The organism is Microvirga tunisiensis, from assembly GCF_009296175.1.
GTDB lineage: Bacteria > Pseudomonadota > Alphaproteobacteria > Rhizobiales > Beijerinckiaceae > Microvirga > Microvirga tunisiensis.
In genome coordinates this window covers 1-87,880 of record NZ_VOSK01000008.1, presented here as the reverse complement: position 1 = coordinate 87,880, position 87,880 = coordinate 1, and the positions used below count along the sequence as shown (strand labels likewise).

At 63.8% G+C, this 87,880-nt stretch carries 80 protein-coding genes, 2 other RNA genes and 3 pseudogenes; 56 read left to right on the top strand and 29 right to left on the bottom strand.

Features of this window, described 5'->3' with window-relative positions:
- The 7 genes from istA to FS320_RS05065 all read right to left on the bottom strand — a co-directional run.
- A partial coding sequence (gene istA, locus FS320_RS05095) for an IS21 family transposase (RefSeq protein WP_192926249.1) occupies nucleotides 1–870 on the bottom strand: 870 nt, incomplete at its 3' end.
- Nucleotides 827–1,975: an ABC transporter permease gene (locus FS320_RS05090; RefSeq protein WP_244626977.1), complete on the bottom strand. Its 1,149-nt coding sequence runs from the start codon at nucleotides 1,973–1,975 to the stop codon at nucleotides 827–829. The genes FS320_RS05090 and istA, both read right to left, overlap by 44 nt.
- Nucleotides 1,972–2,694 (bottom strand): ATP-binding cassette domain-containing protein, encoded by a 723-nt coding sequence (locus tag FS320_RS05085; RefSeq protein WP_162002833.1) that lies wholly within the window; start codon nucleotides 2,692–2,694, stop codon nucleotides 1,972–1,974. Before FS320_RS05085 ends, FS320_RS05090 begins: the two co-directional genes overlap by 4 nt.
- A gap of 10 nt (nucleotides 2,695–2,704) precedes the next feature.
- Nucleotides 2,705–4,222 (bottom strand): efflux RND transporter periplasmic adaptor subunit, encoded by a 1,518-nt coding sequence (locus FS320_RS05080; protein ID WP_152709938.1) that lies wholly within the window; start codon nucleotides 4,220–4,222, stop codon nucleotides 2,705–2,707.
- 81 nt (nucleotides 4,223–4,303) lie between these two features.
- The gene (locus tag FS320_RS05075; protein ID WP_152709936.1) at nucleotides 4,304–5,071 is read right to left on the bottom strand and encodes an N-acetylmuramoyl-L-alanine amidase; all 768 of its coding nucleotides are present in this window, start codon (nucleotides 5,069–5,071) and stop codon (nucleotides 4,304–4,306) included.
- A gap of 4 nt (nucleotides 5,072–5,075) precedes the next feature.
- Entirely contained in the window at nucleotides 5,076–5,801 is a 726-nt protein-coding gene (locus tag FS320_RS05070) for a TerB family tellurite resistance protein (RefSeq protein WP_152709934.1), read from the bottom strand.
- 87 nt (nucleotides 5,802–5,888) lie between these two features.
- The gene (locus FS320_RS05065) at nucleotides 5,889–6,167 is read right to left on the bottom strand and encodes a glycine zipper domain-containing protein (RefSeq protein WP_152709932.1); all 279 of its coding nucleotides are present in this window, start codon (nucleotides 6,165–6,167) and stop codon (nucleotides 5,889–5,891) included.
- Nucleotides 6,168–6,462: 295 nt separating this feature from the next.
- On the opposite strand from FS320_RS05065, the gene FS320_RS05060 reads away from it, so the two are divergent.
- The 21 genes and pseudogenes from FS320_RS05060 to recN all read left to right on the top strand — a co-directional run bounded on the left by FS320_RS05060 (nucleotide 6,463) and on the right by recN (nucleotide 31,088).
- Complete coding sequence (locus tag FS320_RS05060; RefSeq protein WP_162002832.1) at nucleotides 6,463–7,260, top strand: lytic transglycosylase domain-containing protein; 798 nt, start codon at nucleotides 6,463–6,465, stop codon at nucleotides 7,258–7,260.
- Nucleotides 7,261–7,412: 152 nt separating this feature from the next.
- An RNA gene (gene rnpB, locus FS320_RS05055) (RNase P RNA component class A) lies at nucleotides 7,413–7,793 on the top strand.
- Nucleotides 7,794–8,103: 310 nt separating this feature from the next.
- Nucleotides 8,104–8,601, top strand: coding sequence for a division/cell wall cluster transcriptional repressor MraZ (mraZ, locus tag FS320_RS05050; protein ID WP_152709928.1), 498 nt, complete (start codon nucleotides 8,104–8,106; stop codon nucleotides 8,599–8,601).
- Complete coding sequence (rsmH, locus tag FS320_RS05045) at nucleotides 8,598–9,647, top strand: 16S rRNA (cytosine(1402)-N(4))-methyltransferase RsmH (RefSeq protein WP_152709925.1); 1,050 nt, start codon at nucleotides 8,598–8,600, stop codon at nucleotides 9,645–9,647. The genes mraZ and rsmH overlap by 4 nt, the downstream gene beginning before the upstream one ends.
- Entirely contained in the window at nucleotides 9,644–10,039 is a 396-nt protein-coding gene (ftsL, locus tag FS320_RS05040; RefSeq protein WP_152709923.1) for a cell division protein FtsL, read from the top strand. Before rsmH ends, ftsL begins: the two co-directional genes overlap by 4 nt.
- A gap of 68 nt (nucleotides 10,040–10,107) precedes the next feature.
- The gene (locus FS320_RS05035) at nucleotides 10,108–11,925 is read left to right on the top strand and encodes a peptidoglycan D,D-transpeptidase FtsI family protein (protein WP_244626976.1); all 1,818 of its coding nucleotides are present in this window, start codon (nucleotides 10,108–10,110) and stop codon (nucleotides 11,923–11,925) included.
- Between the two features lie 11 nt (nucleotides 11,926–11,936).
- The gene (locus tag FS320_RS05030; protein ID WP_420846702.1) at nucleotides 11,937–13,391 is read left to right on the top strand and encodes a UDP-N-acetylmuramoyl-L-alanyl-D-glutamate--2,6-diaminopimelate ligase; all 1,455 of its coding nucleotides are present in this window, start codon (nucleotides 11,937–11,939) and stop codon (nucleotides 13,389–13,391) included.
- Nucleotides 13,388–14,821, top strand: coding sequence for a UDP-N-acetylmuramoylalanyl-D-glutamyl-2,6-diaminopimelate--D-alanyl-D-alanine ligase (locus FS320_RS05025; protein WP_152709917.1), 1,434 nt, complete (start codon nucleotides 13,388–13,390; stop codon nucleotides 14,819–14,821). Before FS320_RS05030 ends, FS320_RS05025 begins: the two co-directional genes overlap by 4 nt.
- Before the next feature lie 3 nt (nucleotides 14,822–14,824).
- On the top strand, nucleotides 14,825–15,910 hold the full coding sequence (gene mraY / locus FS320_RS05020) for a phospho-N-acetylmuramoyl-pentapeptide-transferase (protein ID WP_152709915.1): 1,086 nt from the start codon (nucleotides 14,825–14,827) through the stop codon (nucleotides 15,908–15,910).
- 5 nt (nucleotides 15,911–15,915) lie between these two features.
- The gene (gene murD / locus FS320_RS05015) at nucleotides 15,916–17,307 is read left to right on the top strand and encodes a UDP-N-acetylmuramoyl-L-alanine--D-glutamate ligase (protein WP_152709913.1); all 1,392 of its coding nucleotides are present in this window, start codon (nucleotides 15,916–15,918) and stop codon (nucleotides 17,305–17,307) included.
- A 2-nt stretch (nucleotides 17,308–17,309) separates the two neighbouring features.
- Nucleotides 17,310–18,452 (top strand): putative lipid II flippase FtsW, encoded by a 1,143-nt coding sequence (ftsW, locus tag FS320_RS05010; protein WP_152709911.1) that lies wholly within the window; start codon nucleotides 17,310–17,312, stop codon nucleotides 18,450–18,452.
- Nucleotides 18,452–19,513 (top strand): annotated as a pseudogene (murG, locus tag FS320_RS47630) (undecaprenyldiphospho-muramoylpentapeptide beta-N-acetylglucosaminyltransferase); the annotation flags it as partial. The gene ftsW and the pseudogene murG, both read left to right, overlap by 1 nt.
- A 54-nt stretch (nucleotides 19,514–19,567) precedes the next feature.
- The gene (murC, locus tag FS320_RS47625; protein ID WP_244626979.1) at nucleotides 19,568–20,983 is read left to right on the top strand and encodes a UDP-N-acetylmuramate--L-alanine ligase; all 1,416 of its coding nucleotides are present in this window, start codon (nucleotides 19,568–19,570) and stop codon (nucleotides 20,981–20,983) included.
- Nucleotides 20,983–21,903 (top strand): UDP-N-acetylmuramate dehydrogenase, encoded by a 921-nt coding sequence (murB, locus tag FS320_RS05000; protein ID WP_152709907.1) that lies wholly within the window; start codon nucleotides 20,983–20,985, stop codon nucleotides 21,901–21,903. Before murC ends, murB begins: the two co-directional genes overlap by 1 nt.
- 53 nt (nucleotides 21,904–21,956) lie before the next feature.
- A complete protein-coding gene (locus FS320_RS04995) occupies nucleotides 21,957–22,880 on the top strand; it encodes a D-alanine--D-alanine ligase (protein ID WP_152709905.1) in 924 nt (307 codons plus the stop codon).
- A complete protein-coding gene (locus tag FS320_RS04990; RefSeq protein ID WP_152709903.1) occupies nucleotides 22,847–23,836 on the top strand; it encodes a cell division protein FtsQ/DivIB in 990 nt (329 codons plus the stop codon). Before FS320_RS04995 ends, FS320_RS04990 begins: the two co-directional genes overlap by 34 nt.
- Nucleotides 23,833–25,155 carry a cell division protein FtsA gene (gene ftsA / locus FS320_RS04985; protein WP_152709901.1) on the top strand — a complete coding sequence of 441 codons (1,323 nt, stop codon included), beginning with the start codon at nucleotides 23,833–23,835 and terminating at the stop codon, nucleotides 25,153–25,155. Before FS320_RS04990 ends, ftsA begins: the two co-directional genes overlap by 4 nt.
- 106 nt (nucleotides 25,156–25,261) lie before the next feature.
- A complete protein-coding gene (gene ftsZ, locus FS320_RS04980; protein WP_152709898.1) occupies nucleotides 25,262–26,965 on the top strand; it encodes a cell division protein FtsZ in 1,704 nt (567 codons plus the stop codon).
- A 291-nt stretch (nucleotides 26,966–27,256) separates the two neighbouring features.
- Nucleotides 27,257–28,201 (top strand): UDP-3-O-acyl-N-acetylglucosamine deacetylase, encoded by a 945-nt coding sequence (gene lpxC, locus FS320_RS04975; protein ID WP_152709896.1) that lies wholly within the window; start codon nucleotides 27,257–27,259, stop codon nucleotides 28,199–28,201.
- Between the two features lie 301 nt (nucleotides 28,202–28,502).
- Nucleotides 28,503–29,399 carry an outer membrane protein assembly factor BamD gene (locus FS320_RS04970; RefSeq protein WP_152709894.1) on the top strand — a complete coding sequence of 299 codons (897 nt, stop codon included), beginning with the start codon at nucleotides 28,503–28,505 and terminating at the stop codon, nucleotides 29,397–29,399.
- Between the two features lie 12 nt (nucleotides 29,400–29,411).
- Entirely contained in the window at nucleotides 29,412–31,088 is a 1,677-nt protein-coding gene (recN, locus tag FS320_RS04965; RefSeq protein ID WP_152709891.1) for a DNA repair protein RecN, read from the top strand.
- 249 nt (nucleotides 31,089–31,337) lie between these two features.
- Here the strand turns inward: recN and FS320_RS04960 are convergent, their stop codons facing one another.
- The 4 genes from FS320_RS04960 to FS320_RS04945 all read right to left on the bottom strand — a co-directional run bounded on the left by FS320_RS04960 (nucleotide 31,338) and on the right by FS320_RS04945 (nucleotide 34,018).
- Nucleotides 31,338–32,042 (bottom strand): DUF899 family protein, encoded by a 705-nt coding sequence (locus FS320_RS04960; protein ID WP_152709889.1) that lies wholly within the window; start codon nucleotides 32,040–32,042, stop codon nucleotides 31,338–31,340.
- Nucleotides 32,043–32,094: 52 nt separating this feature from the next.
- Entirely contained in the window at nucleotides 32,095–32,748 is a 654-nt protein-coding gene (locus tag FS320_RS04955) for a glutathione S-transferase family protein (protein WP_152709887.1), read from the bottom strand.
- Nucleotides 32,749–32,766: 18 nt separating this feature from the next.
- Nucleotides 32,767–33,543, bottom strand: coding sequence for a VOC family protein (locus tag FS320_RS04950; protein WP_152709885.1), 777 nt, complete (start codon nucleotides 33,541–33,543; stop codon nucleotides 32,767–32,769).
- Nucleotides 33,544–33,664: 121 nt separating this feature from the next.
- Complete coding sequence (locus FS320_RS04945; protein ID WP_152709883.1) at nucleotides 33,665–34,018, bottom strand: DUF1428 domain-containing protein; 354 nt, start codon at nucleotides 34,016–34,018, stop codon at nucleotides 33,665–33,667.
- Between the two features lie 99 nt (nucleotides 34,019–34,117).
- Here FS320_RS04945 and FS320_RS04940 point away from each other — a divergent pair.
- The 5 genes and pseudogenes from FS320_RS04940 to FS320_RS04920 all read left to right on the top strand — a co-directional run bounded on the left by FS320_RS04940 (nucleotide 34,118) and on the right by FS320_RS04920 (nucleotide 39,645).
- Nucleotides 34,118–34,593 (top strand): annotated as a pseudogene (locus FS320_RS04940) (MarR family winged helix-turn-helix transcriptional regulator).
- Nucleotides 34,594–35,498: 905 nt separating this feature from the next.
- Nucleotides 35,499–37,658, top strand: a complete 2,160-nt coding sequence (ligA, locus tag FS320_RS04935; RefSeq protein WP_152709881.1) for an NAD-dependent DNA ligase LigA — start codon at nucleotides 35,499–35,501, stop codon at nucleotides 37,656–37,658.
- 47 nt (nucleotides 37,659–37,705) lie between these two features.
- Complete coding sequence (locus FS320_RS04930; protein WP_162002830.1) at nucleotides 37,706–38,572, top strand: AraC family transcriptional regulator; 867 nt, start codon at nucleotides 37,706–37,708, stop codon at nucleotides 38,570–38,572.
- Nucleotides 38,573–38,638: 66 nt separating this feature from the next.
- Nucleotides 38,639–39,349: an AzlC family ABC transporter permease gene (locus FS320_RS04925; RefSeq protein WP_152709877.1), complete on the top strand. Its 711-nt coding sequence runs from the start codon at nucleotides 38,639–38,641 to the stop codon at nucleotides 39,347–39,349.
- Nucleotides 39,346–39,645 (top strand): AzlD family protein, encoded by a 300-nt coding sequence (locus FS320_RS04920; protein ID WP_152709874.1) that lies wholly within the window; start codon nucleotides 39,346–39,348, stop codon nucleotides 39,643–39,645. Before FS320_RS04925 ends, FS320_RS04920 begins: the two co-directional genes overlap by 4 nt.
- Here FS320_RS04920 and FS320_RS04915 read toward each other — a convergent pair.
- Nucleotides 39,642–41,462: an aminopeptidase P family protein gene (locus tag FS320_RS04915; RefSeq protein ID WP_152709872.1), complete on the bottom strand. Its 1,821-nt coding sequence runs from the start codon at nucleotides 41,460–41,462 to the stop codon at nucleotides 39,642–39,644. The genes FS320_RS04920 and FS320_RS04915 overlap by 4 nt on opposite strands.
- 325 nt (nucleotides 41,463–41,787) lie before the next feature.
- Here FS320_RS04915 and FS320_RS04910 point away from each other — a divergent pair, with 325 nt between their 5' ends.
- Nucleotides 41,788–42,012 carry a hypothetical protein gene (locus tag FS320_RS04910; protein ID WP_152709870.1) on the top strand — a complete coding sequence of 75 codons (225 nt, stop codon included), beginning with the start codon at nucleotides 41,788–41,790 and terminating at the stop codon, nucleotides 42,010–42,012.
- 139 nt (nucleotides 42,013–42,151) lie between these two features.
- Here the strand turns inward: FS320_RS04910 and FS320_RS04905 are convergent, their stop codons facing one another.
- The gene (locus tag FS320_RS04905) at nucleotides 42,152–43,072 is read right to left on the bottom strand and encodes a 50S ribosomal protein L11 methyltransferase (protein WP_152709868.1); all 921 of its coding nucleotides are present in this window, start codon (nucleotides 43,070–43,072) and stop codon (nucleotides 42,152–42,154) included.
- Between the two features lie 156 nt (nucleotides 43,073–43,228).
- On the opposite strand from FS320_RS04905, the gene FS320_RS04900 reads away from it, so the two are divergent.
- Entirely contained in the window at nucleotides 43,229–44,104 is an 876-nt protein-coding gene (locus FS320_RS04900) for an SDR family NAD(P)-dependent oxidoreductase (RefSeq protein WP_152709867.1), read from the top strand.
- A gap of 29 nt (nucleotides 44,105–44,133) precedes the next feature.
- Here FS320_RS04900 and FS320_RS04895 read toward each other — a convergent pair whose 3' ends face one another.
- On the bottom strand, nucleotides 44,134–45,405 hold the full coding sequence (locus FS320_RS04895; protein WP_152709865.1) for an SAM-dependent methyltransferase: 1,272 nt from the start codon (nucleotides 45,403–45,405) through the stop codon (nucleotides 44,134–44,136).
- A gap of 203 nt (nucleotides 45,406–45,608) precedes the next feature.
- Between FS320_RS04895 and FS320_RS04890 the strand changes: the two genes are divergently transcribed.
- Nucleotides 45,609–46,490, top strand: a complete 882-nt coding sequence (locus FS320_RS04890; protein WP_152709862.1) for a manganese catalase — start codon at nucleotides 45,609–45,611, stop codon at nucleotides 46,488–46,490.
- A gap of 58 nt (nucleotides 46,491–46,548) precedes the next feature.
- Here the strand turns inward: FS320_RS04890 and FS320_RS04885 are convergent, their stop codons facing one another.
- Entirely contained in the window at nucleotides 46,549–48,927 is a 2,379-nt protein-coding gene (locus FS320_RS04885; RefSeq protein ID WP_244626975.1) for an ATP-dependent helicase, read from the bottom strand.
- A gap of 148 nt (nucleotides 48,928–49,075) precedes the next feature.
- On the opposite strand from FS320_RS04885, the gene FS320_RS04880 reads away from it, so the two are divergent.
- Entirely contained in the window at nucleotides 49,076–49,357 is a 282-nt protein-coding gene (locus FS320_RS04880) for a hypothetical protein (RefSeq protein WP_152709860.1), read from the top strand.
- On the opposite strand, the gene FS320_RS04875 is transcribed toward FS320_RS04880, so the two are convergent.
- On the bottom strand, nucleotides 49,354–49,896 hold the full coding sequence (locus FS320_RS04875) for a thioesterase family protein (RefSeq protein WP_152709858.1): 543 nt from the start codon (nucleotides 49,894–49,896) through the stop codon (nucleotides 49,354–49,356). The two genes, FS320_RS04880 and FS320_RS04875, sit on opposite strands and share 4 nt — an antisense overlap.
- A 183-nt stretch (nucleotides 49,897–50,079) precedes the next feature.
- Here FS320_RS04875 and FS320_RS04870 point away from each other — a divergent pair, with 183 nt between their 5' ends.
- The 4 genes from FS320_RS04870 (at nucleotide 50,080) to FS320_RS04855 (ending at nucleotide 56,589) form a co-directional block, all read left to right on the top strand.
- A complete protein-coding gene (locus tag FS320_RS04870) occupies nucleotides 50,080–51,495 on the top strand; it encodes an FAD-binding oxidoreductase (RefSeq protein WP_152709856.1) in 1,416 nt (471 codons plus the stop codon).
- An 83-nt stretch (nucleotides 51,496–51,578) separates the two neighbouring features.
- Nucleotides 51,579–55,145 carry an AsmA family protein gene (locus tag FS320_RS04865; RefSeq protein WP_152709854.1) on the top strand — a complete coding sequence of 1,189 codons (3,567 nt, stop codon included), beginning with the start codon at nucleotides 51,579–51,581 and terminating at the stop codon, nucleotides 55,143–55,145.
- A gap of 381 nt (nucleotides 55,146–55,526) precedes the next feature.
- A complete protein-coding gene (locus tag FS320_RS04860; protein ID WP_152709852.1) occupies nucleotides 55,527–56,177 on the top strand; it encodes a hypothetical protein in 651 nt (216 codons plus the stop codon).
- 58 nt (nucleotides 56,178–56,235) lie between these two features.
- Nucleotides 56,236–56,589, top strand: a complete 354-nt coding sequence (locus tag FS320_RS04855; RefSeq protein ID WP_152709850.1) for a M10 family metallopeptidase C-terminal domain-containing protein — start codon at nucleotides 56,236–56,238, stop codon at nucleotides 56,587–56,589.
- Between the two features lie 246 nt (nucleotides 56,590–56,835).
- On the opposite strand, the gene FS320_RS04850 is transcribed toward FS320_RS04855, so the two are convergent.
- From FS320_RS04850 to fumC, 3 genes are read right to left on the bottom strand one after another with little or no spacing between them, the layout of a single operon-like run.
- Complete coding sequence (locus tag FS320_RS04850; RefSeq protein ID WP_152709848.1) at nucleotides 56,836–57,087, bottom strand: ribbon-helix-helix domain-containing protein; 252 nt, start codon at nucleotides 57,085–57,087, stop codon at nucleotides 56,836–56,838.
- On the bottom strand, nucleotides 57,088–57,276 hold the full coding sequence (locus FS320_RS04845) for a DUF4169 family protein (RefSeq protein WP_152709846.1): 189 nt from the start codon (nucleotides 57,274–57,276) through the stop codon (nucleotides 57,088–57,090).
- A gap of 15 nt (nucleotides 57,277–57,291) precedes the next feature.
- Nucleotides 57,292–58,686 carry a class II fumarate hydratase gene (fumC, locus tag FS320_RS04840; RefSeq protein WP_152709843.1) on the bottom strand — a complete coding sequence of 465 codons (1,395 nt, stop codon included), beginning with the start codon at nucleotides 58,684–58,686 and terminating at the stop codon, nucleotides 57,292–57,294.
- Between the two features lie 88 nt (nucleotides 58,687–58,774).
- Here fumC and FS320_RS04835 point away from each other — a divergent pair, with 88 nt between their 5' ends.
- Nucleotides 58,775–60,190: a cytochrome P450 gene (locus FS320_RS04835; RefSeq protein ID WP_152709841.1), complete on the top strand. Its 1,416-nt coding sequence runs from the start codon at nucleotides 58,775–58,777 to the stop codon at nucleotides 60,188–60,190.
- A gap of 33 nt (nucleotides 60,191–60,223) precedes the next feature.
- On the opposite strand, the gene FS320_RS04830 is transcribed toward FS320_RS04835, so the two are convergent.
- Together FS320_RS04830 and ssrA are read right to left on the bottom strand one after the other, a co-directional pair.
- A complete protein-coding gene (locus FS320_RS04830; RefSeq protein WP_152709839.1) occupies nucleotides 60,224–60,841 on the bottom strand; it encodes an SspB family protein in 618 nt (205 codons plus the stop codon).
- Between the two features lie 23 nt (nucleotides 60,842–60,864).
- Nucleotides 60,865–61,221, bottom strand: a transfer-messenger RNA (tmRNA) gene (gene ssrA, locus FS320_RS04825).
- Nucleotides 61,222–61,359: 138 nt separating this feature from the next.
- On the opposite strand from ssrA, the gene FS320_RS04820 reads away from it, so the two are divergent.
- The 9 genes from FS320_RS04820 to acs all read left to right on the top strand — a co-directional run bounded on the left by FS320_RS04820 (nucleotide 61,360) and on the right by acs (nucleotide 70,674).
- The gene (locus tag FS320_RS04820) at nucleotides 61,360–62,154 is read left to right on the top strand and encodes a thymidylate synthase (RefSeq protein WP_152709837.1); all 795 of its coding nucleotides are present in this window, start codon (nucleotides 61,360–61,362) and stop codon (nucleotides 62,152–62,154) included.
- Nucleotides 62,155–62,159: 5 nt separating this feature from the next.
- On the top strand, nucleotides 62,160–62,465 hold the full coding sequence (locus tag FS320_RS04815; protein ID WP_152709834.1) for a DUF2293 domain-containing protein: 306 nt from the start codon (nucleotides 62,160–62,162) through the stop codon (nucleotides 62,463–62,465).
- 37 nt (nucleotides 62,466–62,502) lie between these two features.
- Nucleotides 62,503–62,985: a GNAT family N-acetyltransferase gene (locus FS320_RS04810; RefSeq protein ID WP_152709832.1), complete on the top strand. Its 483-nt coding sequence runs from the start codon at nucleotides 62,503–62,505 to the stop codon at nucleotides 62,983–62,985.
- The gene (locus FS320_RS04805) at nucleotides 62,982–63,494 is read left to right on the top strand and encodes a dihydrofolate reductase (RefSeq protein WP_152709830.1); all 513 of its coding nucleotides are present in this window, start codon (nucleotides 62,982–62,984) and stop codon (nucleotides 63,492–63,494) included. The genes FS320_RS04810 and FS320_RS04805 overlap by 4 nt, the downstream gene beginning before the upstream one ends.
- A 136-nt stretch (nucleotides 63,495–63,630) precedes the next feature.
- On the top strand, nucleotides 63,631–64,776 hold the full coding sequence (gene hflK / locus FS320_RS04800) for an FtsH protease activity modulator HflK (RefSeq protein WP_152709827.1): 1,146 nt from the start codon (nucleotides 63,631–63,633) through the stop codon (nucleotides 64,774–64,776).
- A complete protein-coding gene (hflC, locus tag FS320_RS04795) occupies nucleotides 64,773–65,708 on the top strand; it encodes a protease modulator HflC (RefSeq protein ID WP_152709825.1) in 936 nt (311 codons plus the stop codon). Before hflK ends, hflC begins: the two co-directional genes overlap by 4 nt.
- 6 nt (nucleotides 65,709–65,714) lie before the next feature.
- Complete coding sequence (locus tag FS320_RS04790) at nucleotides 65,715–65,906, top strand: DUF2065 domain-containing protein (protein WP_152709823.1); 192 nt, start codon at nucleotides 65,715–65,717, stop codon at nucleotides 65,904–65,906.
- A gap of 88 nt (nucleotides 65,907–65,994) precedes the next feature.
- Nucleotides 65,995–67,509 carry a DegQ family serine endoprotease gene (locus FS320_RS04785; protein WP_152709821.1) on the top strand — a complete coding sequence of 505 codons (1,515 nt, stop codon included), beginning with the start codon at nucleotides 65,995–65,997 and terminating at the stop codon, nucleotides 67,507–67,509.
- A 180-nt stretch (nucleotides 67,510–67,689) separates the two neighbouring features.
- Nucleotides 67,690–70,674, top strand: coding sequence for an acetate--CoA ligase (gene acs / locus FS320_RS50660; RefSeq protein ID WP_152709819.1), 2,985 nt, complete (start codon nucleotides 67,690–67,692; stop codon nucleotides 70,672–70,674).
- Between the two features lie 26 nt (nucleotides 70,675–70,700).
- On the opposite strand, the gene serB is transcribed toward acs, so the two are convergent.
- A complete protein-coding gene (serB, locus tag FS320_RS04775; protein WP_152709817.1) occupies nucleotides 70,701–71,615 on the bottom strand; it encodes a phosphoserine phosphatase SerB in 915 nt (304 codons plus the stop codon).
- An 8-nt stretch (nucleotides 71,616–71,623) separates the two neighbouring features.
- On the opposite strand from serB, the gene miaA reads away from it, so the two are divergent.
- Entirely contained in the window at nucleotides 71,624–72,562 is a 939-nt protein-coding gene (gene miaA / locus FS320_RS04770; RefSeq protein ID WP_152709944.1) for a tRNA (adenosine(37)-N6)-dimethylallyltransferase MiaA, read from the top strand.
- Here the strand turns inward: miaA and FS320_RS04765 are convergent.
- Nucleotides 72,540–73,367, bottom strand: a complete 828-nt coding sequence (locus FS320_RS04765; RefSeq protein WP_152709815.1) for an RMD1 family protein — start codon at nucleotides 73,365–73,367, stop codon at nucleotides 72,540–72,542. The genes miaA and FS320_RS04765 overlap by 23 nt on opposite strands.
- A 388-nt stretch (nucleotides 73,368–73,755) precedes the next feature.
- On the opposite strand from FS320_RS04765, the gene FS320_RS04760 reads away from it, so the two are divergent.
- Genes FS320_RS04760 through ilvN form a run of 3 tightly spaced genes read left to right on the top strand, consistent with a single transcriptional unit; the run spans nucleotide 73,756 to nucleotide 76,810 of the window.
- Nucleotides 73,756–75,528 carry an acetolactate synthase 3 large subunit gene (locus FS320_RS04760; protein WP_152709813.1) on the top strand — a complete coding sequence of 591 codons (1,773 nt, stop codon included), beginning with the start codon at nucleotides 73,756–73,758 and terminating at the stop codon, nucleotides 75,526–75,528.
- A gap of 14 nt (nucleotides 75,529–75,542) precedes the next feature.
- Nucleotides 75,543–76,223 carry a glutathione S-transferase family protein gene (locus FS320_RS04755; RefSeq protein ID WP_152709811.1) on the top strand — a complete coding sequence of 227 codons (681 nt, stop codon included), beginning with the start codon at nucleotides 75,543–75,545 and terminating at the stop codon, nucleotides 76,221–76,223.
- 29 nt (nucleotides 76,224–76,252) lie between these two features.
- Entirely contained in the window at nucleotides 76,253–76,810 is a 558-nt protein-coding gene (gene ilvN / locus FS320_RS04750; RefSeq protein ID WP_152709809.1) for an acetolactate synthase small subunit, read from the top strand.
- Here ilvN and FS320_RS04745 read toward each other — a convergent pair.
- A complete protein-coding gene (locus FS320_RS04745) occupies nucleotides 76,800–77,345 on the bottom strand; it encodes a DUF924 family protein (protein WP_152709807.1) in 546 nt (181 codons plus the stop codon). The two genes, ilvN and FS320_RS04745, sit on opposite strands and share 11 nt — an antisense overlap.
- 279 nt (nucleotides 77,346–77,624) lie before the next feature.
- On the opposite strand from FS320_RS04745, the gene ilvC reads away from it, so the two are divergent.
- On the top strand, nucleotides 77,625–78,644 hold the full coding sequence (gene ilvC / locus FS320_RS04740; RefSeq protein WP_152709942.1) for a ketol-acid reductoisomerase: 1,020 nt from the start codon (nucleotides 77,625–77,627) through the stop codon (nucleotides 78,642–78,644).
- 129 nt (nucleotides 78,645–78,773) lie between these two features.
- The gene (locus FS320_RS04735; RefSeq protein ID WP_152709805.1) at nucleotides 78,774–80,525 is read left to right on the top strand and encodes a patatin-like phospholipase family protein; all 1,752 of its coding nucleotides are present in this window, start codon (nucleotides 78,774–78,776) and stop codon (nucleotides 80,523–80,525) included.
- Between the two features lie 24 nt (nucleotides 80,526–80,549).
- Here the strand turns inward: FS320_RS04735 and FS320_RS04730 are convergent, their stop codons facing one another.
- The 3 genes from FS320_RS04730 to FS320_RS04725 all read right to left on the bottom strand — a co-directional run bounded on the left by FS320_RS04730 (nucleotide 80,550) and on the right by FS320_RS04725 (nucleotide 81,742).
- Nucleotides 80,550–80,768, bottom strand: coding sequence for a hypothetical protein (locus FS320_RS04730; RefSeq protein WP_152709802.1), 219 nt, complete (start codon nucleotides 80,766–80,768; stop codon nucleotides 80,550–80,552).
- 232 nt (nucleotides 80,769–81,000) lie between these two features.
- Nucleotides 81,001–81,156: a hypothetical protein gene (locus tag FS320_RS45065; RefSeq protein ID WP_153885286.1), complete on the bottom strand. Its 156-nt coding sequence runs from the start codon at nucleotides 81,154–81,156 to the stop codon at nucleotides 81,001–81,003.
- 64 nt (nucleotides 81,157–81,220) lie between these two features.
- Complete coding sequence (locus FS320_RS04725) at nucleotides 81,221–81,742, bottom strand: DedA family protein (protein ID WP_152709800.1); 522 nt, start codon at nucleotides 81,740–81,742, stop codon at nucleotides 81,221–81,223.
- A 154-nt stretch (nucleotides 81,743–81,896) separates the two neighbouring features.
- Between FS320_RS04725 and pdxY the strand changes: the two genes are divergently transcribed.
- The 6 genes from pdxY to FS320_RS04695 all read left to right on the top strand — a co-directional run bounded on the left by pdxY (nucleotide 81,897) and on the right by FS320_RS04695 (nucleotide 87,373).
- Complete coding sequence (gene pdxY, locus FS320_RS04720; protein WP_152709798.1) at nucleotides 81,897–82,745, top strand: pyridoxal kinase PdxY; 849 nt, start codon at nucleotides 81,897–81,899, stop codon at nucleotides 82,743–82,745.
- 130 nt (nucleotides 82,746–82,875) lie between these two features.
- On the top strand, nucleotides 82,876–83,688 hold the full coding sequence (locus FS320_RS04715) for an ABC transporter ATP-binding protein (protein ID WP_152709796.1): 813 nt from the start codon (nucleotides 82,876–82,878) through the stop codon (nucleotides 83,686–83,688).
- Entirely contained in the window at nucleotides 83,688–84,479 is a 792-nt protein-coding gene (locus FS320_RS04710) for an ABC transporter permease (RefSeq protein ID WP_152709794.1), read from the top strand. Before FS320_RS04715 ends, FS320_RS04710 begins: the two co-directional genes overlap by 1 nt.
- A gap of 37 nt (nucleotides 84,480–84,516) precedes the next feature.
- Complete coding sequence (locus FS320_RS04705; RefSeq protein WP_152709792.1) at nucleotides 84,517–85,539, top strand: ABC transporter substrate-binding protein; 1,023 nt, start codon at nucleotides 84,517–84,519, stop codon at nucleotides 85,537–85,539.
- A gap of 218 nt (nucleotides 85,540–85,757) precedes the next feature.
- On the top strand, nucleotides 85,758–86,663 hold the full coding sequence (locus tag FS320_RS04700) for a PhzF family phenazine biosynthesis protein (RefSeq protein WP_152709790.1): 906 nt from the start codon (nucleotides 85,758–85,760) through the stop codon (nucleotides 86,661–86,663).
- A complete protein-coding gene (locus FS320_RS04695) occupies nucleotides 86,660–87,373 on the top strand; it encodes an NUDIX hydrolase (RefSeq protein ID WP_152709788.1) in 714 nt (237 codons plus the stop codon). The genes FS320_RS04700 and FS320_RS04695 overlap by 4 nt, the downstream gene beginning before the upstream one ends.
- Here FS320_RS04695 and FS320_RS04690 read toward each other — a convergent pair.
- Together FS320_RS04690 and FS320_RS50655 are read right to left on the bottom strand one after the other, a co-directional pair.
- A complete protein-coding gene (locus FS320_RS04690; RefSeq protein WP_152709786.1) occupies nucleotides 87,364–87,693 on the bottom strand; it encodes a hypothetical protein in 330 nt (109 codons plus the stop codon). The genes FS320_RS04695 and FS320_RS04690 overlap by 10 nt on opposite strands.
- A 58-nt stretch (nucleotides 87,694–87,751) precedes the next feature.
- A pseudogene (locus tag FS320_RS50655) lies at nucleotides 87,752–87,880 on the bottom strand (IS481 family transposase); the annotation flags it as partial.

The following is an 87,880-nucleotide window of genomic DNA, read 5'->3' as shown; positions in this document are numbered from 1 at the left end:
CACCCGGGTCAGCCGCACCCGCTCCTCGGCCCAGGCCTCGGCGACGGTTGAGCCGGTGGCGGGGCAGCGCCGCTCGTGGGACAGGATCTCGATGCGCGCATCGGTCCACTGCTGCAGCTCGGCCAGGCTCGCATAGGGGCGGCCATAGGGATTGATCGCCAGACGCTGATCGCGCACCCGCCGTTCCACCTTCCCCTTGCATTGGGGCTGGCGCGGCGGACAGGCGTCGATGTGGAACGTCATGGTCGCCGCATAGCGGCGATAGGTGGGATTGATCACCCCCCAGGCGCCGGCCCCGCGGGCGATGGCGGTCTTCTCGTTGTCGATGCGCACGGTCGCCGGCACGCCGCCCAGGCGGGTAAAGCAGGCCGAATGGCAGCCCAGCCAGGCCAGCATGTCCTTGGTCGGCGACCAGACGATTGCCGGCTTGCGGCTGAACGACAGCACCATGTGCAGGGCGACAAGATCAGTCGGGATGCCGGCCAGGATCACGCCCGGGAAGTAGGCCCAGTCGACCTGCGCCTGGGCCCCAGGAGGGGTCTCGACCCGCCGGCGGGCCCGGATGGCCGGAGCCGGATAGGCTGACCGCCAGAACCGCTGGACCGATCTCAGGCTGCCGGTGTAGCCGTGCTCGCAGCGCAGCCAGCCATGCAGGGCGGCCAGGTTGATCGGACCGTCCGCCTGGCTGACCCGCCACTGCGCGATGGCGGCGGCAACGGCCTCGGCCTTGAAAGGCTGGCGGGCGCGGCCATCGGTCAGGCCCCTCTCGAACCGCTTCACCTGATAGCGAACCGCGCCTTCCGTCACGCCCAGCAAGCGGGCGATCTCACTGTTGGTCGCTCCCCGCGCCGCCAATGCCTTGATAGTCATGCGAGCCTCCTGATCGAGCCGGCTCATGCGCTCCTCCGTGTCGTCCCGTGACACGGTAGGTCGACTTCAACCGGAGGCGACATCTCGTAAATCTGGCCGTCGCCTTACTCACACATTCGCGCGTCGCGCTACAGACGTCGAGGCGAAGGCCGATCTCGCGGGTGCGCTCGGTCACCGAGACCAGCATTATGTTCATGATGCCGATGCCGCCGACCAGCAGCGAGACCGCCGCGACGGCGGCCAGCAGCATGGACAATGTATTTGCGGAGGCAGACGCGGTGTTGGCGATCTCCGTCAGGTTGCGGATCGAGAAATCGTCCTCCTGCTCGCCGTTGATGCGATGACGCTGGCGCAGCAGTTCCGTCATGGTCTCGATGCCAGGCTCGATGTCGCTCTCGTTGGCGAATTTGACAAAGATCGAGCCTACGGATCTGTCTTTGGCATAGTTGCGTCCGATCACCCGGCGGCGGCCAGCGTCGAGCGGCACGAAGATCATGTCGTCCTGATCCTGCCCGAAGGCCGATTGGCCTTTCGGTGCCATGACGCCGATCACGCGGAAGGGCACGTTGCGCACGCGCACGACCTGGTCGACGGGGTCGTCCTCTCCGAAGAGGTTGCGGGCGACCGTCTGGCCAAGAAGAATGACGATGTCGCCGCGGCGGATCTCCTCGGGATCAAAGGTCCGTCCGCTCGCGACGTCCCATTCGCGCGCGGAGAACCAGTCGAGATCGATGCCGTAGATGCGCGTGCCCCAGTTGCTGCCGCCCGCGACAACTTGCGTGCCGCCCTGCACGAAGGGTGCTGCTGCGACCACGCCGTCGACCTCGCGGCGGATGGCCTCCGCGTCTTCATCCGTGAGCGATGAAGCCGCACCCGCACCGAGCCTTGCGCCGCCCTGGGTTACGTTTCCGGGCGTGACGATGGCGAGGTTCGCACCGAGCGATCGGATCTGGCTGTCCACGAGATTGCGTGCGCCCGAGCCGATCGCCACCATGGCGATGACGGCGGCCACGCCGATGACGATGCCGAGCATCGTGAGCAGGCTGCGAAGGGCATTCGCCACGATGGCGGATAGGGCGGAGCGCATGGCCTCGATCAGTCTCATTCCGCAGCCTCCCGCGCGAGAGCGCGTGCATCGACGGGTGTTTGGCGCTGATCCTCGATCACGCTGCCGTCCCGGAAGCGCACGAGGCGACGCGCGTGGCGCCCAACTTCGGCATCATGCGTGACGAGCACGATGGTGACGCCTTCGCGGTTGAGTTCCTGAAACAGGGCCATGATTTCGTTGGCCGTGCGGCTGTCGAGGGCGCCGGTGGGCTCGTCGGCGAGCAGCAGGCTCGGGCTGTTGACGAGCGCGCGCGCAATGGCGACGCGCTGCTGCTGCCCACCCGACAATTGCATCGGGCGGTGATGCGCCCGCTCGGCGAGGCCGACACGGCCGAGCGCATGCAGGGCCCGTTCACGGCGTGTCCTGCGGTCGAAGCCCGCATAGATCATCGGGAGCTCGACGTTGCTCAACGCATCGATGCGGGGCAACAGGTTGAACTGCTGGAAGACGAAACCGATCTCGCGGTTGCGCAGTCGCGCCAGCCCGTCGGCGTCGAGGCTTTCAACGGAGGTGGCGGCGAGCCGATAGTGGCCTCCGGTCGGTTTGTCGAGACATCCAATGAGATTCATGAAGGTGGATTTGCCGGAACCGGACGGGCCCATCACGGCGACGAAATCGCCCTTCTCGATGTCGAGCGACACAGCGTCGAGCGATACGACGTGGCCCGCATCGAGTTCATAGGCACGTCTCAAATCGCGCGCTTCGATGAGAGCCACTGGATGCTCCTCAGAACATGCGCGGCGGGCGCGGGCGGCGGTTGGCGGCCGAGCCGTTCGTCTCCTCCGCCGCGTCGGAGCGCTGCGCTCCGATGATGATGGCCGCGCCTTCCTGCAGATCGCCACGGATGATCTCCGTATAGGCGCCGTCAGTCACGCCCAAGCGCACGGGCACCGCCTGCGGATTGCCGTCCTGTCCGACGCGGTAGATGCGCGCGCGCGTTCCTTCGTCCTGCATGAACTGAGCCTGCTCGCTGCGTGTCCGCCGCTGCAGACCCTGGCCCTCGGGCGCAGCGCTCCGTCCCTCGCCGCCTGCGGCTTGATCCTCCTGCTGACGCGGTCGCCGTCTCGGCGTCTGGCCATCCTGCGCGACGCTTCTCGGCCCACTTGACTCGACAGCAGCGGATGGCCGGAAGCGTAAAGCCGCATTCGGGATGCGCAGAACGTCCTCGCGCTCATCCGTGACGATCTGGAGGTTCGCCGTCATGCCGGGCAGGAGTGCCTGGTCCAGATTTCTCACGCCGATGACCGCCGTATAGGTGACCACGTTCTGCACCGTCTGCGCAGCCAGGCGGACCATGCGAACGCTGCCCTCGAAGGTGCGGTTCGGATAAGCGTTGACCGTGAAGGTCACCTTCTGCCCGTCTCTGAGACGACCCACATCCGCCTCGTCGATATTGGCGTAGATATCGATCGCTCGCAGATCCTGCGCGATCGTGAACAGAGTCGGTGCGGAGAGCGAGGCGGCGACGGTCTGGCCCAGTTCGATGTCGCGCTTCACCACGACACCATCGACCGGGGACTTGATCTCGGTCCGGGCGAGATCGATCTCGATGTCCTTCAGCTTCGCCTGCCGCTGAAGGATGACCGCCTCTGCCGATTTCACGCCTGCTTCGGCCAGGGCGAGATCCGCCTTGAGACCTTCCAGCTCCGCCTTGTTGGACGCGATCTGCGCTTCGGCCGCAACGAGGTTGGCCTTCTGAATGTCGACCTGCGTTCCGGCCTGTTCCAGCGCCGTCTGGGTTCCTACCGCACGGGTGGTCAGCTCCCTCTGCCGGTCGAGATTGCGTTGCGCTTCGGCGAGTTGCGCCTGGGTCCGGTCGCGCTGCGCCTGAAGATCGTCCGCCTGTGCCTCCGACCGCTGCTGGGAGGAACGTGCCTTGTCGATCTGCGCGCGTTTGGTGTCGAGATCGGCCTTCGCCTGGGCGAGATCCGCCAGGGCCGCGTCACGGCGCGCCTTGATCTGCTCGGCGTAAAGGCGGGCCACCACCTGGCCTTCCTTCACGGGCGTATTGTAGTCGGCAAGGATCTCGACCACCTGGCCGGAGAGCTGTGATCCGACCAGAACCGTCGTGACGGGGTTGAGCGTGCCGGTCGCGCGGACGCTCGCCGTGATGGGGCCGCGATCCACCGCGCCAAGGCGATAGGCCTGATCGGAGGCGTTGCCACCCGTGGGCTTCCAAAGCACGAAGCCGGCGGTCGCTGCCACAAGGAAAATGCCGATCAACCACAACCAGACGCGACGCACCGAAGAACCCTCTGCAAGACAGGGAATGTCATGAGGGCCGATTGTGGCCGATTTCCTATAGTGTTGCGAGTTAACTCTTTGTCATGCGGCAGTCTGGGGCCGCGTGGCGATCAGGTTGCGCAGGGTCATGATGGTGGAGGCATCGGCGACACCGTCGACGCGCTCCGGCCGGAAATGCCGCTGGAACGCGGAAACCACCTTTTCCGTGTCCTCGTCGAAGACACCGCTGATCTTCACCTCATAGCCGTACATGGCGAGCATAGCCTGCAGGGCTTCGATGGGCATGCCCTGGTCGCCGCGCGAGAAGAAGCGGCCGTCGCTCATGGCGGACGGGGCAACCCAGTGGCCGACGCCCGCCTCGTGCAGGCGAGGCCAGGGAAACAGCTCGCCCGGATCGACCTTGCGGCCGGGTGCGACGTCGGAATGGCCGAGAACGCGGGTTGCCGGAATGCGCCAGCGGGTGACGATATCCTTGGCCAAGGCCGCAACGCTTTCGATCTGCGCGTCGGGGTAGGGCGGCAGGCCGCCCGGATGGCCGGTATTGGCGATCTCGATGCCGATGGAGCAGGAGTTGATATCAGCCTCCCCGTCCCAGGAGGAGAGGCCCGCATGCCAGGCCCGACGCATTTCTGGCACGAGCTGGAGAACGCGCCCATCGCCGAACACGAAGTAATGGGCGGAAACCTGCGACACGGGATTGCACAGCCACTGCAGAGCCTCGCCTTCGTCCGGCATGCCCGTGTAGTGGAGAATGAGCATGCTGGGGCGCTGGCCGTCCTTGCGCTCTCCGTGGTTGGGCGACGGAAACACCTTGCTGGCGACCGGGCTCTCCGGGGACAGAGCGCTCATGCCGTCACCTGAGGTTCCGCTCGGCGGCGATTCGTTCCCAGGCGGCGTTGATGGTGGCCACGCGCTCGGTTGCGATCTTCACCGCTTCGGGCGGCAGCCCGCGGGCGATCTCCCGATCGGGATGGTTCTCAGCCACGAGCCTGCGGTAGTGCCGCTTCAACTCCTCGTCGCTCATGCCTCGGTCGGCCTTGAGGATGAGGTAGGGATCATCCGCGCGCTTGACGTGCCGGGCGGCGATGCGCTCAAAATCCTTATCCGAGAAGGCGAAGATCGTCGCCACATCCTTAAGGTAGGCGTACTCCGCCTCATGGATGGCCTCGTCCGCCTTGGCGATATGGAACAGACCGTCGAGCACATCCTCGAGCAGGGCAGGCTCTTCCTTGAAGGCGTCGCCGATCTGGCGGGCATAAGCCTCGAAACCGTCTGAGGTCTGCGTGGCGAGGTTGAACAGACGTTCCACCTTGTCGTGCTCGCTTTCCGGTACCTCGACGATCTGCTCGAAGGCCCTGACCTCGACATCGACCACGACGCCGTCGGCCTTCGCCATTTTGGCAGCGAGCGCGACGAGACCCATGGTGAACAGCACGTCGCGCGGCGGCTTTCCGAAAGGAGCGCCCTCGCGGTCAATGAGAACGTGGCCGGCCACACCACCCAGGAGAGCACCGATCGGTCCGCCCAATGCGAGCCCAATGCCGGCGCCACCCAACTTACCCCAAATCGACTGAATCATCTTGAGAGTCGTCGTACGCTTAAGTGCGGGCAAAAGGAAAGGGGCCGGGAATGTCCCGACCCCTTAAATTCGATCTCGGATGCGCGATCAGCGGCAGTAAACGTTGCCGTAGACGTCCTGATAAGTGCCGTAGGGGCAAGCCGGACGAGCCGGAGTCGTTGCTGCGCCGACCATTGCGCCACCGGCAGCACCGATGGCCGCACCCGCCAGAGCGCCGCTGCCACGACCCGTGGCTGCACCGCCAATGGCCGCACCAGCAAGGCCGCCGATTGCAGCGCCGCCGACTGCGCGCTCGCCGGGGGTATTGCAGGCTGCCATCGAGAGGGTGAGGGCACCGGCGGCAATGGCTGTCATGATCTTCTTCATGGAGGCTTCCCTGTTGTTGAGCGGGCGGTAGGCTGCCCATTCCTGTTTAGCTTGACCTTACGCTGTCGCCAACTCCCGGACAGGGAAAGAGTTCCTCCCCATTCCGGATAAGCTGTCGAAAAAATTCCAAATTTGCCCAAGGCTAGAATCGAGCCCGCAAAGCCATGCAATGCCGAGGGAACACGCTCAGGCTTGAACGTGTTCTGAACAAATATGCGGCCTGAAGCGCCTCATCTTAGCCTTATTTGGCCGTCACCGACCGCGCCTTCCGATTTGTGCCGGCTGGAGTATCGGTTTGACTTGGCAACATCTGCTCAGAACCCTCGTGATTGCGTTTCTCGGTGCGGCGGCGCTGATTCTGGCCGCGGAAGCGCGGGCCGAAGGAGGAAATGCCGATAACGTCATTTCCCCCGACAAGGCCGAGGAGTTCGTTCGTGCTGCGGCCGCCGAGGCTGCAGCCGTGGCGGAGGAAGAGACTGCCGAAGCGGCCGATGGCCAAAAGTCCGCGAAGGCTGCCAAGGGCTCGGACAAGAAGAAGCCGAAGGACGCTGCCGTCGCGGCCAAGGCTGACCGAACTCAGGGCGGCAAATCCCAGTCCAAGCCGGCAGTCCAGGCCGCTGCTCCATCCGAGGAAGAGGAGGCCGGCGACGAGACCGCGTCCCTTCCTTCAACCCCGGTGGACGCCAAGCTGAAGCTCCGGCAACCCGATGCCGTTCGTGGCAATGCTCTCAAGCCGCTCATCACCCGCTACGCGTCCGAGAACGGCTTGCCGTACGAACTAGCCGATGCCGTCGTTCGCCTCGAGAGCCGCTACAATGCCGGCGCTCGCAACGGCCCGAACATGGGCCTGACCCAAATCAATTTCCGCACCGCGCAATCCCTCGGTTATCAGGGCCTAGCTGCGGGTCTTCTCGATGCGGAAACGAATCTCCGCTATGGCTTGAAGTATCTCGCCAAGGCGTACAGGCTCGCCGGCGGCGATACCTGCGGCACCATCCTGCGCTATCAGTTCGGTCATCGGACGCAGACCATGACGGGTGCCTCGCGCGCCTATTGCGCCAAGGTACAGGTGATTACGGCAGCGGCCGACTAGGGCATCGGGTCCAAAGGTGGGTTTTCAAACTTTTGGGAACCTCCGATGCTTCTTCCTGAGTGGCGCATCGATCGGCCGAAAACCGGAGCCACTTTTCCGCACGATGCGCTGGACCCTTGACGTGAGGGGGCGTTTGGCACCACATCCCATCGTCAGCCGGCCGGGCGGCCGCTTCGAGCCTAGCTCGGGGAGGAAAGTCCGGGCTCCATGGAAGCAAGGTGCCGGATAACGTCCGGCGGGGGAAACCCTAGGGAAAGTGCCACAGAGAGCAGACCGCCCCGTATACGGGGTAAGGGTGAAAGGGTGCGGTAAGAGCGCACCGCGGACGCAGCAATGTGGACGGCAAGGTAAACCCCACCAGGAGCAAAACCGAATAGGGACGACAGGCGTTCGCGCCAGGCCTGCTTCCAGGCTCGTCGTCCGGGTTGGTTGCTTGAGGCGGTCAGCAATGATCGTCCCAGAGGAATGGTCGCCACGTCCAAGGTCTTAGACTTTGGGCCCTACAGAACCCGGCTTACAGGCCGGCTGACCCCATCTTTCCACAGGCCCGATTTTGTAAGAAAGCGGAGCAAACCGTTGCTCTGCTTACGATTCATTAACTGTAAATGCGTCTCATGGGGAGTGCATGCCATGAGGCGTGTCCTCGACCTCCGTTCCGTTGACGCCCATATTATCCCATGTTATCCCAAACCATCCCGTCGACGGTGTCTTCCGAAGGGAGCGTCAAGCACTCAAGAAATGCTGGCGTTCTGCTTCGGGAAGTAGCGTCACCACCGACTGCGGGTGGTGGATCCTCAAGATCCGCCTGGGGGCTGACAATCAGGAGCGTGCGAGCTGCGGCCAATGAACCGCTTCGTGTCCAATTTCACCAACAAGTTGGATTCGAAGGGTCGCGTCTCGATCCCCGCGTCCTTCCGGGCCGTGTTGGCCAAGGATGGATTCGAGGGGCTCTACGTACATCCGGCGCTGGACGCGCAGGCATTGGACGCAGGCGGCAACGTGCTTCTGAACGAGATCGATGCGTTCTTGTCGACGCTGTCGCCCTATTCGGACGAGCGGGATCATCTGTCGACGGCGTTGTTCGGGACAAGCGAGATTCTGAAAGTCGATCCGGAGGGGCGTGTCATCCTGACGGATACGGTAAAAGTGCATGCCGGGATCGGCGATACGGTGACGTTCGTCGGACTTGGTCACAAGTTCCAGATTTGGGAGCCCGAGCGCTTCCGTGCGCACTTGGAGGAGGCGCGCACGAAGGTCCGAGACCTGAAGAAAGCATTGAGCAGCCGAGTTGTGGAGCCAAGGTTAGTGCAGAATACCTCACCAGGAGTGCGGGAACGATGATGGGACGCGGCGACGGCCCAGGAGCCGGAGCCGCTGGCGGACCGTCCCGTCACGTTCCTGTTCTCCTGGAGGAGGTTGGCACAGCGCTCGATGTGACGCGCGGCGGCGCTTTCATCGACGGCACGTTCGGCGCGGGTGGATATACGCGCGCCATTCTCGATGGACACCCCCAGAACAAGGTCATTGCCATCGACCGCGATCCCGATGCGATCGCGGGCGGAGCTTCCCTTGCGGCCAAATTCAAGAAGCGCCTGATGCTCGTTTCCGGTCGCTTCGGCGATCTCGACGAGGTCGCGCGCGCGCAGGGTTTTGAGAGCGTCGACGGTGTCGTGCTCGACATCGGCGTGTCGTCCATGCAGCTCGATCAGGCCGAGCGCGGCTTCTCATTCCGCAATGACGGTCCGCTCGACATGCGCATGGAGCAGAGCGGCCCAAGCGCGGCCGATCTTGTCAATGAATCCTCCGAGGCCGAGCTCGCCGATATCTTCTATCACTACGGCGAGGAGCGGCGCGCCCGCGCGGTCGCGCGCGCCATCATCGAGATGCGCCGCCGCCAGCCGTTCGAGACCACGCGTCAGCTGGCCGATCTCGTCGCCTCGCTGATCCGCCAGGAACCCAGCGGCATTCATCCGGCCACCCGTGTGTTCCAGGGGCTGCGCATCGCGGTCAATGACGAGCTCGGCGAGCTGGTGCGTGCGTTGCACGCAGCCGAGGGCATTCTGAAGCCTGGCGGCCGTCTTGTGGTTGTCACGTTCCATTCGCTCGAGGACCGCATCGTGAAGCAGTTCTTCGCGGCCCGCACCGGGCGCGCCGCTACCGGCTCGCGCCATCTGCCGACAGCCGCCGCACCTGAGCCTACTTTCGATGCGATCACCAGGGGGCCTGTGGGGCCGAGCGACCAGGAAATGGCGCGCAATCCGCGGGCGCGCTCGGCAAAGCTCCGGGCTGGCGCGCGCACGGACACGCCGCCGCAGGAGCCTTTGAGCGCCATCACCATGCTGGCCGAGTTGCCGCAGACGGCTGAAAAACGGGGAGGGCGCCGATGATCCGGCTGCTCCACATTATCGCGATCTCTGCTCTCATCGCATCGGCAGGATATGCCTATTCGATCAAATACGACACGCTCTATTATGCCGAGCAGGTGGCGAAGCTGAAGTCCAAGTTGCAGCGCGAGCGCGAGGCCATCGCGGTGCTGCAGGCCGAATGGCAATATCTCGACCGCCCTGACCGACTTCAGGAAGCGGCCGACAAGCATCTCGATCTGCAGCCCCTGAAGATCCAGCAACTCGCGCGCTTGTCCGACCTGCCGAACCGTCCTTCACGCGAGGACGAGATCGGCCGCAAGCTCGAGGCGCTCGGGCTTCTCGAGCCCACATCGACGCCGAAGGACAAGAATTCGGACGCCCGCACCCCGACGACCCAAACCCCGAAACGGTGAGCCTCGTGTTGCAAGAGCCCCAAACCGAATGGCAGGGTAAGAGCCTTCCCCATAGAGCATCGGATCCAATGGTGGACACCACTTTCGGAACCGATCCAATGCTCGCGCCTTTGAGTGACGCATCGCTGGATGCGGAAAGCCGGAGCCACTTTTCCGCGCGACGCATTAAGCGCGGCGTGCTCGGACACGCCCGAGAGCTGTTTCGCCTGCGCCATGACAAGAGCACGTCGCGCGTGGGTCTCGCTGCGGCCTGCTTCGTCGGCTTGTTCAGCCTCATCGGCGGTCGACTGGTTTATCTTGCGGTCACGAGCGAGAACACGAGCGAAGTGCGCCGCGCGGCTTCGTCTGAAATTTCCGCGGCCCGCCCCGACATCGTCGATCGCAACGGCGAAATTCTCGCCACCGACGTGAAGATGGTCTCCGTCTTCGCCGAGCCGCGCAACATCGTCGACAAGGACGAGGCGGTCGAGCTCCTGACCGCCGTGCTGCCCGACCTCGACGCGACGGACCTGCGCAACAAGCTCAGCACCAGGAAGGGTTTCGTCTGGGTCAAGCGCGAGATCACGCCACGCCAGCAGGCGGAAGTGCATCGCCTCGGAATCCCTGGCATCGGCTTCCTGCCGGAGAACAAGCGCGTCTATCCGAACGCGGAGGCCGCCGCACACGTGCTCGGCTTCGCCAACGTGGACAATGTGGGCATCGCCGGCATCGAGAAATACATCGACAGCATGGGTCTGCAGGACCTCAACGGCGCGGGCTTCAACATTTCTGCCGCCGACCTGAAGCCCATCCAGCTGTCTCTCGATCTGCGCGTGCAGCATGCGCTTCGCGACGAGCTTGCCAAAGGCATGGCGAAGTTCAAGGCCAAGGCTACCGCAGGTGCGGTCCTGGACGTAAATACGGGCGAGATCATCGCTCTCGTGTCGTTGCCGGACTACGATCCCAACAATCCGGTCGACGCGCTCGAAAAGGATCGGATCAACCGTATCAATGTCGGCGTGTTCGAGATGGGCTCGACCTTCAAGGCCCTCACCGTCGCGATGGCGCTCGATTCCGGTAAGTACAACATCAACTCGACCTTCGATGCGCGCTCCGGGCTGCGCTACGGCAAGTTCACCATCGGCGACTACCACGCCACGCACCGGGTGCTCTCCACGCCGGAAGTGTTCGTGCATTCCTCGAACATCGGCACGGCGCGCATGGCGCTCGGCATCGGCGTCGAGGGCCACAAGGCCTTCCTGCGCAAGATGGGCCAGCTCTCACGTCTTGAGACCGAACTGCCTGAGAACGCTCTGCCGATCGTCCCGCCGCGCTGGGGCGAGCTCAACACTATGACCATTGCCTTCGGCCACGGCCTCGCGGTCGCACCTTTGCAGGCTTTGATGGCCGTCGGCGCGCTGGTGAATGGCGGTGTGATGATCAAGCCGACCTTCCTGAAGCGCACCGAAGCCGAAGCGCGGCAGAATGCCCTTCAGGTGATCAAACCTGAGACGAGCGAGGCCATGCGCTATGTGATGCGTCTCAACGCGTCGACGCCGGAAGGCTCGGCGAGCGCGGCCGCCATCGCGGGCTTCTTCGTGGGCGGCAAGACCGGCACGGCCGAGAAGGTGATCAACGGTCGCTATTCCAAGAACAAGAACCTCACCACCTTCACGGCGGTGGTGCCGGCCGACAAGCCCAAATACGTGTTCCTCACCATCATGGACGAGCCGCAGGCGGTGGAGGGCACCTATGGCTTCTCGACCGCAGGCTGGAATGCCGGCCCGGTGACCGGCAATGTGGTCGAGCGCGTGGCGCCGCTGCTCGGCGTGCCGCCGCGCTTCGAGCCGCCGGCGCAGCCGTTCCCGCTCATGTCCCGCCTCGGTGCCTGGGGCAGCAACCGATGAGCGCACGCAGCATGCATCTCGGCGATCTGATGGCTGAAGCGCAGGGGCATGAGCATGCCCCTCTCGCTGTTTCGAAGGTCGCCTCCGACAGCCGCAAGGTGGAGCGGGGCACCCTGTTCTTTGCCGTGCCGGGCACGAAGGTGGACGGCATGAGCTTCGTGCCGCAGGCCGTGACTGCCGGAGCAGTCGCCATTGTCGGCGAAGCGGAACGTCCATCGGATCTGCCGGGTCAGGTCGCCTATGTGCGGGTCAGCGATGTCCGCCGGGCGCTCGCTCTAGCGGCTGCACGCTTCTATCCGAAGCAGCCGGAGAAGGTCGTCGCCGTTACGGGCACGAGCGGCAAGAGTTCGGTGGCCGATTTCACACGCCAGCTTTTCGCCCATCTGGGCTACAAATCCGCCAGCGTCGGCACGCTTGGCATCATCACGTCGGATGGCGCGGCCTATGGCTCGCTGACGACTCCGGACCCGATCTCCCTGCACGAGAGCTTCGACCGCCTGGCGAACGACGGCGTTACGCGCCTCGCCATGGAGGCTTCCTCGCACGGCATCGACCAGCGCCGTCTCGACGGCGTGCGCCTGCAGGCTGCAGGCTTCACCAATCTCGGCCGTGATCACCTCGATTATCACGCCACGACCGAGGCCTATGCCAAGGCGAAGATGCGCCTGTTCGATACCCTGCTGCCAGGCGATGCACCCGCCATCATCAATGTGGACGGTCCTTATGCGGACGTGTTTCTGGATGGTGTGCGCCATCGCGGCCTGAAACTCTTCACGACCGGCAGCATGGGCGAGACGATCCGTCTCGTCGAAGTCCGCGCGGAAGAATTCACGCAGGTGCTGACCGTCGAGGCTTTTGGGACAACCGTCCGGACGACGCTGCCGCTGCTGGGTGCCTTCCAGGTCGAGAATGCTCTCGTCGCCGCAGGCCTCGTTCTCGCCGTCGAAGGCGAGGGCAGGGCAGCCGAGGTGCTTGAGGGCTTCAAGACTCTGAAAGGCGTGTCCGGCCGCCTGGAGCAGGTGGGCGAGGTGGATGGCGCCATCTGCATCGTCGACTACGCCCACAAGCCCGATGCGCTGGCTCACGTGCTCGATGCCCTGCGCCCCTTCGTGAAGGGACGCCTCGTCTGCGTCGTCGGCTGCGGCGGCGACAGGGATCGGGGAAAACGTCCGCTCATGGGACGCATCGCCTCGGAGAAGGCGGATCTTGTCATCGTCACGGACGATAATCCTCGTTCCGAGGATCCGGCTGCGATCCGCGCCGAAGTCATGAAAGGTGCGCCCGGCGCCCGCGAGATCGGCGATCGCGCTGAGGCGATCCGCACGGCCGTGAACGAGCTTCGGGACGGCGATATTCTGGTCGTCGCCGGCAAAGGCCATGAAACGGGCCAAATCATCGGCGACCGGACCCTGCCGTTCTCGGACCACGACGAGGTCCGGGCGGCCATTGCGGAGAGGCAGGGATGAATTCGCCCCTTTGGACATCGGATGAGATCGCAGCCGCCACAGGCGCCCGCCTCGGCGGCGGCTTTGCGCAGGCGACGGGTGCATCCATCGATACGCGCACCCTGGAGCCGGGCGATCTCTACTTCGCCATCAGGGGCGATGTGCATGACGGGCACGATTTCGTGGCGGCGGCTCTGGAGAAGGGCGCGTCGGCTGCGGTCGTGTCCGAGGAAAAGGCTCCTGCCTTCAGGGACTCCGACAGGCTCATCGTCGTGCCGGACGTGCTCGAGGCCATGCGTCAGATGGCGCGCGCCGCGCGCAAGCGCACCGATGCGAAGATCGTCGCGATCACCGGCTCCGTCGGCAAGACCGGCACGAAGGAGGCCATGCGGCTCTCGCTGGCACGCCATGGCGCGACCCATGCGTCCGTGGCCTCCTACAACAATCATTGGGGCGTGCCGCTGACGCTTGTCCGCATGCCACGCGAGACCACTTTCGGCGTGTTCGAAATCGGCATGAATCATGCACACGAGATCCTGCCGCTGACGGGCATGGTCCGTCCGCATGTGGCGGTCATCACCACGGTCGAGCCGGTCCATATCGAGTTCTTTCCTTCGCTCTGGGGCATCGCCGATGCCAAGGGCGAGATCTTCTCCGGCCTCGAGCCCGGCGGCACGGCAGTGATCAGCCGCGACAATGCGTATTTCGAGCGCATGCGCGCCCACGCCTACGCGTCCGCGGCGGGCCGTGTGATCACCTTCGGCGAGCACGAGGCGGCGGACATTCGCGCTCACCGCATCATCGTGAAGCCCGATCATTCGGTCGTGGACGCCACGGTCTTCGGCCAGCCCCTGACCTACAAGATCGGCACGGCCGGCCGGCACATCGCGCTGAATTCCTTGAGCGTGCTTGCGGCCTCCCATGCGCTCGGCGCCGATCTCACGCTCGTGGCGCTTTCCTTCGCCGAACTGAAGCCCCCGGTCGGACGCGGCGAGCGGACCGTCCTCGCCATCGGCGACAGCGAGGCTCTGCTGATCGATGAGAGCTACAACGCCAATCCGGCCTCCATGCGCGCGGCGCTCGCCAATCTCGGCACCGTCGAACTCGGCCGCGGCGCGCGGCGGATCGTTGTCCTGGGCGACATGAAGGAATTGGGCGAGACGGGTCCGCGCCTGCACGCGGAGCTTGCCGAAGCGGTCGAGTCGAACAGGATCGACCTGCTGTTCGCGGCCGGTCCCTTGATGAAGAACCTCGTCGATGCTTTGCCGCAGGCCAAGGTCGCAACCCATGCGGAGACCTCCGCCGAGTTGGTCGATGCCGTCTGCGCGGCGGTTCGCCCCGGCGATGCCATCACCGTCAAGGGCTCGCTCAGCATGAAGATGGCCCTGGTTGTCAAAGCTTTGAAAGAACGTTACGGCGCGAGCTCGACGGCCCACGCGCTGAAAGGATGATCGATGTTAACCTGGTTGGCTGAGCTCAGCCCCTATTTCAGCCCCCTCAATATCTTCCGCTACATCACGTTCCGCACCGGCGGCGCGACGGCGACCGGCTTGCTGATCGTCTTCCTGTTCGGCCCGTGGATGATCTCGCTCCTGCGCCTGCGCCAGGGCAAGGGGCAGCCGATCCGCGAGGACGGGCCGCAATCGCACCTTTTGACCAAGCGCGGCACACCGACCATGGGCGGGTTGATGATCCTCGCGGGCGTGCTGATCTCGACCCTGCTCTGGGCGAACCTGGAAAACCACTATGTGTGGGTCGTGCTGTTCGTCACCGTGGGCTTCGGCGCCATTGGGTTCTATGACGATTACCTGAAAGTGACGAAGCAGTCGCACAAAGGCTTTTCCGGCCGCTCGCGCCTCGCCATCGAGGCGTTGATCGCCGCCGTCGCCTGCATCGCCATCTCCTACATGGCGACGCCGGGCCTCGCCAACAAACTGGCGCTGCCGTTCTCGAAGGACCTGATCTTCAATCTCGGCTGGTTCTACATCGTCTTCGCCGGCTTCGTGATCGTCGGCGCCGGCAATGCGGTGAACATCACCGATGGTCTCGACGGTCTCGCCATCGTGCCGGTGATGATCGCGGCGGGCACATTCGGCTTCATCGCCTATCTGTCCGGTAACGCGGTGTTCTCCAATTACCTGCAGATCCATTTCGTGCCCGGCACCGGTGAGCTCGCGGTGATCTGCGGTGCGCTCATCGGCGCAGGCCTCGGCTTCCTCTGGTTCAACGCACCTCCGGCCCAGATCTTCATGGGCGACACGGGCTCGCTCGCCCTCGGCGGCCTTCTCGGCACCATCGCAGTGGCGGCCAAGCACGAGTTCGTTCTCGCCATCGTCGGTGGGCTCTTCGTGCTGGAGATCATGTCCGTGATCATCCAGGTCACCTCCTTCAAGCTCACGGGCAAGCGCGTCTTCAAGATGGCGCCGATCCACCACCATTTCGAGCAGCTGGGCTGGACCGAGCCGCAGGTCGTGATCCGCTTCTGGATCATCGCCGTCGTGCTGGCGCTCACCGGCCTCGCCACCCTCAAGCTGCGGTAGCGCGCATGATCCCCGTCACCACCTTCTCAGGCAGAACGGTCGCTCTCTTCGGCCTCGGCGGCTCGGGGCTGGCGACGGCGCTTGCCCTGAACGAGGGCGGGGCGCATGTGATCGCCTGCGACGATAATCCGGCCAAGATGGCCGAGGCCAACGCGAGGGGCATCGAAACGGGCGACCTGCGGAATGCGGATTGGTCGAGGTTCTCGTCCTTCATCCTCTCGCCCGGTGTGCCGCTGACCCATCCCGAGCCGCACTGGTCGGCGAAGCTCGCGCGTGCGGCCGGCGTCGAGATCATCGGCGATATCGAGCTGTTCTGCCGCGAGCGGGAGAAGATCGCGCCGAATGCACCCTTTGTTGCCATTACCGGCACGAACGGGAAATCCACCACGACGGCGCTGATCGCGCATATCCTGCGCGAAGCTGGCCGCGACGTGCAGATGGGCGGCAATATCGGCACCGCGATCCTCTCGCTGGAGCCACCTGCCGACGACCGCATCCACGTGATCGAGTGCTCCTCATTCCAGATCGATCTGGCGCCCTCGCTCGCGCCTACCATGGGCGTTCATCTCAACCTTTCGCCCGATCACATCGACCGGCACGGGACGATGGAAGATTACGCAGCGATCAAGCAGCGGCTGGTGGCGAAGGCGGGGCTTGCCGTCATCGGCGTCGACGATCCGATGAGCCGTGCGATCGCCGATTCATGCCAGGCAAAGGGTGTGAACGTCGCTCGCGTTTCGGTCGAGCCGCTTGGTGTGAAGGGCGTCTTCGCGGACGGCGAAACGCTTGTCGGGGTGACGGTGTCGGGTGCCGCTCCTGTCGCCAACCTGTCGGGCATCGGCTCGCTGCGCGGCGCTCACAATGCGCAGAACGCCGCTGCCGCGGTCGCAGTCGCCCTGGCCTCGGGCATTTCGCCTGAGGAGATCCGCGCCGGCCTCCACACCTTCCCCGGCCTGCCGCATCGCATGGAAGAGGTCGGCCGCATCGGATCGACCCTTTTCATCAACGACTCCAAGGCCACGAACGCGGATTCCACCGAGAAGGCGCTGAAGTCCTTCGACGACATTCTCTGGATCCTCGGCGGCAAGGCGAAGGAAGGCGGGATCGAGCCGCTGACATCCTATTTCCCGAAGATCCGCAAGGCCTATCTCATCGGCGCGGCTGCGGACGAATTTGCCGGGACGCTCGGCAGCGACGTTCCGCATGTCCAGTGCGGCACTCTCGACAACGCTGTGGCACAGGCGGCAGCGGATGCGCAGGCGCTGGGGAGCCCGGCCGTCGTGCTGCTGTCGCCGGCCTGCGCGTCCTATGACCAATTTCCGAATTACGAAGTGCGCGGAAACCATTTCCGCGATCTGGTCCGGGCATTACCCGGCCTTGAAGCCAAGGGGGCTTGAAGATGGTGTCGCGCGCGGAACGCTCGGCTTTCGGCGATTGGTGGTGGACGGTCGACCGCCTGCTTCTCGCAGGTCTCGCCATCCTCATGCTGGCAGGTCTCGTCTTCCTAATGGCCGGCGGGCCGCCCGTTGCGGAGCGCCTCGGCCTCTCCACGTTTCATTTCGTGAACCGGCAGGTGATGTTCCTCGTCCCGGCGCTCGCCATCATGATCCCGGTCTCGTTCCTGTCCCTGCGCCACATCCGGCGTCTGGCGCTGCTGGTCTATGCGGTCGCCATGGTGCTGATCCTGCTGGCGTTCCAATACGGTCCTGAGATCAAGGGCGCCCATCGCTGGATCATGATCGGCCCGCTCGGCTTGCAACCGTCGGAATTCGTCAAGCCCGCCTTCGTGGTGCTGTCGGCCTGGGCTTTCTCGGAGGGTGCGCGGCGCAAGGACGTCCCGGGCACGCTGCTGGCGCTCCTGCTTCTGCCCGCCACCATCATTCCGCTCATCCTCCAGCCTGATTTCGGCCAGACCATGCTGGTCACCATCGTGTGGTGCGGCCTGTTCTTCATCGCCGGCCTGCACTGGTTCTGGGTGATGGGCCTCGGGGGTGCCGGACTTGTGGGCATCGTGGCGGCCTATGAATTCCTGCCGCACGTGCGGGCCCGCATCGAGCGCTTTCTCGACAAGGACTCCGGCGACACCTTCCAGGTGGACACGGCGATGGAATCCTTCTCGCGCGGCGGCTGGCTCGGGCGCGGTCCGGGCGAGGGCACGGTCAAGCGCATCCTGCCCGATGCCCACACCGACTTCATCTTCGCCGTCACGGCAGAAGAATTCGGCATCGTCGTCTGCATCGTGCTGCTCCTGGTCTTCGCCTTCATCGTGCTGCGCGGCCTGTCGCTCGCCCGGCGCAGCGAGGACACGTTCTGCCGTCTCGCCGCCACGGGCCTCATTTTCATGTTCGGCCTGCAGGCCTGCATCAACATGATGGTGAACGTGCATCTCATGCCAGCCAAGGGCATGACGCTGCCCTTCATCTCCTATGGCGGCTCGTCGCTGCTCTCTCTCGCGCTCGGCATGGGCTTCCTCATCGCGCTCACGCGGCGGCGGCCGCGCGCCGAGATGATGGACCATTACGGGCAGGATCGGGCGCATTGATGAGCGCTCCTCTCATCCTCCTGACCGCCGGCGGAACCGGCGGTCATCTTTTTCCGGCCGAAGCACTGGCGAATGCCCTGAAGGCCTCTGGTGCAAAGGTGGCGCTCGCGACCGACAAGCGCGCCAATGCCTATGGAGGCTCGTTTCCGGCTGACGAGGTCGTCGAGATTCCGTCCGCGACCCCATCTGGCCGCTCGCTGCCGCAGATGGCGAAGGCGGCTCTGCTGCTCGGGCAGGGGACCCTGAAGGCCGCATCCCTCATGCGGCAGATGAAGCCTGTCGTCGTCGTGGGCTTCGGCGGTTACCCCACCGTGCCACCGGTATTGGCAGCCTACTTCCTCAAGGTGCCGACGGTGATCCATGAGGCGAATGGCGTGATGGGGCGCGCGAACCGCCTGCTCGCCCGCCGCGCCACCGTGATTGCGACGGGTTTCGCCGATATCAAGGGGGTTCCGGCGAACGTGCCCGGAAAGCTCGTCCACACGGGCAACCCGATCCGTCCCGCGGTGCTGGAAGCCGCGAAGCAGCCCTATGCAAGCCTGGAACCCAATGGAAAGCTCCGCCTCCTCGTGGTCGGCGGCAGCCAGGGCGCGCGGGTCATGAGCGATGTGGTGCCGCCGGCGATCGAGCTCCTGCCGCCGAACCTGAGAACACGCCTTGCTGTCACCCAGCAGGCCCGGGGCGAGGACCTGGAGCGGGTCCGCGACCATTACCGGAAACTGGGTGTGGAATTCGAGGCCGAGCCCTTCTTCAAGGATCTGCCGTACCGGCTGGCCCAGGCCCATCTCGTGGTCTCCCGTTCCGGCGCCTCGACCGTCGCGGAGCTTGCGGTAATCGGTCGCCCCTCGGTCCTCGTGCCCCTGCCGGGCTCCCTCGACCAGGACCAGGCGGCCAACGCCAAAACCCTCGGAGATCTCGGGGCCGCCATCGTTTGTCCGCAATCGGACTTCACCCCTGAGAGGCTGGCAAACGAGATTCAGCTCTTTTTTCAAGAGCCTGACCGCTTGACCAAAGCCGCCGCCGCTGCACATAGCGCCAGCATCACGGATGCGGCGGAGCGTCTGGCGCAGGTCGTTCTCACCCTCATTCATTCGAACAATAACGGAAAAAAAACCATGAAACTGCCGCCGAAGCTTGGTCCCATTCACTTCATCGGCATCGGCGGCATCGGCATGTCGGGCATCGCCGAGGTCATGCACAATCTGGGCTACACGGTGCAGGGCTCGGACGCGGCCGACAATTACAACGTCAGGCGCCTGCACGATAAGGGCATCAAGACCTTCATCGGCCACAGGGACGAGAACGTGGAGGATGCGGAGATCGTCGTGGTCTCGACCGCGATCAAGCGCGACAACCCGGAGCTGATCGTCGCCCGCGAGAAGCGCCTGCCCGTCGTGCGTCGCGCCGAGATGCTGGCCGAGCTCATGCGCTTCAAGTCCTGCGTCGCCGTGGCGGGCACCCACGGCAAGACCACCACGACGTCCCTCGTCGCCACGCTGCTCGATGCGGGCGGGCTCGACCCGACCGTCATCAACGGCGGCATCATCAATGCCTACGGCACCAATGCCCGCATGGGCGATGGCCAGTGGATGGTGGTGGAGGCGGACGAGTCCGATGGCACCTTCCTTAAGCTCCCGGCGGATGTGGCCATCGTCACCAACATCGATGCCGAGCATCTCGATCATTTCGGCACCTTCGACGCGATCAAGGACGCCTTCCACTCCTTCATCAATTCGATCCCGTTCTACGGTTTCGCGGTGATGTGCATCGACCACCCGACCGTGCAGGACCTCGTGGGCCGCATCGAGGATCGCCGCATCATCACCTACGGCGAGAATCCGCAGGCCGACGTGCGCCTGATGGATGTGGATTCGCGCGGCGGTCAGAACCGCTTCCGCGTCATGATCCGCGACCGCCGTCCCGGCTTCCGCCTCGAACTCGAAGACCTCGTGCTGCCGATGCCGGGTGCGCACAATGCGCTCAACGCCACCGCTGCGATCGCGGTCGCGCATGAACTCGGCGTCACGCCGGATGCGATCCGCAAGGCGCTCGCAAGCTTTGGCGGCGTGAAGCGGCGCTTCACCCGTACGGGCGATTGGAACGGCGTTGCGGTGTTCGATGATTACGGCCACCATCCCATCGAGATCGCAGCGGTGCTCAAGGCCGCGCGCGCCTCGACCGACGGGCAGGTCATCGCCGTGGTGCAGCCGCACCGCTATTCGCGCCTGGCGTCCCTGTTCGATCAGTTCTGCACCTGCTTTAACGATGCGGACGCGGTCATCGTCGCGCCGGTCTATGCGGCGGGCGAGCAGCCGATCCCGGGCGCAGACCGCGACAGCCTCGTGTCCGGCCTCAAGGCGCGCGGACACCGCAACGTGATGGCGCTTGAAAAGTCGGAGGAACTCGCAGGCTTCGTGAAGGGCATCGCGAAGCCGGGCGATTACGTGATCTGCCTCGGCGCCGGCAACATCACCCAATGGGCCTACGCGCTGCCAGGCGAGCTCGAGGCGCTTGGCGAGAAGGCGGCTTGATGTTTGCCGATATCGTTCCCGATCTGAATGCCGGCATGCCCGAGCTGGGCGGCAAGCTGGAGGCGAATGCGCCGACGGCGCCTCTGTCGTGGTTCCGCACGGGCGGCCCGGCGCAGGTGCTGTTCACGCCGGTCGATGCGGACGATCTTGCGTACTTCCTGCAGCGACTCGACCGCAGCCTGTCGGTGCTCGTCGTGGGTCTCGGCTCCAACCTGCTCATTCGCGACGGGGGATGGGAAGGCGTCGTGATCCGGTTAGGAAAAGGTTTTGCCGAAGTGTCGGTGGAGCCGGGCCTGCGCGTGCGCGCCGGTGCCGGCGCCCCTGATGTGAAGGTCGCGCGCGCGGCGGCGGAGGCCGGCATTGCCGGTCTGTCCTTCCTGCGCGGCATTCCCGGCGCCATCGGCGGTGCGTTGCGCATGAATGGCGGCGCATATGGCGGCGAGACGAAGGATGTGCTCGTCGGGGCCAAGGGCGTCACGCGCACCGGCGTGGCGGTGAGCTTCACCAATGCGCAGATGGGTTTCACCTATCGCCATTCAGACGTGCCGGACGATGTGATCTTCACCGAGGCTCTGTTCGAGGGCCGTCCCGGCGATCCTGCCGAGATCCTGAGCGAGATGAACGCCATTACCGAGGCGCGTTCCTCCACGCAGCCGGTGAATACCCGCACGGGCGGCTCCACCTTCAAGAACCCTCCGGGCAAGAAGGCGTGGGAACTGGTCGATGCGGCGGGCTGCCGGGGGCTTCGCATCGGCGATGCCCAGGTCTCCGAGATGCACTGCAATTTCCTGATCAACCACGGCTCCGCCTCCGCGGCCGATATCGAGGGCCTGGGCGAAGAGGTGCGCCGCCGCGTTCGCGAGATGTCGGGCGTGGAGCTCGAATGGGAAATCAAGCGGGTCGGGATCGCGAGGACCTGATTCGAATCACTTAATCATCCCGGTGTGGCCGGGGCGCATGACGGGAGCAGATCATGGCGAAGCACGTTGCCGTTCTCTATGGCGGCTGGTCGGCCGAGCGCGAGGTGAGCCTGGCTTCGGGCCGGGCCTGCTGCAAGGCCCTGGAGGCGCAGGGTTACAAGGTTACTCCCATCGACGTGCAACCCGACATCGCCACCGTTCTTCAGGCCGTTGCGCCGGATGTGGTGTTCAACGCGCTCCATGGCCGGGTGGGCGAGGACGGAACGATCCAGGGTCTGCTGGAAGTCTTAAGAATTCCCTATACCCATTCCGGGGTTCTCGCCTCGGCGCTCGCCATGCAGAAGGACAGGGCCAAAACGATCATGGCGGCGGCGGGCGTACCGGTGCCCAAAGGGCAGGTCGTTAACCGTTTGGAGGCGGCGAAAGGCCACGTTCTTCCGGCACCCTACGTGATCAAGCCGGTCAACGAGGGCTCTTCCGTCGGTGTCATCATCGTCCGCGAGGACCGATCCCATCCGCCCCAGGAGCTGACGCGGGAGGACTGGGCCTTCGGCGAGCAAGTCCTTGTGGAATCATACATTGCGGGCCGGGAACTCACCTGCGCGGTCATGGGCGACAGGGCCCTCGGGGTCATCGACATCCAGCCCGCCACCGGGGTCTTCTACGATTACGATGCGAAATATGTGAAGGGGGGCTCCATTCACGTCCTCCCGGCAGAAATTAAACCGAATATTTACCAAAAGGTCCAAGAGTTGGCGTTAACGGCGCATCAAGCGCTCGGCTGTCGGGGAATCAGCCGCGCTGACTTACGGTACGACGACACTCCTGGAGGAACAGGGGAACTCGTCGTTCTTGAGGTCAACACGCAACCCGGCATGACCGAGACGAGCTTGGTGCCAGAATTGGCAGCCCACGCGGGCTATTCGTTTGGCGAGCTTGTGCAATGGATGGTGGAGGACGCTACCTGCAACCGATGACGGTCTACCCGGCCGGATTCGCGGTTGCGCGCTCTGCCCCCGAAAGTCGGGGGGCGGGCGCCTCCCACTTCAAGAAGCCTTCACGAATCAAGAAACTCTTCGGCTCCTCGCGCAGCGTGCGCCGGCGCTCCGCCGGCCTCCCGCTCGAGCAGCGCCTTCCGCGCTTTCTCGGAACCGGCCTGGCGCTCGGCTTCTTCAGTGCCGTCATCGGATTCGGTCTCTGGCAGGGTGGCCATATCGACGGCTTCATCCGCGACTACGGCGAGCCGCATCATGCGCTGGCACGGGCGGTCGGTCTCGGTCTCGATCAGGTGACAATCTCCGGCATCTCGCAGATGGGCGAGAACGAGGTTCTCGCTGCGGCGGGCATCAATTCCAAGCAGTCGCTGGCCTTCCTCGACGTGAACGATCTGCGCGAGCGCCTGGAACGCGTTCCGATGATCAAGTCGGCTATGGTGCGCAAGCTCTATCCGAACGAACTCGTCATCACGCTCACCGAGCGCGAGGCGCACGGGATCTGGCAGAACAACGGCGAATTGTTCGTGATCGCTGCCGACGGCACGGTGATCGACCTGATGCAGGACGAGCGCTATCTCGATCTGCCGTTCGTGGTGGGCGAGGGCGCCAATACCCGCAGCAAGGACTATCTCGCGCTGCTCGAGGCTGCAGGCCCGCTCAAGAACCGCATTCGTGCGGGCACTCTCGTGGCCGGCCGGCGCTGGACGCTCAAGATGGACAACGGCATGGACGTGCGCCTGCCGGAGCTCGGGGTCGCCAATGCGCTGGCCCGTCTCGTAAAGCTCGAACACGAGCAGAAGATTCTGGAAAAGGACGTGCTGGCGATCGATCTGCGCATGGCGGATCGCGTCGTCGTCCGCTTGACGGAAGAGGCAGCCCTGGCCCGCGCCGAGGCGCTCAAGAAAAAACCAATGCGCGGCAAGGGGGTCGGTACATGAGTCTCTCGGGTCACGGTTTGACGCCTCGCTTGAAGCCGCTTTCCGCGCGCAAGAGCGCCATTCTCTCGGTCCTGGATGTGGGCACGAGCAAGGTCGTCTGCGTCGTGGCGGAATTGAAGCCGGCCGACGAGGTCGAATCGCTGCGCAGCCGCACCCATGTGGCGCGTATTCTCGGCATCGGCCATCAGCGCTCCGTGGGCCTCAAAGGCGGCGTGGTCGTCGACCTGGAAGCGGCCGAAAGCGCGATCCGTCAGGCGGTTCACGCTGCCGAGCGCATGGCGAAGGTCGAAATCCAGTCGGTGATCGTCAACCTCACCGGCGGCCGTCTCGCGTCCGAGCACTTCGAAGCGCATATCCCGGTGCGCGGCGCGGTCGGCTCCGGCGACGTTCATCGCGTGCTCGATGCAGCATCGAGCTACGACCTGCGTCGCGGCAGAACCGTGCTTCACGCTCTGCCGACCGGCTTCTCGCTCGATCAGCAGAATCACATCGTCGATCCTGCCGGCATGATCGGCGAGCGTCTCGGTACGGATCTGCATGTGGTCACGTCCGAAGCGGCTGCCGCCCGCAATCTCATGCTCGCAGTCGAGCGCTGCCATCTCGGCGTCGAAGCCGTGATCGCAACGCCCTATGCGGCGGGTCTCTCGGCACTCGTCGACGACGAAGCCGATATGGGCTGCGCGGTCGTCGACATGGGCGGCGGCACCACGAGCGTCGGCATCTTCTCCAACGGCCATCTGGTGCATGCCGATGCCATCGCCGTCGGCGGTCACCACGTGACCATGGACATCGCGCGCGGTCTCACGACCCGTGTGTCCGCAGCCGAACGGCTCAAGACACTCTACGGCTCCGCGATCACATCGAGCGCGGATGACCGGGACATGATCGCGGTGCCACAGGTCGACGAGGACGAACGGGACGTTCCGAATCATCTGCCGAAATCGCACCTCGTTCGCATCATCAAGCCGCGGGTCGAGGAAGTTCTCGAACTTGTGCGTGATCGGTTGAAAGGCGCGGGCTTTGCGGCCCAGGCCGGACGGCGGGTCGTGCTGACGGGCGGCGCAAGCCAGCTCGTCGGGCTGCCGGAAACGGCGCGCCGCATCTTGCAGGGCCAGGTTCGTGTCGGGCGTCCGCTCGGCATCAAGGGTCTGCCTGAGGCGGCAAAGGGCCCTGCCTTTTCGGCAGTGGTCGGCCTCCTGGTTTATCCGCAGGTGGCTCACATCGAGTATTTCGAGCCGCGCTCCAGCGGCTTGTTTCAGAGTACGGGAACCGACGGCTACTTCTCACGGGTGGGTCGTTGGATTCGCGAGAGTTTCTAATACGAGTAACGCGTTGGCGCGGCGGGCCATCGTGAAGAGTTCAAGTAAACAAGGGTTAGCGTCCGCCAAACGCTTATCAGTATTAAGGCCAGAAGAGGCACAGGTCATGGCAATGAATCTGCAAACTCCGGACATCCGGGAACTCAAGCCGCACATCACGGTTTTCGGCGTCGGTGGCGCCGGCGGAAATGCCGTGAACAACATGATTGAATCCGGTCTGGAGGGCGTCGAGTTCGTGGTGTCGAACACCGACGCGCAGGCTCTGGCCTCCTCCAAGGCTCAGCGCGTGATCCAGATGGGCATCCAGGTCACGGAAGGCCTCGGCGCCGGCTCGCAGCCGGAGGTCGGCCGCGCGGCTGCCGAAGAGGTGATCGACGAGATCCGCGATCAGCTCGCCGGCTCGCACATGGTGTTCATCACCGCCGGCATGGGCGGTGGCACCGGCACAGGCGCGGCCCCGGTCGTGGCCCGCGCGGCCCGCGAACTCGGTATACTGACTGTTGGCGTCGTCACGAAGCCGTTCCAGTTCGAGGGCGTGCGCCGCATGCGTCTGGCGGAAGCCGGCATCAACGAGCTGCAGCAGGCGGTCGACACGCTCATCGTGATCCCGAACCAGAACCTGTTCCGTGTCGCCACAGAGAAGACGACCTTCGCGGACGCTTTCGCCATGGCCGACCAGGTGCTCTATTCCGGCGTTGCCTGCATCACCGACCTGATGGTGAAGGAAGGCCTCATCAACCTCGACTTCGCCGACGTGCGCTCCGTCATGCGCGGCATGGGCAAGGCCATGATGGGCACGGGCGAGGCATCCGGCGAGAAGCGCGCCATCCGTGCCGCCGAGGCAGCCATCGCGAACCCGCTCCTCGACGACGTGTCGATGAAGGGCGCGCGCGGCCTGCTCATCTCGATCACGGGCGGCAACGATCTCACCCTCTACGAGCTCGACGAAGCAGCGACCCGCATCCGCGAGGAAGTGGACCAGGATGCCAACATCATCCTCGGCGCGACCTTCGACGAGAGCCTGGAAGGCATCATCCGCGTCTCCGTCGTGGCGACCGGCATCGACCACGCCCTTCTCGAGAAGGGCGGAGACCTGACTGCCACCGAGCAGCGCATCTCCGAGGTGGCCGAGCGCCTGCGTGCCGAGGCCCGCGCCCGCGCCACGCCCACTCAGCCTGCGTCGACCTTTCGCTCCGCCGCCCAAGCCGAATCGGTGAAGGCGGCTCCGATCCTGAACCAGGGCACGCCCGTTCTGGCTTCGGCCCACGTTGCGGCTCCGGCTCCCATGGCCGCGGCCCAGCCGCTCGAGCCCGCTCCGCAGCCTGTGATTCGCGACGACGTGGTCCTCACGCCGGCTCAGCCCCGTCAGGCATTGGCTTACGAGGCTCCGGCTCCGCAGCAGCCGGTCTATGAGGAGCCGGTGGAGCAGGGCGCCTTCATCCCGCCGCAGGCGGAACGCGCCATGCGTCCGGCCCGGATGCCGCGAATCGACGAGTTGCCGATGCCGGCGCAGAATCAGATCCGCGCCAGCCGCGGCGAGGAGCCTGCTCACGAGCATAAGCCGTCGCTGATCCAGCGCCTTGCGACCATCGGCTTCGGCCGCCGTGAGGAGCCCCCGCACGCCCCCGCCGAGCCACGCCAGGAAGCGCCGCGCCAGCCCATGTCCTCGGTCCACGCCGAGTACGCCCGCCGGCCCATGCCGCCCCAGGCCCAGCGTCCTCCGCAGGCCCCGATGGCTCCGGCTCCCCGGGCTCCGTCGGAAGATGACCAACTGGAAATTCCCGCCTTCCTGCGTCGCCAGGCCAACTGATTTGGTCTGACGCTGCTGGCACGGATGTTACAAAAGGCCCCCAGCCCAATGCGGCTGGGGGCTTTCTTCGTTAAAGATCTATTAACATCAATGACTTGAGAGTTATCCAAAATGTAACACAAAGTAAGAAAGCGTGATTTGGCCTAGCCTGACAGCGGGACTAAGGTGCCTCCACGTTTAAGGGGCAGCGCTAATGAGAAGCCTGCCGGTCGGAAGAACAATGCAGCAAATGCAACTTCCCCGGCTAATGAGGCTCAGTTTGGCGACAAGGGTAGTTGAGGTTCAGGAATAATGAAGCAAAGCCAGCAAACCACGCTTCGCGCTGCCGTGACCCTGGTTGGAACCGGAGTTCATTCCGGGGATGAAGTGAAGATGATCCTTCATCCGGCTGAAGCGAGCCATGGCATTGCTTTCCTGCGCACCGGCCTGCCGGGCGGCCTGGACCGACTGATCGACGCTCGGCACCTGGCGGTCACCGCCACCGAGCTCTGCACGGTGATCGGCGACCGCGATACGGGCGCGGTCGCCACTATCGAGCACCTAATGGCGGCCCTGACCGGTCTCGGCATCGACAACGTGCTCGTCGAGATCGACGGGCCGGAGGTTCCGATCCTGGACGGCAGCTCGGCTCCCTTCATCGATGCCATCGACCAGGTCGGCATCGCCGTTCAGGGCGCCACCCGCCGTTATCTCAAGGTGCTCAAGTCGGTCCGCGTCACGCAGGGCAAGGCGTTTGCCGAGCTTCTTCCCAACGACCGCGCCTTCCGCCTGGACGTGGAGATCGATTTCCCCACCCCGGTGATCGGCCGCCAGCGCAAAGCCGTCGAGCTCTCGCCCTCCGTCTTCCGCCGTGAAATCTCCCGCGCCCGCACCTTCGGCTTCATGCGCGACGTGGAGAAGCTCTGGAGCGCCGGTTTCGCCCTGGGCGCTTCCCTCGAGAACACGGTCGCCATCGGCGACGACGGCATCATGAACCCCGAAGGCCTGCGCTATGCGGACGAGTTTGTCCGTCACAAGCTGCTCGATGCGGTCGGCGATCTGTCCCTCGCGGGTCTGCCGCTGCTCGGCACCTACCGCTCCTATTGCGGCGGGCACCGCATGAATTTCTCGGTGCTCGAGGCCCTGTTCTCGAGCCGCTCCAACTACGCCATCGTGGACGCTGTTCCCCGCCGCGAGACGGGCTATGCCGATATCGGCAGCGTGGCGGCTTCGGTTCTCGCCCCCGAGATGCACTAAAGCGGCTTTCGACGGACCTGTATTTCCGCTATAGGCAGCAAGCGCCCATTGGCCGCATGATCTCATGCAGGCTTTCTTAAGGCCTATTGGGTAAACCAGAGCGTCGGACCCTAAGGTGGAAACCACTTTTGGGATCCATCCGATGCTCATTTTAAGTTGCGCATCGTCCGGAGCGGCAAACCGGATCCACTTTTCCGTACGATGCGCTAACGTATGGGCTTGGCTCTGCCCCTATGCTTGGGCTAAAGAACCCTGGTGCATCGTTAAAACATCGAGCACGGTTTTTGGAGGACCGCGAGGCATGTCGTTCGCGAAGGCTTATGCAGGTATGAAAGGCGCGTCCGCCCGCGCTCTGATCCTTGGCGTCTGCGCCTTGGGGCTCGCCGGCTGCGAATCCCTTTCGTCGCTCAATCCGTTCGACAAGAGCGAGACCTACAAGCCCGAGATCGTGGCGAATGCCCCGGCGGAGGAAATCTACAACGATGGTCTCGCCCGGGTGCAGAAGGGCGATTTCGACGGCGCGGTGAAGAAATTCAGCAGCCTCGACAAGCAATATCCCTATTCCGACTGGTCCCGCAGAGGACTGATCATGGAGGCCTATGCCAATTACGAGGGCGGCTTCTATGAGGAATCCATCACGGCTTCCAAACGCTATCTCCAGAGCTATCCCAACACGTCCGATGCGGCCTATGCCCAGTATCTGATGGCGTCGTCCTATTACGACCAGATCCCCGACATCACGCGCGATCAGGAGAAGTCCGAGCGCGCCATCCTGTCGCTGCAGGAGCTGATCCAGCGCTATCCGAACTCCGAATACGTGGCGGACGCCAAGAAGAAGCTGCAGGTCGCCAGTGACCAACTCGCCGGCAAGGAACTGGAGGTCGGTCGCTTCTATCTGCAGAAGCGCAACTATGCGGGCGCCATCAACCGCTTCCGCACCGTGGTTTCGCGCTATCAGACGACCCGCCACGTGGAAGAGGCCCTCGAGCGCCTCACCGAAGCCTACATGGCCATGGGCATCGTCAACGAGGCGCAGACCGCCGCCGCCGTTCTCGGCCACAACTTCCCTGACAGTCCTTGGTACAAGGACGCCCACGCTTTGCTGACCAAGGGCGGCGTCGAGCCGCGCGAGGATTCCCAATCCTGGATCAGCAAGGCCTTCCGCGGCGTCCCCCAGGTCAGCCAGCGGACGGGTTAAGCCTCACTTTCCATGCTGATCCAGCTGGCGATTCGCGATATCGTCCTCATCGACAGGCTTGAGCTTCACTTTCATGAGGGGCTGAGTGTCCTCACGGGTGAGACCGGCGCTGGCAAATCCATCCTGCTCGACGCCTTCGCCCTGGCCCTCGGCGGCCGCGGCGACGGCAGCCTCGTGCGCCACGGCGAGAACCAGGGCCAGGTGACGGCCGTCTTCGACTGCCCCCTGGACCATCCGGCCCGCCGCGTCGCGGCGGATGCCGATATCGATATCGACGGCGACCTGATCCTGCGCCGCGTCCAGGTGGCCGACGGGCGCACCCGTGCGTTCGTCAACGACCAGCCCGTCAGCGTGCAGGTCCTCAGGGCCATCGGCGCGACCCTGGTCGAGATCCATGGCCAGCACGACGACCGCGCTCTGGTCGATCCCGTCTCGCACCGCGCCATTCTCGATGCCTTCGGCGGCCTCTCCGCCGAGGTGCAGGTGGTCACGGAAGCCGCGCGAAAGGTCCGCGAAGCCCGTACGGCCCTGCAGGACCACCGAAACCGCATCCAAAAGGCCCGCAAGGAGGCCGATTTCCTGCGTCATGCGGTCGAGGAGCTGACCAACCTCAACCCCCGGGCAGGGGAGGAGGAAACCCTGGCCGGGCGCCGGGTCGTCATGATGCAGTCGGAGAAGGTGGCCCAGGACCTCAATGAGGCCTATGAGGTCGTCGCTGGCAACACGTCTCCTGTCAACGAACTTTCGGCCGCCGTGCGCAAGCTCGAGCGCCGCAGCGCCCAGGCCCCGTCGCTTGTCGAGCCTAGTGTGAAGGCTCTCGATGCTGCGCTCGTCGCCATCGACGAAGCCCGCGCGGCCCTCGAAGAGGCGATCCGGGCCACCGAATACGACCCACGCGAGCTGGAGCAGACCGAGGAGCGCCTCTTCGCCCTGCGCGCCGCCGCCCGCAAATACGATGTCCCGGCCGACGAGCTCGCCGCCCTGCGCCAGCGATTCGAAGAGGATGTGGCTGCCATCGATGCGGGCGAGGAAAAACTCGTCGGGCTGGAGAACGCGCTGAAGGAAGCGGACGCCGCTTACGTGAAAGCCGCCAAGGCCCTCTCCGCCGGTCGCAAGAAGGCCGCCCAGTCCCTCGATGCCGCCGTCCAGGCCGAGCTGCCGCCGCTAAAGCTCGAGCGGGCGCGGTTCATCACGGAGATCACCACCGACGAGGACAGCCGCGATCCGAGCGGCTTCGAGCGCGTCGAGTTCTGGGCCCAGACCAACCCAGGGACCCGTCCCGGCCCCCTGATGAAGGTGGCCTCGGGCGGCGAGCTGTCCCGCTTCATGCTGGCGCTGAAAGTAGTGCTGGCGGACAAGGGCTCGGCCCCGACCCTGGTCTTCGACGAAATCGACACCGGCGTCGGCGGCGCAGTGGCCGATGCCATTGGCCAGCGCCTCGCGCGTCTGGCCCGGAACGTTCAGGTGATGGCCGTCACCCACGCGCCGCAGGTCGCCGCCAAGGCCGGCAGCCATTTCCTCATCGCCAAGGAAGGCGTGCGCGGAGGGGAGGATCGGGTCGCCACCCGCGTGATCCCGCTCGAAGCGACGCCGCGCCGGGAGGAAATCGCCCGCATGCTCGCCGGCGCGACAATCACCGAGGAAGCCCGCGCGGCTGCGGCGCGGCTCCTGGAAGCGGCCGCGCATTGACAGGAGCCATTACGGCGGCCTGATTGATCCACCCTTGCACGTCATCACCGGCCTCGTGCCAGTGATCTCGATGGGAAAAGCGCAACCCCTCAAGAGGTCGGGATGGCTGGCACAGGGTCGGCCATGACATCGGAGAGTGTCATTCCCAGCGGCCCCAGACGCGAGGGGGGCCACTGAAGCCTGCACTGCCATGGATTCCCTTCCCCTCCGCTGCGCGGCCCTCCGGGAATGACATCAATGGCCAGCCTATCACGCTCCGTAGCTCAACTTCGGATACCAGTCCGTTCCACGCCCTTCCGGCGTGGTGTCGAGCACGTTCCACAAGGGGGCGAAATCGGGAGCGCCACGGGGATCCTGGCCGGGATCGGCGGAATCGCCGGTCATCTCGCCGCTCCAGAAATGACGGATGGTCTCGTCGCGCCGGGTGAAGACGTTGAAGCTCGGGATCTCCGACCCGTCCGGCAACACGCCGTGATAATCGCGCGAGTAGTTGCCGTTGAGGTCCGAGTAGAGCTTCAGGTTCGTCCAGCCGCGTTCCTTCTTCCAGGCGATCAGCCGCTCGATCGGCGAGCGCGCCACGACGGCAAACGCCATGCGCTGCTGGATATCGGCGCCGTTGCCCTCGATTGCTCCGAGCAGGTTGGTGCACATGGGGCAGGGACGCTCGCGCTGCGGGCCGAACATGTAGCTGTAGACGGCGAGTGACGGCTTGTCGCCGAAGAGATCGGCGAAGCTCACCGGGCCGTTCTCGCCTTCGAAGCGATAATCGCCGATCACCTCGCCGCCAGGCGGCAGGGCACGGCGCTGTGCCGCCACACGCTCCAGGTGGCGACGCAATTCGATCTCTTCCGCCAGCAAAGCCGTGCGGGCGGCGCGGTATTCGGGGCTCTCGTTCGGAAAGCGTACCGGCGAGCGCCGCGCGAGTTCTGCCGCGGGAACAAGGTTGTCAGGCATGGGCGTGTCCATGGTGGATTCCTCGATCAGATTTTCGCCTGCGCTCCAGCGATCATGCGACTGGCGCGTTCTCCCGGAAGGGCTGCAACTGAGCTTCCAGAGCGCGCGCAAAGGCCGGCCGGTCGGTGCAGCGGCGGACATAGGCGCCCAGATTGGCGTAGCGTTCCAGCAGCCCCGTGTCCGCAAGCTCACGCAGAACCATGGTCATCATCAGGTCGCCGGCCGTGAAACGGTCCTCGAGGAACTCCCGCTCGCCGAGCCAGGCGCTGAGAGCCGTAAGACGCTTGCACAGGATGGCTTCGGCTTGCGGGCGGCGTTCCTTCGTCCAGGCCTCGCCGGCATGGAAGACGTCGAGTTGAACCAGGTTCTGCACATGCGGCTCGACCGAGTTCAACGCGGCAATCACCCAGGTTGTCACCCGGGCGCGCCCCGCCTCGTCAGCAGGGGCGAGCGCCTCGGATCGCATTGCGAGATGCAGCACGATCGCACCGGATTCGAAGATCTCGACCGCGTCGTCCCTGTAGGCGGGAACCTGGCCGAAAGGCTGCCATTCGCGATAGGCGGTGGTCGCCTGGATCGCCGGATCGATCAATGTCGCCTCGTAAGGAAGACCTGCCTCCTCGAGGGCCCAGCGCACCCGAAGATCACGCACATAGCCTTGGGCGAACTGGGGGACCCATCGGAAGGCTGAAACATGGATGTTCATGGGATTGCCTCCTGAGCTTTATGATCTGCGCGGACCGACGAGTCCGAACAGCGCCCCCTGCGGATCGCCGGCGACGATGATGAACACGCCCCCCGGCACTTCGGCGGGGCCGTAATGGATCGCGCCGCCGTTGGCGGACACGGCCTTTGCGGCACCATCGATGTCCTCGACGCCGAAGTAGAAATTCCAGGCCGGCGGCGGACCCTCCGGCGTGCGCTTCATCACGGCGCCGATGGTCCGGCCGCCGTGGTCGATGAACTGATAATCGCCCATCTCGCCCATCGGCATGGCGTCGCCCTTGGCCCAGCCGAAGTGGGCGCTGTAAAAGGCAAGCGCCGCTGCCGGATCGGTGGTGGCGAGTTCGTTCCAGTTGCAATGTCCGGTCTTGCCCTGGTCGAATGCCGTGCTCGTGCCGTCCGTCGCACCGCGCATCACGTAGAACACGACTTCCTGCGGGTCGGCGAGCATCGCGAAGCGGCCGACACCGGGAATGTCGGTCGGCGGCATATGCTGGGTCCCACCGGCCCGAACGATCTCGGCGGCGGTCGCATCGACGTCGTCGACACCGACATAGCCGAGCCAGGTCGGGCGCATGCCCGCACGTTCGGCATCGGCCGGAAGGGTCATCAGCCCGCCAACGTCCTCACCGCCAATTCCAAGGATCTGATAGCCGCGATCAGAGCCTTCCGCCGCTCGCGTCTGCCATCCGACGACCGCGCCGTAGAAGCGCGCAGCGGCGCCGGCATCATTCGTCAGGAGTTCGTACCAGATGAAGTCGCCATGCTGATTGGCCATGGGGCACCTCCATGCGCATCGTGCGGAAAAATGATTCCGGTTTTCCGCATCAACGATGCGCTCATCGAGAAAAGGAGCATCGGATGGATCCCAAAAGTGGGGTCCATTTCTGGGTCCGATGCTAGATGTCGAGGATAGGCATGAAGCCGCCGAAGATCATGCGCTTACCGTCGAACGGCATCTGCTCGCCCATCGCCTGCATGCGCGGATCGGTCATGATCTTCTTGTTGGCGGCATCCCGGACTTCCTTGGACGGATACTCGATCCAGCTGAACACGACGATCTCGTCGTCCTTGGCATCCACGGCACGGCGGAAATCCGTGAGCTTGCCGTCCGGCACGTCGTCGCCCCAGCACTCCACCATGCGGGTCGCGCCGAACTCCTTGAACAGGGGGGCGGCCTCGGCGGCGTGCTTGCGGTAGGTTTCCTTCTTGGCGGCCGGCACGGCGAGCACGAAGCCATCGACGTATTTCATCGCGTATCTCCCTTGGATTTTCCGCAGTAAAGCTCGACTTCGCGGCGCTTCGGCGCCTGTTTTTCTTGACAAATAAGTTGATATCAACATAATTGGCCCATGTCAAACCCCAGCGACGTACCTTTCGAGACAACCCATCTGGTGCGCGACACCTGCCTGTGTTTGCACGCCCAACGCGCCGCCCGCGCCCTGTCGCGGCTGTTCGACGACGCCCTGCGGCCGGTCGGACTCACGTCCGGGCAATTCTCGCTGCTGAACGCCCTCAACCGTCCGACGCCACCCTCCATCGCTCCGGTGGCGCAGCTGCTCGCCATGGACCGGACGACCCTGACGGCCGCTCTGAAGCCGCTGGAGCGGGACGGCCTCGTGGCCATCGCCCGGGATCCCGGCGACCGCCGCAACCGCCTTCTGCGCCTCACGGAAAGGGGCGGGAGACCCTGGCCACGGCCATCCCGATCTGGCGCGACCTCCACGGCGCCATCGAGGCCGGCGTGGCGGGACTCGAGCCAGACAATCTGCGCGGCGCATTGAACAGCCTTTCCAAGCCGGCATCGAGCCGAGCGAGCAGGGTGTAACGCTGGCTCCCGCAGCATCCGATGGCCCGGTTACACTGAGCGAAGTCCCCAAGCATGGAATTCATCGATGCATCGGGGTCCTTTCCGTTCCGGACATGAGGGGTCGCGCTTGGTGTCATCAACAGTGAGCGCAGCGAGGGAAGGGGATCCACAGTCCGGTGCCGAGCTGATGGCTTCCCTTCCCCTCCGCTCCGACCGGGATGACACCTTCCCCGTACTGGCCGTCCCCGGGCTCGATCCGGGGATCAGTCCCGGCGATCTTCGCCTTGCCGCTTTTCCGTCCTCTTACCTCATCCTGAGGAGCAGCCGTGAGGCTGCGTCTCGAAGGAGGGTCCGGAAGAGCCCTGAACTCCTCCTTCGAGACGCCGCTTGTCGCGGCTCCTCAGGATGAGGCCGAGCGAGACGGTCGGGATCACGGCCCGCGACACCCTCTGCCGTCATGGCCGGGCTTGTCCCGGCCATCCCGATAAGGTGAGGCTCGGCGCTTCTTGGACTGGGATCACCGGCACGAGGCCGGTGATGACGTCGGAGGGTGCAGTCGGAGGGTACGAGGGCCGAAGGGCGCAAGCCGATCCGGGAGCGTGAAAACCAGCACGGCACTTCATCCCGGGCCGCCTCAGCGAAGGCCGGGATCCCTGACCGCCGACGAGGCAGACCGAGGCGTCACGCGGCTCGCCCTTTTCCGAGACGTCGCGGTTCTGGATCCCCGCCTGCGCGGGCATGACAGCGTCGGCGCGGGGGATGACGACGTCGCGGATCCCGCATCCCATTCTGCCGCCGATCCCGGATCTCCGCTCACGCTCCGTCCGGCATGACAGTGGACGGTCGGCGCGAATGGCTGTCCAACCCCTGGAGACTCTCCCGCAGAGCGCTATGGTTCAAGCACCCTCACACACGATTCGACCATGCCCCCACGCAGCACCTCCTCCCAAAATCCCGTCGACCACCTGACGCCCGACGAGGCGCGGATCGAGCACCAGGCGCTCGGCGCCGAGATCAAGGAACACGACAGGCGCTATTACGAGGAGGACGCGCCGAGCGTCTCAGACGCCGAATACGATGCGCTGCGCAAGCGCTACGAGGCCCTGGAGGATCAGTTCCCCGAACTGAAGACGCCCGAGAGCCTGACCCAGAAGGTCGGCTCCAAGGTGTCGGAGAAATTCGGCAAGGTCCGGCACCGGGTGCCGATGCTCTCGCTCGCCAACGCCTTCGCTGACGAGGAGGTGGAGGAATTCGTCGAGCGCATCCGCCGCTTCCTGCAATGGAAGGCCGATGCGCCGCTCGCCCTCACGGCCGAGCCGAAGATCGACGGTCTCTCCTTGAGCCTTCGCTACGAGAACGGCAGGCTCGTGTCCGCCGCCACCCGGGGCGACGGCGCGGTGGGCGAGGACGTGACGAACAATGCCCGCACGGTGGGCGACATTCCGCACCGGCTCAAGGGTTCGAAGGTTCCCGATATCTTCGAGGTGCGCGGCGAGGTCTATCTCTCGCACGAGGATTTCGCCGCGATCAATGCGCGCCAGGAGGCCGCCGGGAAAGCGCTCTTCGCCAATCCGCGCAACGCGGCCGCGGGCAGTCTGCGCCAGCTCGATCCGTCGATCACCGCCTCGCGCCCGTTGCGCTTCTTCGCCTATGCCTGGGGCGAAGTGAGCGCGATGCCGGCGACGACCCAATCCGGCATGATGGAGTGCTTCAAGAGCTTCGGCCTCAAGGTCAATCCGCTCACGCGCCGCTGCACGAGCGTTGCGGAGATGCTGGAGCACTACCATGCCATCGAGACCGACCGCGCCAATCTCGGCTACGACATCGATGGCGTCGTCTACAAGGTTGACGACTTGAGCCTGCAGCAGCGCCTCGGCTTCGTCTCGCGCTCGCCGCGCTGGGCCTTGGCGCACAAGTTCCCGGCCCAGAAAGCCGTGACGGTGCTCGAAGACATCGAGATCAATGTGGGCCGCACCGGCTCGCTCAATCCGATCGCGCGATTGAAGCCCGTCACCGTCGGCGGCGTCGTCGTGTCCAATGCAACTCTGCACAACGAGGATTACATCAAGGGCATCGGCGGCAACGGCGAGAGGATCCGCAGCGGGGTCGACGTCCGCATTGGCGACACGGTCATCATCAACCGCGCCGGCGACGTGATCCCGAAGGTGCTCGACGTGGTGCTGGAGAAGCGTCCGGCCGACGCGAAGCCTTACGAGTTTCCGACCACATGCCCGGCCTGCGGCAGCCATGCGGTGCGCGAGGTCAACCCGCGCACCGGCAAGGAGGATGCGGTGCGCCGTTGCACCGGCGGTCTCATCTGCCCGGCGCAGGCTCGCGAGCGCTTGAAGCATTTCGTGTCGCGCAACGCCTTCGACATCGAGGGCATGGGCGAGCAGCGCATCGATGAATTCTACGAGGAAGGTCTCGTCCAGCGCCCGCAGGACATCTTCACGCTGCAGGCCCGCAACGCGCGCAGCCTCAAGCGTCTGGAGAACCGGGAAGGCTGGGGCGAGACCAGCGCGAAGAACCTGTTCGCCGCCATCGAAGCCCGTCGCTCGATCGCGCTCAACCGCTTCATCTTCGCCCTCGGCATTCCTCATACCGGCGAAACCTCCGCGCGGTTGCTCGCGCGCCATTTCGGCACCTTCGAGCACTTGCGCGAAACGGCGAAGGCCGCTGCCGATCCGGCATCGGAAGCGCATGCGGAGCTCACCGCCATCGGCGGCATCGGGCCGGTGGTGGCGGAAGCCGTCGTCGAGTTCTTCAAGGAGGGACACAACGAGGAGATGCTCGATGCGCTCCTTGGTGAAGTGACCGTGGAGCCGATGGAGGCGCCGGCCTCCGGTGACTCGCCCGTGGCGGGCAAGACCGTAGTGTTCACTGGCTCCCTGGAGCAGATGACACGCGAGGAGGCCAAGGCGATGGCCGAGCGGCTCGGCGCCAAGGTGGCTGGCTCCGTGTCCAAGAAGACGGACATCGTGGTGGCAGGCCCCGGCGCGGGCTCGAAGCTCGACAAGGCCAAGGAGTTCGACGTTCAGGTCATGGACGAGGACGGCTGGTTCGCCCTCGTCGGCCGTGGGTGAGACTTCTGTCCAAGACTCGCACATTCTGATGTGGCATGGTGGCGGCCATGACGGTGACCACCCCTGAGGTCTCGCTCGATCCTAACCAGGTCGGAGCGGGGGACGTGACGCATTTCTGGCGAGTGCCGCGCTATCGCGACCTCGACTGTTTGCGCGCGACCTTTCGCCGTCATGCCTATGCCCGTCACAGCCACGATACCTATGCCATCGCGGCGGTTCTGGCGGGCTGCGAGACCTTCTTCCATCGCGGCGAGCAGCACTATGCGCCGGCAGGGTCCGTGGCCGTCGTCTGCCCTGACGAGATCCATGATGGGGAGCCCTACGGCGGGGGGTTCGAGTACCGTACGTTTTATCCGTCGTCCGAGTTGATGCAGGAGATTGCCGAGGATGTGGCCGGGCGGCCGGTCTCCCGCCCGCCCTGGTTCCCGCATTCGGTCATCGACGATCCTGAGCTTTTCCTGGCCCAGGTCGGGCTTCATGCCTGCCTATGCCAGGATGAAAGCTGGTCATCCGAGATGGAGCAGGACACCCGCCTCATCGATTTTCTGAGCCGGCTGATCGCCCGCTGGGCCGATCTCGATGCCCTGCCGGCCGTCCGCTACGGCTCGAGGAGCATTCTGCGGGCGCGCGACTATCTGGACGCCCACATGAGCGAGGAGGCGGACCTTGCCGATCTCGCCAACTTGGCCGGCCTGTCGCGCAGCCACTTCATTCGCGCCTTCGCCAAAGAGACCGGCTTGACGCCGCATGCCTATCTCCTCGACCGGCGCTTCCGCGCGGCGACCCGTCTTCTGGCGCAAGGCGAGGCGCCGGGCGACGTGGCCGCTGCTTGCGGCTTCTTCGACCAGAGCCATCTCAACCGTGTCTTCAAGGCCCGCATGGGGGTGACCCCGGGCGCCTACCGCGCCGCTTGAGGCAGCACTTTCATCCAAGACGGTTCCGCATCCAGCGCGCATAAGGCTCGGAAAATGAGCAGGGCCATGGATCAAGCAAATCCCTTCACCGTGAATTATCGCCGAGAAATCAAAGCCGGCCTGCGCGACATTGCACCTATCGTGGTAGCGGCCATCCCCATCAGCCTCCTCTTCGGCGCGGTGGCGGCCGCCAAGGGACTGTCGCCGCTGGAAGTCACGGTGATGTCGGCTCTCGTGTTCGCGGGCGGGGCGCAGTTCGCCGCCATCGAGACATGGATCCATCCCGCGCCCATCCTGACGCTTGCTTTCGCGACGCTGCTGATCAATGCACGGCACGTGCTGATGGGAGCCTCGCTGGCGCCCAAGGTGCGCATGTCACGCGTCCAGAAGTTCCTGAGCTTCTTCTTCCTGACCGACGAGGCCTGGGCGCTGTCCGAGCGCCGCGCGATGGAGCGGCCGGTGACAGGCGCATATTGGGCCGCCATGGGCGTCGTGCTGTGGGCGAACTGGACCTTCTTTTCAGGTCTCGGAGCGATCCTCGGCTCGTTCCTCGGCGATCCGGAACGGATCGGCGCGGATTTCGCCTTCACGGCCCTGTTCATCGGCCTTGTCGCCGGGTTCGGACGCAGCCGCGTGACCCTGGTGACGGTTGCGGTCAGCGCCGGCGTCGCGGCTCTCGTGCATCACTTCATCGGCGCGCCCTGGCATGTGGCTTCGGGTGCGCTTGCCGGCATCGCCGCCGCCTATCTGGCGGCTCCCGAGGAGGCGCGCTCATGAGCCTCGACACGACGACTCTGCTGGCCATCGTGGCCATGGCACTTGTGACCTACGTCACCCGCATCGCGGGTCTTTTCGTCGCCGATCGCCTCGTGCTCACGGGGCGCGCCAAGGCCGCCTTCGACGCGATCCCGCCGGCGGTGCTGGTCGCCGTGATCGCGCCGACGGCGCTCACGACCGGATGGGTGGAAGCCATTGCCGCAGCGATCACGGCGGTTGCCGCATTCAGGCTCCCGCTGCTCGGGACAGTAGCGGTCGGCGTGATCTCCGTCGTTCTGCTGCGGAACGTGCTTTAACCAATCGCCTGCGTGGCGTTCTCCAGCCATGCCCGCGTCTCGGCATCGAGCTGCGGCCCGATCTTCTCGCGCACTGCAGCGTGATAGGCGTTGAGCCATGCGATCTCGTCGGCCGTCATGATCGCGGGCTCGACCAAGCGCAAGTCAATGGGCGTGAAGGTCAGCGTCTCAAAGCCCATCATCTCACGATCAGCGCCGGGAATCGTGCGTGGCTCCACGAGGATCAGGTTCTCGATGCGGATGCCGTAGGCGCCCGGCTTGTAGTAACCCGGCTCGTTGGAGAGCATCATGCCCACTTCCAGCGGCGTATGCCCGGTCTTGGCGATGCGCTGCGGACCTTCGTGCACCGAGAGATAGCTGCCGATGCCGTGGCCCGTGCCGTGATCGAAATCGAGACCCGCCTCCCAGAGCGGCTTGCGGGCGAAGGAATCGATCTGCGCGCCCGTCGTGCCCTTCGGAAACACGGCCTGCGCGATGGCGATATGGCCTTTGAGCACCCGGGTGAAGCGATCCTTCATCTCAGCCGTCGGCTCCCCCACGATGATCGTGCGGGTGATATCCGTCGTGCCGTCCTCGTATTGCGCGCCGGAATCGATCAGGAAGATCTGGTTCAGCTCGAGGGCCCGGTTGCTCGAACTCGTGACCCGGTAATGGGGCAGAGCGGCATTGGGACCTGCGCCGGAAATGCTCGGGAAGGAGACGTTCCTCAAAGCGCCAGTCTCGATGCGGAAGGCTTCCAGCGCCTCGACCGCATCGATCTCGGTGAGCTTGCCCGAGGGCGCCTCGCGGTCCAGCCAGGCCAGGAAGCGTGCGACCGCCACGCCGTCGCGCAGATGGGCGGCATGGGAGCCCGCAATCTCGGCCTCGTTCTTGACCGCCTTCATGAGAGCGATCGGATCGGCTCCGACGTCGACCGTGCCGCCGGTCGCCTCGATGCGCCGGATGAGAGCGACAGCGCCGGTCGCGGAATCGATGCGGATCTTGCCTCCTGTTTGGCCCAGTGCATCGAGAGCGCCCTGGAAGGTGCTGATCGGTGCAAAATCCGCGAGATCACCCACGGCCGCGCCGGCCTCGTTCGTCACTTTCGCCGGGTCGAAGAAGAGGCTGGCGCGGCCCTCCTTGGGAAGGATGGCATAGCCGAGAGGCAGGGGCGTGTGCCCCACATCGCCACCGCGCAGGTTGAAGGCCCAGGCAAGATTGTGCGGATCGGAGATGACCAGCGCATCGAGCTTAGCCTCAGCCATCTTCTTGCGGATGCGCTCCAGCTTGGCAGGCGCGGCCTCGCCCGCATAGTCGAGCGGGTGCGGTCTTACCGGAGCCTGCGGCGGGGCCGGGCGGTCGATCCAGATCACGTCGACCAGATTGATGTCGACCGGGGCAAGCTTCCCGCCGGCGCGGCTCACGGCCCGCTCCAGCCGTTTCAGGCCATCGCCGGTGTGGAGCCACGGGTCATAGGCCAGCACGCCACCCGCCGGGAGACGCTCGGCAATCCAGTCCTCAGGCGTGGAGGCAGTGAGTTGGACCGGGGTAATGACAGACGTATCCACCTGCTCGGCAGCCTGGACCGTGTAGCGTCCGTCGACCACGAGAGCAGCCTCGTTCTGGAGGATTACGGCCGTGCCTGCGGAGCCCGTGAAGCCGGTGAGCCAAGCCATACGCTCAGCGCTCTTCGGGACGTACTCTCCCTGATGCTCGTCGGCGCGCGGGACGATGAAACCGTCGAAGCCGCGTCTCGCCATCTCGGTGCGCAGTTTGGCGATGTGCTGCGGGCCTTGAGAGGGGGAGGTCATATCGTCGAAGAACTGGAACTGAGCCATGGAAATCAGCACCGAAGGTCGGAAATGAAGAGGGCGACACGCTAGAGCATCGGACCCAAAAGGGAAAACCACTTTTCGGGTTGATCCAATGGAAACGGAGGCCGTCAAGATCCCACACGGACGCTGCCGCAGAAGGCGGCAACAGGCCCATGAAACATGCACCGAGCGCCTGGAAGTTAATCATTCATGGCAATGCCCTGCAATGGGTGCATGACGAACATGTGATCTTATGACTTCAACTAAAGTCGGACCGAGCTTATCTTCCTGATAACGAAAACAGAGGAACGCTGAAGGGGCTCAGCACCAATCTGTTGGAGATGAGCCCATGATCACAGCCGTTTTATCTTTCACCCTCGTCGGTCACGTACAAGCCCCTTCGAAGCTCTCGCAGGTGGCCACACGCTTCATGAGCGCGCTCGTGGAAAGCCGCGCCAGGAGGGCCGCACGGGAGTTGCGCCGCCACGAGGCTTTCGTGAGCGACCTGAGCCGCAGACAGGACCATTCATCGCTCTTCCTCGGCCAGTCCGAGCTTCTGCCCGTCAAGATTTAACCGTTCCATTTCAAAGCGAGACAACACCATGATCATCATCACCGCCATGAAGGCCATCCGCGACGTCTGGGCTGAAAGCCTCAAGCTGCGCAGCGAGCTCGCCAAGCGCTATCCGGGTGTTCTGTCCGAGTAATGAGAATTAGTGGCGGGGCAGCGGACGAGCGTTGCCCCGCCTCAGCACCAGCGCCGCCCAGCCGTCGAGATCGTAGCGGCGCTGCAGATACCAGCCCTGATGGGCATAGGCTGACAGGACTCCGGGAACGTCTCGAGCCAGCAGGCCCGACAGAATGATCGTCCCGTCCCGGCTCGCCACATGCGCCAGCGAGGGCGCCAGCATCCGCAGGGGCTTTGCCAGGATATTGGCAAAGACCAGATCGAAATGGCCCGCACGGTCAGCCTCCGCATGGCGGATGCCGGGGCCTACGTAGAGCTTCATAAAGGCCCCGATCCCGTTCAGCCGCGCATTCTCGCGCGCCACGCGCACCGCTTCCGGATCGATGTCGCCAGCCACCACGGGCCGTTTCAGAATCTTCGCGGCGGCAAAACCCAGAATGCCCGTGCCGGTGCCGACATCAAGCACATGGCGGGGCGTGCGCATCTTCAACTCATCCACAAAAGCGAGCAGGCAGCCTTTGGTCGTGCCGTGATGGCCCGTGCCGAAAGCCAGGCCCGCCTCGATCTCTATGGCGATGTCGCTGGGGCGGCGCTCGTGACGATCATGCGAGCCATGGACGAATATGCGGCCCGCACGGACAGGCTTGAGACCCTCCAGCGAAGCCTTCACCCAATCCTTCTGTTCGAGAGGAAGGAAAACGCCCTTGTCCGCCTCTACCCCGACGAGGGGGCGCAACAAGTCACGGATTGCGGCCTCGTCGGGCTGATGCGCGAAATAGGCCTCCAGCATCCACGGCCCGCCATCCTCCGTCTCGAAGGAGGCAACGGCCGTCTCGGCAGGATCGAAGATCTCGCCGATCATGTCGGTCATGACGCGTGCGGAGCGCTCGTCCGTGGTGATGCGGAAGACGTGGGTGGGGCGATTGGGGTGCAGACCTTCGAGCATGACCTCGCCTTATCACCCCTCGGGCCGGAGGTCACCTGTCCGTGAGATCCGGCTTTCCCTGGAACCGTCAGGGTGGCGTCCCGTTGTGCCCTCACCTGATGTCGGCCGTGGTCTGCGGACCGACGGCTGCGATTTTACTCTCCCAGGAGATCCCCAATGCCCGGACGTCTTTTCGATAAGGTGACCATCGTGACGGGTGCCGGTACCGGTATCGGTGAAGCGATCGCGCTCAAATTTGCCCAGGAGGGCGCGCGTCTTCTCCTTGTCGGTCTGCCGGACGATCCGGTGGAGAATGTCGCTCGCACGATCAACGGAGCCGGTGGCTTCGCGGAGATCTACCTCGGCGACATCGCCGACGAGCACCATGCTCAGGCAGCCGTCGAAGCCTGCGTGAGTGCTTATGGCCGCATCGACATTCTCATCAACAATGCAGGCGTCTTCCTGGCCGTTGCCGAGACGCAGGATTATCCCATCGACAAATTCGACGAGACGTTTCGCTCGAATGTGCGCTCGGTCTTCCTGATGACCAAGTTCGCCTTACCCCATCTGCAGGAGACGCATGGCAGCATCATCGCCACGGGATCGGAGGCCGGCATGCTCGGCCACCCGAAAAATACCCCCTATGGCGGCACGAAGGCCTTCATTCATTCCTTCATACGTGGTGTGGCGGCGGAACAAGTTCCCTATGGCGTGCGTGCCAATTGCGTGTGCCCCGGCCCCATCGATACCGCTTGGACGCACAAATCTACGGGGCCAATGGACGCTGAACTCGCCACCATGATCACGCAGGCCACTCCCATGGGCCGGCGCGGCACGCCCGAGGAAGTCGCGAACGTGTTCTGCTTCCTGGCTTCCGACGAGGCGAGCTTCGTCACGGGCGCGCTTTACACGGTGGACGGCGGCATCACGATTTCGAAAGGACCGGTCGGCGCCAAGGCCTCATCGCATTTCAAGAAGCAACCGAAAGGCAAGCTGCCGACGCGCCACTCGCATGACGGCTTGAAGAACAAGGATTACGAGACCCTGACCTGAGCCGGAATTCGAGGAACTGACGCTCGCTCTCAGGCTGGCGTCAGTTCTCTGGCTCCTTCGAGAACTTTGAGGCGCTCGGCTTCCTTGGCCTTGTACACGCGCTGAGCATCCGTGATGTAATCGCGCACGATGGGCGCTGCATCGCGCTTGCGCGCCAGTTGCATATGGAACACGAGCTGGCTGCCGGTCGTGAACATGGTCTCGGCGCTGATGAGATAGAACTCGAACATCCGGCAGAATCGCTCGTCGTACATGGCAGCGATCTTCTCGCGGTTGGCTTCGAAGCGCCGATGCCAGTGGTTAAGCGTCTTGGCGTAGTGAAGACGCAGGAATTCGAGATCGGTCACCCACAATTGGTTCTGCTCGACAACCGGGAAAACCTCCGACAGGGCAGGGGAATAGGCGCCGGGAAAGATGTATTTGCGCAGCCATGGGCTCGCGGTGCCGGGCGGACTCATCTTGCCGATGGAGTGCAGCACCATGAGGCCTTCATCGTCGAGCAGCGCATTGATCTTGGCGAAGAACTCGCCGTAATGCTGCACGCCCACATGCTCGAACATTCCGACTGATACGATGCGGTCGAACTTCTTCTCGACCTTACGGTAATCAAGCAGTTCGAAGCGGACGCGATCGGACAGGCCGGCTCGCCGTGCCTTCTCGTTCGAGAGTTCGTACTGTTCCTTGGAGAGCGTGACGCCCGTGACGTCCACGTCCTCCATTGCGGCGAGGTAGAGCGCGAGATCGCCCCAGCCGCTGCCGATATCGAGGATCTTCAGGCCGGGCTTGAGCTGAAGCTTCGAGGCGATGAGCCGCAGCTTGTTCTGTTGTGCCTCTTCCAGCGTGTCGTCGTCGTTGATGAAGTAGGCGCAGGAATACTGCATTCCCTTGTCGAGGAAGAGCTTGTAGAAGTCGTTTCCGAGATCGTAGTGATGCGCCACGTTCTGCTGCGCCTTCCCGACCGGATTCGCCTGCTGGAATCGCTTTACGGTCCGCGAGATGCGCTTGAGCACGTTCTGGAGCGGATAATTGGCCAGGGTCGAGCGGTTCATCGAGAAGAGGTTGAGGAAGTCTCTCAAGTTGGAGCCATCCTCGAAGCTCATGCGCCCATCCATATAGGCTTCACCGGCATGCAGTTCCGGATTGAGAAAGAGCTTGTGATAGAGCGAGCGGTCCGTAAGTCGCATGGTGACGCTCGGCCCAGGCCTCTCACCACCGAAGACGTGCACACCGCCTTCCGCGTCGATCACCTTTAGAGTGCCGGCACGAATGAAGGATTTCAGCATGTGGGACAGCGGGAACATCGGGGCCTCTGATAATTGTTCGGTTGCAGCGGATGCTTCCACAGTTGTACGCAGGTGGCTAGAGGGTAATCGCCTAGATCAGGAATAGTCTAAAGTACAGGAAAGACAGCCTAATTCGGGAACAACCGAGAATCGCTCTTGTTGGAAGGCTGACCCTCGTGGGGCCGAGGGTCGCCACTCAATCAATTGTACAGGAGCAGCCGATGTTCTTTCGTCAGCGGCAAATGGCTTACCATGCCAAGCCAGAGAAACCCGATCCGCTCTTTGCCAAGATGCTTCAGGAGCCCCTCGGCGGACAATGGGGCGAAATCAGCGTGATGATGACCTACCTGTTCCAGGGTTGGAACTGCCGCGGTCCACAGAAATACAAGGACATGATCATGGACATCGGCACCGAGGAAATCGGCCATGTCGAGATGCTCGCAACCATGATCGCGCGCCTGCTCGAAACCTCGCCTATCGAGCAGCAGGAGGATATGGCCAAGAACTCAGTGGTCGGCGCCGTCATGGGCGGAGCCCGGGTCGAGGATGCCATCGTCGCCGGTATGAATCCTCAGCACTATATCGTTGCCGGTCTCGGCTCCCGCCCGAACGACAGTGCGGGCAATCCCTGGACGTCGGCCTACACCATCGCAAGCGGCAACCTCCTTGCTGATTTCCGCTTCAACGTGACGGCCGAGAGTCAGGGGCGCCTGCAGGTCAGCCGGCTCTACAACATGACGAACGATCCCGGCGTGCGGGATATGCTGTCCTTCCTCATCGCGCGCGACACCATGCACCAGAACCAGTGGCTCGCCGCCATTCGCGAATTGGAAGAAGACGGGCTCGAAGAGACGCCAGTGCCGTCGAATTTCCCGCAGAGCCTGGAGAAGAGCGAGGTCGCCTACCAATTCCTGAACCACTCCGAAGGAATGGAAAGCCAGCAGGGACGCTGGGCGCAAGGACCTGCGCCGGACGGCAAGGGAACCTTCACCTATGTGGATCGTCCGCCGGCCTACACGGAAGACGAAGGTCAGCTCAACCCGGTCGATCCCCGCACCTACGGTACGCCGCCCGCACCAGTGCCACCGGCGGCTGCGGAATAGTTGGTCGATTGAATGATTGGCCCAGTGTCATGCCCGGCGTCGCGCCGGGCATTTCTCTTCAGCCCAACGCCTCGACAAAGCTGTCCAGCACCATCTTCCGCCCAGCCTTGTCGAACTCGACGGTGAGCTTGTTGCCGTCGACGGCTTCGATAGTACCGGGGCCGAACTTGGTGTGCAGGACGCGTCCGCCGACAGCAAAGCCCGAGCCTCCGGTGGATTTGGCCACCAGCTCGCCCTCGATCAGCATCGGTCCGCGCCTTTCGCCGGAACGGCGGGTGGAATAGCCGCCATCCCCCGTCGAGGCGCGGTGGGCCTGAGCGCGCTGCCAGCCAGGTGTCTGGTAGGAGGAGCCGCTGAAGGGCTGCGTGCGATCGAAGCGCGAGCCGCCGCCGTAGCCGCCGTAGGAGAAGTTCGCGGGAGCCTCCACGATCTCCACGTTCGTCTCCGGCAGATCGTCGACGAAGCGGCTCGGCACGGTCGAGTTCCACAGGCCGTGGATGCGTCGGTTGGAGGCGAAAAAGATCTTGGCGCGACGCCGGGCACGGGTGAGGCCCACATGGGCAAGGCGGCGTTCCTCTTCCAGTCCTGCACGACCGCTCTCGTCGAGCGCGCGCTGGTTCGGGAAGAGGCCTTCCTCCCAGCCGGGCAGGAAGACAGTGTCGAATTCCAGGCCTTTGGCCGCGTGAAGCGTCATCAGGCTTACGCGCTCGGCGGTGTCGCTCTCGTTAGCTTCCATGACCAGGGAGACGTGCTCGAGGAAGCTCTGCAAGTCCGGGAATTCCTCCATGGAGCGCACGAGCTCCTTGAGATTTTCCAGGCGCCCTGCCGCATCCGCCGATTTGTCCTTCTGCCACATGTCGGTATAGCCGGATTCCTCCAGCACCGTCTGCGCGACCTCGGACTGCGTCATCGTCTCGGAGAGCTTGGACCAGCGGCCGAAGGAGATCAGAAGATCGCGCAATGTGGCGCGGGGCTTGGGCTTCAGCTCGTCGGTCTCGACGATGAAGCGAGCAGCCTCCATCAGGGGAACGCGGGCGGCGCGGGCGTGGTTGTGCAGCACCTGGATCGTCGCATCGCCCAAGCCACGCTTCGGCGTATTCACGATCCGCTCGAAGGCGAGATCGTCCGCGGGCTGGTTGACGACACGAAGATAGGCTAGCGCGTCGCGGATTTCCGCGCGCTCGTAGAAGCGTGGGCCGCCGATGACGCGATAGGGGACGCCGAGCGTCACGAGCCGGTCTTCGATCTCGCGCATCTGGGCGGAGATGCGCACCAGGATCGCGATCTCAGAGAGCGAGTGCTTCTTGGAATGCAGGGCCTCGATTTCCTCGCCGATAAGACGCGCCTCGTCCTCGGAATCCCAGGCGCCGGTGATCGTCACCTTTTCACCCGGCTCGTCTTCCGTGCGCAGGGTCTTGCCGAGGCGGCCCTGGTTCTTGGCGATGAGCCCGGATGCGGCGGAGAGGATATGGCCGGTAGAGCGGTAATTGCGCTCCAGGCGGATCACGGTGGCGCCGGGAAAGTCGTGCTCGAAGCGCAGGATGTTGTCGACTTCTGCACCGCGCCAGCCATAGATCGACTGGTCGTCGTCGCCGACGCAGCACAAGTTCTTGCGCGCCTGGGCAAGGAGCCTGAGCCAGAGATACTGGGCGACGTTGGTGTCCTGATACTCGTCCACCAGCATGTAGCGGAAACGGTTCTGGTACTGCTCCAGGATGTCGGGATGCTCGCGCCAAAGGCGCAGGCATTCGAGCAGCAGGTCGCCGAAATCGACGGCGTTGAGAACCTTCAGCCGCTCCTGATAGGCGCGGTAGAGTCTTCCACCCTTGCCGTTGGCGAAGGCGCCGGCTTCACCGGCGGGAACCTGATCGGGTCCGAGACCCCGGTTCTTCCAGCCGTCGATATGGGCGGCGAGCTGGCGTGCAGGCCAACGCTTCTCGTCGATGCCCTCAGCTTCGATCACCTGCTTCATCAGGCGAAGCTGATCGTCGGTGCCGAGGATGGTGAAGTCGGAACGCAGACCGACCAGCTCCGCATGGCGGCGCAGGATCTTGGTGCCGATGGAGTGGAAGGTGCCGAGCCATTGCATCCCCTCGGCCACCGGACCGATCACGGAAGTGATGCGCTCGCGCATCTCCCGCGCCGCCTTGTTGGTGAAGGTCACGGCGAGGATCTGAGACGGGTAGGCCTTGCCGGTGGCGATCAGGTGCGCGATCCGGGTGGTGAGCACGCGGGTCTTGCCGGTGCCGGCGCCCGCCAGTACGAGAACCGGGCCCTCGGTGGCCTCGACAGCAGCACGCTGCTCCGGGTTCAGACCGTTCAGATAGGGCGATTGCGGCGCGACCGCCGCACGGGCGCGGGCGCTCAAGGAGCCGGACGCCGGCTGCTCATGGGCAAGGCTATCCTGCGGATCGGGTCGGTTGTCGGACTGATTCATCAGCGGGACCATGGATCAAAAGGCGAACGGCGTCGAGCCCGAAGTCCTGTCGATCCTGCCGCAGGCTCGAACTTCCGGGCTTCAAACTCATTGTCGAATAAGGCTTCCCTTGCCATATGGGTATGGCAGGCCCGAAGAGGAATGTCCCATGCGTCTCATGGTGGCCCTTGCCATCGTCTCAAGCCTTGTCGTGCCCCTGGCCGTACCGGCCGAGGCTCAGACGCGTCTGCCGCGTACCAGCCCTGCGGAGCGGAGCACGGACGACATTAACCGACGGATCCGGCAGGATCAGCGGATTCTGGGTGTCGAGCAGGATATCTGGAGCGAAAGCAGCCGGATTCGGCAGAATGTCGAGCGCGACCGTCTTTTTGCTCCTCGGTACCTTCCCCCAGTACCGCGCGCGGGTTGTGCGCGTGGAGCAGTTTGTTAGTGGCGTGTGCCCGAGGCCGATAAGGCGTCCTGAACCTCGGCCTTGTGTGGGATGCCGATCACTCGGCCCAGGGATTGCGGCCTCGTCAGGCGGGCATGGGTGATCTTCATAACGGCGAGATTGGCGGCGATGTCGTCCGGGAAAGGGGTTACCTTCCGGGTTTCCATGTCCACGTGGAGGGACAGGCCCTCCATCGATGCGGCAACCCAGCCTTCACCGGCATGGCGGATTTCCAGGTAATAGTGGATGCGCTTCTCGTCGAAATCGACAAGCTGGAGCGTGACGCGCACCCGATCCTGCATCCTCAATTCGCGCTTGTAGACGGTGTGAATCTCAGCCGCGAAGAAGGATGCCTTGCGCGTTTCGAGATAATCGTGGCCCAGGCCCACCAGGCTGAAGCCTTCCTCCACCGCCCGGTCGAAGAGCACGTGGTAATAGGCCATGTTCATGTGGCCGTTATAGTCGATCCAAGCGGGTTCTACCCGCATCGTAGAGGACACGAAGGGCGCAAAGAAAAAGACGGGCGTCCGCTTCTCCATGGTCAGGCTCGTCTCTCGATGCCGCTCAGATGATCATCCCTTTATCTGAAAGAGACAAATGTTAGCACGTTCAGGCGGCCTGTGAATGAGGGGTACGGCATCTTTCTCATCCGGAGTGTTGCCTTTGCAACGGTTCTGGTAGCTATGGGTGAAATGAGCATCACAACCGGATCTGAAGCCTCCATGAATGCCCCCCAAGTGACTGTCCGTCAGAAAGCGACGGATGCTTCCATTGCCGCATTGTCGTCCGACTTGTCTCAGCGTTTCGGCGATCGGGTCGCGACTTCGGCTGCCGTGCGCGAGCAGCATGGGCATACGCTGACCTGGGTGAAGAATCAGCCGCCGGACATCGTGGTCTATCCCCGGACCACGGAGGAGGTTTCGGAGATCGTGAAACTCTGCGCCAGGCACGGGGTTCCGATCATCCCCTATGGCACTGGCACGTCTCTGGAAGGACATATCAATGCTCCCTATGGCGGAGTTTCCATCGACCTGAGCCTGATGAAGCGCATCATCGCCGTGCACGACGAGGATCTGGACTGCGTGGTCGAGGCTGGCGTGACCCGCAAGGAACTGAACGAGTTCCTGCGGGACAAGGGCCTGTTCTTCCCCATCGATCCGGGGGCGGACGCCTCGATCGGCGGCATGGCGGCGACGCGCGCATCCGGTACCAATGCGGTCCGCTACGGGACCATGAAGGACGTGGTGCTGGCGCTCACCGCCGTGCTGCCCAATGGCGAGATCGTGAAGACGGCGAGCCGCGCCAGGAAAAGCTCGGCGGGCTACGACCTGACCCGCCTGCTCATCGGCTCGGAGGGAACGCTGGGAATCGTCACTGAGATCACCCTGAAACTCCACGGCATTCCGGAGGCGATTTCGGCGGGAATCTGCCCGTTCCCGACCGTGAAGGCGGCCTGCGACGCGGTGATCATGACGATCCAAACCGGCATCCCGGTGGCGCGCATCGAACTGCTCGACGAAGTCCAGGTGAAGGCGGTCAACCTCCATTCCAAGCTGTCCCTGCCGGAGAGCCCGCTGCTGCTGACGGAGTTTCATGGATCCGAGGCCGGCGTGCAGGAGCAGGCGGAGCGCTTCGGCGAGATTGCGGCCGAGTTCAGCGGCGGGCCGTTCGAGTGGGCGACGAAACCCGAGGAGCGCTCACGCCTCTGGCAGGCAAGGCACGATGCCTATTGGGCGGCCAAGGGGCTGCGCCCCGGTGCTCAGTCCGTTGCGACCGATGTGTGCGTGCCGATCTCCCGCCTTGCGGAATGCGTCGACGCCACCAAGCAGGACATCCTGGAAAGCGGCCTTATCGCTCCCATCGTCGGCCATGTGGGCGACGGCAATTTTCACGTTCAGCCTCTCGTGAACACGGATGACCCTGCGGAAATCGAGGCCTGCGAAGCCTTCGTGGACCGGCTGGTGCGGCGGGCGGTCGCCATGGAGGGTACCTGCACGGGCGAACACGGCGTGGGCCAGAAGAAGATGAAGTACCTGGAAGTGGAGCATGGACCGGCGGCGCTCAACCTCATGCGCGTCTTGAAACAGGCGATCGATCCCCACAACATCATGAACCCAGGCAAGATCGTTGCGCTTTGACGGTGGAACACATGGAACAAAGCTCCCGGTCCTCGGCGTCATGGGGTAAGGACGTCTCAGAGTAACGGAGAAGAGGCAGCCTCTTGCGCGATATCCTGACGATCATCGCATCCATCGTAATCCTGCTCCTGGCCGTTGCCGTGGCGGCGCCTCCCTTCGTCGACTGGGAGGCCCACCGCGACACGATCGACCGGATGATCTCGCGCGCATCCGGCACGGAGGCACAGACCGAGGGCGATATCAGCATCCGCCTTCTGCCCGCACCGAGGGTGATCCTCGATCGCCTGAGGCTCGGCGGCAAGACGCCGGATTCACCGGTTCTGACCGCCGATTACGTCCGGGCCGAGGTGGCCCTGACGCCGCTGCTCCGGGGCGATGTGCGCTTTACGGAGACGCGGGTGGGCCGGGCCGATATCCGCATTCCGGTTTCGGGCGACGGCGAATGGCGCCTGCCGCCGGATCTGGTGTCGGGCACCGGCCGCGCGCGCGAGTGGGCCATCGAGAACCTCAACGTGGCCCAGCTCCTCGTGACCACGCAGAGTGCGAGCACGGGTCGAACGAACCAGGCCTTTGCCGAGAATGTCTCGATCGAGGGTCAGAAGCTGATCGGTCCCTGGCGGGTCGAGGGAACGACCTCCGGCGTGCCCTTTCGCTTGGTCACGGGAGAACTGGCCGAGGACAAGAGCGTCCAGGTCAAGCTCTCGGGCGGGGGCGACATCTATCCTCGCTTCGATCTCGATGCCCGGCTGGGCTTAAGCGAAGGAAACGGCGACGCCACGACGCCGCAGGTTACCGGCAAGGCCAAGGTCCTGTTCGGCCCTCCGGCGCAGATTGCGGCCGCTGGAATCCCGATCCCCATCGTGGTCGAGACCGAATTCAAGACGGTGCCGGGCGCCGTCGAGCTCAACCCGGTCAGCCTGGAGACGGGGGAGGGCGGCGCGAGCCTGCGCATGACCGGAGAGGGCCGGATCGGGCTCAACGAGCCGCGTATTTCCTTGAAGCTCGAAGGCCGCCGACTGGATGCGGACAGCTTCATCCTGTCCGGAAACGGACAGGACTTTAAGAGCCGGCTGGCGCAATGGTCTGTCCCGCTGATCCGGGTGCCGGTTGATCTCGATCTCAGGATCGACAGCATCGGGTTGGGCCAGGAGGATCTGTCGAATGCCGTTTTGCGTCTGTCGCTCGACACGGGTCGGGCGACGCTCGACCGGATCGAATTCAATGCTCCGGGCGAGACGCGGGTTGCACTCGAGGGGCAGCTCGGCCTGACCACCAGAGGTGGGATCAACGGCAAGGTGGCGCTCGCCTCCAACGCATCCGACCGTCTGGCCCGCTATCTCGCCCGCATCGGCCTCGATTCGCCTCTCCTCAGGGTGCTCGACGGGCGCCCGGTCGAGGCTTCCTCGGAAATCGCCTTCTCGAACCCTGTCCTGTCCTTCAATCGCCTGCGGCTGAAAACAGGCGAGTCGGTCCTGACCGGGAACGCCCGCTACACCGCGCCGGAGGCCAATGAGCGCGGCAAGTTGGAGGCCCAGGTCGCAGTCCAGGGCCTGAACCTCGATGATCTGCCGCAGGTGTCGAGCGTCTTCCAGGCCACCGAGAATCTCGATATCGGCTTTATCCTGGATGCGCGCGGGGTCAGCGCCGGGAAGAGCCCTCCCACCGGCCGGATCTCGGCCCGGATCCTGTCCGACGGACCGGCGCTTCTGGTCGAAACGCTCGACATCGTCGATCTCGCCGGTGCCAATGCCCATGTACGGGGCCGGATCGCTCCCGACGGTTCGGGGCAGATCACCGGCAAGGTCACCGCTCAACGCGCCAATCCCCTGGTCGACCTGCTGGGGAGCGTGTGGATCGGCGGGATCTCGAAGCTCGTGCCCTACTTCGTGCGTGAGGGCGCACTCGATCTCGATGTCACGTCGGAGCGCGTTGCACCGGCTCCCGGATCGACCGAACTGAGGCTGCGCACGACTGCGAAGGGGAGTGTGGCCGGAGGGCCGTTCGAGGGCCAGGTCGAGTCGATCGATGGGCGGACCGAGAGCCTCACCATCGAGTTGTCCGCCGACAATACGGGGCGCTGGGTCAACCGGGCAAGCATGGCCGGGCTGAACCGGCCTTCCAGGGTCGATCTGCGCGGGACCCGCGTCGGATCCGGATTGTTCAACGTCACCCTCGCCGGCGACATTGCCGGCGTGAAAGTGGCGACCACCCGGCCCTTCGCCCTGAGCGAGGCGGACGACGTGGTGGACAGCGGCGAGGTCGAAGTCTCGACGCCCGACTTCACGCCGTTCCTGCTCCTCTTGGGCGATGGTGCCGGTGTTGCTCCGCCGGTGCCCGTGAACGGGCGTGTGACCCTGGGCCGGGAGCGGGGAGCAACTCTTCTCGACATCAACGGCAAGGTCTCGAACGACAATGTGCAGGCGCGCCTTGTTGTGGTCTCCCGTTCTGAGATCGGCGGCGAGATATCCCTCGGGCGGCTCTCCCTGCCATGGCTCGTGGCGGCCCTGTCGCTCAACGTGCCGGGGGATCAGAGCGCCACGGCCATCTGGTCCACGGCTCGCTTCGGTCAAAGCGGACGCCTCGTTACCGGCGGCCAAGTGACCTTCCGGGTCGGGACGCTGGAGCTGGGCCGCGGCCTTCAGGCCAGCCGCGCCTCCTTCATCGTCGGAGCGCAATCGGACGGCATTTCCATCCGCAATCTCGATGCCACCATCGGCTCCGGGCGGATCACGGGCTCGACCACCATCACCCGACAGGCAGGAACGGCGACCATCGTCGGCGAGGGAGCCCTGGAGAAGGTCCCCTTGTGGGCTCTTACCGGATCCTCGCCGTTCGAGGCTGTTCTGTCCGGTCCGCTCCGGTTCGGGGCGGTAGGCGCAAGCCTGTCCGAGCTCGTGGCCAATCTCGGCGGCGCCGGCGACTGGCAGGTCACGAATCTTCGCCTTCCCGCGGCCGATCCGTCCGTGTTCGACAGGGCTCTCAAGCGCGCGCTCGCCGAGAACGATCCCCTGGCCGAGGGCAAGGCGGAAACGCTCCTCGGGATGGAGCTCGGACGGGGTCCCTTCAATGCTGCGCCCGTCAAGACTTCGGCGGCGCTCGTCGGCGGCGTGCTGCGTCTCTCGCCCTTCGTGGCTGAAAGCGGATCGGCCAATTGGCAGGGCGCGATCACCTACGATCTGAAGACTCTGCAGCTCGATGCACGCGGTGCGCTCACCGCCAAGACATCGCTGCCCGGATGGGTCGGCGCGCCACCTTCGGTCGGCCTGAACTGGCAGGGCTCCCTGGCGGCTCCCGTCCGGCAGATCGATGCGGGTCCGTTCCGCAATGGGCTGGCCGCCATCGTGCTCAAGCGCGAGCTTGAGAAGATCGAGGCATTCGAGCGCGCCGCTGCCGAGCGCCAGCGCCAGATCGACGCGCAGCGAGAGGCGGAGCGGCAAAAAGCCAAGTCCGCCGAAGAGGAGGCACTCCGCCAGGCGAGGGCCCGAGCGGAAGCCGAGCGCGCCCGTCGGGAGGCGGAACGCCTGCAATTGGAGCAGCAGAACCAGCCGGAGGAAGGGGCAACCCCGTCACCGACCTCCGTGCCGCGCTTGAATCCGCCGCTCCAGATCGGCCCACCGCCTTCGGTCTATGGAGCCCCGCCGACGCGGTAGAACACCTGGCGCGAAGTCCCAATTCCTGAATTCATCCGACACTCCGTTCCTTAACGAACGCATCGCTGGACGAGCATTGCACACCAGTCCCGATGAGCAGTCGCGGCTGCAATCTCATGGGCGGTAGATTTTCAGGATCATCAAGCTGCCATACCTCTTCAGAGGGATCGCCTAAAAATCGTGGTGCGTCCTAAGAAGTGCTACCGCAGCTGAGTAGTAAGAAATAATTACGAATAAAATATTATCGAATACTTATTGATGCTCGATGTTTAAGGGGCAATTATTCTCGGGTGTCTGCAAATTTATTGATCGTGCGACATCATTCTGCGGATGCGGTGTTTCTGTCACTTCGATTTTCTCGCAGGGCAGGAGGATCATCCTATGGCCTATCTCGTCGGAGACTTCGGAAACAACATTCTCCCTCCATCGGGCACTGTGATTGACGGCGAACCGGAGAATTTCCTGTTCGGGGATACTGACGGGACCTTGTTTCCGCCCAACGCAGGAGGGAACGACACCCTTACGGGAGGGGCTTTCTCCAGCTTCAACTTCCTCTTCGGCGACGCCGACGTCATAAAGAACGGTGCCGCAGGCGGCGACGATTTCCTGACGGGCGGAGTAAATGCGACGTCCAATGAGCTATACGGCGATGCTGATCTCATGAAGAACGGCGCGGTGGGTGGCGACGACAGTCTGACAGGTGGGGCCGACTCGTTCGGGAATCTTCTCTACGGCGACGCGAAAACCATGAGGAACCGCTCCGAAGGCGGCGACGATACACTCACCGGCGGAGCAAGCTCTGACTTCAACGATCTCTACGGCGATGCCCAGGTCATGAATTCATCCAGCGGCGGAAGCGACGATCTCACAGGATCGTCGAACGCCAACGCGAATGGTCTGCACGGCGATGCCTATGAGATGATCTCATCCCGTGGCGGGGATGACAGCCTCACTGGTGGAGATGCGTCCCTGACGAACGCTCTCTGGGGGGACGCCAGCATCATGCGGAAGGGGTCGCGGGGGGGGCGATGATACCCTCACAGGTGGGGCGGATTCTCAACGAAACGACCTCTACGGCGATGCCGAGACCATGAGTGGCGGCTCCAAGGGCGGAGACGACCGTCTCATCAGCGGCGCGGATGCTGAAGATCATATGTGGGGCGACTTCAGGACTTCGGATGGCACGGTGCGGGGCGGCAACGATACGTTCGTCTTCGGTCCGAGCAACGGCACGGACCACATCCACGATTTCCAGCAAGGTCGGGACACCATCGAACTGCGGGAGATCGATAATGTCGCCTCCTTCGCCGACCTCGACATTGAGTCGGTCGATGCGGATCAGGACGGGTCCCTGGACAGCATCGTTCGTTTTGATGACAGCAACAGCATAACGGTTTACAACGTGGCAGCCCTGACCCGATGTGACTTCGAGATCCTTGTCTGAGACAAACGATACCAGGACGGGACTGGCCCGCTTGTCCATCTCGCCCTGACCCGATGAATGATCGGGCGGTCGTTTGACCTCCGTCGTCATCACCGGCACAAGGCCGGTGATGACGATCCGAATTGCGCGGCACTTCACTTGATCGGGATGGTCGGGACAAGCCCGACCTGATATTTGGGGTTTGGTCACGGAAGGCCGGGACCCTGAGGGACATCCCGGCTGTAAAGGATTGCCGGCAGCCCATGCCTAAAGCGCAGCGGTGCCGTTCGAGGACGATGTGGTCAATCGCTGTCGCAGGTCCGTGAGCACGAAGACCCGGATCGCCGAAGAGAGGTTCTGTTCGCCTCTTTCCGCATCGATGCGCCCGATCAGGGCCTGGATGGAAATCTTGTCGCGGTCCGCAATCTCCCGTAGGGACGCCCAGAAGGGCTCTTCGAGGGAGATGCTCGTCCGGTGACCGGCGATGGAGACGGAACGCTTGACGATGCCAAAGCCCATTCACGGCTTCTCGTCGTCGTCGCGCTTGTGCGAGTCGAGGCGGCTTTTCGCCAGATCCTGCTCGGCCTGGCTCAGGTTCTTCTCGGCCTTCGTGCGGCCGAACGCGACGCGGTTCTCGTTGGCGCGGGCCTCTTTCTCGGCCCGCGCCTTTTGCTTGCGCGCCTGGCGCAGATTGATGATCTCAGCCATGGCGCTTGTTTTATCCTATTCGCCCGGCTGAAGCATCGTCTCGGGACGAACGACGGCGTGGAAGTGGTCCTCGGCGACACCGGCCTTGAGGGCTTCTTCCTTGAGGGTCGTGCCGTTCTTGTGCGCCGACTTGGCGATGGCTGCCGCCTTGTCGTAGCCGATGGACGGGGCGAGTGCGGTCACGAGCATCAGGGAGCGCTGCATCAGCTCGTTGAGGCGTTCCCGGTTCGGCTCGATGCCGACGACGCAGTTGTCGGTGAAGCTGTTCGCGCCGTCCGCGAGCAGACGGATCGATTGCAGCACCGCATTGACGATCACGGGCTTGAACACGTTGAGCTCGAAATGGCCCTGGCTGCCGGCGAAGGTCACCGTGGTCTGGTTTCCGGCCACCTGGCAGCACAGCATCGTCATGGCCTCGGCCTGGGTCGGGTTGACCTTGCCGGGCATAATGGACGAGCCGGGCTCGTTCTCGGGCAGCGAGATCTCGCCGATGCCCGAGCGGGGGCCTGAACCCATCAGGCGGATGTCGTTGGCGATCTTGAACAGGCCGGCGGCGAGGCTTGCCAGCGCGCCGTGCGTGTAAACCAGGGCATCGTTGGACGCGAGAGCCTCGAACTTGTTGGTGGCCGAGGTGAAGGGGAGAGCCGTCAGCTCCACCACCTTCGAGGCGAAGCGATCCGCGAATTCCGGATGGGCGTTGAGGCCCGTGCCGACGGCGGTGCCGCCCTGGGCCAGGGCATAGATGCCCGGAAGCGTCTGTTCGATGCGGGCGATGCCGAGCTGTACTTGGGCGGCATAGCCGGAGAATTCCTGGCCGAGGGTGACAGGGGTCGCATCCTGCAGGTGCGTGCGCCCGATCTTCACGATGTCCTTGTAGGCCTCCGCCTTCTCGTTCAGCGCCTTGTGCAGGTGTTTGAGCGCCGGAACCAGCCGGTCATGGACCTCGCGGGCCACGGCGATGTGCATGGCGGTGGGGAACGAGTCGTTCGACGACTGGCCCATGTTCACGTGGTCGTTCGGGTGAACCGGCTTCTTGCTGCCGCGCTCGCCGCCAAGGCGCTCGATGGCGAGGTTCGAGAGGACCTCGTTCATGTTCATGTTGGACTGGGTGCCCGAGCCCGTCTGATAGACCACGAGCGGAAACTCATCGTCATACTTGCCCTGCACCACATCGGCGGCCGCCGCCGCGATGGCATCGGCCAGGCGCGGCTCCAGCTTGCCAAGATCCTTGTTCACAAGAGCGGAGGCCTGCTTCACGATCGCCAGCGCATGGACCAGGGGAAGCGGCATCCGGTCCGTCCCGATGCGGAAGTTCTGGAGCGAACGCTGCGTCTGGGCGCCCCAGAGCTTGTCGGCTGCCACTTCGATGGGGCCGAAGGTATCTGTTTCGATGCGGGTTGAGGGCGACATCCTGACCTCTTTCGATGGAGTTGCGTGTTCTTATCTCAAATGGTGGCGCTCGCAACTGCGAACGCGCATGGAGGCCTTGTAAAATCGCATGAGCGACACCCTGGAAGCTCCGCCGTTCCACCCGCCTCATCCCAAGCCCCGCACCGAGCCGCTCGGCATGGTGGCGTTCTTGAGGGCTGTGCGCGAAAACCCCCTGAACACCTGGATGGAGGCGCATTTCGAGGAGCCCATCATCACGGGCGAGGGGGCCTTGGGCCGCATGACCGTGGTGAACGACCCAGCCGTCATCCGTCACATCCTCGTGGACAACGCCGCCAATTACCGGAAGGACGATCTGCAGATCCGGATCCTGGCGCCCGGCCTCGGGCGGGGACTTGTGACGGCGGAGGGCGACGAATGGCGGCTCCAGCGCCGCACCATCGCGCCGCTCTTCACCCCGCGCCACGTCGGCAGCTTCTTCCCGGCCATGGTCGAGGCGGCCGACCGCCTCGTTCGGCGCTGGCGGCGACGTCCTGACGGACGCGTGGTGGATGCCGCGCTCGACATGACCCGGGTGACCCTCGACGTGCTGGAGCGGACGATCTTCACCCAGGGCGTGCCGAAGGATCCGGACGCTCTCGGGCGCGCCATCACCCGCTACTTCAACAGCCTGGGGCGGGTCGACCCGCTCGACATCTTCGGATTTCCCGACTGGGTTCCTCGGATCGGACGCCTGCGTGCGAGGCCGTCGATCCGGTTCTTCGAGGAGACGGTCAACGCGCTGATCGATGCGCGGAAAGAACTTCTCACCCGCGGCGAGCCGGCGCCTCGCGATCTGCTGACCCTGCTGCTGGAGGCGGCGGATCCTGAGACCGGCAAGGGCCTGAGCGATATCGAGGTGCGGACCAATATCGTCACGTTCATCGGAGCGGGGCACGAGACCACGGCCAATGCGCTCTCCTGGTCGCTTTACCTGCTGTCTCAGGACGAGAGGGCCCGCTCTCGTGTGGAGCGGGAGGTGGACGAGGTGCTGGGGGAGGGGCCAATCGAGCCTCACCACCTGGAAAAGCTCGTCTACACGCGCGCCGTCGTCGACGAGGCGGTCCGCCTCTATCCGCCGGCGCCTTACATGAGCCGGAGCGCCATACAGGACGACCGGATCAGAGAGCTGGAGATCCCGGCGGACTCGATGGTCGTGATCGCGCCCTATGTGCTTCACCGACACAAGAAGCTCTGGGACCAGCCGGATCTCTTTCGGCCCGAACGTTTCCTCCCTGAGAACCGCAGCCGGATCGACCGCTTCGCCTATCTGCCGTTCGGGGCCGGGCCCCGGGTCTGCATCGGCGCGAGCTTCTCCCTGCAGGAGGCCGTGATCGTTCTGGCGACCATCGCGCGCTCGACGAGGCTCGATCTCTTGGAAGGGCACGAGGTCACCCCCGTGCAGCGGATCACGTTGAGGCCGCGGGGCGGATTGCCCATGCGGCTCACGCAACGTGCTCCGAAGATGGCGCCGGCGACGGCCTGAAGTCGGCAGGAAGGGCTTAGTTCTAGGAAGGGGTTAGTTCTTCTTGCGGAAGGCGTCGAGGCTGACGACCTCTGCGCTGCCTGCGGCGCCCTCAGCCGCATCCGCCTTCGGGCTGTCCTCGGGGGCCGCGTCAGACACGGCCTTTGCCGCGGGAGCAGTCTCCGGAGCAGGCTTCTTGTCCGCCGCAGGCTGAGGCTTGCGGGGCTGCTTCAGCTCGACAGGCTCGGAGGAGCTGCCGCGGATGGGCTGCGGCGCGGGCGGAGCCTCGTCGAACTCTTCCTCCTCATCCTCGTCCTGGCTGTCGAATTTGAGCCCGAATTGGACGGAGGGGTCGAAGAAGCCGGTGAGTGCGTCGAAGGGGATGAGCAGCCGCTCCGGAATCCCGGAGAACGACAGCCCGACCTCGAAGGTGTGCTCGGTGACGTTGAGGTCCCAGAACTGGTGCTGGAGAACGATGGTCATCTCCTGAGGGTATTTTTCGCGCAGGCGGTTCGAGAGGCGAACGCCGGGAAAATCCGTCTGGAAGGAGATGTAGAAGTGGTGCTCGCCCGGAAGTCCATCCTTGGAATCGATCAGCACTTTGCGCACGACGCCTTTGAGCGCGTCCTGCACCAGAAGATCGTAGCGGATCAGGTCTTTACCACCGGCCATAAGCGAGCCCTTGCAGAAACAAAAGTGGAGGCTTCTGTTGCCAGGTGCCTCCGGACCCCGCCTTACGGTGCTAACCGCAAGGGCTTTGAGTCGGCTTTAGGGACCGCTTACGCAGCCACTGCAACCGGAGCATAGTTGTCGTTGGCAACTATAGATTCGGCCCGATAACGGCGGAACCATGCCGAGCGAAAGTCTACCCTTTACGCCCTCGTCGATCCTATTTCGCCCCCGTCGAAACCCAGGCGTGGCCTGAGCTTTGGTGGAGGCGCCGGGTACCGCCCCCGGGTCCGATGGGTTTATTCCGATAGCCGTTTATCGCCATAGCCGATCTCGCGACCGGCAGATTCAATATAGGTGGCGCGGACGGATTTTGAAAGAGCGGGGATAACCCAGACGAGGTTTAAAAGTGACATAGGTGGCGCGGACGGATTTTGAAAGAGCGGGGATAACCCAGACGAGGTTTAAAAGTGACTCGGAAGGGCTGGGATGCTGCCCTATGATTGGTGTAGGAGCACCGCATGCAAGCCTATCTCGATCTCATCCGCCGCATCATGGACGAGGGCGTCCGTAAGGACGACCGGACCGGAACCGGAACGATCTCCGTCTTCGGCCATCAGATGCGCTTCGATCTCAGCCAGGGCTTCCCGCTCGTGACTACGAAGAAGCTGCACCTGAAGTCGATCATCCACGAATTGCTGTGGTTCCTGAAGGGTGACACCAATATCCGCTATCTCAAGGAGAACGGTGTTTCGATCTGGGACGAGTGGGCCGACGAGAACGGCGATCTCGGCCCCGTCTACGGCAAGCAGTGGCGCTCCTGGGCGAAGCCCGACGGCGGCACCGTCGACCAGATCCGCTGGGTGCTCGACGAGATCCGCCGCAATCCCGACAGCCGCCGTCTGATTGTCTCCGCCTGGAACCCGGCGGAACTCGACAGGATGGCGCTCGCGCCCTGCCATTGCCTGTTCCAGTTCTACGTCGCGGAAGGGCGGCTCTCCTGCCAACTCTACCAGCGCTCGGCGGACGTGTTCCTCGGCGTTCCCTTCAACATCGCATCGTATGCGCTGCTCACGCACATGATGGCGCAGGCCACAGGCCTGCAGCCCGGCGATTTCGTCCATTCCTTCGGGGATGCGCATCTCTACCTGAACCACCTGGAGCAGGCGCGCCTTCAGCTCTCACGCGAGCCTAAGTCCCTGCCGAAGCTACGCCTCAATCCGGCGGTGCGCTCGCTCTTCGATTTTACCTTCGATGACATCACCATCGAAGATTACGATCCGCATCCGGCCATCAGGGCGCCCGTCGCAGTCTGAGTGAAATGAACCGGCGCGAAGCCATCGAAAGTGCCGTCCGCATTCTCGTGCCGCGCATCCCGCGGCACGAACTCGAGGCTGTGATCGACCACGCCCTGGGCAGCCGCGGCCTGCAGACCGCTTCGCCCGAGACGGCCGCCTGGCTGTCACTGACGTCCTACATCCGGCACAGGCTGACGGATTACGACGACCTTCTGAACGACGGCTACGACATGGAGAGCGCCCGCTTCTTCGTGCTCGACGACATGAACGCCGTTCTGGAGGAATGGGGCTCTCCGCGGCGGGTGCAGGTTGAGGACGAATCCGAATAAGCTCGACAGCCATGCCGACTTCCGACACAACGGCCGCATGAGCCTTGTCATCCGCAAAGCCGAAGCGCGTGATGCTTCGATGATCTTCAGCTTCATCCGCGAACTTGCCGAATACGAGCGGCTGGCGCATGAGGTCGATGCCACCGAGGCCGATATCGCGAGGGCGCTTTTCGGCGCCGATCCGCGGGTGTTCGCCGACATTGCCGAATGGGAAGGGGAGCCGGTCGGCTTTGCCCTGTGGTTCTACAATTTCTCGACCTTCCGCGGCCGGCACGGGATCTATCTGGAAGACCTCTTCGTCAGGCCGGCCTTCCGTTCCAAGGGGATTGGGAAGGCGCTGCTGAAGCATCTCGCCCGTCGCTGCATCGATGAAGGACTGGCCCGCCTCGAATGGTGGGTGCTCGACTGGAACGAGCCTGCCCTGCGGGTCTACCGCTCCATCGGCGCCGTCCCGATGGAGGAATGGACTGTGCAGCGGATGACGGGTAGCGCTTTAAGACAACTGGCGGAGGAGCCATGACCATCCCCCTCATCCTCGTCGTTGCGGTCGCCGAGAACGGCGTTATCGGGCGGGACAACCAGCTCCTTTGGCGCATCAAGACCGATCTTGGACGCTTTCGCAGGCTCACCATGGGCAAGCCGATGATCATGGGGCGCAAGACCTTCCAGTCCATCGGCAAGCCCCTGCCGGGCCGGGAGACGATCGTGCTGACCCGCGATGCCGGTTTTGTGGCCGAGGGCGTGCACGTGGTCCATACCTGGGAGGAGGCGGTCGCCAAGGGGGGCGAACTGGCGGCCAGAATGGGGGCCGATGCCGTCGCCGTTGCCGGGGGAGCGGAGATCTATGCCCTGGCCCTGCCGCAGGTGCAGAGCATATTCCTGACGAGGGTTCAGGCCACGCCGGAGGGCGATGCGCTCTTCCCGGATTTCGACCGGTCACAGTTCCGCGAAACGAGACGGGAGGACCACCCGAAGGGCCCCGACGACGAGCATCCGTTTACCTTTATTGATCTTGAAAGGCGTCGCTGACCCTGTCCAAGGTTGACGAAGGCCTCTGCAATCCCCAATTCGCAGGCTTGACAGGCGGAAGAGGCAACACCCACAACCGTCTTGGATTCTCAGCGGCTGTCCCGGCCGGTCTTTAAAGAGTGAGGAAAGGCGTCCTATGCCTTGGAGTAACCAAAGCGGCGGCGGTGGCCCCTGGGGGCAACGTGGCGGATCGGGAGGCGGCAAGAGCCCATGGGGCTCCGGCGGCCCGCAGGGGAACGGAACTCCCCCCGACCTGGAAGATATCCTGCGCCGCAGCCAGGATCGCCTGAAAGATTTCATTCCCGGCGGCTCCATGGGGGGCAGGGGCCTGATCATCCTTGTTCTGGGCGTGATCGCCGTCTGGCTTCTGACCGGCTTCTATACGGTGCGGCCCAACGAGGTCGGCATCAACATGATCTTCGGCCGCTATACGGGAACCTCGGGCGAGGGTCTGCGCTACAACCTGCCTTATCCGATCGGCCGGGTGATGAAGCCCAACGTCACCGCCCAGCAGCGGGTCGAGGTGGGTTACCGCTCCACGCCGACGGGCCAGGGACGCGCCCGCGACGTGATCGAGGAAAGCCTGATGCTGACCGCCGACGAGAACATCGTCGATATCGATTTCGATGCGGTCTGGCAGATCAATCCCGCCCGTCCGCAGGATTACGTCTTCAACCTGCAGAATCCAGACGGCACCATCAAGTCCGTGGCGGAGAGCGCCATGCGCGAGGTCATCGGCCGCCGCAACATTCAGGCCATTCTGACCACCGAGCAGGCCAGCGTTGCCCAGGAAGTTCGCCAGATCATGCAGGAGGCCCTCGATGCCTATGGCGCCGGCGTCCTGATCAACGTGGTTCAGCTTCAGGCCGTGCAGCCTCCGTCCGAGGTCCGGCAGGCCTTCTTCGACGTGAACGCCGCCCAGCAGGATGCGGTGCGCGTCCAGAACGAGGCCGGCGCCTTTGCCAGCCGGGTCGTTCCCGAGGCCCGGGGCGAGGCTTCCCGAACGGTGCAGCAGGCCGAGGCCTACCGGGAGCAGTCGGTCGCCGATGCGACCGGTCAGGCGGCCCGTTTCCGGCAGGTCTATGGGGAATACCGCAAGGCTCCGGATATCAGCCGCGAACGTATCTTCCTCGAGACGATGGAGCGCGTCTACGGCGGTGTCGACAAGATCATTGTCGACCAGAAGGGCCAGGGCGTCGTGCCCTTCCTGCCCCTTACTCAGCAACCCCAGCGCCCGCAGCCGCAGGGCAATGCCGCCAACTCGCAGGGAGCCACGCGATGAACGGGTCTACTCTTCGCACGGGCGGCCTGATCCTTCTGGTGCTGGTCGCCATCATTCTCTACAGCTCCGTCTTCATCGTGCAGCAGACGCAGTATGCGTTGGTGCTGCGCTTCGGTGCGGTCCAATCCGCCATCTCGGAGCCGGGCCTGAAGTTCAAGCTGCCGCTGGTCGACACCGTGACCTATTTCGAGAAGCGCGTGCTCGATCTCGACCTGCCGGTTCAGACCATTCTGTCCGCGGACCGGCAGAACCTGGAGGTCGATGCTTTCACCCGCTATCGCATCATCGATCCGCTGCGGTTCTATCAGGCCGTCGGCAATATCGCCCTGGCCAATCAGCGCCTGCAGAGCTTCACCAACTCCGTCATGCGTAACATCCTGGCGAGCGCTTCCCGCGATGCCATCGTCCGCACGGAGCGTGCGGATCTGATGAACCGCATCCAGGCCGACGTGAACCGGCAGGCGGCAAGCCTGGGCATCGAGATGATCGATGTGCGCCTCACCCGCGTCGATCTGCCCGCGTCGAACAGCCAGGCCGTCTACCAGCGCATGAAAACCGAGCGTGAGCGCGAGGCGGCGGATCTGCGCGCCAACGGCCAGCAGCAGGCGCAGACCATCCGGGCCAAGGCCGAGCGCGAGGCCACGATCATCCGGGCCGAGGCCAATCAGCGGGCCGAGGAACTGCGCGGTCAGGGCGATGCCGACCGGAACCGCATTCTGGCGGAGGCATTCGGGCAGGATCCGGAGTTCTTCTCCTTCTACCGTTCGATGCAGGCCTATGAGGCCGGACTCAAGGGGAGCGATACCCGCCTTGTGTTGAGCCCGGATTCCGATTTCTTCCGCTATTTCAACGACCCTGCCGGTCGAAGGAATGGCGGAGGCGCCACTGCCCAACCAACCCCAGCGCCGGCACAGCCGGCTCCAGCTCAATAAGCCCTGATGTTGGACTTGATTGCAGCCCTCGGCCTCGCTCTCGCGGTCGAGGGCATCTTGTTTGCGGCCTTTCCCGATGGAATGCGCCGGGCCATGTATGAGGCAGCCCACAGTCCGAGCGACCAGATGCGGATCGTCGGGATCATCTCTGCGCTCCTCGGAGTTGGGGTGATCTGGTTGGTGCGTCAGTTCGGTTGAATCCAGGTCAGGCTTCTGCCGCAATGTCCGCTTGAATGGCGAGGCCAAATACCAATCTATATGCGTATTCTCCGAGAGAGGGTTTTCGATGAACAAAGCCACGAACGCGCTGGAGCCTTCCAAGACGGCGCTGCCCCGGCGTCCCCTGCGCCGGCTGGCCGCGTCCTGCTTCGCGGTCTTCACTATTGTTGCAACGGCGGCCATGCCGCTGCCGGTCTATGCCCGCTCTGCGCCTGAATCCTTCGCCGATTTGGCCGAGGAGGTTACCGGCGCCGTGGTCAATATCTCGGCCTCGACGACGGTCGAAGCCCGGAACCGGACCCTGCCTCAGCTGCCGCCTGGAACTCCGTTCGAGGATCTCTTCGAGGAGTTCTTCAACCGTCGCGGTCAGGGCGGCAATGGCGAGAACAGCCCCTCGCGGCCACGTAGCTCGAACTCTCTCGGCTCCGGTTTCGTGATCGATCCGTCGGGCATCGTGGTGACGAACAATCACGTGATCGGCGATGCCAACGACATCAGCGTGATTTTTCCTGACGGCACACGCCTGAAGGCCGAGATCGTCGGCAAGGATTCCAAGGTCGATATGGCCGTTCTGAAGGTGAAATCCGACAAGCCGCTCAAGGCGGTCAAGTTCGGCGATTCCGATTCCATCCGTCCGGGCGACTGGGTGATGGCGATCGGCAATCCCTTCGGCCTCGGCGGTTCCGTTACCGCAGGCATCGTGTCGGCCCGCGGCCGCAACATCGAGTCCGGTCCCTACGACAACTACATCCAGACCGACGCCTCCATCAATAAGGGCAATTCCGGCGGTCCGCTCTTCAACATGAACGGCGAGGTCATCGGCATCAACACGGCCATTCTCTCGCCTACGGGCGGCTCGGTCGGCATTGGCTTTGCGGTTCCCGCTTCCACGGCCGTCCCGATCATCGATCAGCTGCGCCAATTCGGAGAGACCCGGCGCGGATGGCTCGGTGTGAGAATCCAGAACGTGGATGACGCGACCGCCGAAGCCCTGAACCTCGGCACGGCGCGCGGCGCCCTGATCGCCGGCATCGACGAGAAAGGTCCTGCCAAGCCCGCAGGCCTCGAAGTCGGTGACGTGATCGTTCGCTTCGACGGCAAGGAGGTCAAGGATTCCCGTGACCTGCCGCGCATCGTGGCCTCCAGCCCGGTCGGCAAGGCTGTCGATGTGGCCATCGTCCGCAAGGGACAGGAGATGACCAAGCAGGTCACCCTGGGCCGGCTCGAAGACACCGAGAAGCAGGCGAGCCTGCAGCAGCCCTCGACCGAGCCGCCGACAGTGACCCGTCAGGCGCTCGGCCTCAACATGTCCGGCATGACGGACGAGTTGCGCCGCCGCTTCAGCCTGAAGGACGATCTGAAGGGCGTCGTCATCACCCGTGTCGACCCGAACTCGTCCGCTTCCGACAAGCGGATCCAGGCCGGCGAGGTGATCGTCGAGGTCAATCAGGAGCCGGTCACGAACCCGGCCGACGTGACCAAGAAGATCGATGACCTGAAGGCCCAGGGCCGCAAGTCGGCTCTGCTCCTGGTGGCGAATGCTCAGGGCGAGGTGCGCTTCGTGGCCCTGTCGATCGAGTAAGCCGATCCTCGGAACATCGGAATTGGGCGGTCCTTTGGGGCCGCCCTTTTTGTTTGTCCGTGCCGTTCTTTATTAAGAACAATTCGGTTGACAAAAAGGCCCATTCTGGGGGATGGAAGAGCCACATCTTTCCATGAATTGCAGGCTCAGCTTGAGCCTCGTGCGCAAGACCAGAGCACCATGACCCAGCACGTCTTCCCCGTTCCCGCGACCTTGAAATCGACGGCCCATGTGGATTTGCAGGCCTATCAGGAGCTCTACCGGCGCTCCCTTGACGACCCGGAAGGCTTCTGGCGCGAGCAGGCGCAGATTCTGGATTGGGTGAAGCCTTTCACGACAGTGAAGAACACGCATTACTCTCCGGATGACGTGACCATCGAATGGTTTTCCGACGGAACGCTGAACGCGTCCTTCAACTGTCTCGACCGTCATGCCCGCGACCGGGGTGACGATGCGGCGATCCTGTGGGAGGGCGACACACCCGGCGACACGCGGACAGTCACCTGGAAGGACCTGCAGCAGGAAGTCTCCCGCCTTGCCAATGCCTTGAAGACGCTCGGGGTCAGGAAAGGCGATTTCGTCAGCGTCTATCTCCCCGTGGTGCCGGAGGCCATCGCCGCCATGCTGGCCTGCGCCCGGATCGGCGCGGTGCATTCGGTGGTGTTCAGCGGCTTCTCCTCCGAGTCTCTGGCCGGTCGGATCGAGGATTGCCGCTCGCGGGTGCTGATCACGGCCGACGAGGGCCTGCGGGCGGGCAAGCACGTACCGCTCAAGAAGAACGTGGATGCGGCCCTGCAAAACCTGCCCTTCGTCGAACATGTCCTCGTTGTGCGCCGCACGGGCCGGGACGTTCCCATGACGGCGGGCCGCGACCGCTGGTACGACGAGGCTCTCGCCGAAGTCTCCCCGGAGTGCGCCCCGACAGAGGTCGGTGCCGAGGACCCGCTCTTCGTGCTCTATACCTCGGGCTCCACGGGCAAGCCGAAGGGCATGCTCCACACCACCGGCGGATATCTCGTCCATGCGGCAGCGAGCTTCAGGGCGATGTTCGATTATCACCCGGGCGACATTCACTTCTGCACGGCGGATGTGGGCTGGGTGACGGCGCATACCTACCTGATCTACGGGCCGCTCGCGAACGGCGCCACCATCGTGCTGTTCGAGGGCGTTCCCACGTGGCCGGATGCCTCGCGGTGGTGGCAGATCATCGAGGCCTACAGGGTCAACATCTTCTACACGGCGCCGACCGCCATCCGCTCGCTGATGCGCGATGGGGAAGGGCCGGTGAGCAAGCACGATCTGTCGTCGCTGCGCGTCCTGGGCTCCGTGGGCGAGCCGATCAATCCGGAAGCGTGGCTCTGGTACCACGAGGTCGTTGGAGGCGGACGCTGCCCGATTGTCGACACCTATTGGCAGACCGAGACCGGCGCCGTTCTCCTCTGCCCGCTGCCCGGCGCCATGGACCTGAAACCGGGCTCGGCCACGAAGCCGTTCTTTGGCGTTCGGCCCGCGCTGATCAACAGTGACGGAACCGTCGTCGAGGGCGAGGGGACGGGCAACCTGTGCTTCGCCGATTCATGGCCTGGGCAGGCCCGCACGATTCTCGGCGATCGCGACCGCTTCCTGAAAACCTATTTCAGCACGTTCCCCGGCTACTACTTCACCGGCGACGGCGCGCGGCGCGATGCGGACGGCTATTACTGGATCACAGGCCGTCTGGACGATGTGATCAACGTTTCGGGCCACCGGCTCGGCACCGTGGAAGTCGAGTCGGCCCTGGCGTCGCATCCCTCGGTGGCGGAAGCAGCCGTGGTCGGCATGCCTCATGAGATCAAGGGCCACGGCATCTTCGCGTTCGTGACCCTGAAGGAAGGCATCGCGGAGAGCGATGACCTCCGTCGCGAGCTGGTCCAGGTCGTGCGCACCCGCATCGGCCCGATTGCCACCCCGGACCGGATCGAATGGGCGCCGCAATTGCCCAAGAACCGCTCGGGAAAGATCCTGCGCCGGATCCTCACGTGCATCGCCGCCGGTGACTACGAGAACCATGGCGACACCTCGACGGTCGCCGATCCGACTGTGGTGGCGGAGATCGTCAAGCGGGTCCAGTTGCACAAAACCTGGCCAGGGCCCGTCCTTGTCATAAAGCGCACATCTTGTCAGAATAACCTATGTGAACGATCGCCGGAGAGGATCGATTCCTCCGGCGACCACGTCGCGTCTTCTGTTCAGTTCCAGTATCCCGCATCCGGTTTGTTGCAAGCGAATGGGCCACAGCCGCCGGCCATGCTGTCGTGCGCGCGAAAACGAAGCCCAATCCAACGGGGCTATCAGGAGCAAGCCATGAGCACGATCAAGACAAGGGACGGCACCGAGATCTTCTACAAGGATTGGGGCTCCGGACAGCCCATCGTCTTCTCCCATGGGTGGCCGTTGAGCGGGGATGCCTGGGATGCGCAGATGATGTTCTTCGGCGAGCGTGGCTACCGCGTCATCGCCCACGACAGACGCGGGCACGGGCAATCGACGCAGACCTGGACCGGCAATGACATGGATACTTATGCTGACGATCTCGCCGCGCTGATCGAGGAGCTGAACCTGCGGGATATCATCATCATCGGACACTCGACGGGCGGCGGTGAGGTTACCCGCTATATCGGTCGGCATGGAACGCAGCGGGTCGCCAAGATCGTATTGGTCGGCGCGATACCGCCTCTGATGTTGATGACGGAGGCCAATCCGAATGGCTTGCCGATCGGGGTTTTCGACGATCTCCGCAAGAGCACTTACGAAAACCAGTCGCAGTTCTTCTACGATCTCAGCATCCCCTTCTATAGTTACAACCGCGACGGAGCGAAGGTGTCGGAGGGCATCCGCATGAACTTTTGGCTGCAGGGCATGCAAGCCGGTATCAAACCGGCTTACGACTGCATCAAGCAGTTCTCCGAGACCGATCTGACGGAGGATCTCAAGAAGTTCGACGTGCCGACGCTGATCCTGCACGGCGACGACGATCAGATCGTGCCGATCGTCGCATCGGCGATGATCTCATCGAAGATCGTGCCCAACGCGACGCTGAAGGTCTATCCCGGCAGCCCCCACGGTCTGGCACAGGTTCAGGCCGATCGGTTCAACAATGACGTTCTGACTTTCATTCAGGGCTGACGACAAACACGGCGCCAGGACTCACATCACACTGGCGCCGTGACGATCTCGTCTGATCGGTAACCCTGCACATAAAGCAGCGCCGACAGGTCCGCATGGTCGATCCGCGCATGAGCTGCTGCCGCTACGGCAGGCTTGGCGCGGAAAGCCACGCCGAGGCCTGCTTCACCCAGCATGGCAAGGTCGTTGGCGCCGTCTCCCACGGCCATGGTCTCATGATGCGCAAGGCCGAAGCGAGTGCGCAGCTCGATCAGGGTTGCGAGCTTCGCCTCGCGGCCCAGGATCGGCTCATCGACCATGCCGGCAAGTTTCTCGCCATCCAGGATCAGATGGTTGGAGCGGTGTTCATTGAAGCCGATCTTGGCTCCGATGGGGCCGGTGAACAGCGTGAAACCGCCCGAGACGAGGCAGGTATAGGCGCCGTTGGCGCGCATCGTCTGGACGAGCGCCCGCCCGCCGGGGGTAAGAGTGATGCGCTTCTCGATGATCTCGTCGACCACATCGACCGGCAGGTTCTTCAAGAGTGCCACGCGCTCGCGCAGGGCAGGCTCGAAAGCGATCTCGCCGCGCATTGCTCGTTCGGTGATCTCGGAAACTTCCTTCTTCAACCCAACGTAATCGGCCAGTTCGTCGATGCATTCCTGCCCGATCATGGTGGAATCCATGTCCGCCAGAAACAGGCGCTTGCGGCGGGTTTCCAAGGGCTGCACCACGATATCGACCGGCTGGCCAACGAGGGCCCGGCGCAGGGTGCCCTCGATGGCTTTCGCATCGGCCGGGGCAGGGACGATCAGATCTGCTGCGATTCCCCTTGCCAGGACGGAGCGTTCCGTCTCTTGTCCGAGCGACCTTGCGGCCACGGCCACGATCTCGTCCGTGAGCACTGGCCGAGACGGGTTGGCGATGAGGGTCGCAACGAGGAAATTCTGGGAAGACGCCATTGGAAGACCTGGCTGTGAAGGGGTTTGGGATTGGCGCGGTTCTCATCGCAGGGCCGACCGCATCAGGCAAGTCCGCATTGGGCATCAAACTGGCTCAAGGGCTCGATGGCGTCGTGATCAATGCCGATTCCATGCAGGTCTACCGGGATCTGCGGGTCATCACCGCCCGTCCTGCGCCTGCCGAGGAGGCCGAAGCCCCGCACAGGCTCTATGGCCATGTGGATGCCGCCGTGAACTTTTCCGTGGGCCGCTACATGGCCGATGCGACCCAGGTTCTGCGGGAGATCAAAGGCCGAAAGCTCCCCATCTTCGTCGGCGGGACTGGGCTCTACTTCAAGGCTCTGGCGGAAGGCCTGTCCGACATGCCCCCCGTTCCGGAAGAGATCCGCGAACAGGTGCGTCGGGACAGCGAAGGGTTGGAAACACCGGAACTCCACCGCCTCCTGTCGGAGCGCGACCCCGAGACGGCCCGCACCTTGCGTCCCTCCGACCGCCTGCGCGTGCAGCGGGCGCTCGAGATCTTCGCCGCGACCGGCCAGCCGCTCGTCTCCTTCCACGGAGCCCGCCAGCCGGGGCCGTTTGCCGCCATACCGGTCATCAAGCTCTTCCTCGCACCTGACCGGAACGAACTCCGCCGACGGATCGACGCGCGTTTTCTCGCCATGATGGACCAGGGTGCTCTCGACGAAGTGAGGGCGCTGGGCGAGCGAAACCTCGATCCCATGCTGCCTGCCATGCGGGCCCACGGCGTTCCCGGACTTCTGGCGCATCTACGGGGCGAAATCCCGCTCGACGAGGCCATTGCCAAAGGGCAGGGCGACACGCGGCGCTATGCCAAGCGCCAGTTCACCTGGTTTCGCCACCAATTGCCCGACTGGCAATGGGTCGAGCCGGAGAGGGGCTTCGAGGCCGTGATGGCCCAGCTCAATGCCCAGGAGCGCCTGTGAACATCTGATAGAAGGTGATGAAGATCTCGAACACGATCAGCAGGACGATGATCAGTTCGAGGCGCAGGGACCGTTCGGTGTCGATGATGTCGGTGAGAGCCTGGGCCGTGTCGCCGAGCACCTCGAGCTTGCGGTGGAGCGCCGTGGCGCGTTCCTTCAACTCGTATTCGTCCTCCAGGCGGGCATAGAGGCGCTCAAGGTCCGGGCGGTCCCAGAGGACGTCCGGCTTTTCCTCCACGGCCACACCGCCTGACATGCGCTGGCGAACCAGGAGGGCTTGACCGACCTGCTTAAGGATCCTGCGGCGATCCCGGGGGCGCCGGCCCTTTTCGGCGAGGTGCTGGACGGACGGCTCCACCAGCTCGAAGGCGGCGGTGGCCTCCCGCTCATCCCGGGCGAGGGTCGCGCTCTTGGACAGGGCACCCGCGATGACGATCAGGCGCTCGGTCGACAATTGCTTGATATAGATCGGGCCTCCCGGCGGGATCTGGTCGTCCCGGTCCGGTGTGATCTCGATGATGGCGGTCTCTTCCTCGTGCCGGGCGAACTCGCCCTGGATGCGCTGACGCAGGCTGCGGATGACCTCGTCCTCCTCCAGCGGCGTCAGGCCCACCAGCACCGCGACGCCGTAACGGAAGAGAGCAACGAAGCCGTCCTGCCCGGCCCGGAAGGCGAGGGGGGTGGTGGAGAGCACGTCGCTGCGCTCCAGTCCTGCCACATCGAGACGGTCGCCCAGGAGCAGAGCGCGGGCTGTGAGGCGCAGGTTCTGCATGGGCGCGCCGGTGGAGGAGATGGTATCTGGCATGGTCATACGACTAAAATAGGGGGCTAGAGCCTCGGACCCAAAAGTGGACACCACTTTTGGGATTGATCCGATGCTCCACTTCTCGAAGAGCGCATCGTTTGGTGCGGAAAACCGGGTCCACTTTTCCGCACGATGCGCTAAGATAAAAGCTAAGCAGGTTTGATCCAAGTCGACTCCGCTTGACCGAATGAAACGGATCGTTTAGCGTCGGCGCAACTTTTGAACCGAGAGCTGCCCCCATGCGCAAGCTTATTCTCGTAGTACGAGCGCCATCGACGGAGCGGGATTGACCCGCAGGTCCGGCGATGGCGCACAGGCCCCCTCAGGGGCCTTTTTTATTGCCCAAATTCCAAGACAGTGATGCGAAAGACCCCAGGGAGCGAGTGAGATGAGCGAGACGATGACCGGAGCCGAAATGGTGATCCGAGCCCTGCACGACCAGGGAGTTGAGCATATCTTCGGTTATCCGGGCGGCGCGGTGCTTCCCATCTACGATGCGCTCTTCCACCAGGACAAGGTCCGCCACGTCCTCGTCCGCCATGAACAGGGCGCGGTGCACGCGGCGGAAGGCTATGCCCGCTCCTCCGGCAAGCCGGGCGTGGTGCTGGTGACCTCCGGCCCCGGGGCGACCAACGCGATCACGGGTCTCGCCGATGCAATGATGGATTCGATCCCGCTGGTCTGCATCACCGGCCAGGTGCCGACCCATCTCATCGGCTCCGACGCCTTCCAGGAATGCGACACGGTCGGCATCACCCGCCACTGCACAAAGCACAACTATCTCGTCAAATCCATCGAGGATCTGCCGCGCGTCCTGCATGAAGCGTTCTATGTGGCGCAGAACGGCCGTCCGGGTCCGGTCGTGGTCGACCTGCCGAAGGACATCCAGTTCAAGACAGGCTCCTATGCCCGGCCGCTCAGCAACCAGCACAAGACCTATCGTCCGACCGTCAAGGGCGACATGGACCATATCCGCGCGGCTGTGGAACTGATGGCCAATGCCAAGCGTCCGGTGTTCTATACCGGTGGCGGCGTCATCAATTCCGGGCCTCATGCCTCGACGCTGCTGCGCGAGCTCGCGCAGCTCACGGGCTTTCCCGTCACCTCGACCCTGATGGGCCTTGGCGCCTATCCGGCCTCCGACAGGCAGTGGCTCGGCATGCTTGGCATGCATGGCACCTACGAGGCCAATCTCGCGATGCATGAATGCGACGTGATGATCAATATCGGGGCACGCTTCGACGACCGCATCACGGGCCGTCTCGATGCCTTCTCGCCCTTCTCCAAGCGCATCCACGTGGACATCGATCCGTCCTCCATCAACAAGACCGTGAACGTGGACATCCCGATTGTCGGCGATTGCGCGCATGTGCTGGAGGACATGGTGCGCCTGTGGCGGCAGAATGCCCACCGTTCGGACAAGGTGGCCCTCACGGATTGGTGGGGCAAGATCGAAGGCTGGCGTGCCCGCAACTGCCTGGCCTTCCGCAACTCGACCGAGACCATCAAGCCGCAATACGCATTGCAGCGCCTCTACGAATTGACGAGGGATCGCGAGGTCTATGTCACCACCGAAGTGGGGCAGCACCAGATGTGGGCGGCCCAGTATTTCAAGTTCGAGGAGCCGAACCGCTGGATGACCTCGGGCGGCCATGGCACGATGGGCTACGGATTGCCCGCCGCCGTCGGCGCGCAGCTGGCGCATCCCGACGCGCTCGTGATCGACATCGCCGGTGAAGCCTCGATCCAGATGATGCTGCAGGAGATGTCGACCGCTTTGCAGTACAACCTGCCGGTCAAGGTGTTCATCCTCAACAACGAGTACATGGGCATGGTGCGCCAGTGGCAGGAGCTGCTGCACGGCGGACGCTACTCGCAGAGCTATTCCGAGTCGCTGCCCGATTTCGTGAAACTTGCCGAGGCCTATGGCGGCGTCGGCATCCGGTGCGATAAGCCCGGCGATCTTGATGCGAAGATCCTCGAGATGATCAATGTGAACCGGCCGGTCGTCTTCGACTGCATCGTCGACAAGACCGAGAACTGCTTCCCGATGATCCCATCGGGCAAGGCGCATAACGAGATGCTGCTCAACGATTATCTCGGAGAGACCGGGGCCGATATCGGTTCCGTGATCGACGAGAAGGGCAAGATGCTGGTCTGATGAGGATTGGAACCATGCCGACCCTCGTCATCGCCAACAAGTGCTACTCCTCGTGGTCGATGCGTCCCTGGCTGCTGCTGAAGCAGCTTGGGATCGCCTTCGACGAGCTCACCGTTCCGCTCGATCTTCCGGACACGAAGGCGAGGGTGCTCAAGCACTCGCCTGCGGGCAAGGTGCCGATCCTGATCGACGGCGATGTGACCGTCTGGGAAACCATCGCCATCATGGAATATGTCGGCGAGGCCTATGGCGCGCCCGTGTGGCCTGCAGATCGCAAAGCCCGTGCCATGGCGCGCTCGATTGCGGCTGAAATGCATTCCGGATTTTCGGCACTGCGCTCCGCATGCCCGATGAACCTCGGCAAGAAATTTGCGCAGAAGGATCGGGGCGAAGCCGTTGCCCGCGATGTCGCCCGCTTCGTCGAGATCGTGCGTCAGGCGCGTGAGCATTTCGGCGCTGGCGGTCCGTTTCTGTTTGGCGCCTTCTCGGCGGCCGATGCCATGTATGCGCCGCTCGTGACGCGTCTCGATACCTATTCCATCGCGCTCGATGCCACCACGCGCGCCTATGCGGATGCGATCCTCATCCTGCCGGCCTTCCAGGAATGGCGCTCGGCGGCCATGGAGGAGGAATGGATCGTCGAGGCCGATGAGGTCGACGAAGAGGCTATCGAAGATTATCGCAAGGCGGCTTGAGGCCGGATCAGAATTCGGGAAACCAGACCATGCTTCAGATGAAAACCCATTACCCCGATGCGACCCGTGTCGAGCCGTCGAACCGGCACACGCTCGCCATCGTCGTCGACAACGAGCCAGGCGTTCTTGCGCGTATCGCCGGCCTATTTTCGGGACGCGGCTACAACATCGAGAGCTTGACCGTCACCGAGACGGAGCATGAGGCGCATGTCTCGCGCATTACCATCGTGACGACCGGCACCGACAGCATCATCCAGCAGATCAAAAGCCAGCTGGAGCGCCTCGTGCCCGTGCATCGCGTGGTCGATCTGACCATGACAGGCGACGCTGTCGAGCGCGAGCTCTGCCTTGTCAAGGTAGTGGGCAAGGGCGACCACCGGGTGGAGGCCATGCGTCTCGCCTCCGCCTTCGGCGCGCGCACCCTCGATGCGACGTTGACCTCGTTCGTCTACGAGCTGACCGGCACGACGGATGAGGTCGAACGCTTCATCAAGCTGATGACGGCGGTCGGTCTTGTGGAGGTCTCCCGCACCGGCGTCGCTGCCATGGCGCGCGGTGCGGAAGGAATGGGAGGGCTCAGCCCCTGAAGTCGCTCTCCTTCAGGAATGCTTCCTCCTCAGGGATCGTCTCACGACCGAGGATGGCGTTGCGGTGAGGGAAGCGGCCGAAGCGGACGACGATGTCGTGATGGTGGCGGGCCCACTTGATGGAATCCTCGCCGAGGGCTTCGTTGAGGGTCACCGAACGCTCCTGATGCCGCAAGGATTCGGAGTGCATGAAGGGCAGGTAGAAGAACCGGCGGAACGCAGGTTCCACTTGTCCGTCGAACCCTCTCTCGATGGCGCGATCCGCGACCATGAGGGCGACCGGGTCGGTTTTGTAGGTTTCGCGCTTTCCCCGGAACATGTTCCGGGGGAACTGGTCGAGGAGTAGAATGACGGCGAGCGCACCTTCCGGGGTGAGCTCCCACTCGTTGAGGTCGCCACGCGCAGCGGCTTCATAGGTGGGCAGGAAGCGGTCACGGCAGACTTGGTCGAAGGTCTCATCCTTCGAGAACCACCTCTCCGGTCCGGCCTCGCGCCAGAAAACAAGCACTTCGTCGGGAGTGGCTAGGCGCTGCATGCGGCTTTGTCCTTCTCGGGGAAACGATAGGACTAATCTAGAGCATTGGAGAGCGGTTTGAACTCTCCGGGCTTGGATCGTTTGTTGACAGAAATGATCGGGCCTTGCGCTGAGCGCGGGCGAGGTCCGCAGTTTTGCTACAAACAACAGCTTGTCAGCGCAGTTTTATTCGCTAAAAGCGGCGCCTGATAAAACAAATGTTGCGCGGCCCTTTACGGGACTGTGCGGCGGAGACGAGGACGGGGGAAAGCCCCCTTTGAGATAAGGGACTTGAGGACCATGCGTGTCTATTACGATCGCGACGCAGACATCAATCTGATCAAGGGCAAGAAGGTTGTCATCGTCGGCTACGGCAGCCAGGGCCATGCCCATACCCTGAACCTGCGCGATTCCGGCGTGAAGGACATCGTCGTGGCGCTCCGCAAGGGTTCGCCCTCCGCGGCCAAGGCTGAGAAGGCCGGTCTCAAGGTCATGGAAGTGGCTGAGGCCGCCAAGTGGGGCGACGTGGTCATGATGCTGACCCCGGACGAGCTGCAGGCCGACATCTACCGCAACGAGCTGAACGACAACATGAAGCAGGGCGCGGCGCTGCTCTTCGCTCACGGCCTCAACGTTCACTTCAACCTCATCGAGCCCCGCAAGGACCTCGACGTGCTCATGGTCGCCCCGAAGGGCCCCGGCCATACGGTGCGCTCCGAGTACCAGCGCGGCGGCGGCGTGCCGACCCTCATCGCGATCCATCAGGATGCCACCGGCAACGCCCATGACATCGCGCTCTCGTATGCCTCCGCCAATGGCGGCGGCCGCGCCGGCATCATCGAGACCACCTTCAAGGAAGAGTGCGAGACCGATCTGTTCGGTGAGCAGGTGGTGCTCTGCGGTGGTCTCGTCGAGCTCATCAAGGCGGGCTTCGAGACTCTGGTCGAGGCGGGCTATGCCCCCGAGATGGCTTATTTCGAGTGCCTCCACGAGGTGAAGCTGATTGTCGACCTCATCTACGAGGGCGGCATCGCCAACATGAACTACTCGATCTCCAACACGGCCGAGTTTGGCGAATACGTCACCGGCCCGCGCATCATCACGCCCGAGACCAAGGCCGAGATGAAGCGTGTTCTGGAAGACATTCAGAGCGGCAAGTTCACCCGCGACTGGATGCTCGAGAACAAGGTCAACCAGACGTCTTTCAAGGCGACCCGCGCCCGCAATGCCGCGCACCCCATCGAGGATGTCGGCTCCCGTCTGCGCGACATGATGCCGTGGATCAAGGAAAAGGCCTTGGTCGACAAGAGCCGGAACTAAGCCGTTCAAGGGCGGCCGGGCCGGTCCGTGCCGCCCAAAATCACGTCAGCTAAGCCGAATGCGAGTTTGTCAGCTCGGTTCAATCCCGCTAGAGCATCGGAGGAATCCCTTCGATGCTCTATTATTTTGATGAGCACTACGAGTTTGCTTGAAGAATTGTCGGAATTCGACCTGCCGCTTTGGGCCGGGCTGGATCCGGCCGCGCGTCTTGAGCTTCAGTCGAAGCTTCAGCGTATCGTGCTTCCCGGCGGCGAGGTTCTGTTCCGGGAAGGCGATCCAGCGGATGTGCTCTACATGCTCGTCTCGGGTGCACTCGGGGTGTCGGTGCAGGGGGACCATGGCGAGCAGCGACGCATCGCTCGCATCGCACCGTCTGAGACCATCGGCGAGATGGCTCTCATCTCCAATGCGCCTCGCTCGGCAACCGTCACGGCGCTCAGAGATTCCGTTCTGCTCACCCTGGCCCGAGCGGATTTCGAGAGCCTGATCGAGCGCTGGCCTTCCGTCATGCTCTATCTGTCGAAGCTGCTGGCCGACCGGCTTCGCGCGGCGACGCGCTTTACGCCCGTTGCCTTCACCCCGACGACCTTTGCCATCGTTCCCGTCACGCAAGGGGTGATGGTCTCGGATTTTGCGCAAGCCTTCCTCGCGGAAATGCGACGCAGCCATGGAGCCGGGGTCGATCTGATCGATGCGATGCCCCACCAGGAGGACGAGAACGGGCTCTACCGCTTCGAGGCCAGCCGCGAGCGCGTGATCTATGTCGCACCGGAGCCGTCGGGTGCCTGGACGGAGCGTTGCATCCGCCATGCCGACCATGTCGTGCTGCTCGCGCGTCCCGGTGAGCCGCTGACCTGCGAGGCCGAGGCGCTGACCAATGCCGTGTCGTCCTGGCGCCGCCACGATCTCGTTCTGCTGCAAAAACAGGATGCCAGGCGTCCCGCACCGGCACATCCGTCGTTGCAGCGGCTTCCCGTCAATCAGCACCTCCAGGTGCGCGAGAAAAACCTGCCCGATCTGCAGCGGCTCATCCGCACCTCGAGCGGAAGAGCTGTCGGCCTTGTCCTGGCCGGGGGCGGGGCGCGGGGCTTTGCTCACCTTGGCGCCATCCGGGCTCTGCACGAACACGGCATCCCGATCGATCTCGTCGGTGGAACCAGCATCGGTGCCGTCATAGCAGCCATCTGCGCCATTCAGATCGGCCTCGACGAGGCGCGCGATCTCATGATGGAGGCCTTCGTCCGGAGCCCTCCGCTGAACGATTATACTCTGCCGCTGATCGCTCTGATCCGTGGTCTCAAGGTCGATGCGCGGCTGATCGAGCATTTCGGCGAGCGGAATATCGAGGATCTCTGGCTGCCGTTCTTCTGTATCTCGTCCAACCTGACGACGGGGACGACCCATGTGCATCGCCAGGGGACGCTCTGGCGGGCCCTGCGGGCGAGCCTTGCCATTCCCGGATTGCTCCCGCCCGTGGTCGAGCCGGAGGGAGTGCTCGTCGATGGAGCCATGATGAACAATCTGCCGGCCGACGTGATGGCCGATCTCCAGAGGGGACCGGTGCTCGGCATCGATGTGGCGCGGGATGTCGCCTTCACCAGTTCTGGCGACGAGGAGAAGAAGGCGCCGCTGCTGCGCAGGATTCTAGGCCTGCCGACCAACGCGCCCGACATCGTCAACCTGCTCTATCGTTCGGCGACGATTTCCAGCGACGCTCAGACCCTCAAGGCGCGCGCCCACGCCACCCTGGTGATCCACCCGCCCCTCGCCGATGTGCCGCTTCGGGGATGGGAGCAGTTCGAAAAGGTGGTCGATATCGGCTACCGCCATACGCGGGAGCGTATCGAGGCGGGCGCACTCGATCCTTTCAGGCTCCCTTGAGAGAAGCGGGCCAGACGATCCGGATCACATGCGATGCAACGTCATCGCTGCGCCAGCCGCGACGAGGCCGAGAACGATGCCGAGTGTTGCCGAGCGATGTTTCCAGAACCGATAGATGGCGTAGGAGCAGATAAGAGACGCCAGGAGTCCGGCGAGACTCTGGGTCAGAAAGTTCACCTTTGTCGGACCTCGCAGCGGCTCGGCTTCCTCCCAGCTTTCCATCATCCAGAAGACTGAGAACATGAGAGACGCGGCCCCCGCGACGGACGGCCACCAAGCGACCGGAAGGCCGGTCCCCATCGGATCGATAGCCCCGGACGCGCCGGAATGGAGATCTTCGCAAGAACCGGGGGGAGGGAAGTGTCACAACAGGAATCCGTGATGATATAACTATACAGCTATCATCACGGAGGGCTGCTGCCACCTCTGGGAACAGAGGGGAATGGCGGCTCACCGGTGGGTGAACCGCCGGATTTTACTGCTGATTGCTCTTCGTGTTCTGAGCCTTGTTGTTGTCCTGCTTACCGGGGTCAACGCGGTTCTTCATCGTCCCGCCCGAGCCGCGGATATGATTTCCAGGGTGCTTTTTGCTCTCGGCGGAGTTGTCGCCGTTCATCTTGCCTTTGCCCATGGGGACCTCCTTTGGTGATGGAGGTTAATGACCCCTGAGACACCGGGTTCCCGGATGCGCTCACCTACCACAGCACATAATGTGCAAGCCCGGCGCCGGGTGCGAGGATGATGAAGGCCCAGACGGATGCCGAGGCCAGATTGGCGGCCTGGAACAAGACCTGAGGCATCAGGAAAATACCCGCAATAAGGGCGATGACGGCGCGGATCGGGCCGAAAAACCGACCCAGGAACACAGCCCAGGGGCCGAACCGCTGAAAGAACGCCTCGCCGCGCGCAATCAGCTTCGGGTTGCGGGACAAGGGCCAGAGTTCGTAGGCAGTCTTCTTGTAGCGCTGACCGATTTCGTAGGAGAGCCAATTGCCGAGGAAGGCGCCGCAGACGGCTCCGGCCCAAGCCTGCCAGAAGGGGATATCGGCTGCCGCCAGCACGAAACCCACCGCGATCAGGATTGTCATGGTCGGCAGAAGCAGGGACACGAAGGCCAGGGATTCGGCAAAGGTCATGAGCCCGAGCACAAAGGGTGCATAGCTCTTATGGTTCTGCACGAATTCCAGAATGCTGGTCTTCAGAAACTCGATGTCCATGGTGCCGTTGAGCGTCCTGTTGTGGTTAGGTGCTAGGGGTCAATACGGGCCGCCACGAAAAGAACCAACTGCCTTTGTGATGAATGAGATCACATCAGGCAATTTGAAGCGGGGCCTTTGTTGCGCTAACCGAGAAGCGAAAGGGGCCAGAGCCATGAACGTTCTCTCGATCCAATCCCATGTCGCCTACGGCCATGTGGGTAACGCCTCCGCGGTTTTTCCGATGCAGCGCCTCGGCGTCGAGGTCTGGCCCATTCATACGGTGCAGTTCTCCAATCATACCGGCTACGGTTCCTGGAAAGGCCGCGTCTTCGACGGGCCGGCGATCGAGGATCTTGTGGAGGGCATCGCGGAGCGGGGTGTGCTTGAGCGATGCAACGGCGTTCTCTCCGGCTATATGGGCTCGGCCGATATCGGCAACGCGATTCTCTCGGCGGTAGCGCGGGTGCGCGCTCTCAACCCGGAAGCGCTCTATTGCTGTGATCCCGTGATCGGGGATGTAGGCCGGGGCGTGTTCGTGCGACCGGGCATTCCGGAATTCATGCGGGAACAGGCCGTGCCTGCCGCCGACATCATCACCCCGAACCAGTTCGAGCTGGATTACCTGTCAGGCCTCACGACGCAGACATTGGACGATGTGAAACAGGCTGTCTCGATCGTGCAGGAGATGGGGCCGAAGGTCATGCTCGTCACCTCGGTCGAGACGAAGGAAACGCCCACCGACGGCGTCGATCTCGTCGCCGGTGAAGGCGGGCGCTTCTGGCGCGTGCGTACGCCTAAGCTGTCACTTTCCGTCAACGGGGCCGGCGATGCCATCGCAGCGCTCTTCTTCGTTCATTATGCCCGCTCGCGTTCGGCGCCGATGGCTCTCGCCGAAGCCTCGGCCTCTGTCTACGGCCTGCTCAAGCGCACGGAGGAGGCGGGTTCCCGCGAGATCCTGACCATCGCGGCGCAGGAGGAATTCGTCTCGCCCTCCCACCGCTTCGAGGCTGTGGAGATTTAAGTCGTTTCGAGCCGCGGGGCCTGATTCGGCGAGAGCGGGACATAGGCCGAAGGGAGAATCCGACGCGCCTTGCGATCCCTCTCCAGGCGGTCCTAGAATGCCGCCCGAAAGAGGGACCATGAGGATTGGAATGGATCAGGCGACCTCCCTTGCGGCGGTGGCGCTCAACGATGTCGCCATCACCTTCGGGCCGAAAGTGGGCGGTTACACGGCTGTCAGCGGCATTGATCTCTCGGTTCGCCCGGGCGAGTTCGTGGCGATCGTCGGGCCGACGGGATCGGGCAAGTCCACAATCCTGAATGCGGCTGCCGGCTTGTTGAAGCCGTCTGCAGGGCAGGTCAGGATCTTCGGTAGCGATCTTTCCCATCTCAACCTGCGGGCCGGCTATCTCTTCCAGCAGGACGCTCTGATGCCGTGGAAGACGGCTCTCGACAATGTGGCTGTCGCTCTCGAATCGAAGGGCGTCTCGCGCAACGATGCTTTGCAACGGGCAAGGGATTGGCTGGGGCGCGTCGGGCTCTCGGCCTTTATGAACCGGTATCCGCACATGCTCTCCGGCGGGCAGCGCAAGCGCGTGGCGCTGGCCCAGGTTCTGATCCGCGACCCCGAGATCCTTCTGATGGACGAGCCCTTCGGGCCTCTCGACGCGCAGACGCGGCAGATCATGGGCAATCTGCTTTTGAGTTTGTGGGCGGCGGATCGCAAGGCGGTGATGTTCGTCACGCACGATCTGGAAGAGGCAATCGCCCTGGCCGATCGCGTGGTGCTGATGTCGGCGGGTCCGGCCGCGGGGATCATCGGCGACTTTTCGGTCGAACTGCCTCGTCCGCGCGACATTGCGGAAGTGCGCATGGAGCCTACGTTCCACCACATCCATAAGGAGATCTGGGCGAGCCTGCGCGTCGAGGTCCAGAAGGCCTACAGCCAAGGGGAGGCCACCTGATGCCGCGTCTGAAACTGACCGTCCTCCAGATTGGCGTGGGCCTGATCTTCCTTTTGCTTTGGCATGTGCTGACCGTCTATCCGATCACCGGGACGGCCAAGCAGGTTCAGTTCTTCTTCTCGACACCGCTCGACGTTCTCAAACGCTGCTGGACCCTCTTCGCAAGCGGAGAGATCTGGGGGCATCTCTGGATTACCTTGGTCGAGACCATCCTGGCCTTTCTGATCGGCGCAGGCGGCGGCATCATTTTCGGCTTCCTCTTCGCGCGGAAGGAGTTGCTTGCCGCGGTTTTCGATCCTTACATCAAGGCCGCGAACGCGTTGCCGCGCGTTGTGCTCGCCCCGATCTTCGCTCTCTGGTTCGGCCTCGGCATCTGGTCGAAGGTGGCGCTCGGCTTCACGCTCGTGTTCTTCATCGTGTTCTTCAATGTGTACCAGGGCGTTCGCGAAGTGTCGCCCGTCGTGCTCGCCAATGCACGCATGCTCGGTATGAACGAACGTCAGCTGCTGCGGCACGTCTATTGGCCTTCGGCGCTGACCTGGGTGTTCTCGTCACTCCATACCTCGGTCGGTTTCGCCCTCGTGGGTGCCGTCGTCGGCGAATATCTCGGGTCGTCCGCCGGGCTCGGCTACAAAATTCACGAGGCCGAGAGCGTCTTCGATGTGACGGGCGTCTTCGCCGGCATGCTGATCCTGTCCATCTTCGTCATCCTCATCGACATGCTCGTGACCAGGATCGAGAACCGTTTTCTCGTTTGGCGGCCGCAGACGTCCCTGGCCGCACGAACTTAGGATTCACAACGATCGGATCAAAACAGGGAGAAACGCCATGGAACGTCGTACATTTCTGAAAAGTGCAGGAGCCCTCGGACTGGCCGCAGCATTGGGCCCGAAGGCCTTTGCGCAGGGAGCGCCGGAAAAGGCGAAGGTGACGTTGGGCGTCGGCGGCAAGCCGCTGCTCTATTACCTTCCGCTCACCATCGCCGAGCGCAAGGGCTTCTTCAAGGAGCAGGGACTTGAGGTCGAGATCAACGATTTCGGTGGCGGCGCCAAGTCGCTGCAGGCCCTCATCGGCGGCTCCGTCGACGTCGTGACCGGAGCCTACGAGCACACGATCCGGATGCAGGCCAAAGGGCAGGACGTGGTGGCCGTCACCGAACTCGGCCGCTTCCCGGCGATCGTGATTGCGGTCAAGAAGGACAAGGCCGGGCAGATCAAGTCGGCGGCCGATTTCAAGGGGCTCAAGATTGGCGTCACCGCTCCAGGGTCTTCCACGGCGCTTACGGCACAGTACGCCATGGTGAAGGCTGGCTTGAAGCCATCCGATGCCGCCATCATCGGCGTCGGCTCGGGCGCCAGCGGGGTGGCTGCCATGAAGAAGGGTGAGATCGACGTGATCTCCCATCTCGACCCGGTCATCGCGAAGCTCGAAGCCGATGGCGACATCCAGATCCTCATCGACACCCGCACCGAGGCCGGAACCCGCGAGCTTTTCGGCGGCTCGAACCCGGCGGCGACGCTCTACACGAAGAAGGACTTCATCGAGAAGAATCCGCAGACCACGCAGCGCCTCGTCAATGCCTTCGTGAAGACCCTGAAATGGCTTGAGACCGCAAAGCCCGAGGACGTCGCCGCCACGGTGCCGGAGGAATACTACCTGGGTGACAAGCCGCTCTATCTCAAGGCCGTACAGAACTCGCTCGAGAGCTATTCGCGCAGTGGCATCATTCCGATGATCGGCATGCAGAGCGTGCTCGACATGCTGCGTCAGCTCGATCCGGAACTGAAGGACGCCAAGGTGGATCTCGCTGCGACCTTCGACGACCGCTTTGTGCGGCAGGCGGCGATGTAAGCGGCCAGCCTTGCCGGGCGAACATAAAAGTTGTCGCCGGCGCGGTTTCTGTGCCGGCGAGCAGCTTCAGGTTCAAGCTCATGTCATAGCGGGGTTCCGCCTCCGCAGGGACGATGGGGCGAGTTCGGTTGACAGGAGGACGCCCGACTGTACCTCATCCGGAGCTGAAGAATCAGTGTTCTCGTATCCCCGAAGGCTCCCGAGGAGGTTTGATCCGCATGTCCCGCAGCTTTGTCACCCTCGACGTCTTCACATCCGAGCGCTTTGCCGGAAACCCTCTTGCGGTCGTGCTGGAAGCCGAGGGATTGGACACGGCAGGGATGCAGCAGATCGCGAAGGAGTTCAACCTTTCCGAGACCGTCTTTGTCCTCCCGCCCTCCGATCCGCGCCAGCGCGCTGATATCCGTATTTTTACGCCGGTGCGTGAGCTTCCTTTCGCAGGCCACCCGACCGTGGGAACGGCGGTGCTTCTGGCGCTGCTCGATCAGAACGGTCAGCCGGGTGCCGTGGCCTTCGGCTTGAAAGAGCAGGTCGGCATCGTCCCCTGCGCTGTCGAGGTGCAGGAGGCAACGAGCGGCACAGCGCGATTCCGCCTGCCGCGTCTGCCTTTCGTCTGGGGCGAGGGCAAGGACTCGACGACATGTGCTTGGGCACTCGGCCTCGATCCCACGGAAATCGGTTTCGACCGCCATGTTCCGAGCCGCCATTCTGCCGGCGTCGCATATGATCTCGTGCCGGTTGCTTCTCTCGAAGCGCTGGCGAAATCCAAACCGCAGGGCGAGGCCTTCGACAAAGCGTTCGGCGACAGCGACCACCCTGCGCCTTATGTCTATGCTCGTATCCCCCAGGCGGACGGATTGCGGTTCCGAGCCCGCATGTTCGGTTTGGGCATGGGGATTGCGGAAGACCCGGCGACCGGCTCCGCGGCGGCCGCCTTCGCGGGCGCACTCATGCAATGCGAGCCCCTGGGCGATGGCGAGCACAACATCGTCATCGAGCAGGGTGTCGAGATGGGACGCCCGAGCGAGATCGTTCTGCAGATGGTGATCCAGGGCGGAGCCCTTATCTCTGCCGAAATCGGCGGGGAGGCGGTGATGGTGAGCCGCGGCGAGATCCTGTCGTGAACCGCGAGCCTCAGATCCGGCGCGTCACCCGCGTCGAGGCTTTCTGCCGTCCACTGGATTGGGCTTGGCCCAAGCAGAACCGGGAATTCATCGAAAAGAACTGGAAGCGCCGCACGGTCGGCAAGCCGCAGATGTTCAATGGACGGGTGCTGCTGCTCCAGAATGTGGAATTCGAGCGGGATCTGTGCCGTAACACCTATTTCGAGGTCGATTACGCCGATTTCGTTGCTTGGATCGACAAAGGCTATCCGGACCCCGCCATCGCCAACGGATTTGCCATGGGAGCGCTGCGCGGCTCCGACGGGGCTTTCATCTGCGGGGTCATGGGGAACGGCACGACCAATGCGGGCCGGGTCTATTTCGCAGCCGGCACACCTGACCTTTCCGATCTGAGGCCGGACGGCACGGTCGATCTCGCCACCAGTCTCACCCGGGAACTGGCCGAAGAGACAGGTCTCTCCGAGGACGATTACCACGTGGACGACGAGTGGATCATCGTCCAGCGCTGGCCGACAATCGCGCTGCTGCGGATGGTGACTTTGCCGATGACGGCGGAGGAAGGCGCGGCGAAAATCCGCGCCAACATCGCGGCTCAGCACGAGCCCGAATTGCAGGACGTACGGATCGTTCGGGGGAAAGAGGACATTGATCCGGAACGGATGCCGCTGTTCCTGCAATCGTTCTTCGGCTGGGTCTTCGATCAGAGATAGCCGTGACGGGACTTCGTGGCGTTGACCATGCGCACGGCTTCCGCATCGCGCCCGGCTGCGCAGGTGGCCTCCGCCTGACCGATCTCACGATCGACCCGATTATAGACCGACTGGTTCACGTGCCCCATGGCAAGATCGTTGCTCATCACGGCGCGGTATCGGTCGATCTCGCCCTTGCAGCCCGATCCTTCCGGCATGCGGAAGCCGGACGGCGTGACGCTGGTGCTCGCGGGGCCAGGGGCCGAAGCGGTCTGATTGCAGGCGGCCAGCGGCAGCGCCAGCAATCCCGTCAGGCACAGGGAACGGATCGCTGTTCTCATGAAAACACTCCTGGGTAGGTGAGGGCGAGGCATAAAGGCCAAGCTTCATCCGATCTAAGTTGTCTGGATGCGAGACCTCCTTGGCATGAGCGATGACCTGGAGGGCTGGCGGCAACGCGTCTGCATCGGGTGGCTTGTAGCGGCGGTTGGCGAGCTTCGGCTCGGCAGCCAGGCGGCTTCGCACAAC

What these genes read in the sequence shown, in the direction of transcription:
- FS320_RS04810 (WP_152709832.1), top strand. Translation starts at nt 62,503, where the DNA reads ATGAGCCTTGTCATCCGCAAAGCCGAAGCGCGTGATGCTTCGATGATC.
- FS320_RS04900 (WP_152709867.1), top strand. Translation starts at nt 43,229, where the DNA reads ATGCCCGGACGTCTTTTCGATAAGGTGACCATCGTGACGGGTGCCGGT.
- FS320_RS05025 (WP_152709917.1), top strand. Translation starts at nt 13,388, where the DNA reads ATGAATTCGCCCCTTTGGACATCGGATGAGATCGCAGCCGCCACAGGC.
- rsmH (WP_152709925.1), top strand. Translation starts at nt 8,598, where the DNA reads ATGATGGGACGCGGCGACGGCCCAGGAGCCGGAGCCGCTGGCGGACCG.
- FS320_RS04915 (WP_152709872.1), bottom strand. Translation starts at nt 41,462, where the DNA reads ATGGCTCAGTTCCAGTTCTTCGACGATATGACCTCCCCCTCTCAAGGC.
- FS320_RS04855 (WP_152709850.1), top strand. Translation starts at nt 56,236, where the DNA reads ATGAGTGGCGGCTCCAAGGGCGGAGACGACCGTCTCATCAGCGGCGCG.
- recN (WP_152709891.1), top strand. Translation starts at nt 29,412, where the DNA reads ATGCTGATCCAGCTGGCGATTCGCGATATCGTCCTCATCGACAGGCTT.
- FS320_RS04875 (WP_152709858.1), bottom strand. Translation starts at nt 49,896, where the DNA reads ATGGAGAAGCGGACGCCCGTCTTTTTCTTTGCGCCCTTCGTGTCCTCT.
- FS320_RS04745 (WP_152709807.1), bottom strand. Translation starts at nt 77,345, where the DNA reads ATGCAGCGCCTAGCCACTCCCGACGAAGTGCTTGTTTTCTGGCGCGAG.
- hflK (WP_152709827.1), top strand. Translation starts at nt 63,631, where the DNA reads ATGCCTTGGAGTAACCAAAGCGGCGGCGGTGGCCCCTGGGGGCAACGT.
- serB (WP_152709817.1), bottom strand. Translation starts at nt 71,615, where the DNA reads ATGGCGTCTTCCCAGAATTTCCTCGTTGCGACCCTCATCGCCAACCCG.
- FS320_RS04715 (WP_152709796.1), top strand. Translation starts at nt 82,876, where the DNA reads ATGGATCAGGCGACCTCCCTTGCGGCGGTGGCGCTCAACGATGTCGCC.
- FS320_RS04860 (WP_152709852.1), top strand. Translation starts at nt 55,527, where the DNA reads ATGGCCTATCTCGTCGGAGACTTCGGAAACAACATTCTCCCTCCATCG.
- FS320_RS05030 (WP_420846702.1), top strand. Translation starts at nt 11,937, where the DNA reads ATGCATCTCGGCGATCTGATGGCTGAAGCGCAGGGGCATGAGCATGCC.
- FS320_RS04880 (WP_152709860.1), top strand. Translation starts at nt 49,076, where the DNA reads ATGCGTCTCATGGTGGCCCTTGCCATCGTCTCAAGCCTTGTCGTGCCC.
- FS320_RS04920 (WP_152709874.1), top strand. Translation starts at nt 39,346, where the DNA reads ATGAGCCTCGACACGACGACTCTGCTGGCCATCGTGGCCATGGCACTT.
- FS320_RS04870 (WP_152709856.1), top strand. Translation starts at nt 50,080, where the DNA reads ATGAATGCCCCCCAAGTGACTGTCCGTCAGAAAGCGACGGATGCTTCC.
- FS320_RS04850 (WP_152709848.1), bottom strand. Translation starts at nt 57,087, where the DNA reads ATGGGCTTTGGCATCGTCAAGCGTTCCGTCTCCATCGCCGGTCACCGG.
- FS320_RS04690 (WP_152709786.1), bottom strand. Translation starts at nt 87,693, where the DNA reads ATGAGAACAGCGATCCGTTCCCTGTGCCTGACGGGATTGCTGGCGCTG.
- fumC (WP_152709843.1), bottom strand. Translation starts at nt 58,686, where the DNA reads ATGTCGCCCTCAACCCGCATCGAAACAGATACCTTCGGCCCCATCGAA.
- ligA (WP_152709881.1), top strand. Translation starts at nt 35,499, where the DNA reads ATGCCCCCACGCAGCACCTCCTCCCAAAATCCCGTCGACCACCTGACG.
- FS320_RS04995 (WP_152709905.1), top strand. Translation starts at nt 21,957, where the DNA reads ATGGCGAAGCACGTTGCCGTTCTCTATGGCGGCTGGTCGGCCGAGCGC.
- FS320_RS04905 (WP_152709868.1), bottom strand. Translation starts at nt 43,072, where the DNA reads ATGCTCGAAGGTCTGCACCCCAATCGCCCCACCCACGTCTTCCGCATC.
- FS320_RS05035 (WP_244626976.1), top strand. Translation starts at nt 10,108, where the DNA reads ATGGTGGACACCACTTTCGGAACCGATCCAATGCTCGCGCCTTTGAGT.
- murB (WP_152709907.1), top strand. Translation starts at nt 20,983, where the DNA reads ATGTTTGCCGATATCGTTCCCGATCTGAATGCCGGCATGCCCGAGCTG.
- FS320_RS04970 (WP_152709894.1), top strand. Translation starts at nt 28,503, where the DNA reads ATGTCGTTCGCGAAGGCTTATGCAGGTATGAAAGGCGCGTCCGCCCGC.
- FS320_RS04950 (WP_152709885.1), bottom strand. Translation starts at nt 33,543, where the DNA reads ATGGCCAATCAGCATGGCGACTTCATCTGGTACGAACTCCTGACGAAT.
- ftsL (WP_152709923.1), top strand. Translation starts at nt 9,644, where the DNA reads ATGATCCGGCTGCTCCACATTATCGCGATCTCTGCTCTCATCGCATCG.
- FS320_RS04710 (WP_152709794.1), top strand. Translation starts at nt 83,688, where the DNA reads ATGCCGCGTCTGAAACTGACCGTCCTCCAGATTGGCGTGGGCCTGATC.
- FS320_RS04960 (WP_152709889.1), bottom strand. Translation starts at nt 32,042, where the DNA reads ATGCCTGACAACCTTGTTCCCGCGGCAGAACTCGCGCGGCGCTCGCCG.
- FS320_RS04845 (WP_152709846.1), bottom strand. Translation starts at nt 57,276, where the DNA reads ATGGCTGAGATCATCAATCTGCGCCAGGCGCGCAAGCAAAAGGCGCGG.
- FS320_RS04755 (WP_152709811.1), top strand. Translation starts at nt 75,543, where the DNA reads ATGCCGACCCTCGTCATCGCCAACAAGTGCTACTCCTCGTGGTCGATG.
- FS320_RS04895 (WP_152709865.1), bottom strand. Translation starts at nt 45,405, where the DNA reads ATGTTCCCGCTGTCCCACATGCTGAAATCCTTCATTCGTGCCGGCACT.
- FS320_RS04760 (WP_152709813.1), top strand. Translation starts at nt 73,756, where the DNA reads ATGAGCGAGACGATGACCGGAGCCGAAATGGTGATCCGAGCCCTGCAC.
- FS320_RS04820 (WP_152709837.1), top strand. Translation starts at nt 61,360, where the DNA reads ATGCAAGCCTATCTCGATCTCATCCGCCGCATCATGGACGAGGGCGTC.
- murC (WP_244626979.1), top strand. Translation starts at nt 19,568, where the DNA reads ATGAAACTGCCGCCGAAGCTTGGTCCCATTCACTTCATCGGCATCGGC.
- FS320_RS04910 (WP_152709870.1), top strand. Translation starts at nt 41,788, where the DNA reads ATGATCACAGCCGTTTTATCTTTCACCCTCGTCGGTCACGTACAAGCC.
- FS320_RS04945 (WP_152709883.1), bottom strand. Translation starts at nt 34,018, where the DNA reads ATGAAATACGTCGATGGCTTCGTGCTCGCCGTGCCGGCCGCCAAGAAG.
- FS320_RS04765 (WP_152709815.1), bottom strand. Translation starts at nt 73,367, where the DNA reads ATGCCAGATACCATCTCCTCCACCGGCGCGCCCATGCAGAACCTGCGC.
- FS320_RS04705 (WP_152709792.1), top strand. Translation starts at nt 84,517, where the DNA reads ATGGAACGTCGTACATTTCTGAAAAGTGCAGGAGCCCTCGGACTGGCC.
- FS320_RS05090 (WP_244626977.1), bottom strand. Translation starts at nt 1,975, where the DNA reads ATGAGACTGATCGAGGCCATGCGCTCCGCCCTATCCGCCATCGTGGCG.
- FS320_RS04725 (WP_152709800.1), bottom strand. Translation starts at nt 81,742, where the DNA reads ATGGACATCGAGTTTCTGAAGACCAGCATTCTGGAATTCGTGCAGAAC.
- acs (WP_152709819.1), top strand. Translation starts at nt 67,690, where the DNA reads ATGACCCAGCACGTCTTCCCCGTTCCCGCGACCTTGAAATCGACGGCC.
- ilvN (WP_152709809.1), top strand. Translation starts at nt 76,253, where the DNA reads ATGCTTCAGATGAAAACCCATTACCCCGATGCGACCCGTGTCGAGCCG.
- FS320_RS04815 (WP_152709834.1), top strand. Translation starts at nt 62,160, where the DNA reads ATGAACCGGCGCGAAGCCATCGAAAGTGCCGTCCGCATTCTCGTGCCG.
- FS320_RS05075 (WP_152709936.1), bottom strand. Translation starts at nt 5,071, where the DNA reads ATGAGCGCTCTGTCCCCGGAGAGCCCGGTCGCCAGCAAGGTGTTTCCG.
- hflC (WP_152709825.1), top strand. Translation starts at nt 64,773, where the DNA reads ATGAACGGGTCTACTCTTCGCACGGGCGGCCTGATCCTTCTGGTGCTG.
- ftsA (WP_152709901.1), top strand. Translation starts at nt 23,833, where the DNA reads ATGAGTCTCTCGGGTCACGGTTTGACGCCTCGCTTGAAGCCGCTTTCC.
- ftsZ (WP_152709898.1), top strand. Translation starts at nt 25,262, where the DNA reads ATGGCAATGAATCTGCAAACTCCGGACATCCGGGAACTCAAGCCGCAC.
- FS320_RS05065 (WP_152709932.1), bottom strand. Translation starts at nt 6,167, where the DNA reads ATGAAGAAGATCATGACAGCCATTGCCGCCGGTGCCCTCACCCTCTCG.
- FS320_RS04925 (WP_152709877.1), top strand. Translation starts at nt 38,639, where the DNA reads ATGGATCAAGCAAATCCCTTCACCGTGAATTATCGCCGAGAAATCAAA.
- FS320_RS04735 (WP_152709805.1), top strand. Translation starts at nt 78,774, where the DNA reads ATGAGCACTACGAGTTTGCTTGAAGAATTGTCGGAATTCGACCTGCCG.
- FS320_RS45065 (WP_153885286.1), bottom strand. Translation starts at nt 81,156, where the DNA reads ATGGGCAAAGGCAAGATGAACGGCGACAACTCCGCCGAGAGCAAAAAG.
- lpxC (WP_152709896.1), top strand. Translation starts at nt 27,257, where the DNA reads ATGAAGCAAAGCCAGCAAACCACGCTTCGCGCTGCCGTGACCCTGGTT.
- pdxY (WP_152709798.1), top strand. Translation starts at nt 81,897, where the DNA reads ATGAACGTTCTCTCGATCCAATCCCATGTCGCCTACGGCCATGTGGGT.
- FS320_RS04730 (WP_152709802.1), bottom strand. Translation starts at nt 80,768, where the DNA reads ATGTTCTCAGTCTTCTGGATGATGGAAAGCTGGGAGGAAGCCGAGCCG.
- FS320_RS04700 (WP_152709790.1), top strand. Translation starts at nt 85,758, where the DNA reads ATGTCCCGCAGCTTTGTCACCCTCGACGTCTTCACATCCGAGCGCTTT.
- FS320_RS04805 (WP_152709830.1), top strand. Translation starts at nt 62,982, where the DNA reads ATGACCATCCCCCTCATCCTCGTCGTTGCGGTCGCCGAGAACGGCGTT.
- ilvC (WP_152709942.1), top strand. Translation starts at nt 77,625, where the DNA reads ATGCGTGTCTATTACGATCGCGACGCAGACATCAATCTGATCAAGGGC.
- FS320_RS04955 (WP_152709887.1), bottom strand. Translation starts at nt 32,748, where the DNA reads ATGAACATCCATGTTTCAGCCTTCCGATGGGTCCCCCAGTTCGCCCAA.
- mraY (WP_152709915.1), top strand. Translation starts at nt 14,825, where the DNA reads ATGTTAACCTGGTTGGCTGAGCTCAGCCCCTATTTCAGCCCCCTCAAT.
- FS320_RS05070 (WP_152709934.1), bottom strand. Translation starts at nt 5,801, where the DNA reads ATGATTCAGTCGATTTGGGGTAAGTTGGGTGGCGCCGGCATTGGGCTC.
- mraZ (WP_152709928.1), top strand. Translation starts at nt 8,104, where the DNA reads ATGAACCGCTTCGTGTCCAATTTCACCAACAAGTTGGATTCGAAGGGT.
- FS320_RS04885 (WP_244626975.1), bottom strand. Translation starts at nt 48,927, where the DNA reads ATGAATCAGTCCGACAACCGACCCGATCCGCAGGATAGCCTTGCCCAT.
- FS320_RS04890 (WP_152709862.1), top strand. Translation starts at nt 45,609, where the DNA reads ATGTTCTTTCGTCAGCGGCAAATGGCTTACCATGCCAAGCCAGAGAAA.
- murD (WP_152709913.1), top strand. Translation starts at nt 15,916, where the DNA reads ATGATCCCCGTCACCACCTTCTCAGGCAGAACGGTCGCTCTCTTCGGC.
- FS320_RS04790 (WP_152709823.1), top strand. Translation starts at nt 65,715, where the DNA reads ATGTTGGACTTGATTGCAGCCCTCGGCCTCGCTCTCGCGGTCGAGGGC.
- ftsW (WP_152709911.1), top strand. Translation starts at nt 17,310, where the DNA reads ATGGTGTCGCGCGCGGAACGCTCGGCTTTCGGCGATTGGTGGTGGACG.
- FS320_RS04930 (WP_162002830.1), top strand. Translation starts at nt 37,706, where the DNA reads ATGACGGTGACCACCCCTGAGGTCTCGCTCGATCCTAACCAGGTCGGA.
- FS320_RS04830 (WP_152709839.1), bottom strand. Translation starts at nt 60,841, where the DNA reads ATGGCCGGTGGTAAAGACCTGATCCGCTACGATCTTCTGGTGCAGGAC.
- FS320_RS04785 (WP_152709821.1), top strand. Translation starts at nt 65,995, where the DNA reads ATGAACAAAGCCACGAACGCGCTGGAGCCTTCCAAGACGGCGCTGCCC.
- FS320_RS04990 (WP_152709903.1), top strand. Translation starts at nt 22,847, where the DNA reads ATGGATGGTGGAGGACGCTACCTGCAACCGATGACGGTCTACCCGGCC.
- FS320_RS04835 (WP_152709841.1), top strand. Translation starts at nt 58,775, where the DNA reads ATGAGCGACACCCTGGAAGCTCCGCCGTTCCACCCGCCTCATCCCAAG.